Below are 111,587 nucleotides of genomic sequence, written 5' to 3'. Positions count from 1 at the left end.
GCTCGGCGCGGTCGCCGCCGGCGTCGCGATCGGCGTCGTGCTCACGCTGCTGCACGACCGCACGCGCGCCGGCTCCCGCTCGGAGGCTGCATCGTGAGTTACGCGCTGCTGATCCTCGGAATGGCCGTCATCACGTATGCGATCCGCTCGACGCTGTTCCTGTTCGGCGAACGGCTGACCTTCCCGCCGCTCGTGCGGACCGCGCTCGGCTTCGTGCCGGTCACCGTGCTGACCGCGATCATCGTACCGATGACGGTCTCGCCGCACGGCGGCTCGGCCGAGCTGACCTGGCGGAACCCGCAGCTCGTCGGCGCGCTCGCGGCCGTGTTCGTGTCGGCCGCGACCCGCCGCCCGCTCGTGACGATCGCCGCCGGGCTCGTGGTGTTCTTCCTGTGGCAAGGGGTCGTACTGCCGCACTGGCTGCCCGCCTGAGCGCAGGCTCCGTCGCGCGCGCTCAAGTTTTCGCCCGGTGCGCCGATATAGGAGATGAAGACCCGCCACCGGCCCCGGCGCGCATCGGTCAGTCGACGCTGCGCCCCGTCCCCGGTGCGCCGTGCCGGCGCCGGCTTGCGCGGGCCGCCATCGAGACGATTCATGGGCCAGATCACCCTTTCCCTCAAGGACGACACGCTCGAGTCCCTGCGCAAGGACTACGATGCGTTCGTCCGCGTGTCGCTGAAACTCGACCCGCAATTCGCAACGCCGTCGTTCGAGGATTTCCTGCGCGCGAAGCTGCTCGACAACATGGTGCCGCTGACCGAGCACGCCGTGCAGCGGATGCTGCAGGGTGGCCAGTACGCGTGGGCCAAGCGCGCGCTCGACAAGGAATTTCCGGACGTCGTCGCGATCCTGATGCGGCAGGCCGGCGAATTCGGCTTCGGCTTCGCGTCGCGCTCCGAATGGACCCCCGACGAACTCGCGAAGGCATGCCGCGACTGGGCGAAGGCAATCGTCGCCGAAGCGCAGGGCGATCCGTCGCTGATCGACCCGCTCGCGTCGCAGATCAAGAGCGCGGCGCAGGACATCCAGACGCTCGAGGAACTGATGCAAACGCCTGCGTGGCGGCTCGCGGAATCGCTGCGGCAGCGGATCTACGAGGCCAAGCTCGCGTGCGAGATGAGCGTCGGCAGCACCGCGCGCGACAAGCTCGGCGAACTGCGCGGGCTGCTGCGGCTCGGGCTCGCGCACGGCTCGTTCCAGAAGCAGGAAGCGCAGCAGATCATGGAATACCTGCGGCTGCTGAAGCCGGAGATCTTCGTCGAGGAACCGTACGACGTCTTCGCGCGCCTCGCCGCGTGGCTTCGCGGCGTGTTCACGCCGGCCGCCATACGGCCGGCCCAGGGACAGGGGCAAGGTCAGCGCCGGCCCTGACCGCGCGCTCGTCCCGCGCATCGTATTCCCCCACGAAAACGGCCCGGTCGCGCGAAGCGAACCGGGCCGCCTGACGATCGCCGTCGCGACGCGCCGTTCGAGGCGAGCGTCGCGACGGCGTCGGGCACCGCTTACTGCGTGGCGCCCTGGGCCGATGCACCGCCCTGCGCGCCGACCGATGCGCCGCCTTCGGTCGCCTCGTCGGCCTTCGCCTTGGCCGAGCCCGCATGGCCCTTGGCCGACTTCGCCGCATGCTTCGTGTGCTTCTTGGCCGAATGGACGGCCGACGACGTCGTATCCTTCGCGCCATCGGCTGCCGCGCCGACTGCATCGGTCGCACCGCCCGTCGCATTGCCCGACATGTTCGCACCGGCACCGCCCTGCGCGCCCGCACCGACACCTGCCGCCGGCGTTTGCGCCTGTACGCCGGCACCGGCTGCGCCTTGCGCCGTCGTGCCCGTCTGGGCGAATGCGGCCGAAGTGGCGAACGCCGTCAGCGCGGCACCGATCAGGATCGTATGAATCTTGGACATGGCAATTCTCCTCGAGAAGTTGTGCGCCCGGACCGCAGCGATGCGGTCCGTCGCGTCCCCGCCGCAACACGCAGCAGGTACGACAGAAGACCGGCGGCCCGCACGGCCGGTTCGCGAATCTCTCAGACTGTTACCCACCGTTTCATTTGCTGACGAATCGCTCACAGTCCTTTACATCCGCCGCCGGCCGCCCGCGCTCGCGTGCGGGCGCGCGCTGCCGTATGATGCGGAGCGTTTCCTCCCGCGCGTTGCGCACCTTCCTCGTCATGCCCAATCTGGATTTCACGCTGACCGGCGAATACGTCGAGCTGCACAACCTTCTCAAGATCACCGGCCTCGCGGACAGCGGCGGCACCGCGAAGCTGATCGTCGCGTCCGGCGCCGTGAAAGTCGACGGCGCGATCGAGCTTCGCAAGACCTGCAAGATCCGCGCGGGCCAGGTCGTGCTGCTCGGCGACACGCGCATCGCGGTACGCGAGGCCTAGCGCCCGCGGGGTTCCCCCTGCCCGCGACATGGCCATCGGCGCACGCGTTCGACACGGTACGAATAAAGCCGTAAGCTAACCGTCTCTCAAAATAAATACATATAGCGCGGGCCCGCACCCGCGCGAGCGCCCATTCCATGTCGCATTCCGGTCTTACGAGGACGGCCGCCGCGCCGCCGTCCCTGTCCAGTCATGCCGCCGATACCGCGCGCCTCGCCGCGCCGCTCGCGATCGCGCAACTTTCCCAGATGGCGATGAGCGTCACCGACACGGTGCTGCTCGGTTCGCTCGGCCCCGATTCGCTCGCGGCGGGCGGGCTCGGCGCGAACTACTTCTTCGTCATCGTCACCATTCTGCAAGGCGTGCTGTCGTCGGTCAGCGTGAGCGTCGCGCATGCGCGCGGCGCCCAGGCCGAGGATCGCGTGCCGCACATCTACTGGACGGGCTTCGCGCTGTCCGTGCTGCTCGCGATTCCGGCGATCGTCGCGCTGTCGCTCGCCGAACCGATCCTGCTGATGTTCCACGAGCCGCCGCTGCTCGCGCACCACGTCGGCGAATACACGGGCATCCTGCGCTTCGCGGCGCTCGGCAGCCTGATCGGCGTCGGACTGATGCGCGCGTTCCTGCCGGCGATCGGCGCGGCGCGCCGGCTCTTGTGGGTGTCGATCGGCGGCGTCGGCGTCAACGGCGTGCTGAACTACGGGCTGATCCACGGCGCATTCGGGCTGCCGCGCCTCGGCTTTCTCGGTTCGGCCGTCGCGACGACGATCACGATCTGGCTCACCGCGCTCGCGCTGATCTGGCTGCTGCACGGCCGGCAGCGCTTCCGCCATTTCGTGACCGCGGCGCGCCCGAAGCTGCCGGTGATGGGCGAATTGATCGGCATCGGTTGGCCGGTCGCAATCACGTACGGGGTCGAATCGACGCTGTTCCTCGGCACCGGCCTCACGGTCGGCGTGCTGGGCGCGACGTCGCTCGCCGCGCACCAGATCGCGCTGAACGTCGCATCGGTGTCGTTCATGGTGCCGCTCGCGATCGGCCAGGCGGCCAATGTTCGCGTCGGCTACTGGATCGGCGCGGGCTCGCCCCTCGCCGCGCGGCACGCGGGCTTCGTCGCGCTCGCGCTCGGCGTCGGCTTCATGTCGCTGTCGGGCCTCGTGATGATCGTCGCGCCGCATACGATCGTCGGCCTGTACCTGCACCTCGACGACCCGGCCAACGCGGCCACGGTGTCGCTCGCCGCGTCGCTGCTCGGCATCGCCGCGGTGTTCCAGATCGTCGACGGCATGCAGACCGTCGCGTCGGGTGCGCTGCGCGGCCTGAAGGACACGCGCATCCCGATGCTCGCCGCGACCTTCGGCTACTGGGGCATCGGCTTCCCGACCGGCTACTGGTTCGCGTTCCACGCGGGCCTGGGCGCGCGCGGCCTGTGGTGGGGGCTCGCGGCCGGGCTCGCGAGTGTCGCCGCGCTGATGGCATGGCGCTTTCACCGCAAGACCACCTCGCTCATCGCGACGGCGCGCTAAGGCCTGTTCACGCTGATAACGGGCTTGCGCCGGCCCCGGAACGAATTTCTCCAAACAGGGGAACGTGCGCTAGGCGCGACACGACGCAAAATCGCGGCCGGCGCTATGCTTGTCGGTCGAACCCATCGAGACGCCGCGCAAGCGGCGCGGCTGCCCCACGATACGTCTGACGCCGCGCGACGACGCGCGGCCTTTCCCCTTTTCAGGAGGAGTGCATCATGAATGAAGCAGTTCGGATGGAACGCGACACGTTCGGCGAGATCGCCGTGCCGGCCGACCGGCTCTGGGGCGCGCAGACCGAGCGCTCGCTGCAGAATTTCCGGATCTCGACCGAGAAACAGTCGCCCGAGCTGATCCACGCGCTGGCGATCGTCAAGCGCGCCGCGGCGGCCGTCAACCAGTCGCTCGGCGTGCTCGCCGACGACAAGGCGCACGCGATCATCGAAGCCGCCGACGAGATCATCGCCGGCAAGCATCCGCGCGAATTCCCGCTCGCGGTGTGGCAGACGGGCTCCGGCACGCAGACCAATATGAACCTCAACGAGGTGATCGCGAACCGCGCGAGCGAGCTGCTGGGCGGCGAGCGCGGCGAAGCGCGCAAGGTTCATCCGAACGACGACGTGAACCGCGGCCAGTCGTCGAACGACGTGTTCCCGACCGCGATGCACGTCGCGGCCGCGTATGCGATCGTCAATCACCTGCTGCCGGCGTTGCGCACACTGCGCGCGACGCTCGACGCGAAGTCGAAGGCGTTCGCCGACATCGTGAAGATCGGCCGCACGCACCTGCAGGACGCCACGCCGCTCACGCTCGGCCAGGAATTCTCCGGCTACGTCGCGCAGCTCGACCAGGGCATCCGTCACGTCGAATCGACGCTGCCGCACCTGTACGAACTCGCGCTCGGCGGCACCGCGGTCGGCACGGGGCTGAACGCGCATCCGGAGTTCGCGGTGCGCGTGGCCGACGAGATCGGCCGGCTCGCGAAGCTGCCGTTCGTGACGGCGCCGAGCAAGTTCGAGGTGATGGCCGCCGCCGACGCACTGGTCTTCGCGCACGGCGCGCTGAAGACGGTCGCGGCCAGCCTGATGAAGATCGCGAACGACGTGCGCTGGCTCGCGAGCGGACCGCGCTGCGGGCTCGGCGAGCTGTCGATTCCGGAAAACGAGCCGGGCAGCTCGATCATGCCGGGCAAGGTGAACCCGACGCAGTCGGAAGCCGTGACGATGCTCTGCTGCCAGGTGTTCGGCAACGACGTCGCGGTCAACGTCGGCGGCGCGAGCGGCAATTTCGAGTTGAACGTGTTCCGGCCGATGATCGCGCACAACGTGCTGCAGTCGGTGCGCCTCCTCGCCGACGGCGCGCAGAGCTTCAACGATCACTGTGCGGTGGGTATCGAGCCGAACCGCTCGCGGATCGATCTGTTGCTGAACGAATCGCTGATGCTCGTGACGGCGCTCAATCCGCACATCGGCTACGACAAGTCCGCGCAGATCGCGAAGAAGGCGCACAAGGAAGGCACGACGCTGAAGGCGGCCGCGCTCGCGCTCGGCTACCTGACGGAGGCGGAATTCGATGCATGGGTGCGCCCCGAGCAGATGATCGGGACGCGGTAACGACAGGACGACGGGCGCGGCGCGGGAGCGCGGCGCCCGCGGCACTCAGACGGCGCCCTTCGCGACTTCTTCCGGCTTCATCTCGACGATCTTGTCGAGCGCGGCCCGCACGTCGGCCGCGTATTTCGCCAGCACCCGCTGCTCGTCGGTTTCGGGCACGAACGGCGGCACCGGCACCGGGTTGCCGTTCTCGTCGACCGCGACGAACACGACGAGGCAATCGGTCGTCTGGCGCAGCACGCCGCCCTTCGGATCGCCGGCGTGCACCGACACATGGATGTGCATGCTGGTACGGCCCGTCGCGACGACACGCGCCTTCAGCTCGACCAGATTGCCCACCAGGATCGGACGCTGGAAACGGATGTTGCCGACGCTGACCGTCACGCAATAGCGGCTCGACCAGACGGCCGCGCACGCATACGCGACCTCGTCGATCCACTTCATCAGCGCGCCGCCATGTACCTTGCCGCCGAAGTTCACGGACGAAGGCTCGGCAAGGAAGCGGAATACGGTTTCGGTGCGGTCGAGGGCGGCCGGCACGGGGGACGGTTGGGGCATTGTTGTGGCTCCAGGCGGCAGGGGCGCTGTAATCGGGCCATTATACGTTGCACTGCGGCAACGCGCCGCGGCAAGCCCCGCGTGGCGGGGCTCCGGCGGCCACGCCGGCGCGCGAGCGGATCGACGCCGGTCAGCGTCGCACCGTGACGCCCTGGTCGATCGTCCCGTACATCTCGATACTGCCGCCGCGCTCGCCGGTCGCGCCCGCGCCGCCCTGCGCACAGGCCGCACACACGAGCGCGGCCGCCAACACACAGAAAATCGTCTTCATCGTTGCATCGCGTCCCATGCGGCGGCCCGCTGCCGCCGCGTCCGGCCATTCTACGCGTGGCCTGCAACGGCCTGCGGTCCGGTCCGCGCAGGGGCGCCGCCGCTGCATCCGACATTTCATCCGGAAGCGAAACATCGAATGCGCGCACGGACTACACTGCTCCTCATCCCGCTCCACGAGAGACACGACGATGACCGATCAAGACGACCACCATTTTCCGGGCCTGAGCCGCATCGGCGCGCTGATCGCCGATCCCGGCCGCGCCGCGATGCTGTGGGTGCTGATGGATGGCAGCGCGCGACCGGCCGGCGAACTGACGATGGTCGCGGGGCTGTCGCCGTCCGCGGCCAGCGCGCACCTCTCGCGCCTGACCGAAGGCGGCCTGCTCGCCCTCGACGTGCGCGGCCGACACCGCTACTACCGCATCGCGTCGGCCGACATCGCGGCCTCGCTCGAAGCGCTGGCGAACGTCGCCCGCGCGGCCGCGCCGCATCGCCCGGTTCCGCCGCCGTCGCGCGCGGTGCCGGCCGAACTGCGCTATGCACGCACCTGCTACGACCACATGGCCGGCGAGCTCGCGGTACGTATCTTCGACGGCCTCACCGCGCGCCGCTGGCTGGTCGCGAACGGCGATGCGATCGAGACCACCGAGCTCGGCACGCAGGCGCTCGCGCAATGGGGCATCGACGTCGCGAAGCAACGCACGCGCCGGCGCCGCTTCGCGTGCGGCTGTCTCGACTGGAGCGAGCGGCGCTCGCATCTCGGCGGCGCACTGGGCGCGGCGCTGCTCGAAAGCTTCTGCGCGCAAGGCTGGATCGAGCGCGCTGCCCGACCGCGCGTGCTGCGCGTCACGGTGCCCGGACAGCAGGTTTTCGACGAGTGGCTTACGTCCGCTTGACGCCGGCATTGCAGCTGCACGACAACGGCGCGCGACGGACAGGTTTTGTTACATCGCGTGCCATTCGACTTACAAAACACCGTGCCTTGAAACAGGCCAAGCGGATATTGTGAACTCGACGGCACGAATCGACGCGCCGCGATCACAACGATGACGCTCACCATGGCCACCCAGTTCACGCTCAAACGCGCCGCCCGCTACACGCTGCTCGCGTTCGTCGCGCTGGCGGCGCTGCCGCCCGCCTTCGCGCAATCGGCCGATGCGCCGCCGAATATGGCCGCGGCACGGCAACCGGGCGGCGATCCGCCCGGCCGCGTCGCGCGGCTCAACTACCTGTCGGGCGCCGTGACGACCGAACCGGCCGGCACCGATACCTGGTCGTACGCGGCGGTGAACCGGCCGCTGACGACCGGCGATCAGCTCTGGAACGATGCCGGCGCGCGCTCGGAACTGCACATCGGCTCGACCGCGGTGCGGCTCGGCGAATCGACGAGTCTGTCGGTGCTGAACCTCGACGACACGACGACGCAATTGAAGGTGGGGCTCGGCACCGTGTCGACGCACGTGCGCGACTTGCCGGCCGGAGGATCGTACGAAATCGACACGCCGAACCTCGCGCTCGGCATCGCCGGCCCCGGTGACTATCGCGTCGATGTCGCACCGAACGGCGCGAGCACGACGGTGACGGTACGTAGCGGGAGCGCGACCGTCTACGGCAGCAACGGGCAGTATCCGCTGTCGCCGGGGCAGCAGGTGGTGTTCACCGGCACCGACCTGCAGGTCGCGCAGCAATCGGCCGCACCGGGCCCCGACGCGCTCGACCAGTGGGCCGCCAGCCGCGACGCGGCCGAAGCGCGCTCGGTGTCGGCCCGCTACGTGTCCCGCGACATTCCCGGCTACCAGGATCTCGACGCGAACGGCACGTGGCGCGAAACCCCGAATTACGGCGCGGTATGGGTGCCGAACGACACGCCGGCCGATTGGGCGCCGTATCACGACGGCCACTGGATCTGGCAGGCGCCGTGGGGCTGGACCTGGGTCGACGACGCGCCGTGGGGCTTCGCGCCGTATCACTACGGCCGCTGGGCGTACGTGGACGACAACTGGGCATGGGTACCCGGCCCGATGGTCGTCAGCCAGCCGCCCGCCTATGCGCCGGCACTCGTCGCGTTCGTGGGCGGCGGGGGCGGCGGCGGTTCCGACTGGAGCGTCGCACTCACGGTAGGCGGCGTCGCCGCGGCCGGCTGCGCATGGTTCGCGCTTGGCCCGGGCGAACCGTGGCATCCGGGCTGGGGCGGCTGGAGCCCGCACTACTACGACCGCGTCAACCGCAACATCGTGGTGAACAACGTCAACGTGAACAAGACGGTGAACGTGACGAACATCACCAATATCACCAACATCAACAAGACGTACGTGAACTTCCGGGCGCCGCACGCGATCACGGCCGTGCCGGCCTCCGCGTTCGTGCACGGACAGCCGGTCGCGCACTTCTCGCAGCACGTCGATCCGCAGCAATGGCGCAACGCGCACGTCACGCCGGGCACGCCCGGCATCGCGCCGGTGCGCCAGAGCTTCACCGGCGGGCTGCGCAATGCCAGCTACCGTCCGCCGGCGGCGATCGCGCAGCACCCGTACGTCGCGACGCGCAATCCGGCCGTGCCGCCCGCGTATCGCGATCAGGCCGCCGCCCACCTCGCGCAGCAAGGCGGGCGCGTACCGGGTGCGGGCGCGCCCGTCGTGAAGACGAACGTGCCGGCCGACTATACGGCTCGTCCGGTCCGCGTTCCGGGCAAGCCGCCGGGCAGCGGCGCATGGGCGATGCACAACGTGCAGCTCGTGAATCCGCACGGCCCCGTCGTGCAGCCGACTCGCGCGCCGCACGAAGGCCAGCCGGCCGGCGAGCAGGCCGCGCGGCCGGGCGCGCCGACGCCGGGCATGCCGAATGGCGTGCGGCCGCCGAACGGCGAAAACCCGAACGCACCGCGTTTGGCCAACGGCGGCACGCTGCCGGCACCCGGCAACCCGATGCCGCATCAGGCGTTCGCGCCCGGCAACGGCGTCCCGCATCCGCCGGGCGCGAACAACGTGCCGGCAGGGACCGCCGACGCGCACGCGGCCAACGCGCCGTCGCCCGCGTGGATGCAGCCGCACACGCCGATGGCGCGTCAACGCCCCGATTCGCCCACCGCACTGCACGCGGCAGGAGAGAATGCGCTGCCACCCGTGCGCAGCGCCGCGGCGGCGCATCCGGACGGCGTACCGGCACCGCAAGGCGTACAGCCCGGCGGCCGCAACGAAGCGCCGCGCGCGCTGCCGCAACCGCCGATCGGCAATACCGCGCAGATTCAGCAACCGCGTCCGCGCCCCGATTTCCAGGTGCCGGCCCGACATGCACAGCCGCAACCGCAACCAGAACGGGCCGCCCCCGCGCCGCAGCCGCGCCCGGACTTCGCTCAACCGGCGCCGCATCGCGAGGTCGCGCCGCCGCGCGTGAACGAGTACCGCCCGCCGGCGCCCGCGGTGCACGACATGCCGCGTCCGCAGCCGCAGGCGCCGCATATTGAGCCGCGACCGCAGCCGGCGCCGCGCATGGAGCCGCGCCCGTCGATGCCCGCTCCCCGGATGGAACCACGGCCGCAGCCAGCCCCGCACGTCGAGGCGCCGCATCCGAGTAACCCGCCGCCGCAGGGCGGCCACGAGGAACGGCATCGCCAGTAAGTGCAGCAAAGATGAAACAAAAAAGCTCGACCGGCCAATACCAGTCGAGCCTTTTTTGCGAGGTGCGGATCGATGAAACCGGCCGGCCCCGGCCGCGCGATCAGACCGCCATCGGCGCGGTCAGCGGCTCGTGGTGGCGGTAGCCGACGAGCGAGAAATCGGACGGCTCGACCAGCTCCAGCCATTCGGGCGCATAGACGCCCGTCTTCGCGTACTCGGGCACGCGCTCGGCAATCTCGAGCCGCGGGCTTTCGTACGGCTCGCGCGTGAGCTGCTGCTGCAGCATGTCGAGCTGGTTCTCGTAGATGTGGGCGTCGCCGATGAAATACGTGAACCAGCGCGGCGTGTAGCCCGTCAGCCGGCCGACGAGCGACAGCAGCGCTGCCCCTTCCGTCAGGTTGAACGGCGTGCCGAGGCCGACGTCGTTGCTGCGGATGTACAAGCACAGCGAGATCTCGCGCTTCGTCGCGTTCGGCAGGAACTGGTACAGCAGATGGCACGCGGGCAGCGCGATCTGGTCGAGCACGGCCGGATTCCACGCGTGAAACAGGATGCGGCGATCGGACGGGTTTTCCATGATCGCGTCCAGGCACTGGCGCAGCTGGTCGATCGCCTTGTACAGCAGCACCTTCGGCGCGCCGTCTTCGTCGAAACGCGTGACGATCCGGAAGCCGCGGCGCGTCGCATCGGCGATCTGCGCGTCGGCGCTCGCATCGAGCACCTTGTAGCCCGGCCACTGGCGCCATTGCACGCCGTACACGTCGCCGAGATCGTCGACGCCCTGGCGATACGGGTTCGCGAGCCATTGCGCGTTCTCGTTCGCGTTCGCATCCCACACCTTGCAGCCGAGCGCGCGGAAATCGGCCGCGCTGCGCGACGCGCGCAGAAAGCCGACCAGCTCGCCGATCGCGGACTTGAACGCGAGCTTCTTGGTCGTCACGGCCGGGAAGCCTTGCTGCAGGTCGAAGCGCAGCATCGCGCCCGGCATGCTGATGGTGCGGATCCCCGTGCGGTTCTCCTGCCAGGCGCCGGTATCGAGAATGGTACGAACGAGATCGAGATACTGTTTCATGCGGGTTCCTTCGGCCGCGAGGGGCGACCGTACCCGCCGATTTTAGCAAGCGTGGCGCGGAAGCTCCGGCAACGGCGCCGAAAACCCTGCCAGCGTGTCGCTGCGATCGCGCATGCCGTGCGCGCACATCAGCCGGTAGAGCGTGACGCGCGACACGCCGAGTTCGCGCGCGGCATCCGCAAAACGGCCGCGATGGCGCAGCAGCGCCTGCTCGATCGCTTGCCGTTCGGCCGCCTCGCGCGCCTCCAGCAGCGACACCGGCGCGAGCGCCGCATAGTCGTTCAGTTCGAGATCGGCCGCGGTGATCATCCGGCCTTCCGACATGACGATCGCGCGGCGCACGCGGTTGATCAGCTCGCGCACGTTGCCCGGCCACGAATAGCCGTACAGCGACGCGACCGCATCCGGGGAAAAGCCGCGCAGGCGACGATGCGCATCGCCCTTGAAGCGCTCGAGCATGTGGCGCGCGAGCACCTCGATGTCCTTGCCGCGCGCGCGCAGCGGCGGCTCCTCGATCTTCAGCACGCACAGCCGATGAAACAGGTCCTCGCGGAAGCGCCCTTCGCGCAGCGCCGCTTCCATGTCCACGTGCGTCGCGCAGATCACGCGTACGTCGACCGGCACCGACACGTGCGCGCCGAGCCGCTCGATCTTGCCTTCCTGCAGGAAGCGCAACAGGCTCGCCTGGCTTTCGAGCGGCAGATCGCCGATCTCGTCGAGAAACAGCGTGCCGCCGTTGGCGGCCTCGACGCGGCCGATCTTGCGCTGGTTCGCGCCGGTGAACGCGCCGCGTTCATAGCCGAACAGTTCGGCCTGCAGCAGCGTCGACGGTATCGCCCCGCAATTGATCGCGATGAACGGCGCCTGCGTGCGCGACGAACGCTCGTGAATCGCGACCGCCGTCAACTCCTTGCCCGTGCCCGACTCGCCGGAGATGAACACCGGTGCGTCGGTCGCCGCGACACGGCGGATCGTCTTGAAGAGCCCGAGCATCGCGTCGCAGGTGCCGACCATCTCGCCTTCGCTGCGCCCGGCGCCGACGGGCGGCGCAACGGGATCGGTCAGTGCGACCATGCCGTGCGCATGGCCGACGGTCTCGACGATCCGCGTCGTTTCGTACGGCATCGTCACGTAGTCGAAGCAATAGTCGCGAATCAGATGGCGCAGCGTCGCGTCCTGCAACTGGCCGCGCCGCGTCGCCGCGATCCAGCCGATGTGCTGGATGCTCAGGCAGGATTCGAGTTCGCGCAGGTCCGACGGCTTGAAGCCCGGCGAGAAATCGAGCAGGCCGGCGGTTGCCACGCCGTGCTGCACGACGCGCCGCACATCGCGCACCGTCTCGGCCAAATCGACGCGCCAGCCGCATTCGTCGAAATGGCCGCGCAACGCGTCGTTCGGTTCGCGCGAATAGTAGATCACGTGCCGCTGATCGGCTCCCATATGCTCACCCCGTTCATCAACCGTCTAACGATTGGCGCACACGTCAGATCGCGTGCAAAAGGATCGAATCGGGTCAGCCAGAGGTGGCTCGATTCGCCATGCCGATGCGCGGCAACGACACACAGCCTCGCATGATGGCGCTTATCTCGCGTCCAGTAATTTTGTGATCAAGACAACCTGGTTATAGGCACCGAATACGACAAACCCGTTTCAGTGCCGACGGCGATACGGCCGAATCGCCCACGAGGTCGATGCAGATCAATCATCTGCACATAGCACATGCGCAGGAAGGGTTTCGTCATCGACACACGCGCCGATTGTCATCCTTGAAGTGTGTCGATTGAATCAGCAGTATTCCCGAGCCCCATCGTTTCAGGCCTGAAACATTTTCAAGCGTTTTCGGTCACCATTCGCAACGCTCGAGCGCGAATCGCAATGGCGGCAACGGTCCCGGTACGGTGGCATGTATTTCGCTGAACACGTACACGATCGGAGACAGTCGCCATGCGAAAACCTCTTTTACTTTCTTTCGTGCCGATGATGCTCGTGCTCTCGGCGGCCGGCCCGCCTGCTCCGGCATGCGCGGACGAAGGCACGCAGGCGGCTCGCGCCATATTGCTCGCCGAAAACACGCCGGGCACGCAGCACGGCAACGGGTTCGGTATCGTGACCGTGTCGGCGCCGCAACCGCTGCCAGCCGCCAAAGCCTCCGTGACGCTGTGGGACGAGATCCCGTCGCCGCCCCAGTTGCCGATGCCGCTGCCGGCGCCGCAACCGGGCGACATCCGGCATGCGATGGAAGGCAACGTGCGAGGCAATACGCACCCCTGAGCATTCGCCGCTTCAATTCAATCAGGATGACGTATTGAACTGACGAGCCGGTCGAACGGGATGCCATCGAGCGGAACCGGTATCGCCGATCTCGCGACATAAAACGTTTTTGTGCTCCGTCCCCCGGCGGGCACGCTTTTTATTCGGACGGCCGTCGCGACGCGGGGCATCACGCGTCGCGACGCACGACGCCGGAAACGTCGATGCCCATGGGGCGGCCGGAATCCGGCGCACGCCGCCGTTCCGGTAAAATCGGCCCCATTCCGTTTTCCCTCTTCCCCGACCTTCATGACGACGTTGACCCTGATCGTCGCGCGTGCCCGCAACGGCATCATCGGCCGCGACAACCAGTTGCCCTGGAAACTTCCCGAGGATCTCGCGTTCTTCAAGCGCACGACGATGGGCGCGCCGATCGTGATGGGCCGCAAGACCCACGAATCGATCGGCCGGCCGCTGCCCGGCCGCCGCAATATCGTCGTCACGCGCGACGCCGCACGCCGTTTCGACGGCTGCGATACGGTCACGTCGCTCGCCGACGCACTGGCGCTCGCCGCGCGCGACGGGGCGCCGGAGGCATTCCTGATCGGCGGTGCGCAACTCTACGCGGAAGGTCTCACGCTCGCCGACAAGCTGGTCGTCACCGAGATCGACGCCGACTTCGACGGCGACGCCTCGTTCCCGGCGCCCGACGCCGCGCACTGGCAGGAGATCTCGCGCGATGCGCATCAGGCTGCCGCGCCGAACACGTTCGGCTATGCGTTCGTCGTCTACACACGCAAGCGCGGCTGACGTCTTCTTCCGCACGATGAAAAAAGCCCGACCGGCTCGCGCCGGTCGGGCTTTGCGTTTCCTGGCGGCCTGCGCCGCGTGCGGCTTACTGCCCTGCGATCGTCATCTGCTCGATCAGCACCGAGCCGGTTTCCTTCGTCCCGCGCACGATCGAATCCGCACCGATCGCGACGATATGGCGGAACATCTCCTGCAGCGTGCTGGCAACGGTGATTTCCTCGACCGGATACTGGATCACGCCGTTCTCCACCCAGAAACCGGCCGCGCCGCGCGAATAGTCGCCCGTCACGTAATTCACGCCCTGCCCCATCAGCTCGGTCAGCAGCAGGCCCGTGCCGAGCTTCTTCAGCATCGCGTCGAAGTCGTCGTCCGCCCGCGTGCTCGAGCTGCGCAGCGCGAGGTTGTGCGAACCGCCCGCGTTGCCGGTGGTTTGCGTGCCGAGCTTGCGTGCCGAATAGGTCGACAGGAAATAGCCTTCGACGACACCATCCTTCACGACGCTGCGCGCACGCGTGCGCACGCCCTCCTCGTCGAACGGCGCGCTGCCCATCGCACGCGGCACGTGCGGATCCTCGACGATCTGGATATGCGGCGCGAACACCGGCTTGCCGAGGCTGTCGACGAGGAACGACGTCTTGCGATACAGCGCGCCGCCGCTCACGGCCTGCACGAATGCGCCGAGCAGCCCGGCCGCGAGCGGCGCCTCGAACAGCACGGGCACCTTGCGCGTGTCGAGACGGCGCGCGCCCATCCGCGCGAGCGCACGTTCGGCCGCGTAACGGCCCACCGCTTCAGGCGCGGCGAGATCGATCGCGCTGCGCTTCGACGAATACCAGTCGTCGCGCTGCATGTGGCGGCCGCTGCCCGCGATCGGCGCGCATGCGATGTAGTGGCGCGAGTACGGATAGCCGGCAAGGAAGCCGCGCGACGTCGCGAGCACGAACTGCGAGTGCTGCGCCGACACGCTCGCGCCTTCCGAATTGCGAATTTGCGGGCTGACCGCAAACGCGGCGTCTTCCGCGCGGCGGGCCAGCTCGACGGCGTCGTCGGCCGTCAGCGCCCACGGGTGGTACAGATCGAGGTCGCGCGGGTCGGTTTCGAGCAGTTCGGCTTCGGCGAGGCCAGCCGCTTCGTCCTCGGCCGTGAAGCGTGCGATGTTGTAGGCGGCGGCGACGGTATCCTTGATCGCGGCCGGCGAGAAGTCCGATGTGCTCGCGTTGCCGCGCTTCTTGCCGATGAACACGGTGACGCCGACCATCTTGTCGCGGTTGTGCTCGATCGTTTCGACTTCGCCGCGGCGCACCGACACCGACAGGCCGTCGCCCTCGGAGATTTCGGTCGCGGCGTCCGTCGCGCCGAGCGCCTTCGCATGGCGAAGGATGTCCGATGCGATTTCTTTGAGCTGGTCCTGCGTGTGCGGGAAATAGCGCGCTTGTACGTCGAGATTGGCTGCCATCGTCTTGGTATCCGGTGGCGGGCGGGCGCCCGCATGGTCAAAATGTTGCGTATCCCGCGATCATAGCAAGGTCCGGGGCCGGGCACAGACAAGCTTGGGGTATCCGCGCCGCGATACAATGCGGCCCATGACACGCAAAACCCGAATCCAGCCGATCGAGCATGCCGTCGAAGCCGACGACAACGGCTACGATCGCCCCAGCAAATCCCAGTTGAAGCGCGAGATGCACGAGTTGCAGGTGCTCGGCCAGGCGCTCGTCGACCTGCCGAAAGACGCACTGAAGCGCATGCCGATGCCTGAAAGTCTCTCGGACGCCGTGCGCGAGGCGCGCCGGATCACCGATCACGAAGGCAAGCGCCGCCAGCTCCAGTACGTCGGCCGCGTGATGCGCACGCTGACCGACGACGAAACGGCCGCGCTGCGCACCGCGCTCGACGCGCAACGCGGCGTGAACAAGGCCGCGACGGCCCGCCTGCACTGGATCGAGCGCACGCGCGACCAGTTGCTCGCCAACGACGACGCGCTGACCGAATTCCTGCGCCAGCACCCGGACGCCGACATCCAGGAAGGCCGCACGCTGATCCGCAACGCGCGCAAGGAAGCCCAGCAAGGCAAGCCGCCGCGCTATTTCCGCGAGCTGTTCCAGTGGATCAAGACCGCGAGCGGCACGCCCGGCGGCGATGACGAAGCGGCCGACGACGCCGAAGACGACCATGACGACGAAGCGTAATCATCCGGACGAGCTCGTGGTCGGCCTCGTGTCGATCAGCGACCGCGCGAGTACGGGCGTCTACGAGGACAAGGGCATTCCGGCGCTCCAGGAATGGCTCGCCGGCGCACTCGTCTCGCCGTGGCGCGCCGAAACGCGCCTGATCCAGGACGACGCGCCGACGATTTCGGCCACGCTGGCCGAACTGGTCGACGTCGCCGGCTGCGACCTCGTGCTGACGACGGGCGGCACCGGTCCCGCACGCCGCGACGTGACGCCGGAAGCCACGCTGGCCGTGGCGACGAAGGAAATGCCGGGATTCGGCGAACAGATGCGGCAGATCAGCCTGAATTTCGTGCCGACCGCGATCCTTTCGCGGCAGGTCGCGGTGATCCGCGAAACGGCCGACCATGCGGCGCTGATCATCAACCTGCCCGGCCAGCCGAAGTCGATCCGCGAAACGCTGGAAGGGCTGCGCGATGCCGACGGCAAGTCGACCGTGCCCGGCATCTTCGCCGCGGTGCCCTACTGCATCGACCTGATCGGCGGCCCGTATATCGAGACCGACGCCGCGGTGGTGGCGGCGTTCCGGCCGAAAAGCGCCCGGCGCTGAACGTGGGTCGAGCGCCGCGCGCGTGCCGGTCCGCTCAGGCGGCCGGCACGGAATCGCCTGCCGGCGCCGATGCGGCCGGAATCAGGAAATGCTCGCGATAGTATTTCAGCTCGTCGATCGACTCGTGGATGTCGGCGAGCGCGGTGTGCATCGCCCGCTTCTGGAAACCCTTGTAGATGGCCGGCTGCCAGCGGCGGCACAGCTCCTTGAGCGTGCTGACGTCGAGATTGCGGTAGTGGAAGAACCGCTCGAATTCCGGCATCCAGCGCGCCATGAAGCGGCGGTCCTGGCAAATCGAGTTGCCGCACATCGGCGACTTGCCCGGCGACACGTACTGCGCGAGGAACGCCTGCAGTTGCGCGGCGGCTTGCGCCTCGGTCACGGTCGATGCGCGCACGCGCTCGATCAGCCCCGAGCGGCCGTGCGTCGACTTGTTCCAGTCGTCCATCTTCGCGAGCGTCTCGTCGCTCTGGTGAATCGCGAACACCGGGCCCTCGACGGCAACGTCGAGCGTGGAATTGGTCACGACGACCGCGATCTCGATGATGCGGTCGTTATCCGGGTCGAGGCCCGTCATCTCCATGTCGAGCCAGACGAGGTTCAACTCGTTGCGCACGAGCGCGGGCTGGCTGGCGGAAGCGGCGGTGTCGGTCATGATTCATCCTGGAAAATGGCGGACCGGGCGCGCCGATGCGGCGCTGCCCGGGCGGCCGGCATCGCATCAGCGGGGCCGGTCCGCAAGAACATATAATTCTCGCATAGAACCCTTTGGCGCCTTCGATGTCACCCTTTTCGTTCACCCTGCTGTTCGCGATCGCCGTACTCGCGATGGTCGTCACCAAGCTGTGGCTCGCGTCGCGGCAGATCCGCTTCGTCGCCGCGCACCGCAACGGCGTGCCCGCGCAATTCAGCGCCACCATCCCGCTGACCGCCCACCAGCGCGCGGCGGACTACACGGTCGAGCGCACCCGGCTGACGATGCTCGAGATCGTCGTCAGCGCGGCCGTGCTGGTCGGCCTCACGCTGCTCGGCGGCGTCGGCGCGCTCGACACGCTGCTGACCGGCTGGCTCGGCCGCGGCTACGGGCAGCAGGTCGCGCTGGTCGCCGCGGTGCTCGTGATCACGGGCGTGATCGACGTCCCGTTCGAGTATTACCGCCAGTTCGGGATCGAGCAGCGTTTCGGCTTCAACCGGATGACGAAGCGGCTGTTCTTCACCGACATGCTGAAGAATTCGCTGCTCGGCGCCGCGCTCGGCCTGCCGCTGCTGTTCGTCGTGCTGTGGCTGATGAACCAGGCCGGCAGCCTGTGGTGGCTGTGGGCCTGGATCGTGTGGGTCGCGTTCCAGATGCTCGTGCTGCTGATCTACCCGACCTTCATCGCGCCGCTCTTCAACAAGTTCGAGCCGCTGAAGGACGACGCGCTGCGCTCGCGCATCGAGTCGCTGATGAAGCGCTGCGGCTTCGCGGCGAAGGGCCTGTTCGTCATGGACGGCAGCCGCCGCTCGGCGCACGGCAACGCGTACTTCACGGGCTTCGGCGCGTCCAAGCGGATCGTGTTCTTCGACACGCTGCTCGCGCGCCTGTCCGGCCAGGAGATCGAAGCCGTGCTCGCGCACGAGCTCGGCCACTTCAAGCGCCGCCACGTGATGAAGCGGATGCTCGTGTCGTTCGTGCTGAGCCTCGTGCTGCTCGCGCTGCTCGGCTGGCTCGCCCAACGCACGTGGTTCTATACGGGGCTCGGCGTCACGCCGTCGCTCGACACCAGCAACGCGGGCGCCGCGCTCATCCTGTTCTTCCTCGCGATTCCGGTATTCCTGTTCTTCGCGACGCCGTTCAGCAGCCTCACGTCGCGCAAGCACGAATTCGAGGCCGACGCGTTCGCGGCCAGCCAGACCGACGCGCAGGATCTCGTCAGCGCGCTCGTGAAACTCTATGAAGACAACGCGTCGACGCTGACGCCCGACCCCGTCTACACGGCCTTCTACTACTCGCATCCGCCTGCGTCGCAGCGGATCGACCGCCTGCTGCAGCACGCATGAGCCGGCCGACCTCCCGCAAGCCGGCCCCGCGCGCATCGGGCGCGCAACGGGCCGAAGGCCGCGTGATCGCGGCGCACGGCCGCCACTACATCGTCGCCCCCGACGACGGCGGCCTGATGCTGCAATGCTTCCCGCGCGGCAAGAAGAGCGACATCGCGGTCGGCGACCGCGTCGCGTACGAATTCGCGTCGGCCGACCAGGGCGTGATCGTGGAGATCGGCGAACGGCGCAACCTGCTGTACCGCTCCGACCAGTTCAAGTCGAAGCTGTTCGCGGCGAACCTCGACCAGTTGCTGATCGTGCTCGCGACCGAGCCCTATTTCAGCGAGGATCTGCTCGGCCGTGCGCTGATCGCCGCCGAAGCGAACGAGCTGAAGCCGCTCGTCGTGCTGAACAAGATCGACGTGGAGGCCGCGCTGCCGGTCGCGCGCGAACGCCTCGCGCCGTACCGCGCGCTCGGCTACGAGGTGCTCGAGCTGTCGGTGAAAGGCGCGCCGGACGACGCGCGCGCGCAACTGATGCCGCACCTCGCCGGACATTCGACGATCCTGCTCGGCCAGTCGGGGATGGGCAAGTCGACGCTCGTGAACCTGCTCGTGCCCGACGCCGAAGCCGCGACCCGCGAGATTTCGGCCGCGCTCAACAGCGGCCGCCACACGACGACGTTCACGCGGCTGTACCCGCTGGAAGGCGGCGGTGCGCTGATCGATTCGCCGGGCTTCCAGGAATTCGGCCTCTACCATCTGACCGAAGGCCGCCTCGAGCGCGCGTTTCCGGAATTCCGGCCACTGCTAGCAGACTGCCGTTTCTATAATTGTCATCATCTGCACGAGCCGGGCTGCGCGATCCTCGAGGCCGTCGCCGACGGCCGCATCGCGCCGTCCCGGCACGCGCTGTACGCGCAGCTCGTGCACGAGGCGAGCCAGGTCGTCCGCTGATCGCGCGACGTGTGCGACGGCCGGCCGGCGTCAGGCAGGCCGGCCTTCATCGACAGGAGCGGCGATGCGTTTCAAGGCACCCGATCTCGCGACTGCGCAGCATTGGGCCAACGTGCTCCAGGTGGCCGGTATCGGTTGCGAGCTGCACAACTGCTACGCGACCGGTGCGCTCGGCGGCCTGCCCGCCGATGCATGCACGCCCGAACTGTGGCTCGAAGACGAACGCGACGACGCGCTCGCGCGCCGGCTCCTCGATGCCGCGTCGCACGGCCCGTCGGCCGGCGCGGCGCCCTGGCGCTGCCGGCAGTGCGGCGAAGCGCTCGAAGCGCAATTCACCGCCTGCTGGCAATGCGGCGCCGTGCGCGACCCGCGCGACGACTGAACGCACTGCGTCGACGCAGAAACGAAAAGGCCGGCAACAAGCCGGCCTTTTCGTTTCATCGGGCGCCGGGCTGGCGCGTCACGATACCCAGACCGCCAGCGTGAGCATCAACAGCAGGATCATCCACAGGATCACCGCTCGCCACACGAGGCCCACCGCCGACTGCAGCGTGCGCGGCGTGCAATCGTCACCGACCGTCAACGGACCGCTGTCGCCGACCGCCAGCGCATCGAGGCTCGATGGCTCCGCGAGCGGCCCGGCGAGACGCGCGCCGAGCGCCCCGCTGCCGGCGGCCAGCAGCACGCCGTCGTTCGGGTCGGGCCACTGGCGCGTATGGTTGCGCCACGCGTAGATCGCATCCTCGAAATTGCCGACGATCGCGAATCCGAGCGCCGTCAGCCGGGACGGAATCCAGTCGATCACGAAGAACGCGCGCTGCGCGAACGTCGAGAAGGCAGCCGTGCGGTCGTCGCCCGGCGTCGACCAGCTGCGCGCAAGGTATTCGGAAATCCGGTACAGCACCGCGCCAGCCGGGCCGACCGGCAGCACGTACCAGAAGAACACGCCGAAGACGTGACGATGCGATGCGACGACCGCGTGGATCAGCGTATGACGGACAATTTCGCCGACCGGCATGTCGACCGTGTCGATACCCGTCCACTCGTGCAGGATTTCGCGCGCGCGCGGCACGTCGTCGTTGTTGAGCGCGAGATGGATATCGGTGAAGTAGTGGCTGAACTGGCGGAAGCCGAGCGTGAAATACACGACGGCGACGTTCCACAGGAACGCGAGCACGAAGCTCACCTTGTACAGCAGGAAATAGATCAGCGCGACGATCAGCACCCACGGCAGCACGACCGCGAGCCAGGCGAGGAGCCCGTGCTTCTGCTTGCCGGCGTCGAGGCCATGTGCGACGGTTTCCGCATGAAACTGGAACAGTGCGAACACCGGATTGCTCGGCGACAACGCGCGGACCTGTTCGATGATGAGAGCGAGGAGAACCGAAAAGAAAGTCATGCGTGGCGCCGTCTTCGGAGTTATGTCATTTTTTGCATAACGATAGCACAGCGTCAGCCGCGCATGGCTGCCGGCGCGGTCGCCGGGCAGCCGGGCGGGCGCGCCGGCCGGCGCGCCCGCCTAGCCGGCAGCCAAGAAGCGATACAGATTGCGAAACATGGCGGCAGTTGCGCCCCAGATGAAGTAATGCCCGTCCGGTTTGTCATTCGGGTAGGGCATGGCAAAAAAACGACGCTCGCCGCCTTCCCAGCGGAACACGCGCACCTGATGGTTCGCGGGATTCATCACGAACGCGAGCGGCACCTCGAAGATCTCGGCGACTTCGAACGTGTCGGCCTGCACGGTGAACGGCGGATGCACGAGGCTGACCACCGGCGTCACGCAGAAACCCGTGCCGGTCAGATAGTCGGGCAGCGCACCGAGAATCTCGACGCGTTCGGCGGCGAGCCCGATCTCCTCCTTCGCCTCGCGCAACGCGGTGGCGGTCGCGTCGCGGTCGAACGGCTCGCGACGACCGCCGGGAAAGCTGATCTGTCCGGCGTGGTCGTTCAGGTGATCGGCGCGCTGCGTCAGCAGTACGGTGAGGCCCGACTCGCGGACGACGAGCGGCACGAGGACGGCCGCGCTACGTGGATCGACGCCTTCCTGCAGCCTCGCCTCGCCGGGCTCGACGCTCCATTCGAGCGTGCGCGCGAACCGTTCGCGCAGGCCGGACGGCGTCATCAGCCGGGAATCGATGACCGGCAGGCCGGCACCGGTGCCTTCGACCGGCAATACTTCGGGATCGATGATGGGGCGGCGATTCAATGGGGCTCTCGGGTTCGTGTCGTATCGAGCATATTGTCGCGCCAGAATGAAAAAAGCACCCGGTCGGGTGCTTTTTCCTTACAGCTCTTACTCTTGGGAAGCTGCTGCGGCGCGATCCTTCGACACCAGCTTTTCCTTGATACGAGCCGACTTGCCCGAACGCTCGCGCAGGTAGTACAGCTTCGCACGACGCACATCACCGCGACGCTTCACGACGATGCTTGCCAGCAGCGGCGAGTACGTCTGGAACGTACGCTCGACGCCTTCGCCCGACGAGATCTTGCGGACGATGAAATTCGAGTTCAGACCACGATTGCGAATCGCGATCACGACGCCTTCGTAAGCCTGAACGCGCTTGCGGGTACCTTCAACCACATTCACGTTCACGATCACCGTGTCGCCCGGGGCGAAATCGGGGATCGTCTTGCCGGCGAGCGCGCGCTCGATTTCTTCCTGCTCAAGTTTTGCGATCAGATTCATTACTGACTCCTTATGCCATCGTGTCGGCGTTTACACCCGCCTGCTTCCAGGCCCGGCCCCGATAGAGGATGGATTCACATCAGGCGCCGCACACGCATGTACGGCACCGCCAATTCCCGCTCGCGCAGCCGCCTCAGGAGGCGTCCTTCGCTTCGCGTGCGAGGTTCGCGAGCCACGCCTCGTCGGCGCGGCTCAACAACTTCTCGCGGCGCGCCCGGACGATCAGGTCCGGCCGCTTCCGCAACGTATTCCTCAATGCTTCCTGGCGCCGCCACCGCTCGATCTCGGCATGATGCCCGCCGAGCAGCACGTCCGGCACGCGCACGCCGTCGTATTCCTCGGGGCGCGTGTAGTGCGGACAATCGAGCAGGCCATCGGCGAAGCTGTCCTGCACGGCCGACAGCGAATCGTTCAGCACGCCGGGCAGCAACCGCACGACCGCATCCATCATCGCCATCGCCGGCAGTTCGCCGCCCGACAGCACGAAATCGCCGAGGCTGATTTCCTCGTCGACGCAACGGTCGAGCAGGCGCTGATCGATCGCTTCGTAACGACCGCACAGCACGACGACGCCGGGCTCCTGCGCCATGCGCACCGCACGATCATGCGTGAGCGGCGCGCCTTGCGGCGACATCATCACGACGCGCGTGCTCGCGATACCCTGCTCCGCCTGCGCCGCTTTCGCGGCGTCGATCGCAGCTTCGAGCGGCCTGGCCAGCATCACCATGCCCGGACCGCCGCCGTACGGACGATCGTCGACCGTGCGGTAGTTGTCCGTCGTGAAATCACGCGGGTTCCAGGTGCGCAGCCCGAAGCGCCCCTGCTTGACGGCCCGGCTGGTGATTCCCCAGTCGGTCAGTGCGCGGAACATCTCGGGAAAGAGCGTGACGACGTCGAACTGCACCGCGCTCTCGGTAACCTGGTTCATTTCAGTAATCGGCTTCCCAGTCGACGACGATGCGACGCGCCGCCTGATCCACCGTTTTGACGTAGACGCCGACGAACGGAATCAACCGCTCGTCGGTGGTCGGCTGACCGTCTTTGCCGGTTGCCGGATATTCGACACGCATGATCGAATGCACGCCGTTGTCGATCATCCCGCTCACCTTCCCGAGCGCCACCGATTGCTCGTTGACGACTTCGAGACCGATCAGGTCGACCCAATAGAATTCGTCCGCGGCCAGTGCCGGGAAATCTTCCCGGCGCACGAACACGCGAAAGCCGCGCATGGACAGCGCAGCATCGCGGTCGCTGACGCCCGCGGGTTGCGCAACGACAGTGTCGCTGTGCGTCTTCGACTGCATGATGCGGACGGAAAGCCGCTCCGCACCGCGTTCCAGCCACCAGCGACGCGCGTTGAGCAGCGCGTCGCCACCGCGACCGGCATCGGCATGCGTCGCCACCTTGACCCAGCCCTTCAGACCGTAGGCGTCGACCACCGCCCCGACCTCGACGGCATCGTCGGGCCAGGCTTGCGTCGCTTCGGGACTGCCTTGTTCGGCAGCCTGACCGGCGTTCGCGACCGTGTCGCGCTCGACCGGCTTGCGGACGAATGCGCCGAACGACGCACGCCCGCGCCTTGCATTACCGGAATCGTGACCCGCCATCAATGCACCTCACAGCCGGCACGACCGGCACACCGTGCCATGTTAGGCAGCCGGTTGCGCCTTTTGCGCTTCCTTCACGAGACGCTGGACGGTCGGCGACAGTTGCGCGCCAACACCTTGCCAGTACGTCAGGCGATCCTGAGCGATACGCAGCGATTCGCCCTTCGTGGCGACCGGGTTGTAGAAGCCGACGCGCTCGATGAAGCGGCCGTCACGACGGTTGCGCGAATCGGTAGCAACGATGTTGTAGAACGGGCGCTTCTTCGAGCCGCCACGAGCCAGACGGATGATAACCATATGATGTCCTTCGGAAAACCGGGTTCGAAACTACTGAAACACGCGATTATAGCCGGAAACCAGAGGTACAACAAACACTTACGCGTAAAAATCCGCGGACGGCCCGTCCGCCGGGCCTACAATCGTCGTGTCCAGACCTGCTCCCGACCGTCATGCCGCACCTTCACGCCACCCCGATGCGCCGCGTGCAGCGCCAATTGGCGGCGCTGCTTGCCGGCCTTGCCTGCGTCGCCCGGCTTGCGTCCGCGCCGGCGTTTGCCGCGTCGCTGCCGGTGAACGAACTCGTCGTGCCGCCCGGCTTCCATGTGAGCGTGCTGACCGACGCCGTACCGGCCGCACGCGAAATGGCGTGGTCGCCGCGCGGCATCCTGTATGTCGGCACGCGGGAGGGCCGCGTCCATGCGTTCGCGATGCAAGAGGGCCGGATCACCGCGCACCACGTAATCGCGTCCGGGCTCGACATGCCCGTCGGCGTCGCCTATCGCGACGGCGCCCTCTATATATCCGCCGTCTCGCGCATCCTGCGTCTCGACCACATCGACGACCGGCTCGCCAGACCACCCGCGCCCATCATCGTGACCGATGCGCTGCCGACCGACCACCATCACGGCTGGAAATTCATCGCGTTCGGCCCCGACGGCAAACTGTACGTGCCGGTTGGCGCGCCGTGCAACGCCTGCCTCGCCGATCGCGGCCGCTACGCGATCATCGCGCGGATGAACGCCGACGGCGGCGGGCGTGAAGTGGTCGCTCGCGGCATACGCAATACGGTCGGCTTTGCGTGGCACCCTGATTCGGGCGAGCTGTGGTTCACCGACAACGGGCGCGACCTGATGGGCGACGACGTACCCGACGACAAGCTGAACCGCGCGCCGCGCACCGGCCTCGACTTCGGCTTCCCATACTGCCACGGCGGCGATACGCCCGACCCCGAATTCGGCGGCGCCGACGCTTGCCGCCATTATGTGCCGCCCGTCCTGAAACTCGGCGCGCACGTCGCGGCACTCGGGATGCGCTTCTATACCGGGCCGATGTTTCCGGCGCCGTATCGCAATAATGTCTTCATTGCCGAACACGGCTCATGGAATCGCAGCACGAAGGTCGGCTACCGCGTGATGCGCGTGGTCGCATCGGCGGACGGCAGCCACGCACGCCAGACCCCGTTCGTGACCGGCTGGTTGCGGCCCGACGGCACCGTATGGGGACGTCCGGCCGATGTATTGCCGCTGCCGGACGGCTCGCTGCTCGTCAGCGACGATTACGCGGGCGCGATCTACCGCGTGACCTATGCGGCACCTTGACGCAGGCGAGGGGTGACCGGGCCCGACCGGGCATCGTAGAATGCGTGCCGGGCCGCGCGCCCGCGCCGGCCTGCCGGCCCCGCCCATGCCAACGACGATACGCCGCCATCCATGTCCAGCAGCACCGCATCGCCCCGCCGCTTCCGCTCCAAGACGCTCACCGCCGCCCTCGCGTTCCTGCTCGGATCGCTCGGCGCGCACCGCTTCTATCTGTACGGTTTTCGCGACGTGTACGGCTGGGCCCACCTGCTCGCGACGATCGTCGGCATCCCGGGCTTCCTCCTGCTCGCCGCAACCCAGCGCAGCGCCGGCCTCGGCTGGTGGCTCGCGCTCCCCGGCGCCATCTCGCTGCTGGCGGCGTTCCTCGCCGCACTCGTCTACGGGCTGCGCCCCGACGAAAAATGGGATGCGCAATTCAACGCGGACACCGGCAAGCACAGCCAGTCGGGCTGGACCGTGATCTTCGTCGTGATCTTCTCGCTGCTGATCGGCGCGTTCCTGTTGATGACCGCACTCGCGCTGTCGTTCCAGACGTACTTCGAATCGCAGGTCGAGGCAGCCAAGCAGATTTCGCAGTAAGCACGACCCATACGGTCGATACGGCATACCGGCGACTGCATGGCTCGCCGGTCAGAACAGGTTCAACTGCATGTCGTCGCGCGGCTTCGCGCCGGCGGCACGAACCGCAACACGCGGCGCCGGCACCGCAGCGGCAGGCGCACCGCTGAACCGCGACAGATCGAGGATGCCGTTCGTGCGTTCGTTCAACCCGAGCCGCTTGACGGCCTGACGGAAGCGCTGCCGCAACAGGTCGGCCCAGATCCCCTCGCCCTTCATCCGTTTCGAGAAATCCGAGTCGTAATCCTTGCCGCCGCGCATGTCGCGCACGCGGTTCATCACGCGCTCCGCACGGTCGGGAAAATGCGCGGCAAGCCAGTGCTTGAACAACGGTGCGACCTCCCACGGCAACCTCAGGATGATGTAGCTCGCGTGCGTCGCCCCGGCTTCCGCGCAGGCCTCCAGCACGCGCTCCATGTCGGGCTCGGTCACGAACGGAATCACCGGTGCAATGCTCACGCCGACCGGCACGCCCGCATCCCGCAGCGCGCGGATCGTGCGCAACCGCCGCGCCGGCGTGGCCGCACGCGGCTCGAGCGTGCGCGCGAGCTCGGCATCGAGCGTCGTGATCGTGACCGCCGCCATCACCTGCCCGCGTTCGGCCATCGGCGCGAGCAGGTCGAGATCGCGCTCGATCAGCGACGATTTCGTGATCGCCGCGAACGGCAGCCCGCGATCGTGCATCACCTGGATCACGCTGCGCGTAATGCGCAGGTCGCGCTCGACCGGCTGGTACGCGTCGGTATTGACGCCGAGCGCGATCGGCTCCGGCACGTAGCGCTTGCGCGAAATCTCGCGCTCGAGCAGTTCGGCTGCGTTCACCTTCGCGTAGATGCGGCTTTCGAAATCGAGCCCCGGCGACAGCCCGAGGTAGCTGTGCGTCGGCCGCGCGAAGCAGTAGATGCAACCGTGCTCGCAGCCGCGATACGGATTGAGCGACACGCTGAACGGAATATCGGGCGACTGATTGTGCGTCAGGATGCTCTTTGCCCGCTCCTCGAAGACCTGCGTACGCAGCGGCGCCGGGAAATCGGCATCGTCGGACTCGTGCGTCCAGCCGTCGTCCACCGCTTCGCGCTGCGCGAGTTCATACCGCCCCTGCAGATTGTCGACCGCGCCGCGCCCCTTGCGGGGCACGGGCGGCGCTACCGGAAATTCGTTGTCGGACCGATCGTCCATGTGCCCACCCATTCGCCTGCACCCAATACTGTACATTTATACAGTATTGGGTGCAGCATGCCAAGGGCGGGATAAAGGGCCCGACAACGGGCGCCGGCGCGTCAGTCGCCGACGGCGATCGTCAGCGTTTCCTTGATTTCTTCCATCACGACATAGCTCTTCGACTGCACGGCGCCGGGCAACTGCAGCAGGATGTCGCCGAGCAGCTTCCGGTAGTCGGCCATCTCGCCGATCCGCGCCTTGATCAGGTAGTCGAAATCGCCGGAGACGAGATGGCATTCGAGCACCTCGTCGATCTTCATCACTTCCCGGCGGAATTGCTCGAACATGTTGCCGCCCTTGTGGCCGAGCGTGATCTCGACGAACACCAGCAGCGCGGCCCCCAATTGCCCCGGGTCGACCCGCGCGTGATAGCCGGTGATCACGCCGTCGCGCTCCATGCGCCGCACGCGCTCGATGCACGGCGTGACAGTCAGCCCGACCTGTTCCGCGAGGTCCTTCATCGCCATCCGGCCGTCGTCCTGGAGCAGTTTCAGGATGCGCCGGTCGAGCTTGTCGAGCGAGCGTACTGGCTGACGTTGCGTTCTCATTTGTTTATGCTGAAAACCAGAAAAATACGATAACAAAAACTGCACATTCGACAATACCATAGCTCAAAAAACTAGATCAGCTAGAGGTTACACGGAGCCGCGGGTGCGCCGGCCTCGACCTGGTCCCTTCCATCTGGAGCAGCTATGCGAGTCGTCATTCTGGGCAGCGGTGTAGTGGGCGTGGCAAGCGCGTATTACCTTGCGCGCGCCGGCCATGAAGTCACTGTGATCGACCGGGAAGCCGGCCCGGCGCAGGAGACGAGCTTCGCGAACGCAGGCCAGATCTCGCCCGGCTATGCCGCGCCGTGGGCCGCGCCCGGCGTGCCGCTGAAGGCCGTCAAGTGGATGTTCGAAAAGCACGCGCCGCTCGCGATTCGCCTCGACGGCACGCGCTTCCAGCTCCAGTGGATGTATCAGATGCTGCGCAACTGCACGGCCGAGCGCTATGCGATCAACAAGGGCCGCATGGTCCGTCTCGCCGAATACAGCCGCGACTGCCTGCAGGCGCTGCGTGCCGATACCGGCATCCAGTACGAAGGCCGCACGGGCGGCACGCTGCAACTGTTCCGCACGCAGCAGCAGCTCGACGGCGCGGCGAAGGACATCGCCGTGCTGCGGGAAGCGAACGTGCCGTTCGAACTGCTGTCGCCGGCCGAACTGAAAAATGCCGAACCGGCGCTCGCCGCCGTCTCGCACAAGCTGACGGGCGGCCTGCGCCTGCCGGGCGACGAAACGGGCGATTGCCAGCTGTTCACGACGCGCCTCGCCGCGCTTGCCGAATCGCTCGGCGTCAAGTTCCGCTACAACACGCCGATCGATGCGCTCGCGATCGCGGGCGGCAAGATCGCCGGCGTGCAGTGCGGCAGCGAGACGGTGCGTGCCGACGCGTACGTCGTCGCGCTCGGCTCGTACTCGACCGGCTTCATCTCGAACCTGATGAAGATTCCCGTCTATCCGCTCAAGGGCTATTCGATCACCGCGCCGATCGTCAACGAAGCCGCCGCGCCCGTGTCGACCGTGCTCGACGAGACCTACAAGATCGCGATCACGCGCTTCGACCAGCGCATCCGCGTCGGCGGCATGGCGGAAATCGTCGGTTTCGACAAGAAGCTGCGCGCGGCGCGTCGCGAAACGCTCGAGATGTGCGTGAACGATCTGTTCCCGGGCGGCGGCGACACGTCGAAGGCCACGTTCTGGACGGGCCTGCGCCCGATGACGCCGGACGGCACGCCGATCGTCGGCCGCACGCCGGTGTCGAACCTGTTCCTGAACACCGGCCACGGCACGCTCGGCTGGACGATGTCGTGCGGCTCGGGCCAACTGCTCGCGGATCTGATCTCGGGCAAGATGCCCGCGATCCAGGCCGACGACCTGTCGGTGCATCGTTACCTGAAGGACGTGCCCGGCCAGACGCGCCCGGCATACGCGTAAATGGGAGCGGCCCGCAGCGATGCGGGCCGCTTGCATCAGCGAGAAAGGCGCCCGAGGGCGCCTTTCTCGTTTCGGCGACTGCGACTGCGAGTGTCGACTCGGCTGGAGGCTTCAGTCGACGTGCGCGTCCTGTCGTCGCGCGGCGGTCAAAATCGACGTTCCTAGTCGTGCATGCGCGACGATACGTTTCGCACGGCACGGTACGATCCGGCCTCTTCCAGACGAACGACGCTCGCTCCTCTTCCGCGACGACACAACAAAAAAGGGGCGCTCGTCGCGCCCCTCTTCTCGTGTGCTTACCGCTGAAGCGTCACGCCGCGTCAGCCGAGCTCGGTCACGAGTTCCGGCACGAGCGCGAACAGGTCGCCGACGAGGCCGTAATCGGCCACGCTGAAGATCGGCGCTTCCGGATCCTTGTTGATCGCGACGATCACCTTCGAATCCTTCATGCCGGCCAGATGCTGGATCGCACCCGAGATGCCGACCGCGATGTACAGCTGCGGCGCGACGATCTTGCCGGTCTGGCCGACCTGGTAGTCGTTCGGCACGTAGCCGGCGTCGACTGCCGCGCGCGATGCGCCGAGCGCCGCCGACAGCTTGTCCGCCAGCGGCTCCAGCACCTTCGTGTAGTTCTCGCCGCTACCCAGACCGCGGCCGCCCGACACGATGATCTTCGCGCTGGTCAGCTCCGGACGGTCCAGCTTCGTCACCTCGCGGCTCACGAACTGCGACTTGCCTGCGTCGGCTGCCGCTTCGATCTTCTCGACCGCCGCGCTGCCGCCTTCGGCCGCAACCGGATCGAAGCCCGTCGCACGCACCGTGATGACCTTGATCGGGTCGCTCGACTGCACCGTCGCGATCGCGTTGCCCGCGTAGATCGGGCGCTCGAACGTGTCGGCCGAATCGACCGCCGTGATGTCCGAAATCTGCGCGACGTCCAGCTTCGCGGCGATACGCGGCGCGATGTTCTTGCCGTACGCGGTGGCCGGCGCGAGGATGTGCGAGTAATCCTTCGCGATGTTCAGCGCGGTCGCCTCGACGTTTTCCGCCAGGCCTTCGGCCAGTTGCGGCGCGTCGGCCAGCAGCACCTTCGACACACCCGCGATCTTCGCTGCCGCGTCGGCCGCCGCTTGCGCGTTGTGGCCCGCGACCAGCACGTGGATGTCGCCGCCAATCTTCGCAGCCGCCGCCACCGTGTTCAGCGTCGCGGCCTTGACCGACGCGTTGTCGTGTTCTGCAATCACCAGAATCGTCATTTCTTTGCGCTCCTTCTTACAGCACCTTGGCTTCGGTCTTCAGCTTCTCGACCAGCGTCTTCACGTCCGGCACCTTCACACCGGCCGCGCGCTTCGGCGGCTCGACCACCTTCAGCGTCTTCAGACGCGGCGCGACGTCCACGCCGAGGTCTTCCGGCTTCACGGTTTCCAGCGGCTTCTTCTTCGCCTTCATGATGTTCGGCAGCGTCACGTAGCGCGGCTCGTTCAGGCGCAGGTCGGTCGTGACCACCGCCGGCAGCGTCAGCGACAGCGTTTCCGCGCCGCCGTCGACTTCACGCGCAACGGTTGCCTTGCCGTCGGCCACCGTCACCTTCGACGCGAACGTCGCTTGCGGCAGACCGGCCAGCGCGGCCAGCATCTGGCCCGTCTGGTTCGAATCGTCGTCGATCGCCTGCTTGCCGAGGATCACCAGTTGCGGCTGCTCCTTGTCGACCAGCGCCTTCAGGATCTTCGCGACGGCCAGCGGCTCGACGCTGTCGTTCGACTCGACGAGGATCGCGCGGTCCGCGCCGATCGCCAGCGCCGTGCGCAGCGTTTCCTGCGCTTGCGTGACGCCCACCGACACCGCGATCACTTCGGTCGCGACGCCTGCTTCCTTCAGCCGCACGGCTTCTTCCACCGCGATTTCGTCGAACGGGTTCATCGACATCTTCACGTTCGCGATGTCGACGCCCGTGTTGTCCGACTTCACGCGGACCTTCACGTTGTAATCGACCACTCTTTTCACTGGCACCAGGATTTTCATGCACACGCTCCAAAGTTACGAATACGACCAGAGGCCATTTTATAGTGAGGCCTCGTGACTGCGCGGCCAGGCGGACCCAACCATCATGGTTGTCGAGGATACCGCTTCTTGGCGACGCGCCAATGATAGCGAACGGTCGTTCTATTTTAAAAGAGAAAAAACCCGGACGCAAAGCCCGGGTTTTCGATCATCGACTCTAATCCCGCCGGGCGTCCGTGCTGCGCCCGTTACCAGGCAGCAATGACCGCGCCGCCGAACTTGCCTTCGATGAACTGCTTCACGTCGGCCGAGTGATACGCGGCAATCAGCTTGGCGACCCACGGCTTGTTCCGGTCCGCTTCGCGGATCGCGAGGATGTTCGCGTACGGGCCGTTCGGGCCCTCGATCGCGATCGCGTCCTGCTTCGGTTTCAACCCCGCTTCCATCGCGTAGTTGGTATTGATCGCGGCCGCGTCGACGTCGCCGAGCGAGCGCGGGATCTGCGCCGCGTCGAGCTCGACGATCTTCAGCTTGCGCGGATTGTCGACGATATCGAGCGGCGTCGCCTTCAGCCCCGCGTCTGCGCGCAGTTTCAGCAGCTCCTGCTTCTGCAGCAACAGCAGCGCGCGGCCGCCGTTGGTCGGATCGTTCGGCACCGCGACGCGCGCGCCCGGCTTCAGTTCGGCGAGCGACTTCAGGCGCTTCGAATAGATGCCCATCGGGAACGTGACGGTGTCCGCGACCTTGATCAGCTTGTAGCCGCGATCCTTCACCTGCGCCTGCAGATACGGATCGTGCTGGTAGCTGTTCGCGTCGAGGTCGCCCGACGCGAGCGCGGCGTTCGGCTGCACGTAATCGGAGAATTCGACGATGCGAATCTCCAGGCCGTTCTTCGCCGCGACCTTCTTCACCACTTCCATGATCTGCGCGTGCGGGCCGCCCGTCACACCCACCTTGATGGTTTCGGCCTGGGCATGCGCGCCCGCGAACAGCGCGGCCGCACCCAGCGCCGCCGCAAACTTCAGCATGAAGCGTCGTTGCATCGTGTCTTCCCCTGTCGAATCGGTTTGGTCTTATTTGTGGCTCAGCCGGCGCACCAGCCAGTCGCCGAACGATTGCACGATCTGCACGAACACGATCAGGATCGCGACGACCGTCCACATCACTTCCGGCAGATAGCGCTGGTAGCCGTAGCGGATCCCGAGATCGCCGAGCCCGCCGCCGCCGATCGCGCCCGCCATCGCCGAATAACCGACCAGCGACACGAACGTGATCGTCAGGCCCGCGACGACGCCCGGCAGCGATTCGGGCAACAGCACCTTGAATACGATCTGCGACGTGGTCGCGCCCATCGACTGCGCGGCCTCGATCAGCCCGCGGTCGACCTCGCGCAGCGCCGTTTCGACGAGACGTGCGATGAACGGCGCGGCCGCGAGCGTCAGCGGCACGACCGCCGCGGCCGTGCCGATCGACGAACCGGTGACGAGCCGCGTGAACGGAATCACCGCGACCAGCAGGATGATGAACGGCGTCGAGCGGACCGCGTTCACGATGCCGCCGAGCACGCGATTCACCGCCAGGTTCTGCAGCACGCCCTGGCGGTCGGTCAGGTAGAGCAGCACGCCGAGCGGCAGGCCGACGAGCGCGCCGACCGCCCCGGAGATGCCGACCATGATCAGCGTCTCCCAGAACGACTGCACGAACATATCGAACATCTCACTCAACATACGAAAGCTCCTCTACCACCACACCTTGCTCGCGCAGGAACGCGAGCGCCTGCCCGACCTTGCCCGGCTCGCCGCCCGCGAGCACCGCGAGCGAACCGAATGCCTGCCCCTGGATCTCGTCGATCTGGCCGTGCAGGATGTTGAAATCGAGTTCGTACCGGCGGATCGTCTCCGACAGGATCGGCTGGTCGACACCCGAGCCCGTGAACGCGAGCCGCAGCAGATGCCCGCTGCCCGTCTTCAGCCGCTCGGCCACGCGCGCCTTCATGGCAGGCGGCAGTTCCTGCGCGATCACGTCGCCGATCAGCGCGCGCGTCACTTCGTGATGCGGCTGCAGGAATACGTCGATCACGCGGCCTTCCTCGACCACGCGCCCCGCGTCGAGCACCGCGACGCGATCGCAGACCTGCTTGATCACTTCCATCTGGTGCGTGATCAGCACGATCGTCAGGCCGAGCTCGCGGTTGATGCGCTTCAGCAGATCGAGGATCGAACGCGTGGTTTCGGGATCGAGCGCGGACGTCGCTTCGTCCGACAGCAGCACCTTCGGCTGGCTCGCCAGCGCGCGGGCGATGCCGACGCGCTGCTTCTGGCCACCGCTGATCTGCGCCGGATAGCGATCCTTCTGCGCGGACAGCCCGACCAGGTCGAGCAGCGGCAACACGGCGGCCTCGATCTCGGCACGGCTCGCGCCGGCCAGCTCGAGCGGCAGCGCGACGTTGTCGAACACCGTGCGCGACGACAGCAGGTTGAAGTGCTGGAAGATCATGCCGATCTCGCGGCGTGCCTCGCGCAGCGCACCGGCCGACAGCAGCATCAGATCGCGCCCGCCGACGACGACGTTGCCTTCGGTCGGCCGCGTGAGCAGGTTGATGGTGCGCACGAGCGTGCTCTTGCCGGCGCCGCTTCGGCCGATGATGCCGAACACCTCGCCTTGCGGGATCGTCAGGTTGACGTTGCGCAACGCTTCGACCCAGCCGCCCGGGCCGGGGAAACGCTGCGAAAGATTGCGTAATTCGATCATGTAAACAAAACGGCGGCCGGCCGGCGAGTTGGCCCGCCAGTCGGCCGCCGATGCATCTGGAATAGCCGGCGATTTTACCGCAAACCCCTCATTCCCCTTAATAATCGATTTCGATCTTTTCATAACCAGACGAAATTAGAGGAGCGCCGCTTCGCCCGCGCGGGAAGGCCGCGACTATGATCGGGAACACACTTGCCAACGAACCGGAGACACGCCCGATGAGCGCCACCACCACGCCGGCCGCCGTACCCGCCGCCACCGCCGGATCGGCGCCGCACATGGGCCGGCTGCGTACCGCGGACGGGCTCGAACTGGCGTCGTACCGCTGGCCGGCCGGCGACGGCAGCGCGCCGCCGCGCGCGACGATCGCGCTGGTGCACGGCCTCGCCGAACACGCGGGCCGCTATGCCGCGCTCGCCGGTCGGCTGAACGCAGCCGGCGTCGACGTGCTTGCGATCGATCTGCGCGGGCATGGCCAGTCGCCCGGCAAACGCGTATGGGTCGAGCGTTTCGACGGCTACCTGAACGATGCGGATGCACTGGTCGCCGAAGCCGCGCGCGGCGATGCGCCGCTGTTCCTGATGGGGCACAGCATGGGCGGCGCGGTCGCGGCGCTCTATGCGATCGAGCGTGCACCGGCTCGCGGCCACGCACTGGCCGGCCTCGTGCTGTCGAGCCCGGCGCTTGCACCGGGGCGCGACGTGCCGCGCTGGATGCTTGCGGTCAGCCGCCTCATCAGCCGTGCGTGGCCCACTTTCCCCGCGATCAAGATCGATGCGGCCCTGCTGTCGCGCGATCCGGCCGTCGTCGCGGCCAATCGCGCCGACCCGCTCGTGCATCACGGCGCCGTGCCCGCACGCACTGGCGCGGAAATCCTCGATGCGATGGCGCGCATCGAGAACGGCCGCGGCGCGCTACGCGTGCCGGTGCTCGTCTATCACGGCACCGAGGACGAGCTGACCGAACCCGATGGCAGCCGCGCGTTCGGCGCGCGTGTGGGCTCGCCCGATCGTACGCTGACGCTGTACGAAGGCGGCTTCCATGAAACGATGAACGATCTCGAACGCGACCGCGTGATCGACGCGCTGATCGCCTGGATTCATGCGCGCGTGCCGGCGCGTTGAGCGCGCCCGGCCCGGCCGGTCAAGCGGAAATCAGATACCGGCCAGCACGCGCAGGTGCGCGACGACGCTGCGCCCGAGCGCGGACAGGTTGTAGCCGCCCTCGAGGCAGCTGACGATACGGCCCAGCGCATGCCGGCGCGCCACGTCGACGATCCGCGCGGTCAGCCATTCGAAGTCGGCTTCGACGAGGCCGAGATTGCCGATGTCGTCCTCGCGATGCGCATCGAAGCCGGCCGACACGAACAGCATCTGCGGCTTGAACGCGTCGAGGCGCGGCAGCCAGAACATGTCGACGGCTTCGCGGATCGCCATGCCGTTGCTGCGTGCCGGCATCGGCAGATTGACCATGTTCGGCGCCTGATGATCGACGCCCGAGAACGGATACAGCGGATGCTGGAAGAAGCTGCACATCAGCACGCGCTCGTCATTCGCGAACGCCGCCTCGGTGCCGTTGCCGTGATGCACGTCGAAATCGATGATCGCGACACGCTCGATGCCATGCACGTCGAGCGCGTGCCGTGCGGCGATCGCGACGTTGTTGAAGAAGCAGAAGCCCATCGCGCGCGCAGGCTCCGCATGGTGGCCGGGCGGACGGACGCCGCAGAACGCATTCGCATAGCGGCCTTCGATCACCGCGTCGGTCGCCGCGATCGCGGCGCCGGCCGCACGCAGTGCCGCGCGCCACGTGTCGCGATTCATCAGCGTGTCGGGATCGATCTCGACGTAACCGTCGACCGGCGTCATGCTCCGGATGTAGTCGATGTGCGCCTGCGTGTGCACACGGCCCAGCGCGACCTCGCTCGCGAACGGCGCGGTTTCGTGCACGATCAGGTCGTCGATGCGGCTCGCAATCAGTTGATCCTGGATCGCCGACAGGCGCGCCGGACATTCCGGATGCCATTCCCCCATCTCGTGCAGCATGCAGTCGGGGTGCGTATAGAAAGCGGTTGCCATAAGCTGTCATCCGCGGCGCACGGTGCGTCGCAGGTCTCCCTCAATGATGTCCATCGTCTGCCGCGAATTCGCCGCTAACTTACCACAACGAGGGCCGACATCGGCCCGGCGCGCCGGATGCGTCGGGTATACTGCGCCGAACACAATCGCCCTGTCCGCCCGCTTCGACATGAATCCCAGCAAGCCTGCCGTCCTTCTCTCCGCGCTGTTTCGCGTTCGCGCTCCGCTCGTCGCCGCTGCCCTCGCCGCGGCCCTCGGCACCGCGCCGGCCGTGGCGCAGACGCAGCCCGCGAAGCCCGCCGGCACGCTCGTCGCCCAGGCCCAGCCGCAGCAGCCGACGCCGCAAGGCCAGACCTTCGAAGAGGAAATCGTTCCGCAGCGTTATGCGAACAACGCGAAGGTCGACGCGTTCATCGACGAGATGGTGAGCCGCAACGGCTTCGATTCGGCGAGCCTGCATGCGCTGTTCTCGCGCATCAGCTACTCGGCGACGGCCGTCAAGCTCGTGAGGCCGGCCCCGTCGCCGACGGTCAAGAACTGGCGCGTCTATCGCTCGCGCTTCATCGAGCCGATCCGCATCAACGCGGGCGTGAAGTTCTGGAAGGCGAACCAGGCCACCCTGCAGCGCGCGTCCGAGCAGTTCGGCGTGCCGCCCGAGGTGATCGTCGGCATCATCGGCGTCGAGACCATCTACGGCCGCTACATGGGCAATTTCCGCGTGCTCGACGCGCTGACGACGCTCACGTTCGACTACCCGGACACGCCGAATCGCGACAGCCGCCAGGCCACGTTCCGCAAGAACCTCGAAGACTTCCTGGTCTGGACCCGCGACAACCAGCTCGACCCCACCACCGTGCTCGGCTCGTACACCGGCGCGATCGGGATTCCGCAGTTCCTGCCGAGCAGCATCCGCGAATATGCGGTCGACTTCGACGGCACGGGTCACGTCGATCTGCGCAGCAGTCCTGTCGATGCGATCGGCAGCGTCGCGAACTACCTGAAGCAGCACGGCTGGGAAACCGACCGCCCGGTGGTCTGGCAGATCACGCCCGATACAGGCAGCCTGGGCATCGCACAGGCCGCCGCCGACGGCCAGCCCGAACCGCACTGGGCGCTGTCGCAACTGCTGCGCGCGGGCATGACGTTGAACGAGCCGACGGTCAACATCACGACCGAAGCCGGCACGCCGGTAACCGTGGTCGATCTGCCGACGCCGGGGCGCGCGACCGAATACATGATTGGCCTGAAGAACTTCTACGTGCTGACGCGCTACAACCGCAGTTTCTTCTACGCGCTCACCGTGTACCAGCTCGGCGAGGCCGTGAAAGCGCAGATGGAAGCGAGCGGTGCGCTGCCACCCGCCGCTGCCCAGACGCAGCCGCAGTAAGCACGGGCCGCCCAAAGAAAAAACGCCGCGGAAGCGGCGTTTTTTATCGATGCGCGAATCGCGCACCCTCTCGCTCAGGCGGGAAACACGCCCGTGGACAGGTAGCGGTCGCCGCGATCGCAGACGATGAACACGATCGTCGCGTTCTCGACCTGACGCGCGATGCGCATCGCGACTTCGCATGCGCCGCCCGACGAAATGCCCGCGAAGATGCCTTCGACCGCCGCGAGCCGGCGCGTCATCGTTTCCGACGCGGCCTGACTCACGTTCTCGACGCGGTCGATGCGGCTGCGATCGAAGATGGTCGGCATGTACGCTTCCGGCCACTTGCGGATGCCGGGAATACGCGAGCCGTCTTCCGGCTGCGCACCGACGATCTCGACCGCCGGATTCTGTTCCTTCAGGTAGCGCGACGTGCCCATGATCGTGCCCGTCGTGCCCATGGCGGACACGAAGTGCGTGATGCGCCCTTCGGTATCGCGCCAGATCTCCGGCCCCGTTCCTTCGTAGTGCGCGACGGGATTGTCGGGGTTGCCGAACTGATCGAGGATCACGCCCTTGCCTTCGCGCTGCATCTGCTCCGCGAGGTCGCGCGCCAGCTCCATCCCGCCCTTCACCGGCGTCAGGATGATTTCGGCGCCATAAGCCGCCATGCTCTGGCGGCGCTCGACCGACAGATCCTCCGGCATGACCAGCACCATCTTGTAGCCGCGGATCGCCGCGGCCATCGCGAGCGCGATGCCCGTGTTGCCGCTCGTCGCCTCGATCAGCGTATCGCCCGGCTTGATGCGCCCGCGCGCCTCGGCCTTGCTGATCATCGACAGCGCCGGGCGATCCTTCACGGAACCGGCCGGATTGTTGCCCTCGAGCTTCGCGAGCACCACGTTGTTGCGGGCACGAATCTCGTCGTCCGGCAGGCGGACCAGTTGCACGAGCGGCGTATTGCCGATCGTGTCTTCGATAGTTTTGTAAGCCATGGATATACCGTGAGTACGAGGCCGATCAATCGGTCGATTGTAAACCAGCACCGGCACGCGCGCCGGCAACCCCATTGCAACGATGGAATACGCGTGCCGCGCGGGTCGCGATCGCCGCGCATGCCGCCCCACGCAAAAAACCCGCGGCATGCCGCGGGAAGCCGTCGCAACGACGGCGACTGAAGGAGCCGTTTGTCGGGTACGCGCGACCCGTTACTTCTGCGCGGTGCGAGCCGGTGCGGCGGCAGGTTTCGCTGCCGCCGGCTTGCCTGCGGCCGACGGCGTCGTGCCCGCGGCGGCCGCCGCCGCGCCGATCGTCAACCCTTCCTGCTGAAGCCGCTCGACGGTATGCCCGCCCATGCCCTTCACGCGCGTGGCGAGATCGTCCGCATTCCTGAACGGCCCGTGTGCGCCGCGCTCGTCGAGAATCGCCTTCGCCCGCGCCGGACCGATGCCCTTGATGCCGACGAGCGCATCCTCGTTCGCCGTGTTGACGTCGACGGCAGCCCAGGCCGACGCCACTGCGCCGAGCATGACCGCTGCGGCAAACCATTTCCTGATCATGTGCTGGATCTCCGAAGTAAAACGGCCGGCGGCTGCCGACCGTGAGACCCAGTCTATCGATGCAACGCGCCGGTTTAAACCTGGCCGGATAGCCAACGGACGTAGCGGTCGACGCCTTCCTGCACGGTCAGGAACGGTGCGTCGTAGCCGGCCGCGCGCAGTTTCGTCTGGTCGGCCTGGGTGAAGCACTGGTACTTGCCGCGCAGCGCATCGGGGAACGGCACGTATTCGATCAACCCCTGCTCGACCTGCTGCGCGAGCGTCAGCGGCGGCTGGTTGTCGAGCGCGCGCAGCGTGTTCACGACCGTCGACGCGATATCGTTGAACGGTTGCGCCCGGCCCGTGCCGAGATTGAAGATGCCCGACTTCTCCGGATGATCGAAGAAGAACAGGTTCACCTTGGTCACGTCCTCGACGGACACGAAATCGCGCGTCTGCTCGCCCGGCGCATAACCGTTGTACTCGCCGAACAGCTTCACCTTGCCTTCGGCGCGGAACTGGTTGAAGTTGTGGAAGGCGACCGACGCCATGCGGCCCTTGTGCGTCTCGCGCGGGCCGTACACGTTGAAATAGCGGAAGCCCGCGATCTGGCTCTTCGCGCTCGGCAGCACGCGGCGGATCACCTGGTCGAACAGGAACTTCGAATAGCCGTACACGTTCAGCGGCGCCTCGACGTCGCGCTCCTCGACGAAACGCGTCGAGCCGCCGTAGATCGCGGCCGACGATGCATACAGGAACTGCGTGCCCCGCGCGAGGCAGGTATCGAGCACCGCGCGGCTGTAGCGGAAGTTGTTGTCCATCATGTAGCGGCCGTCGGTTTCCATCGTGTCCGAACAGGCGCCTTCATGAAATACCGCGCGTACCTTGCCGAAATCGCCGCGCGCGAAGCGTTCGACGAATTCGGTCTTGTCGAGATAATCGTCGATCTCGCAGTCGACGAGATTGCGGAACTTGTCCGCGCGCGTCAGGTTGTCGACCGCGATGATGCGCGTCTCGCCGCGCTCGTTGAGCGCCTTGACGATGTTCGCGCCGATAAAACCGGCCGCGCCGGTGACGATGAGGGTCATGATCGTCCTGCCTGAAAAGTGCGAGCCACTCGTGCGGCGCGCTCGTCGCGCCGCCGAATGCACTCAGTGAAACAGTTCGTCGTAGTCCACCGTGGCCGTGCCGAGCTTGCCGACCACGATGCCTGCCGCGCGATTCGCGAGCACCACGGCGTCGACGAGCGGTACCCCGGCGCCGAGCATCGTCGCGACCGTCGCGATCACGGTGTCACCCGCGCCCGACACGTCGAACACTTCGCGCGCGAGCGCCGGCGCATGCAGTTCGCCGCCCGCGGAAAAGAGCGTCATGCCCTCTTCCGAACGCGTGAGCAGCAACGCGTCGATGCCGAGCTCCGCACGCAGATTCGCGACGCGCGCGCGCAGGTCGTCTTCCGATTTCCACTGCCCGATCACCTCGCGCAGTTCGGCGCGATTCGGCGTGATCAGCGATGCGCCGCGATAGCGTGCCCAGTCGTCGCCCTTCGGGTCGACCAGAACCGCCTTGCCGGCCGCACGCGCCTTCTCGATCATCGTCGTGACGTGGGTGAGGCCGCCTTTCGCGTAATCCGACATCAGCACGACGTCGTGCTGCGGCAGCAGCGCATCGAAGCGCGCGAGCCCCGCGAGCAGCACCTCGTGCGTCGGCATCGCCTCGAAGTCGACGCGCAGCAGCTGCTGCTGGCGCGCGAGCACGCGCAGCTTGATCGTGGTCGGCAAGGCCGGATCGCGCTCGAGATGGGGTGTCACGCCGCTGCTGCCGAGCAGCTCGACGATCCGCTCGCCGGGCTCGTCGCAACCGACCACGCACAGCAGCCCAGCCTGGCCGCCGAGCGTCACGGCATTGCGCGCGACGTTGGCCGCGCCGCCGAGCCGCTCCTCCTGACGCTGCACGTGCACGACCGGCACCGGCGCTTCAGGCGAAATGCGATCGACGTTGCCGAACCAGTAGCGGTCGAGCATCACGTCGCCGACGACGAGCACACGCGAGCGCGCAAGTTGCTCGCGCGGCACCGGAACGATTTCGCGAAGAGTATTCATCGTACGTTAGCCACGGGAGAACGACTGGGGATCGACATACGGCCGGCCGATCGCGTAGTAGTCGATGCCCAGTTCGGCCATCGCGTCCGGCTCGTACAGGTTGCGCCCGTCGAAGATCACCGGCGCCTTGAGTTCGGCCTTCAGGCGCGTGAAATCGGGGCTGCGGAATTCCTTCCACTCGGTCACGATCACGAGTGCGTCCGCGCCCGTGACCGCGACGTCCTGCGTGTCGACGAGATGCAGTCGCGCCAGCACGTCCGCATCGTCGCCGAAATCCAGCGCGAACACGCGCCGCGCTTCGTCGACGGCGACCGGATCGTAGGCGCGCACGGTCGCACCGCGTGCGAGCAGCGCGGCGATCAGGCGGCGGCTGGGCGCCTCGCGCATGTCGTCGGTGTTCGGCTTGAACGCCAGGCCCCAGACCGCGAACTCGCGCCCGGTCAGGTCGGCGCCGAAGCGCTGCTCGATCTTGCCGATCAGCACGTCCTTCTGGGCATGGTTGGCGGCCTCGACGGCCTCCAGGATGCGCAGCGGCTGGCCGTTCTCGCCCGCGGTGCGGATCAGCGCCTGCACGTCCTTCGGGAAGCACGAGCCGCCGTAGCCGACGCCGGCGTACAGGAAGTGATAGCCGATGCGCGGATCGGAGCCGATTCCGCGGCGCACGGCCTCGATGTCGGCGCCGACCTTGTCGGCGAGATTCGACATCTCGTTCATGAACGAGATGCGCGTCGCGAGCATCGCGTTCGCCGCATATTTCGCGAATTCGGCCGAACGCACGTCCATGTAGATCGTGCGCTCGTGGTTGCGGTTGAACGGCGCATAGAGCTTCTTCATCTTCTCGCGCGCGATCGTGCCCGTCTCGTCGTCGTCGACGCCGATGATGATCCGGTCCGGGCGCATGAAGTCCTCGACCGCCGCGCCTTCCTTCAGGAATTCCGGGTTCGACACGACCGAGAAGCGATGCGCGACGCTGCCCGCGAGCCCGCGTGCGGCAAGCGCCTCGTCGACCACGCCGTGCACGCGCCGCGCGGTGCCGACCGGCACCGTCGACTTGTCGACGATCACCTTGAAGCCCGTCATGTGGCGGCCGATGTTGCGCGCGGCCTCGAGCACGTACTGCAGGTCGGCCGAGCCGTCCTCGTCGGGCGGCGTGCCGACCGCGATGAACTGGATCTCGCCGTGCGCGACGCTCGCCTCGATGTCGGTCGAGAAGCGCAGGCGCCCCGCCGTGCGGTTGCGCGCGATGATGTCGAGCAGCCCCGGTTCGTGAATCGGCATCCCGCCGTTGTTCAGGATGTCGATCTTGCGCGGATCGACGTCGAGACAAAAGACGTCGTGACCGATCTCCGCGAGGCAGGCGCCCGTGACGAGGCCGACATAGCCGGTGCCGATGATGGTGATTTTCATAGATGTTCCGGTACTTCCCGGTAATTGACTAACTTGGCCGCCGGGACGAGCCCGGCGGCAACCGCGGCGCGTCGGCTCCGCGTGCCGGGATCAGCCCGGCATCGCAGGTTCGACGCGGCGCGGCGCATAGGTTTCCCAGCCGCTGCATCCGGGGCACTGCCAGTAGAAGAGCCGTGCCCGGAAACCGCAATTCTGGCACGTATACCGTGGCAGATTTTTCGTGCGCTGCTTGATCAGCGCAAGCATCATTTCAAGTTCCTTACGGCGCGGTTCCTCGGCCGCCGCGATCTGCGCATCGAGCAGGTGCAGCATCCCCGACAGGTTCGGCGACTTTTCCATCTGCGTGCGCGCGAGCGTGTGCGCCGCATCCTGGCCGCGCAGCCCCGCGATATGCTGATAGGCGATGTCGAGCAGGTCGTTCGACGGATAACGATCGACGTACCCCATCAGCAGCTCGGCGCCTTCGACGTTCCTGCCGAGCGCGACGTACGCCTTCATCAGCTTGTCGGCCACGAGCGGCAGATAGGCCGGATTCTGCGCTTCGACGCGCTTCCAGTGCTCGATCGCGGCCGCGTGGTCGCCCGCCGCTTCCGCCGCGTCGCCGGACAGAATCGTCGCACGGACGTTCTGCGGATTCACGGTCAGCGCGAGCCGCAGTTGCTCCGCGGCCGCGGCTGCATTCTTGCGCTGCAGTGCGTCCTGCGCGAGTTCGCAGTGAAACTGCGCGATTTCGATGCCGAGCGGCTTGTCGCTCATCGACTCGATACGCTTCGCCGTATCGATCGACTTGTTCCAGTCCTTCTCGATCTCGTAGATCGTCAGCAGCGCCCGCTGTGCGCCGAGCGCGTAGTCGCCGTCCGCGAGCTTGTGGAATGCTTCTTCCGCGCGATCCAGCAAGCCGGCTTTCAGGAAATCCTGGCCCAGTTCGTACAGCGCGTGGTCGCGCTCGTTGACCGGCAGGTCGGTGCGGCTCAGCAGGTTCTGGTGCACGCGGATCGCGCGGTCGGTCTCGCCGCGACGGCGAAACAGGTTGCCGAGCGCGAAGTGCAGCTCGACCGTTTCGGGATCGAGCTTGGCCACCTCGATGAACGCATCGATCGCCTTGTCGGGTTGTTCGTTCAACAGAAAATTCAGGCCGCGAAAATACGAACGCGGCAGGTTGGCACTCTCCGACAGGAGATTCTTCAGGTCATAGCGTGACGCCGCCCAACCGAGCGCGAATGCGACCGGAATCGCGAGCAACCACCAGAAATCCAGATCCATGCGAAATATCGAAGCAGAGACGAAAACCGCGCGATGATCGCGCGGCGTCCGGGTTAAATGACGGGCGGCATCGGCGGCTGGTCGATGACGGCAGGCGTTTCACGCGCCGCGCGCAGATCGCGCTTCAAACGCCCGTTTTCGAGGCGCAGACGAAAGATCGAAGGCAGCGCGGACAGCAGGCCGGCCAGCAGCCCCACGGCGAAGAATGCCAGGCCGATCAGGATCAGCGGCGCTTGCCATGCGTAGCCGGCAACGAAATTCAGCGTCGCGGTTTGCGTATTGGCCAGCGCAAGCACCAGCAGCAGGACGAACACCAATACCCGGATCAGCCAGACGATAAACTTCATGAAGCCCTCTCTTTGTTGAGGTTTGCCGCGGCGCGCGACTCCCCTTCGTCGCACCGAATCGACCCGTATTGTAAAGGAAGCGTTTCCGCGGCTGCGCACATCCTGTGCGCGGCGTTGCGCATCGGTTGCCGGAAATGAAAAAAGCGCCCGCAAGGGGCGCTTTTCTTTTCAGCCTTCGCCGGACAGGTTCCGGGCACACCGAACGACGCTCAACGCTCGTCGTCCGGATCGTCAGCCTTCAGCGGTTCACCGGCGCGGCCGTCGACGCGTTCACGCAATTCCTTGCCAGGTTTGAAGTGCGGCACGAACTTCTCGGGCACCTGCACTTTCTCCCCCGACTTCGGGTTGCGTCCGACGCGCGCCGGGCGACGATTGAGGCCAAAGCTGCCGAAACCCCGAATTTCAATGCGATGCCCTTTCGCCAGGGCGTCGGACATCGCATCGAGCATCGTTTTCACCGCGAAATCCGCATCCTTGAGGACAAGTTGCGGAAATCGCGATGCCAGCTGCGCGACCAACTCGGATTTGGTCATACTTCAGCAGACCTCGTAAGGCTTACTGGTTCTGGCCGTCGAGCTTCGCCTTCAGCAGCGCGCCGAGGTTGGTCGTACCGGTCGCAGCAGCGCTGGAGTCCGACTGCAGGCCACGGATCGCTTCCTGTTGTTCGGCCGAATCCTTCGCCTTGATCGACAGGTTGATGCCGCGCGACTTGCGATCGATGTTGATCACCATCGCGTTGACCTTGTCGCCTTCCTTCAGCACGTTGCGTGCGTCTTCGACGCGATCCTGCGAGATTTCCGACGCGCGCAGGTAGCCTTCGATGTCGCCCGTCAGCGTGATGACCGCACCCTTCGCATCGACCGTCTTCACGACGCCGTCGACGAGCGAGCCCTTGTCGTTCATTGCAACGTAGTTGCTGAACGGGTCGCCTTCGAGCTGCTTGATGCCGAGCGAAATACGCTCCTTCTCGACGTCGATACCGAGCACGATTGCTTCGACTTCGTCGCCCTTCTTGTACTTGCGAACGGCTTCTTCGCCGGCTTCGCTCCACGACAGGTCCGACAGGTGGACCAGGCCGTCGATGCCGCCCGGCAGACCGATGAACACGCCGAAGTCGGTGATCGACTTGATTGCGCCCGTGATCTTGTCGCCCTTCTTGAAGTTGCGGCTGAAGTCATCCCACGGATTCGGCTTGCACTGCTTCATGCCGAGGCTGATACGGCGGCGGTCTTCGTCGATCTCGAGGACCATGACTTCGACTTCGTCGCCCAGCTGGACAACCTTCGACGGCGCGACGTTCTTGTTGGTCCAGTCCATTTCCGACACGTGGACGAGGCCTTCGATGCCCGATTCCACTTCGACGAATGCGCCGTAGTCGGTGATGTTCGTGACCTTGCCGAACAGGCGCGTGCCCGACGGGTAACGGCGCGAGATGCCTTCCCACGGATCGTCGCCCAGTTGCTTGATGCCCAGCGAGACGCGGTTCTTCTCTTGGTCGAACTTGAGGATCTTCGCGGTGACTTCCTGGCCAACCGACAGGACTTCGCTCGGGTGACGCACACGACGCCATGCGATGTCGGTGATGTGCAGCAGGCCGTCGATGCCGCCGAGGTCGACGAACGCGCCGTAATCGGTGATGTTCTTGACCACGCCGTTGACGATCGCGCCTTCCTTCAGCGTCTCGAGCAGCTTCGCGCGCTCTTCGCCTTGCGTTGCTTCGATCACTGCACGACGCGACAGCACGACGTTGTTACGCTTGCGATCGAGCTTGATCACGCGGAACTCGAGCGTCTTGCCTTCGTACGGGGTCGTGTCCTTGACCGGACGCGTGTCGACCAGCGAACCCGGCAGGAACGCGCGGATGCCGTTGACCATCACGGTCATGCCGCCCTTCACCTTGCCGGTGATCGTGCCGGTGACGAGCTCGTTGTTGTCGAGCGCCTTTTCCAGCGACAGCCACGATGCAAGGCGCTTCGCCTTGTCGCGCGACAGGATCGTGTCGCCGTAGCCGTTTTCGAGTGCGTCGATCGCGACGGACACGAAATCGCCCGACTGCACCTCAACCTCGCCCTGATCGTTCAGGAATTCCTCGATCGGAATGTAAGCCTCGGACTTCAGGCCTGCATTGACGACCACGAAGTTGTGGTCGACGCGCACGACTTCGGCGGAAATCACTTCGCCGGCGCGCATGTCTTGGCGGGTCAGCGACTCTTCGAACAGAGCCGCAAAGGATTCGGTATTCGGGGTGGAGGTTTGCAGGTCGGACATAAAAATCTGATTGTGCATGGCTCGCTGTGCCACGCCGGCCGGAATGGCAGGCTGAAAGGGCCAGATCGAAGACCACACGGGGTTAAGGGTTCGAAACACGCTCCGCGCTCAGACGCGGAGCACCTACCGCTGCCCGCCTTCTCAGGCAGGCTGGCCGAGCGCCCGGTACCACTGCAGCACCTGATCGACGGCTTCATCGACCGAAAGTGCCGACGTATCGAGCAGCTTGGCATCTGCCGCAGGCTTCAGCGGCGCGGCCGCGCGATTGCTGTCGCGCGCGTCACGTTCACGAAGATCCCGGAGCAAGTCATCTATATTAGCAGAAAAACCTTTTTGCATCAATTGCTTATGCCGCCTGGTCGCGCGTGCCTCGGCGCTGGCCGTCAGGAACACCTTCAGCACGGCGTCCGGGAAGATCACGGTGCCCATGTCGCGCCCGTCCGCCACGAGGCCCGGCGTCTTGCGGAACGCGCGCTGACGCGCGACGAGCGCGGTGCGCACGGGGCCGTGCACGGCAATGGCCGACGCGCGGTTACCGACCGCTTCGGCACGAATGTCGTTCGACACGTCGACGCCGTCGAGCTGCGCGCAACCTTCGCGGAACGTGATGTGCAGATCGTCGATCAGCTTCACCAGCGCGTCGATGTCCTCCGCCGCGATGCCGTAGCGCACGCTCGCGAGCGCCGCGAGCCGGTACAGCGCGCCGCTGTCGAGCAGGTGGAAGCCGAGGTGGGCGGCGACGAGCGCCGCGACGGTGCCCTTGCCGGAAGCGGTCGGGCCGTCGATCGTGATGACGGGAGTCGGGTGAAAGGGTCGGGTCGATTTCATCGGAACAGTCGGCTCAGGCCTTGGCGAGCGCGGCGAAGCGGTCGAAATAGTCGGGGAACGTCTTGCCGACGCACTTCGGATCGTTGATCCGCACGGGCACGCCGCCCAGACTGACGAGCGAGAAGCACATCGCCATCCGGTGATCGTCGTACGTATCGATCGCCGCGTTCGGCGTGAGCGTTTCCGGCGGCGTGACGACGAGATAGTCGGGGCCTTCCTCGACGATCGCGCCGACCTTGCGCAGCTCGGTCGCCATCGCGGCGATGCGGTCCGTTTCCTTCACGCGCCAGCTCGCGATGTTGCGCAGCGTGCTCGTGCCGCTCGCGAACAGCGCCGCGACCGCGATGGTCATCGCCGCGTCGGGAATCAGGTTGAAGTCCATGTCGATCGGCTCGAGCTTGCCGTGATCGTGGCCGATGCCGCGCACGTCGATCCAGTCGTCGCCCATCGTCACGTTCGCGCCCATCTGCATCAGCGCGTTCGCGAAGCCGACGTCGCCCTGGATGCTCGCCCGTCCCACGCCCTCGACCCGCAGCGGGCCGCCGCCCAGCGCGCCGGCCGCGAGGAAGTACGACGCGGACGACGCGTCGCCCTCGACCATGATCCGCCCCGGCGAGCGGTAGCGGACGCCGGCCGGCACGACGAAGCGCTGCCAGCCGTCGCGCTCGACGGTCACGCCGAAGCGCTCCATCAGCCGGATCGTGATGTCGATGTACGGCTTCGAGATCAGCTCGCCGTCGACTTCGACAACGGTCCGGCCGTCCTTCGCCTTCACGAGCGGCAGCGTCATCAGCAGCGCGGTGAGGAACTGGCTCGACACGTCGCCGCGCACGCGGATCGGCGCATCGACCGAGATCGTCGCGGGCTTGATCCGCAGCGGCGGGTAGCCTTCGTTCAGCTCGTAGTCGATCTGCGCGCCGATCTGGCGCAAGCCGTCGACGAGATCGCCGATCGGCCGCTCGTGCATGCGCGGCACGCCGTGCACGCGGTAGTCGCCGCCGTTCACCGCGAGCGCGGCGGTCAGCGGCCGAACCGCCGTGCCGGCGTTGCCGAGGAACAGGTCGGCCGTCTTCGCGGTGAACGCGCCGCGCGTGCCGGCGACGACACAGGTGTCGCCGTCGCGCGCGAGCTTCACGCCGAGCTTGTCGAGTGCGTCGAGCATCACGCGCGTGTCGTCGGAGTCGAGCAGGTTGGTGATCGTCGTTTCGCCTTCGGCGAGCGCCGCGAGCAGCAGCACGCGGTTCGAAATGCTCTTCGAGCCGGGCAGGCGCACGGTGCCCGATGCGCTGGAGTACGGGCCGAGATCGAGGTAGTCCATGGGAATCGTCCTGTTATTTCTTGACCGGTTCGGCAGCGGGCGTGCCGCCGCGTTCCTGCCATGCCTTGCGCGCGGCGCGCGAGCGCGTGAATACGGCCTCGAGCGCCGCGCCGTCGCCGGCGTCGATCGCTGCGCGCAACCGCGTGAGCACGCGCGTGTAGCCGTCGAGTTCGTCGAGCAGCGCCGCGCGGTTCGCGACGCACACGTCGCGCCACATTTCCGGGTTCGACGCTGCGATGCGCGTGAAATCGCGAAAACCGCCGGCCGCGTACGAGAATTTCAGTTCCGCGTCGGCCTCGCCGAGAATCTGCTCGACGAGCGCGAACGACAGCACGTGCGGCAGATGGCTGATCGACGCGAATACGCGATCGTGCTGTTCGGTGCTCATCGTGCGCACGTCGGCGCCGGTCGCGCGCCACATCGCGTCGATCCGGGCCGCCGCTTCGGGTGCGTTCTCCGGCAGCGGGCACAGCACGACGTTGCGGCCGACGTAGAGGTCGGGCAACGCGGCCTCGACGCCGCTCGACTCGCGCCCGGCGATCGGATGACCGGGCACGAACTGCGCGATCCGCGCGCCGAGCGCGTCGCGCGCAGCCGCGACGACATCGGACTTGGTGCTGCCCGCATCGGTGACGATCGTCGCGCCGTCGAGCCACGGCGCGATGCGCGCGAGCAACGGGCCCGTCTGTGCGACGGGCGCGGCCAGCAAGACGAGATCGGCGCCGGCAAGGGCGTCGCGCACCTGCGCGTCGTCGTCGAGCGCCGCCGCGCGGTCGATCACGCCGAGCGCGCGCGCGCGCTCGACCGACGCACGCGAACGGCCCACGCCGACGATCTCGCCCGCGCCGCCCGGCGCGCGCTCGCGCAGCGCGCGGGCCAGCGATCCGCCGATCAGGCCGACGCCGAAGATGACCAGTTTGTTGAATGCAAAGCCTGACACGACAAGAGCCAAGTTACGCATGCGGAACGATGCCCCGCATGCGGAATTCCAGATTCCGGGCAACGGGCCCGCACCCGGCGCCACCTGCACCGGATACCGCCCGCACCCGCCTTCGGCAGCGCCGACCGGCCTGCCCTGCCCGCCCGGCCGCCACGCCTGCGCAAGCAGGCGATGGGCCGCCGCCCGTCAGCGTGCGCGTGGATACGAACCGAGTATCTTCAGGAACGCGGCCTTCTGGCCGAGTTCCGCCAGCGCGGCCGCCACCGCCGCATCGTCGCGATGCCCTTCGATGTCGATGTAGAAGTAGTACTCCCACGTGCCGACGCGCGCCGGACGCGACTCGAAGCGCGTCATCGACACGCCGTGCCGCGCGAGCGGCTCGAGCAGCTTGAACACGGCGCCCGGCTCGTTCTTCACCGACACGATCAGCGACGTCTGGTCGTGACCGCTCTGGCCGGCCGGCTGCTTGCCGACGATCACGAAGCGCGTGCGGTTGTGCGGATCGTCCTGGATCAGCGAGAACGCGATCTGCAGGCCGTAATGCGCGGCCGCGCGGTCGCCCGCGATCGCGGCGACGGTCGGATCGGCCGCTGCAAGGCGCGCGGCTTCCGCGTTGCTCGCCACGGCCTGCCGCTCGAGCTGCGGCGCATTCGCCGCGAGCCACTGCTGGCATTGCGCGAGCGCCTGCGCATGCGCGCAGACACGCTTCACGCCGTCGAGCGTACCGCTCTGCGTGAGCAGGTTGTGATGGATGGGTAGCGCGAGCTCGCCGCTGATCACCAGTTGGGTCTGCAGCAGCAGGTCGAGCGTGCGCGATACGGCGCCTTCGGTCGAATTCTCGACCGGCGCGATACCGAATGCGGACGCCCCGGCTTCGACCGAGCGGAACACCTCGTCGATCGACGGGCACGGCAGCCCTTCGATCGACTGGCCGAAATACTCGAGCATCGCCTGTTCGCTATACGTGCCGACCGGCCCGAGGAACGCGACGTGGATCGTCTGCTCGAGCGCGCGGCTCGCCGCCATGATCTCGCGCCAGATGGCGCTGATGTGCTCGCCCGCGAGCGGCCCGGCGCTCATGTCCTGCAGCCGCGCGATCACCTGCAGCTCGCGCTCCGGCCGGAACACCGGCGCATTGAAATGCTTCTTGACCTCGCCCACCTCCAGCGCCACCGCGGCGCGCTGGTTCAGGAGCGCGATCAGCTGCGCGTCGATCGCGTCGATGCGGTCGCGCAGCGGTTTCAGGCGGGAATTCAGTTCGTCGTCCATGCGTTTTGCCGTGCTGTTTGAACAGCGCCGCCGTCAGGCGCCGCGCTGCTCGAAATCCTTCATGTACTCGACCAGCGCCTTCACGCCCTCGAGCGGCACCGCGTTGTAGATCGACGCCCGCATGCCGCCGACGGACTTGTGGCCCTTCAGCTGCAGCAGCCCGCGCGCCTTTGCGCCGGCAAGGAAGTCTTCGTTGCGCGTTTCGTCGGCCAGGAAAAACGGCACGTTCATCCGCGAACGTGCTGCCGGCTCGACCTTGTTCAGATAGAAACTGCTCGCGTCGATCGTGTCGTAGAGCAGCTTCGATTTTTCGATATTGCGGGCCTCGATCGCTTCGAGGCCGCCCTGCCGCTTCAGCCACTGGAACACGAGGCCCGCGATGTAGATCGCGTAGGTGGGCGGCGTGTTGTACAGCGAGTTGTTCGCGGCGATGGTCTTCCATTCGAACGCGGACGGGCAGATCGACAGCGCGCGATCGAGCAGATCCTCGCGCACGATCACGACCGTCACGCCGGCCATCCCGATGTTCTTCTGCGCGCCGCCGAACAGCACGCCGTACTTCGCGACGTCCATCGGGCGCGACAGGATGTGCGACGAGACATCGGCGACCAGCGGCACGTCGCCGAGATCGGGGATCTCGAACGTCTCGACACCGTCGATCGTCTCGTTGGTGCACAGATGCACGTAGGCGGGATCGTCCGACAGTTGCCATTCGGCGTGCGCGGGCGCACGCGTGAAGCCGTCCTCCGTCTTGCCGGTCGCGGCCAGATGCGGCGTGCAGAACTTCTTCGCCTCGCCGAACGATTTCTGCGACCACGAACCCGTCACGACGAAGTCGGCCGTCTTGCGCGAGCCGAGCAGGTTCATCGGCACGATCGCGTTTTCCGCGATGCCGCCGCCCTGCAGGAACAGGATCCGGTGGCTCGCCGGCACGCCGAGCAGGTCGCGCAGGTCGGTCAGCGCGGCCTCGTGGATCGACATGAACTCCTTGCCGCGATGGCTCATCTCCATCACGCTCATGCCGCTGCCGTGCCAGTCGAGCATTTCGTCGGCGGCCTGCCGCAGCACTTCCTCGGGCATCGCCGCGGGGCCGGCGGAGAAATTAAAGACGCGCATCGTGAAAACCTCGGGAGGGACGCGACCGGCTCGCCGCCGGCAAAACGCGCCAGAAAAGAAATGGCCGCTTGCGCTCGCGCGCAAACGGCCATTATCGCACTGTCGTCAGGCTCCCGCCAAACCCGGCCGAACGGCCGGGGGCGTGCCCGGACAGCTTACTTGCCCGGCTTGACTGCTGCGACTTCCTTGTCAGCCTGCGTACGCGTTGCCTGGATCGCTTGCGGCATGTACTTCTGCATCAGGCCGTTGACCACGTCGCGGCCGACCTGATCCTGAACCTGGATGAACTTGCGGCCCGTCGGGCTCTTGTAGAACGTCGTCAGATCCTTGATCTCCGACGTGCTGTAGTACTTCGCGTATGCGTCGTACTGAGCCGACATCGCGTCGCTCTGGAACTGTTGCGTGCCGAACACCTTGCCTGCGCCGTCGACCAGCTTCGGCACCGCGTTCTTCTGCAGCGTCGGAACGGCAGCCTGCTTCTGCTTGTCGTTCAGCGACTTGTTTTCCGACAGCGCGTCCGACAGGATCGCCGGCACGAGCTGCTTGGCCTGCATTTCGGCGCTGTTGCCGATTGCCGACACGAGCTTCGGCGCGTCGATCGCGTCGAGCAGATCCTTGATCGCTGCCTTCTTGTCGGCGTCGATCGGCGCAGCTGCCGCCGGAGCAGCCGGTGCGGAATTCGACAGCGCCTGCGCCATCGCGAACGTCGGCACCAGTGCAGCCAGCAGAACCAGTTGCTTGAATTGCTTTTGCATCATCACTCCCTTTTGGAAATATGAATGGTTGCTCGCCGGCCGCGGCGCTTTTCGCCCGCGGCGGCCAGAGTCTCATCCGTTCTTCAGGCTTCGCCGTCCGACGCCTCGTCGGCTTCGCCCTCTCCCTCTTCGGCCTCCGCGACCTGCTGCAGGCCAGAGAGCTTGGTACCCTCATCGAGACTGATGAGTGTAACACCTTGCGTGGCGCGCCCCATCTCGCGTATCTCGGAAACACGGGTGCGAATCAACACACCAGCCGTGGTGATCAGCATGATCTGATCCTCGGCGTCGACGAGCGTGGCAGCCACGACCTTGCCGTTGCGCTCGGACGTCTGGATCGCGATCATGCCCTTCGTGCCGCGGCCGTGACGCGTGTACTCGGTGATCGGCGTGCGCTTGCCGTAGCCGTTCTCGGTCGCGGTGAGCACGGTCTGCTCCTCGCTGCCCGCGACCAGCATCGCGATGACCTGCTGCCCCTCCTCGAGCTGCATGCCGCGCACGCCGCGCGCCTCGCGCCCCATCGGACGCACGTCGTTCTCGTCGAAACGCACGGCCTTGCCGGAGTCGGAGAACAGCATCACGTCGTGCGCGCCGTCGGTGATCGACGCACCGATCAGGTAATCGCCATCGTCGAGGCCGACCGCGATGATGCCCTTCTTCAGCGGGCGGCTGAATGCCTCGAGCGGCGTCTTCTTCACGGTGCCGAGCGACGTCGCCATGAAGATGAACTTGTCGGCCGAGAATTCCTTGACCGGCAGCACGACGTTGATCTTCTCGCCTTCCTGCAGCGGGAACATGTTGACGATCGGGCGGCCTCGCGAGTTGCGCGAGCCCTGCGGCACTTCATAGACCTTGACCCAGTACACGCGGCCGCGGTTCGAGAAGCAGAGGATGTAGTCGTGCGTGTTCGCGATGAAGAGCGTCTCGATCCAGTCGTCTTCCTTCATCTGCGTGGCCTGCTTGCCACGACCGCCGCGCTTCTGCGCGCGGTACTCGGACAGCGGCTGCGACTTCACGTAGCCCGCATGCGACATCGTGACGACCATGTCCTGCGGCGTGATCAGATCCTCGGTGTTCAGCTCGGTCGCGTTCAGCTCGATCTTCGAGCGGCGCGCGTCGCCGAACTCGGCCTTCACCGAGGTCAGCTCCTCGCCGATCATCGTCGTGATCCGCTCGGGGCGCGCGAGGATGTCCAGCAGGTCGGCGATCTGTGCCATCACTTCGCGGTACTCGCCGATGATCTTGTCCTGCTCGAGGCCGGTCAGGCGCTGCAGACGCATCTGCAGGATTTCCTGCGCCTGCGTGTCGGACAGACGGTACAGCCCGTCGGTCTGCATCCCGAACGCCGGGTTCAGGCCTTCCGGACGGTACGCGGAACGGCCGCCGGCCGCCGCGTTCTCGCTCTCGGCGCGCGTCAGCATCTCGCGCACGAGCGACGAATCCCATGGCTTCGCCATCAATTCCTGCTTCGCGATCGGCGGCGTCGGCGCGGCCTTGATGATCGCGATGAACTCGTCGATGTTCGCGAGCGCGACCGCGAGACCTTCGAGCACGTGGCCGCGTTCGCGGGCCTTGCGCAGTTCGTAGATCGTGCGGCGCGTCAGCACTTCGCGTCGATGCGACAGGAAGCACTGCAGGATTTCCTTCAGGTTCAGCAGCTTCGGCTGGCCGTCGACGAGCGCGACCATGTTCATGCCGAACGTGTCCTGAAGCTGCGTCGCCTTGTACAGGTTGTTCAGCACCACTTCCGGCACTTCGCCGCGCTTGAGCTCGATCACGACGCGCATGCCGCTCTTGTCGGACTCGTCGCGGATGTCGGAAATGCCTTCGAGCTTCTTCTCGTTGACGAGCTCGGCGATCCGCTCGAGCAGCGAGCGCTTGTTCACCTGGTACGGCAGCTCGTCGACGATGATCGCCATCCGCTGGCCGCGGTCGATCTCCTCGAAGTGCGTGGCCGCGCGCATCACGACGCGGCCGCGCCCGGTGCGGTAGCCGTCGCGCACGCCGGCGACGCCGTAGATGATGCCGGCCGTCGGGAAGTCCGGCGCCGGGATGATCTCGATCAGCTCGTCGATCGTCGCCTCCGGGTTGCCGAGCAGATGCTGGCACGCGTCGACGACTTCGTTCAGGTTGTGCGGCGGGATGTTGGTCGCCATGCCGACCGCGATGCCGGACGAGCCGTTGATCAGCAGGTTCGGAATACGCGACGGCAGGACCGACGGCTGCGTTTCGTTGCCGTCGTAGTTCGGCTCGAAATCGACCGTTTCCTTGTCGATGTCGGCGAGCAGTTCGTGACCGATCTTCGCCATGCGAATTTCGGTGTAACGCATCGCCGCGGCATTGTCGCCGTCGATCGAGCCGAAGTTGCCCTGCCCGTCGATCAGCATGTAGCGCAGCGAGAAGTCCTGCGCCATCCGCACGATCGTGTCGTAGACCGCGGTATCGCCGTGAGGGTGATATTTACCGATCACGTCACCGACGATACGCGCCGATTTCTTGTACGCGCGGTTCCAGTCGTTGTTCAGTTCGTGCATCGCGAACAATACGCGTCGGTGCACGGGCTTCAGGCCATCGCGGACATCCGGAAGGGCACGTCCGACGATCACGCTCATCGCGTAATCGAGATACGAACGGCGCATTTCCTCCTCGAGGGAGGTGGGCAGGGTCTCTTTGGCGAATTGATCCATGTATCCGTATCGTTTCGGAGCGAAGACGGCGAACGCCTTTCGCGTGGGCGCTGCAAGCGCAACGCAACGCGAGATTCTAACATGCGCCCATCAGCCGCCAATCCGCTCCCCCTCTATATGTAAACAGCAAAAATCGCGGCCGCGGCGAATCGGCCGAAATCGCACGCGATCCCATCCGCCCTCCTTCATGCGCGCGAGTAAACGACGGCGTGCATTTCGTGCGATTTCCCGGCCACGCTCTTGACAATTTCTAAAAGTTACGGCAGGGCGGTGTTGCGCATGCACCACAAAGTTGAAGCGATCTTGGGGTGGGGAGGATTTTTTTTCGTAGGAAGGGAACGATATGGCAAAATGCCAACGCACTGAAAGTTAGACGCTGCTCGAAGTCTACACAGAGCGGTGCCGCGTTTTTTGTGCCGCACCAATGTTATACTTCGAGCAATGTATGACTTGTCACCGTCAACAGGCTCGCAGTAAACCTGCGGTAATCTCAATTTCGAGAGGAGAAATATGAATAAACTTTCAAAGCTCGCGTTCATTGCAGCTACCGCAGTTATGGCTGCATCCGCTTCGGCACAGTCGGTGCCGGCGTCGCGTCAAGCCGTCAATGACAACTGGGTGAACGGCACGGGCGAATGGGTGTGGATGAACGGCACGAACGAGCTCTGCTGGCGTGACGCGTTCTGGACGCCGGCCACCGCCAACGCCAAGTGCGATGGCGCACTGGTCGCCCAGGCACCGCAGCCGCCGGTCGCTCCGGTCGCTCCGGCCATCACGAGCCAGAAGATCACGTATCAAGCCGACGCACTGTTCGACTTCGACAAGGCAACGCTCAAGCCGCTGGGCAAGCAAAAGCTGGACGAACTGGCTTCGAAGATCGAAGGCATGAACACGGAAGTGGTCGTCGCAACGGGCTACACGGACCGTATCGGTTCGGACAAGTACAACGACCGTCTGTCGCTGCGCCGCGCGCAAGCCGTGAAGTCGTACCTGGTCAGCAAGGGTGTGCCGGCCAACAAGATCTACACGGAAGGCAAGGGCAAGCGCAACCCGGTTACGACTGGCTGCAACCAGAAGAACCGCAAGCAACTCATCGCCTGCCTCGCACCGGATCGCCGCGTGGAAGTCGAAGTGGTTGGTACGCAGCAAGTGCAGAAGACGACCGTTCCGGCAAACTAAGCCGCGGTTCTCGACTGCTTCAAAGCCCCGCCCCGGCGGGGCTTTTTCATTGACGCGCCGTCCAGGCGCTCGCTGGCCTCGCCGTCCGCCCGCTTATATACTCGGGGCTGACGCACCGAAGCATCGCCCTCCTCTCGTAGCCCGTTTGCCGACATGACCAACGCCGATCCGCACGAACTCCAGAAATTCAGCGACCTCGCCCACCGGTGGTGGGATCCGAATGCCGAATTCAAACCGCTGCACGACCTGAACCCGGTCCGGCTCGGCTGGATCGACGCGCATGCGCACCTGGCCGGCAAGCGCGCACTCGACATCGGCTGCGGCGGCGGCATCCTGTCCGAATCGATGGCCGGGCTCGGCGCCCAGGTGAAAGGCATCGACCTGTCGACCGAAGCGCTCGGCGTTGCCGACCTGCACAGCCTCGAAAGCGGCATTTCGGTCGATTACGAGGCGATCGCCGCCGAAGCGATCGCCGCGCGCGAACCGGGCACCTACGACGTCGTCACGTGCATGGAAATGCTCGAGCACGTGCCGTCGCCCGGCGACATCGTGGCCGCGTGCGCGACGCTCGTGAAGCCGGGCGGCTGGGTGTTCTTCTCGACGCTGAACCGCAACCTGAAGTCTTACCTGTTCGCGGTGATCGGCGCGGAATACATCGCACAAATGCTGCCGAAGGGCACGCACGATTACGCGCGCTTCATCCGCCCGTCGGAACTGGCTAGCTTCGTGCGTGCAACGGATCTGCACATCGTCGAGCTCAAGGGCATCACGTATCACCCGATCGGCAAGCGCTTCGCGCTGTCGAACGACACCGACATCAACTACCTCGTCGCGTGCCGCCGCGGCGCGTGACCTTCCGACCGGCATGACGACTCCCCTTTCGACCGCGCGGATCCCAGACGAACCGCGCCTGCTGCACTGCGATGCGGTCCTGTTCGATCTGGACGGCACGCTCGCCGACACGGCACCCGATCTCGCGGCAGCCGTCAACAAGATGCAGCGCGAGCGCGGCCTGCCCGAAACGTCGCTCGACGTGTTGCGGCCGCTGGCCTCGGCGGGCGCCCGCGGCCTGCTCGGCGGCGCGTTCGGCATCGATCCGCACACGCCCGGCTACGAAGCGATGCGCGACGAATTTCTGGTCAACTACGCGACCGATCTCTGCGTGCAGACGACGCTGTTTCCCGGCATCGGCGACGTGCTCGACGAACTCGATGCGCGCGGCGTGCGCTGGGGCATCGTCACGAACAAGGCGATGCGGCTCACGGCACCGCTCGTCGAGCTGCTCGGTCTCGCGCCGCGCGCCGCCTGCGTCGTCGGGGGCGACACAACGCCGCACTCGAAGCCGCATCCGGCCCCACTGCTGCATGCGGCCGGCCAGTTGACGCTCGCGCCCGCGCGCATCGTCTACGTCGGCGACGACCTGCGCGACATTCAGGCCGGCAGCGCCGCCGGCATGGCCACCGTGGCAGCCGCGTACGGCTATTGCGGCGACGGCATCGCGCCGGCCGACTGGCAGGCCCAGCACCTCGTCGACACGACGCAGGAACTGCGGGACCTGCTGCGCGATGTTGGGCTATAATGGTCGATCTTACCGCGGGGGCGACCTGGTTTCGACAGGGGTTGTGAAGCGGCTAGGGCATGTCGAGGACCCGTCACCTCGTTAATCAATGGGAAAATCGTAACTGCAAACGACGAAACGTTCGCACTGGCAGCCTAAGGGCCGCCGTCCTCTGCCTAGTTCACTGACGGGCTAGTGTCGCAAGACCGGTAGCAATACCGCCAGAGGTCATTTACGTCAGTTAAGCTCTGTCGGCGTCGCGACGCCAGGGTCGAAAATCTAGCGAATCGCCGTAGTGCAGCGTGTTCGTCCGCGTCGCTGCGGTTAAATCAAAAGACTGGACTAAACATGTAGAACTAGTCGTGGAGCGCTTCTGGACGCGGGTTCGATTCCCGCCGCCTCCACCAAATTCCGCGCTCGTCGCACGAACCCCGCATGACGCAAGTCTGCGGGGTTTTTTGTTGCCGGCGAAACGCACGCCCGGCGCCTTCCGAAAAAGCGCCCAGCCACGGATGGGTCGTGCGGAATGCCGCCGATGTTCGGCGGCAGGAGGTGACGGATGTTCTGCTACGCGCGCTCCATCCGTGACGGATGTTCGGCCGCGCCCGCGCCATCATCGGCTGCGCCGGGCAGCGACCGGCCCGACGGCTGGCGTCGGGCACGACGCAGCGCAGCGCCCGCGCCGGCCCACACCGGGCGATATGCGGCTTAGCTGCCGCGATACAGCGACTTCATTTCTTCCGCGCTGGCCGGGCGCACGCCCATTGCGCGCGAACCCGACGCCGATGCGCCCTGTGCCTGCGCACCGTAGCCGCTGGCGTCGGCGCCTTGAGCTTGCGCCAACGCACTGCGCTGCTGCTCCGCGATACGGGCCGTTGCGGCCTGGATCGCTTCCGGATAGTGCGGATCTTCGCCGCGGGCGGAGTTGTAACCGGCCTGCTGGAGTTGAACCAGTTCGGCACGGACCTGCGCTCGCGTGATCGTCGAACCCGACTGGGCGAACGAAACGACCGGAGCAACGAGAGCGGCAGCAACGACAACGGCTTGAACGAGCGACTTCATGATGACCTACCTCCAGATTTGTCTGATTCGGCGGTGAACACCCTTGATCAGCGCCGACAAATCGAAGTTTATGTAGGTGGATGCTTAAGAATAAGGCAGGTTTCAGGAAGACATCCTTCCTGATTTACGGGTTAACCCTAGATTTCTGTCGGGACGGGAATGCGGGCGAACGGCCGCTTCGCCCGTCCCGTCTTGCGTGAAGAGCCGCCGAAAAGCACGAGCCCCGCGAAGCGGGAGGCTTCGCGGGGCTCGAATAGAGGTGCGGAATCAGACGGAACGTCTGCTGCAGTCCGTCAGTTGCTCAAACCGCCGCACAAAAGGCAAGCGCCCCACCCGGGCGCAGACATGCCGCCGGCCCGTTACCGGGTATCCAGCGGGCACTTCAGGTTGCAGCCGTTCGGATCGCCCAGATCACCCTTGCGACGCAATGCCGACTTCTTGCCGCTCTGGTATTTCTCCGACGGCGTCGATGCCGCGAACGGCATCTGCGGATGTTCGTTCAGGCGGAACTGTTCGCTCAGGATGCCGCCGGGCACCCCCGGGGAATTCTGCGCGAACGCAAACGGCGAAGCGACGGCCAGCAGCCCCGCGGTCAACGCTGCCGCGGCAAGGGGAACGGAAAATTTCATGGCGGGATGACGCCTGAACGGCGTGCTTGTTGGAACGTTGATCAAGCGGCAAGCGTAGCGCAATTCCCCCACTGCTGCAGCGCGGCGCGATCGCATCTTCGTTACCGGGAATTGCCGTCCGGGCCGCTCGCGTCGTCGCTGCCGGCCAGCCCGGTCGCGATGCGCTCCAGCGCGCCGCACGCGGCCGGATCGTAGCCGTCGAGATGCGCGACGCGCTCGACGAAGCGTGCGTCACGCAGGAGTGCCAGCACATCGGCGAGCGGCCGCACATCGAGCCGAGCGCGTTCGCATGCGAAGTAATAGTCCTCGTCGACGACCGGGATGAAGTCGAGCCCGAAATGATGGGCGGCCGGCTCGACGCCGAAACCGAGATCGGCCATTCCGCTCGCGACGAACGCCGCGATCGCCGAATGCGTGAGTTCGGCCGACGCATAGCCGTCGATACGCTCCGGATCGATGCCGATCGCGCGCAATGCGAGATCCAGCAACATGCGCGTGCCCGATCCCGGCTGGCGGTTGACGAAGCGGATGTCGTTGCGTGCCAGATCCGCCAGCCCGCGTACCTGCTTCGGGTTGCCGCGCGGGACGAACAGCCCCTGCTGGCGGCGCGTCAGGTGGATCAGCACGTGGCGCGTGTCGTCGAGCCACGGCCGGTAGATTTGCGCGCACTGCGCGCGAAACGCGCCGCGCGGCAAATGGAAGCCGGCGAGGTCGCATTCGCCGCGCGCGAGCGCCTGCACGGCCTCGACGCTCTCGCGATACTTGATGTCGACGGCCGCCTGCGCATCGACGAGCGCGGAAACGAGCGTCGCGACCGCGTAACCGTGCGACGCATGGATGCGCACGGCGCCGTCGCGCTGCGCGAGCCGCCGGTTCAGTTCACTGGCCACCTCGGCCGCCAGCGTGCGCAGGTTCCCGTCGAGGCGGCTGCGCGCCAGACGCTGCGCATCGACGACCGCCTGCCCGAGCGCCGACAACGTCGACCCCTTGCCGCGCGCGGTTTCGATCAATTCCCCGCCGATGCACGACTCCAGCGCGCGCAGCATGCCCCACGCGTGCCGGTACGACAGCCCCTTGGCTTGCGCGGCCTGCGCGATGCTGCCCGTATCGGCCACGAGCTCCAGCAGCGGAGCGACGTCGGAGAGGCTGGCCGAACGGCCTTCCGTGTCGCGTACGGTCAGATACGCGTCGCATTCGATTCGAATCAATTATGCACTCCGATTTCCTATTGCGACCACGAAATCTTCCGCTTATCGTTGGTCAAAATCAATCAGAACGAAGTCCCACGTGCGCACTATATGAATTTCGAGCGCATATGAGACTTTGGAGGAGCATAACCGATGTCCCCGAATTCCCCTGCGCCCGATGCGCTCGTCGAGCGCCATGCGCGCGCCGGCCGGTCGCTCGTCGCGATCCTGCACGCGATCCAGGACGACGCGGGCTACGTGCCGCAGGGCTGCGTCGCGCCGCTCGCCAAAGCGCTGAACCTGTCGCGCGCGGAAGTGCACGGCGTCCTGACCTACTACCATCATTTCCGCACCGCGCCGCCCGCCCGCGTGACGATCCAGATGTGCCGCGCCGAAGCGTGCCGCAGCATGGGCTGCGAAACGCTCGCCGCCCACGCGGAAGCCCGCACGGGCTGCCGGTTCGACGCCGCGCACGGCGATGCCGCCGCCGCAACCCACACGCCGGACGACGTCGCGCTCGAATCGGTTTACTGCCTCGGGCTGTGCGCGCAATCGCCGTCGATGACGGTCAACGGGGTGCTCCACGCAAAGGTCACGCCGGAGAAGTTCGACGCACTGCTGGCCGACGCGGTCGCCCACACGCCGGAGGCCGCATGACGACCCGCATCTACGTACCGCGCGATTCGTCCGCGCTGGCACTCGGCGCCGACGCGCTCGCCGCCGCGATCATGGCCGAGGCCGAACGGCGCGGCGTCGCGATCGAGATGGTTCGCAACGGTTCGCGCGGGCTGCTGTGGCTCGAGCCGCTCGTCGAAGTCGGAACGGCCGCGGGCCGCGTCGGCTATGCCAACCTGTCGGCCGCCGACGTGCCGGCCCTGTTCGACGCCAACTGGCTCGAAGGCGGCACGCATCCGAGCGGCGTCGGCCTCGTCGACGCGCTGCCCTATCTGGCGCGCCAGCAGCGGCTCACGTTCGCGCGCATCGGCCTGACCGATCCGTTGTCGATCGACGACTACCTGCAACACGACGGCCTCGCCGGCCTGAAGAACGCACTGGCGCTCGACGGCGACGCCGCATGCGAAGCGCTGATCGAGTCGGGGCTGCGCGGCCGCGGTGGCGCGGCGTTCCCGGCCGGCATCAAGTGGCGTACCGTGCGGCAAGCACGCGCCGCGCAGAAATACATCGTCTGCAACGCGGACGAAGGCGATTCGGGCACGTTCTCCGACCGCCTGCTGATGGAATGCGATCCGTACTGCCTGATCGAAGGGATGATCATCGCCGGTATCGCCACCGGCGCGACGGTCGGCTACATCTACGTACGCAGCGAATACCCGCACGCGATCGCCGTGCTCGAAGCCGCGATCGTCCGCGCGCGTGAAGCCGGCTGGCTCGGCGAACACGTGCTCGGCTCCCCGCATGCGTTCGAGCTGCACGTCGCGAAAGGCGCGGGCTCGTACGTCTGCGGCGAGGAAACGGCGCTGCTCGAATCGCTCGAGGGCAAGCGCGGCGTCGTGCGCGCGAAGCCGCCGCTGCCCGCGCTCGCCGGCCTGTTCGGCCAGCCGACCGTGATCAACAACGTGATCACGCTCGCGACGGCGCCGGTGATCTTCGCGCGCGGCGCCGCGTTCTATCGCGACTACGGGATGGGCCGCTCGCGCGGCACGCTGCCGTTCCAGCTGGCAGGCAACATCCGTTACGGCGGCCTCGTCGAGCTCGCGTTCGGCGTCACGCTGCGCGAGCTGCTGTTCGACTTCGGCGGCGGCACGGCCAGTGGCCGGCCTGCGCGCGCCGCGCAGGTCGGCGGCCCGCTCGGCACCTACCTGCCCGACCACCAGTGGGACGTGCCGCTCGACTACGAGGCGTACACGGCGATCGGCGCGGTCGTCGGCCACGGCGGCATCGTGCTGCACGACGACACGTCGAATCTCGCCGAGCTGGCCGAATACGCGATGAAGTTCTGCGCGATCGAATCGTGCGGCAAGTGCACGCCGTGCCGGATCGGTTCGACGCGCGGCGTCGAGACGATCGCGCGCATTCGCCACGGCGATACATCGGAGCGGCAGGTCACGCTGTTGCGCGACCTGTGCGACACGATGTTGGCCGGTTCGCTGTGCGCGATGGGCGGGATGACGCCGTACCCGGTGCTGTCCGCGCTCGATCATTTCCCCGAAGATTTCGGACTCGCCGCGGGCAAGGATGCCGCGTCGGGCCCGGTCAAGGCTGCGGCCTGACCCAGAAGGAGCCCTGCATGTCCCTCGACACGAACAACGTCCGCCAAGGCGGCTGCGGCTCGGGCCAATGCGCGTGCAAGAGCGCCGCACAGGCGCGCGCCCGCGATCCGTTCGACGATACCGACTACGGCACACCTCAACGGTATGCCGATACCGACGTCACGCTCGAAATCGACGGCCAGCCGGTCACGGTGCCGGCCGGCACGTCGGTGATGCGCGCGGCGATCGAAGCCGGCGTCAACGTCCCGAAGCTCTGCGCGACCGATTCGCTCGAACCGTTCGGCTCGTGCCGGCTGTGCCTCGTCGAGATCGAGGGCCGGCGCGGCTATCCGGCGTCGTGCACGACGCCGGCCGAAGCCGGCATGAAGGTGCGCACGCAGTCGGACCGGCTGCAGTCGCTGCGCCGCAACGTGATGGAGCTGTACATCTCCGACCACCCGCTCGACTGCCTCACCTGCCCGGCCAACGGCGACTGCGAGCTGCAGGACATGGCGGGCGTGGTCGGCCTGCGCGAAGTGCGCTACGGTTTCGACGGCGCGAATCACCTGAAGGACACCAAGGACGAATCGAACCCGTACTTCACCTACGACCCGTCGAAATGCATCGTCTGTAACCGCTGCGTGCGCGCCTGCGAGGAAACGCAGGGCACGTTCGCGCTGACGATCACCGCGCGCGGCTTCGAATCACGCGTCGCCGCGGGCGAAAGCGAATCGTTCATGGCGTCGGAGTGCGTGTCGTGCGGCGCCTGCGTCGCCGCATGCCCGACGGCCACGCTGCAGGAAAAATCCGTCGTGCAGCTCGGGCAGGCCGAACACTCGGTCGTCACGACCTGCGCATACTGCGGCGTCGGCTGCTCGTTCAAGGCGGAGATGAAGGGCACGCAGGTCGTGCGCATGACGCCGCACAAGAACGGTCTCGCGAACGAAGGCCACGCATGCGTGAAGGGGCGCTTCGCGTGGGGCTATGCGACGCACAAGGACCGCATCACGAAGCCGATGATCCGCGAGAAGATCACCGACCCGTGGCGCGAAGTGAGCTGGGACGAAGCCCTCACCTACGCGGCGACGCAATTCCGCAAGCTGCAGCAGAAGTACGGCCGCGATTCGATCGGCGGCATCACGTCGTCGCGCTGCACGAACGAGGAAACCTATCTCGTGCAGAAGCTCGTGCGCGCCGCGTTCGGCAACAACAACGTCGATACCTGCGCACGCGTGTGCCACTCGCCGACCGGCTATGGCCTCAAGACGACGCTCGGCGAATCGGCCGGCACGCAGACGTTCGCATCGGTCGGCCAGGCCGACGTGATCGTCGTGATGGGCGCGAACCCGACCGAGGGCCACCCGGTGTTCGGCTCGCGGCTGAAGCGGCGCGTTCGCGAAGGCGCGAAGCTGATCGTGATCGACCCGCGCCGCATCGAGGTCGTCGACGGCCCGCACGTGAAGGCCACGCACCATCTGCAGCTGCGTCCGGGCACCAACGTCGCGATCGTCAATGCACTGGCGCACGTGATCGTCACCGAAGGGCTGGTGGCCGACGCATTCGTCGCCGAGCGCTGCGAGACGCGCGCGTTCGAGCAATGGCGCGACTTCGTCGCGCAGGCCGACAATTCGCCCGAGGCGACAGCGGACGTGACGGGCGTGCCGGCCGAGCTGGTCCGCGAGGCCGCGCGCCTGTACGCGACGGGCGGCAACGCCGCGATCTATTACGGGCTGGGCGTCACCGAACACGCTCAGGGCTCGACGACGGTGATGGGCATCGCGAATCTCGCGATGGCGACCGGCAACGTCGGCCGCGAAGGCGTCGGCGTCAATCCGCTGCGCGGCCAGAACAACGTGCAGGGTTCGTGCGACATGGGCTCGTTCCCGCACGAACTGCCCGGCTACCGCCACATCGGCGACGAAGTCGTGCGCGCGCAGTTCGAGCAGGCGTGGTCGGCCACGCTGCAGCCGGAGCCCGGACTGCGCATCCCGAACATGTTCGACGCTGCGCTCGACGGCAGCTTCAAGGGGCTTTACTGCCAGGGCGAGGACATCGTCCAGTCGGACCCGAACACGCAGCATGTCGCGGCCGCGCTGTCGGCGATGGAATGCATCGTCGTGCAGGACATCTTCCTGAACGAAACCGCGAAATACGCGCACGTGCTGCTGCCGGGCTCGACGTTCCTCGAGAAGGACGGCACGTTCACGAACGCGGAACGCCGGATCTCGCGCGTGCGCAAGGTGATGCCGCCGCTCGCGGGCTACGCGGACTGGGAAGTCACGCTGCTGCTGTCGCAGGCACTCGGCTACGACATGCATTACACGCATCCGTCGGAAATCATGGACGAGATCGCGCGGCTCACGCCGACCTTCTCGGGCGTGTCGTACGACAAGCTCGACGCGCTCGGCAGCATCCAGTGGCCGTGCAACGAACAGGCGCCCGAAGGCACGCCGACCATGCACATCGACACGTTCGTGCGCGGCAAGGGGCGGTTCGTGATCACGAAGTTCATTCCGACGCAGGAGAAGGTCACGCAGCGCTATCCGCTGATCCTGACGACGGGCCGCATCCTGTCGCAATACAACGTCGGCGCGCAGACGCGCCGGACCGAAAACGTCCGGTGGCACGAGGAGGATCGCCTCGAGATCCATCCGCACGACGCACAGGATCGCGGGATCCGCTCCGGCGACTGGGTCGGCATCGAATCGCGCGCGGGGCAGACGGTGCTGCGCGCGCTCGTGACGGAGCGCATGCAGCCGGGCGTCGTGTACACCACGTTCCACTTTCCCGAATCGGGCGCGAACGTGATCACGACGGACAGCTCCGACTGGGCGACGAACTGCCCCGAATACAAGGTGACGGCCGTGCAGGTGATGCCGGTTGCGCAGCCGTCCGACTGGCAGCGCGCGTATGCGCGCTTCAACTCGGAGCAGCTCGACCTGCTCGAGCGCCGCGCCGCCGCGCCAGCCGCCGTGACGACAGGCAAGTGAGGCCGCAATGAACAACGACCACCTGATCGACATGGCCAACCAGATCGGCGCATTCTTCGAATCGATGCCCGATCGCGACGAAGCGCTGACCGGAATCGCCGAGCATATCCGGCGCTTCTGGGAACCGCGGATGCGACGCGCGTTTCTCGCCGCGCTCGACGATCCGTCGAGCGAAGCCGGGCAACGCGCGATGCCGATCGTGCGCGATGCGATCGCCGCGCATCGCGCGTCGCTCGTGCCTGCCGCGGCGCCCGCCTGAGCGCGCGGCTACGCGGACACCGACAGGCCCGCGAACCAGCTTTCGCAGTGGCGCAGCAACGCGTTGGCGTCGGTCGCCGTGCGCCCCCGCGCGGCGACATAGCCGTCGGGCCGCAGCAGATAGAACGACGGCCGCGAGCGGCCGTATTCCTGCGCGAGCCCTGCCGCCCCGTCGCCCTCGGCATCGGCGACGCGCCACACGCGCACCGCTTCCGGCATGATCCGTTCGAGCCCCTGCACGAGCACCTGCGCATCGGCCGGGATCGGCGGCACCTCGCCGGCGTCGGTATCCACCGGCTCTTCCAGCAGCAACAGCGTGAAACTCGCCGGATCGTGAAGATCGTATAGCCGCGCCGCGCCGGGCGCCCGACCGAGCGGCCCGTCGAGCACGTGCACGAGCGCATCGGGCGCGCGCTCGCCCGCGCGCGGGCCGCCGTCGAGCACGCGCTCGAGCGTGAGCGGGCTCTTCCGGTACTGCACGCCGAGCTCGCTCACCGTGCGCCGGAGCGCGTCGCGCAGCGGCCCGAACGACGCCAGCAGCGGCACGACATGATCGCGCAGCAGCTTCATCGCACCGCGCTCGGCTTCGACGACCTGCGTGACGAAACCGGTCTGCCGCAACACGTCGCGCTCGATCGGATGGCGCTCCGCGTGATAGGTGTCGAGCAACCGCTCGGGCGCGCCCGCGCCGAGGACGCGCGCGAGCTTCCAGCCGAGGTTGAACGCCTCCTGGATGCCGGTGTTCATGCCCTGCGCGCCGGCCGGGCTGTGGACGTGCGCGGCGTCGCCCGCGAAGAACACGCGGCCATGACGCAGCCGGCCGACCATCCGGCTGTGCAGGTGGAAATAGGACGACCACGCGAGATCGCTTGGCGAGATCGATGCGCCGACGCGCGCACGAATGATCGCATCGCATTCCGCGAGCGACGGCGCCGCTGCGTCGGGCGACGCGTCGCCGCCGGGCGGCCGGTCCGCCACGAGCCGGTAACGGCCGCCTCCCATCGGAAACAGGCCCGCGATTCCGGAGGGCGTCGTGAACAGGTGGATCTCCTCGTCCGGCCAGTCGGGTATCGCCGCGAAATCGGCCAGCAGGAAAGTCTGTTCGAACGCATGCCCGGCAAAGCCGAGGCCGAGGAGATGCCTGACCGTGCTGTGCGCGCCGTCGGCGGCAATCAGGTATGACGGGGTGAACGACTCGTCGCGGCCGTCGGCGCAGCGCAGCGTCACGTCGAGCGACGTGCCGCCCGCGTCGCATGCGGTCAGCGCCGTACCGCGTTCGACGGTCACGCCCATTCCGGCCAGATGTTCGGCGAGCAGCCGCTCGGTGATGCTCTGGTCGAGAAACATCAGATACGGATAGCGCGTTCGCAGCGGATCGAAATCGAGCCGTGCGATCACGCGGCCGTCGGCATGCAGCTCGGCCGCATGCGCGCGATGGCCGAGCGCGAGAAACGGTTCGACCGCACGATGCTGCTCCAGCAGTTCGAGCGTGCGCGCCTGGATGCCGATCGCACGCGAAAACGGCGCCGGCGCGACGAGACGATCGATGATGCGCACCGGCACGCGGGCCCGCGCGAGGCTCATCGCCGCGGCAAGGCCGGTCGGCCCCGCGCCGACGATCAGCACGGGCGGGATATCGGACAGTGTGTCAGCCATGAGACCCTCGATGACACGCGACTCTGCAAGTCTACGCCGCTCCGCGTCACGGGGCCATATGCCAACCGGCCGATCCGCGACCCCGCCGCGCGGTGTGGGAAAATACGCGCTTTCCGCTCGTTTTCGCGTCATGGATTCCGTATTCGACCAGGCATACGCCGCACACAGCGCGGGTCGCCTCGCCGAGGCCGAGCACGGCTATCGCAACGCGCTCGCCTCCAACCCCGCCGACGCCGACGCGCTGCACCTGTTCGGCGTGCTGCGGCATCAGCAGGGCCAGCACGCCGAGGCAGCCGATCTCGTCGGCCGCGCCGTCGCATTGCGTCCGAACGATGCCGCGCTGCAGCTCAATCTCGGCAACGCGCTGAAAGCGCTCGGCCGGCTCGACGAAGCGATCGACCGCTTTCGCAACGCGCTGACGCTTGCACCCGAATTTCCGCTCGCGCACTACAACCTCGGCAACGCCTATGCGGCGGTGCAGCGTCACGACGATGCGATCGACGCTTTCGGCCGCGCGCTGCGGCTCACGCCCGACGACGCATCGATCCACAACAATCTCGGCAACGCGCTGAACGCGCTCGGCCGCCACGACGACGCGCTCGCCGCGTTCGGTCGCGCGCTCGAGCTCCGGCCCGGGCATGCGGGCGCGCACAACAACCTCGGGATGGCACTGAGCGCGATGGGCCGCGCCGACGATGCGATCGCGCACTTCCAGGCCGCGATCGCCGCGCAGCCGCGGTTCGTCGCCGCGCATTTCAATCTCGGCAACACGTTCGATGCGGTCGGCCGGCATGCCGAGGCGGCCGCGGCATTCGAAGCCGCGCTCGCGCTGCACCCGCCGTTTCCGCTCGCGCTGTTCGGGCTCGCGAACGCACTCTGCGCGCAGGCGCGCCACCGCGACGCGCTGCCGTACTACGAACGCGCCGTCGGGCTCGATCCGTCGTTCGGGCTCGCATGGCTGAATCTCGGCAACGCGCATCACGCGCTCGGCGCGCACGAGATGGCGCTGCGCGCATTCGACCAGGCGCTGCGCGTCGCGCCCGATCTCACGCTCGCGCGGCTGCATCGCGCGGTCACGCTGCTGACGCTGCGCGACTTCGCGCGCGGCCTGCCCGCCTACGAAGCGCGCCACGAGACGCCCGGCGCGACGCCGCTCGGCGCGCTGCCGCGCTGGCAGGGCGAGCCGATTGCGGCGCGTACGCTGCTGATCCGCGCGGAACAGGGGTTCGGCGACACGCTGCAGTTCGTCCGCTTCGTGCCGCTGGCCCGCGCCCGCTGCGCGCGCGTCGTGCTCGAAGTCCAGCCGGAACTCGTCGCGCTGCTGACGCCGGCCGCGTCGCGCTGGCGCGTGACGCTCGTCGCGCAAGGCGCCGCGAAGCTGCCTGCCGCGGACGTCGCCTGCACGCTGATGAGCCTGCCGTTCCTGCTCGGGCTTCAACCGGAAGACATCGTCGGCTCGCGCTACCTCGATGCGCCCGACGGCGCCGGGCGGCGCTTTCGCGGCTCGCTCGGCGGGCAGTCGAAGCGCAAGTTCGGCCTGGCGTGGTCGGGGCGCCGGCAGGCACAGGAAAACCGCTCGATGCCGTTCGACGCGCTCGCGCCGCTGCTCGCGCTGCCGGACATCGACTGGATCGTGCTGCAGCCCGCGCTGGACGATGACGAACGGGCGCGCGTCGACGCGCATCCGCGCGTGCATCGTCTCGACGGCCGGCTGAACGACTTTGCCGATACGGCCGCGCTGATCGAGCGGCTCGACGGCGTCGTCACAATCGACACGGCTGTCGCGCACCTCGCGGGCGCACTCGGCAAGCCGCTGTGGGTCATGCTGCCGTTCGCACCCGACTGGCGCTGGTTCACCGGCGGCGACTGCCCGTGGTATGCGCAGGCCAGGATCGCCCGCCAGCCTGCGCCGGGCGCATGGCCCGACGTGGCGGCCGCGGTGGCCGACATGCTGCGCGAGGCATGACCGCAAACGAAGAAGGGAGCGCATTGCGCCCCCTTCTTCGATGCGACGCGCGGCCGACGCCGCGCGACATCCCGGCCGCCGTTAGGCCGACTTGTACTGGTTGCGCGCGTCGGCGGTGCGGTAGAGCACGAGCGTCGCGATCAAGCCGCAGATCGCGGCCACACTCAACCACAGCCCCGGCGCCGCCTTGTTGCCCGTCTGGTGGATCAGCAGCGTCGAGATCGCCGGCGTGAAGCCGCCGATCGTCGTTGCCAGGCTGTATGCGAGCGAGAAGCCGGCCGTACGCACGTCGACCGGCATCACTTCGGTCAGCGCGACGACCATCGCCCCGTTGTACGACGCGTACAGGAACGACAGCCACAGCTCGACCGCGAGCAGCCGCAGGAACGACGGATCGCCGACGAGCCACAGCACGGCCGGGTAAGCCGACAGCAGCGTCAGCACGGTGAACGCGATCAGCACCGGGCGGCGGCCGATGCGATCGGACAGCGCACCGGACAGCGGCAGCCACACGAGGTTCGAGATCCCGACACAGACGGTCACGACAAGCGCGTCGAGCGACGACAGGTGCAGCACTTCCTTGCCGAAGGTCGGCGTGTAGGCGGTAATCATGTAGAACGACACCGTCGTCATGATCACCATCCCCATGCCGGCCACCACGACACCCCAGTTGTCGAGCATCGAGCGCATGATCTCGCCCATCGTCGGGCGATGGCGCTTCGCGAGAAATTCGTCGGTCTCCTTCAGCGAACGGCGGATCAGGAACAGGAACGGCACGATCAGGCAGCCGATGAGGAACGGAATGCGCCAGCCCCACGCGGTCATTTCCTCGACCGGCAGCGCGCGGTTCAGCACGACGCCGACGAACGCGGCGAACACGACGGCCACCTGCTGGCTGCCCGACTGCCACGACGTATAGAACCCCTTGTGGCCCTTCGTCGCGATCTCCGACAGATAGACCGACACGCCGCCGAGTTCGACGCCCGCCGAGAAGCCTTGCAACAACCGGCCGAGCAGCACGAGCACCGGCGCGAGCACGCCGATCGTCGCATAGCCCGGTATCGCGGCCACCGTGAGCGTGCCGATCGCCATCAGCCCGAGCGTCAGGATCAGCCCCTTGCGGCGGCCGTGATGGTCGATATACGCGCCGAGCACGATCGCACCGACCGGCCGCATCAGGAAGCCCGCGCCGAATACCGACAGCGACAGCATCAGCGACGCGAAGGCGTTGCCGCTCGGAAAGTACGTTTTCGCGATGGCCGACGCGTAATACCCGTAGACCATGAAGTCGTACATTTCCAGGAAGTTGCCGCTGACGACCCGGAAGACGGTGCGGACTTTCGATTCCTGCGCGATGGCAGGGGACGCGGTGGACATGTTTTCTCGCTCAGCTCGGATGGCGCGAATACCGCGCCGCATGAATCCGACGATGCACGACGCGCCGGGTCGGGCCGGCGCGCACGGACATCGCTGCCCGCCGGCGGCACGGCGCGTAACGGCGCGCCACCGGCATGATTCGTGAATCATGCCACGCCAGGCCGACATTTGCCTTGTGGCGCCCTGTCATGGCCGTCGCGGTATCCGCCTCGTACACGTCGCCCCGCAATGGGCACAAGAATCAGATCAATCTGATCGACCTGCGTTCGCCTGCTGACCACAATGTCACGATTTGCGACGACATTTCCTCGCCGCTCCGGCACGGTCACCCGTGTCGCACGGCGGCCCCCCTTCATGACCCCATCGCCCCTCGTCCCGGTCGAAGGCGCGCTCGCCCGCCCACGCGCCACTCCGCTCGATCACATCCCGCCGTTCGGCCGCGAATGGCGATTCCCCGGTGCGCCCGGCGCACGGCCCGGCAGGAACTGCCTCGCGACACTGACCACGTCCTGCATCGATGTCGACCGGCCACACCGCACGTGCCAATGGCAACCACTGCCCGCGGCGGCATCGCTGCCGGCTTCGGCCGGGGTGGCTGTCACGCCGGCCGCGGCGGCCGCCCGTCGCGTGCCGGATCCCGCGCGCCGCCCTCGCGACCGGCGCGCGATGTACGCCGTCTGCTGGAGCATCGGCGCGCTCGGCATCATTGGCTGGCTGATCGGCGCGTACGCTCCGCCTGTGGGTCGCGGTCCTGCGTACGCGCTTCAAGCGTCCGGCGGCGCGGCACAACCTGCTACGTCGACGCACGTCATGCCGCAGCGCAACGTGGCGACACCTGTCGCGAACACGGTTGGATCGCCGCCAGCCACGCATCGCGTCGCGCTTCGCCCGGCGCCGCGCCACCTGCGAGCGACGGCCGACGTACGGCACGCCCCCCCTGCCTCGCCACGTCGAGCAACCAGCCAACGCACGACGAAGGCACCGCCCCGCACACCGGTCGTGCCGCGGCTCGCCGCCCATCCGCCGATCCAGCGCGGCGCGATCCACGCCGGCACACGCGATCGGCTCGCTCCGCCGCCGCGCATGGCAGACACCCGCGATACCCGCGCCTCGCTCGACGATCCGGCCACGTTGATTGCCATGACAAACGCGCTGCGCGCCACGCAGCCGGCGCGCCCGGCGTCCCCGCCCGCGGCCGGTTTCGACTGGACGTCGCAACTGTCGCACCGTCGCGTGACCGACGTGCCGGAAGCGGTCCCGCACTGACGCACGCGCAAATAAAAAACCCGGCGAAGATCGCTTCGCCGGGTTTGCGCTCGTCTCGCTGCGTCCGTTCGACGAATCGTTACTTGTGCGCGGGCAGCCCCGTCTCGGTCTGCTTCTCGAGTTGCCGCACCTGCTCCTGCAGATCGCGCAACTGCAACTGCGCGGCCCGCTTCTCGACCTGCAGCGCCTGGGCCTGCTCCTGCGCCGACTTCTGCCGCTGCGTGACTTCGGCCTGCTGGCTGCGCGCGACGCTCAAGTCGGCCTGCAACTGCTGCGCCCGATTCGCCTGCAGCGCGATCACGCGTTCGAGAAATGCCTTCTGCGCCTGCAGCTCGGTCCGGCGGATCTCGATATCGGCGAGCTGCGCCGTCTGCTGGACGAAGTTCGCGTACACCATCTCCGCGCGATTCTTTTCCTGCGAACGGATCACGCGCCACAGATTCTTGTCCTGGAACAGCGCGACGTAGTACGTCATCTCGCGCGGATCGAACATCAGGCTCGCGCCGTAGCTGCCGTTGTAGGTCGTGCGCATCTCGACGATCCGGCCGTCGTGCAGCATCTGCGTCAGCTCGGCGACGTTGCCTTGCGCGGCGGCGTCCGTCGCGGCCGTGGCCGATGCCGCCGGCGACGCGCCGCCGCTCAGGCTCGTGACCGCCGGACGCGTACCGGCGGCAGGTGCGGTCGCATCGTCGGACCAGGCCGCGCCCGCTTGCGCGCAGGCAGCCAGTGCAACGATCCACGTTGCGCATCGTGCAGGGGAAAAGTTTCGGAAAGCCAACGTCAGACTCCGGCGAACGAATCGGAACTCGCGATTATCGTTCAAAACGAAACGGCCGCATCTCGAATTAATCGGGATGCGGCCGGCCTTCGTGCGACGCGAAAAATACAGCGTGCTACAGACGCGTTTCGCGCGCCGCGCGCAGGAACGCGTCGAGCAGCGGCGTGCAGTCGAGCAGTTCCGAGCCGCCCGCGCGATGGAACTCCGGATGCCACTGCACGCCGACGACGAACGGCGAACGCCGGTGGCGAATGCCTTCGATGATCCCGTCGCCGGCCGACACGGCCTCGATGTTCAGATCGCGGCCGAGATCGCGAATCGCCTGGTGGTGTATCGAGTTGACGATCGCTTCGCTGCGCCCCGGGAACATGCTCGCGAGCGTCGACGAGTCGGGGAAGCGGATCGCGTGACGATGCTGGTCGTAATGCTCGCTCACGTGCGCGTTCGCGGTCGGCACGTCGGTGGCGATGTCCTGGTACAGCGAGCCGCCGAACGCGACGTTGATCAGTTGGCAGCCGCGACACACGCCGAGCACGGGTTTGCCGGACTCGACGAATTCGTGCAGCAGTTCGAGCTCGTACATGTCGCGCACGCGATCGCCCGGCCATTCGGGGCGCGCATCCGACGCCGCGTAGGTCTGCGGCGACACGTCGGCGCCGCCTTGCAGCAGCAGGCCGTCGAGATGCTTCGCGTAGTCGCGCAGGCGAATGTTGCTCGGATGGATCATGCCTTGATGGCCGACGGTCGGAATCATGAACACGAGCACGTCGCGCGACATCACCCAGTGGGCGATCGATTCCTCGAGATACTGCAGCGTCTTGCCGCGCAGCCCCTTCGCGCCGGGCTCCGGATGGAAGATCCGCGCCGACACGCCGATGCGCAGCGTGCGCTGCGTGATCCGCTGGCCGGCGCGGTCGAACAGCCGCCGCGCGCGCGCCGCGACGATCCGGCCGAACACCGACCACGGCGTGTCGCTCTGTTTCAGATAGGCCGGCGGCGCATTCTGCGCGTTCGCGGGCGGCGGCCGCGGCGTGTCGAAATCGGGCGGTGCGCCGAATCCGGGCGGCGGCACGCCTGGCTTCGGCGGCACGGCCGCGGCAGCGCCGTCACCGACGGCGCCCGCCGCACCGGGCGCACCCGGCTCGGATGCGGCCGTGACGGGCGACGCGCCGTCGTCGGCGACATTCTCCGCGGCGGCCTGCGTGGCCGGCGCATCGGGCGTTTTCGCCGGATCGGGACGGGGGGAATCGGAAGAAGCGGAAGAGGTGCCGGGCAGACCGGCCGGGGAAGGCGTGTTTTCGCTCATGACGATGGTCTGATGCGTCGCTCGCGCGTAGGGATAGACGAGGATTCATTATGCTTCAGTGCACGATCGCGCGGCAAACCTGCAACATCCTGTCGATATTGTTGCAAGTCGGTGGCAAGTCGCGCGGGGAGCGGCCGAGTCGCGAGCCGGCCTCGCATCGACCATACTGGACGCCACTGATATATCACAATAATATCCAGAGATCGCCCACGCTTCCCGAGCATCCGCACCATGATCGCGCCCCTTCCGGCCCCGGCCGCGCCGCCCGCATGAGTACGCTGACCGACGTCACCCGCGATCGCCCCACCGCGTCTCCGGCCAGCCTCGCCGACCGCGCGTACGCGCTGATCCAGCGCGACATCATCACGATGCGCCTGAAGCCGGGCGCCGCGCTCAACGAAGCCGATCTCGTCGCACGTACGGGGATCGGCCGCACGCCGGTGCATCAGGCCGTGCATCGGCTCGTGCTCGAAGGGTTGCTGTCCGTGATGCCGCGCAAGGGCTTGATGGTGCAGCCGCTGTCGCTCGACGACATCGTCGCGGTGATCGACGTGCGGCGCATCAACGAAGCCCACTGCGCCGAATTGGCCGCGCGCCATGCGACGCCCGACGATCTCGCGCGCCTGGCCGCGCTGCTCGACGACGGGCAGGCCTGCGTCGATACGCACGACGTCGAGGGCATGATGGAGCTCGACCGCGCGTTTCATCAGACGATCGCCGCGGCCGCGCGCAACGCGGTGCTCGCCGACATCCTGCGCGCGTTGCACGAGCGTTCGTTGCGCTTCTGGTTCGTCACGCTGTCCGAACCGCACCATCTCGCCGACGTCCAGCACGAGCACCGCGCGCTGTTCGATCGGCTGTCCGCACGCGACGCCGCCGGCGCGCGCGCAGCCGTCGAACGCCATATCGATTCGTTCCGCTCCACGCTTCTTCAACATCTTCGCCCCTGAGCCGCCATGACCACTTTCACGCCGTTCCCCCCGCTCGCCCAGCTCGCCGCCGACCTCGCCGCCGGCCGGACCACGAGCCGCGCGCTCGTCGACACCGCGCTCGACCGGATCGCCGATCCGTCGGGCCAGGGCGCCGTCGTCTTCACCGAAGTCGATGCGGACAACGCACGCGCGGCCGCCGACGCACACGACCGGCTGCGCGCCGCGGGCACCGTGCTGTCGCCGCTCGCGGGCATTCCCGTATCGGTCAAGGATCTGTTCGACGTCGCGGGCCAGGTCACGCGCGCGGGTTCGCGCGTACTCGACGACGCGCCGGCCGCGCGCACCGATGCGGTCGCGGTCGCCCGGCTCAAGCGCGCGGGTGCGGTGCTGGTCGGCCGCACCAACATGAGCGAGTTCGCGTTCTCGGGGCTCGGGCTGAATCCGCACTTCGGCAACCCGCGCTCGCCGTACCACCGCGACGTGCCGGGCGATGCGCGGATTTCGGGCGGCTCGTCGTCGGGTGCGGCCGCATCGGTCGCCGACGGGATGGCGGCGGTCGCGCTCGGCACCGACACCGGCGGCTCGATCCGCATTCCGGCCGCGCTGTGCGGGCTGACGGGCTTCAAGCCGACCGCGAGCCGAATCCCGACGCAAGGCGCCGTGCCGCTGTCGACGACGCTCGACTCGTTCGGCCCGATCGGCCTGACGGTCGCGTGCTGCGCGCTCGTCGACCGGATGCTCGCGGGGCTCGAGCCGCACGTGCCGGCCGCCCGGCCGCTCGAAGGCGTGCGGCTCGGCGTGCTGACGAACTACGTGACGGACGGCGTCGATGCCGACGTCGCGGCCGCGCTCGACACCGCGCTCAAGCATCTCGAAGCCGCCGGCGCGATCGTCACCGAAGTGCGCTTCCCCGCGCTCGACCGGCTGCCGGAGATCAACCGTTTCGGCTTCTCGCCGATCGAAGCGTACGCATGGCATCGCCCGCTGCTCGCCACGCATCGCGACCAGTACGACCCGCGCGTGCTGACGCGGATCATGAAGGGCGAGCCCGCGACGGCGGCCGACTATCTCGACCTACTCGCCGCCCGCGCCGCGATGCTCGACGAAGCCGCGCACACGGTCTGGTCGCGCTTCGATGCGCTCGTCGCGCCGACGGTGCCGGTGGTGCCGCCGCGCATCGCCGAACTCGAAACGGACGACGACGCGTTCACGCGCACCAACGCGCTGATCCTGCGCAACCCGAGCGCGTTCAACTTCCTCGATGCGTGCGGGCTGTCGCTGCCGTGCCATCCGCGCGACGCGGCGCCGGTCGGCCTGATGCTCGCGGCGGCGCCGCATCGCGACGACGCGCTGCTTGCGATCGGCCAGTCGGTCGAGGCCGTGCTGAACACGATCCGCTGACCTCGCCAGCCGAGGGCAGGCCGATCGCAGGCGGCCCGCGCGCGGTGCGGCAGGCTGCCGCACGCGCGCCGTCAGTTTCGTGCCAGATCATTCGCGCTAAAATCGCCCGATTGTTTTCCGGACCGACCGACGAGGAACCCCGCCGACATGAACGACTACACGCTTGCGCTACGCCGCGAACGCCGCCTGCTGATGCTGCTCGGATGGGTGTGCATCGCCCTGCTGGCCGGCGCGCTGTACCTGCAGTACGCGAAGAACGAAGACCCGTGCCCGCTGTGCATCATCCAGCGCTACTTCTTCTGCGCGATCGGGATCTTCGCGTTCCTGGCCACGGGAATCCGCAGCTGGCGCGGCGTCTGGGCGCTCGAACTGCTGATCGCGCTCGCCGCGGCCGGCGGTGTCGGCACGGCCGCGCGGCACCTGTCGATCCAGATGAATCCGGGCTTCAGTTGCGGCTTCGACACGCTGCAGCCGATCGTCGACAGCCTGCCGCCCGCGCAGTGGTTCCCCGGCATGTTCAAGGTCGCCGGGCTGTGCGAGACCGTCTACCCGCCGAACTTCGGCATCCTGCTGCCCGGCTGGGCGCTGATCGGCTTCGCCGCGATCCTGATCGCGGCCATCGCGAGCCTCTGGCGCCATCGCCGCAAGCTCGCGAGCTGACCGGGCGGCCGTTTTGCCGGCCCACGATCCGCGCGGCCCGACCGAGTGGGCCGCGCGCAGCCGGCGAGTCGCCACCCGGCCGCGGCCGACGCCTGCACCGGCCCTGCTCGCTCATCGCGCGTAAACACTTACTCCGCCGCCGCCCCGATTTCCGGGCCGGCATGCGTCGCGCGATCGCCGCGCCCCCGCCCCGTCACGCGTGCGTTTCGGCCCGACGTGCATGCGTCGGTGCCCCGATCCCGCGCGGCCGGCCTATGATCGACATGATCGCCGCCTGATAGCCCGGATCACCGCCCGGCCATGTTCCCGCCGCGTGGCGATGCTATCTTCGGGACTGGATGGCGATCTACGTGCGCGAGGCCAGGCGGTCTCACCGCTCCCTGCGTAACGCGCGCCCGATCCGCAATGTCGACTGGATTCATCATGACAACGCAAACCATCCGCATCCGTCACCCTCATGGCGTCCGCGCGTCCGGCGGCGCCGTTCGCGCACGCCGTCAGTGCCCTGCCGTCGCACCGCATCGGCCGTGCAGCCGGCCTGCCCCGCTCCCGTCCGCCCTCGTTGCCGCCGCGCCCGCCAGCCCGCGCCGCGTGTCGTGCCGCGTCGTCCCGAACGGAGCGTGCTGATGGAAGCCTGGCTCGGCGATCTGCAGCAACTGCTCGCGCACGGCGAAGCGGCCGTGCTCGTGACGGTCGCGCACACCGACGGCTCCGCGCCGCGCGAAGCCGGCACCAAGATGTTGGTCACGCGCGACACGGCACGCCATACGATCGGCGGCGGTCATCTGGAATGGAAGGCGATCGAGATCGCGCGGCACCTGCTGAAGGACGGCGCGCACGTGCCGCACGCACGCCGGCTCGAGCGGCTCGCGCTCGGCCCGAGTCTCGGCCAGTGCTGCGGCGGCGCCGTGGTGCTCGCGTTCGAGCGGCTCGACGTCGGCGATCTCGGCTGGATCATGTCGCTCGCGAAGCGCGTCGCGGCCGGCGCCGCGACCGTCCGTAGCGTATCATTCGGCCCCTCGCCGGGCGCGCCGCTGTTGAGCGAGCCCGAATCGGAAGCCGCGCGCGCCGACTGCCTGCTGTGGGAAACCGGCGGCGTATCGCTGATGACCGAAACGATCGCGCCGTATGCGTTCCCCGTCATGCTGTTCGGCGCGGGACACATCGGCACCGCGCTCGTGAAGGTGCTGGCGACGCTGCCGTGCCAGGTGCGCTGGATCGACGGGCCCGATGCGGCGTTCCCGCCGGCCGACGCGCTCGCCGGCATCGGGAACCTCGCGATCGACGCGGCCGCTTCCCCGGCGGACGCGGTCGAAGCAGCGCCGCCGCAGTCCTACTTCGTCGTGATGACGCACGACCACGCACTCGATTTCGTGCTGGCCGAGCGCATCCTGCGACGCGGCGACTATGCATACTTCGGAATGACCGGCTCGCACACGAAACGCGTGCAGTTCGATCATCGCCTCGCCGCGATCGGCATCGACCCGGCCCAGGTCGCGCGGATGCGCTGCCCGATCGGCGTCGAAGGCATCGTCGACAAGGCGCCCGAAGTGATCGCGATCTCGGTGGCCGCGCAGTTGCTGCAGGCCGTCGAGGCGAATACGTCCGCACAGGCTTCCCCTACCTACTGACCGACCAAGAACGACGCCATGACCCCGACATTCAAGGACAAGATTGCCCGCGCGCCGAAAGCGGAGCTGCACATCCATATCGAAGGCTCGCTCGAGCCCGAACTGATCTTCGCGCTCGCGCAGCGCAACGGCGTGAAGCTCGCCTACGATTCGATCGATGCGCTGCGCGCCGCGTACGCGTTCACCGACCTGCAATCGTTCCTCGACATCTACTACGCCGGCGCGAGCGTGCTGCTGACCGAGCAGGATTTCCACGACATGACGGCCGCGTACTGCGAACGCGCGCTCGCCGACAACGTCGTCCACACCGAACTGTTCTTCGACCCGCAGACGCACACCGAGCGCGGCGTGCCGATCGAGACGGTCGTCGCGGGCATCGAGCGCGCACTCGCCGACGCCGAACGACGCGGGCTGTCGAGCAAATTGATCCTCTGCTTCCTGCGCCACCTGTCCGAAGAAGACGCGCTCGCGACGTTCGAATCCGCATTGCCGCTGTTCGAACGCTATCGTCATCGCCTGATCGGCGTGGGTCTCGATTCGTCCGAACTCGGCCATCCGCCGACGAAGTTCGCACGCGTGTTCGAGAAGGCGCGCGCGCTCGGCCTGAAGCTCGTCGCGCACGCCGGCGAGGAAGGCCCGCCCGCGTACATTTACGAAGCGCTCGACGTGCTGAAGGTCGACCGGGTCGATCACGGCGTGCGCAGCATCGAGGATGCGGCGCTCGTCGAACGCCTCGCGAAAACGCGCACGGCGCTCACCGTCTGCCCGCTGTCGAACCTGAAGCTGTGCGTGTTCGACGACATGGCGAAGCACACGCTGAAGGCACTGCTCGACCGCGGCGTGGCGGTGACGATCAACTCCGACGATCCGGCCTATTTCGGCGGCTACGTCAATGAAAACTACTTCGCGACGGCCGAAGGGCTGCAACTCACGGATGCCGAAGTCCACGCGGTGATCCGCAACGGCTTCGAGGCCTCGTTCATCGAACCGGCGCAGCGCGACGCACTGTACGCGCGCCTCGATGCGTACTGGCAGGCCGCGTGACGGCCCGCATCGAGGAACGCTAGACAGATGAAACACGGCAACGGCATCCGCATCGCGATCACCGGTTCGGCCCGGCGCCGGGCCGGCCGCCTGCTTGCATGCGGAGCGACGGCTCGGCGCGCCGCCGCACGCACGCGCCGGCCGTCGCGGCTTGCCGTGCCGTTCGCCGCCGCGCCGGTTGCCGGCGCAACGGTCGCAACGGTCGCGAGGTGCGCGGGCAACCACTCGCTGGCGGCTTCGGCCGCCACGTTCGCCCGCGCCGTCGCTTCCGGCCGTGCCGCACGTCGCGTGCCGCCTCCGCTCGCGAAGCACCGTCCCGCCGCGATGCGGCGTCGATCGCTTTCTTCTGTTCGCCTTACCTTGATGCAGGACCCTTCGTCATGACGCAAACCGCTTTCCGTTCCCAACTGCTGACCTTCAACGGCGACCCGGCGCAATCGAGCCAGGCCGCGAACTACGAGACCGACGGGCTCCTGATCGTCGACGACGGCAAGGTCGTCGCGGCCGGCCCGTATGCGCCGCTCGCCGCGACGCTCGCGCGCGACGCGGTGGTCCACGACCTGCGCGACAAGCTGATCGTGCCCGGCTTCATCGACACGCACATCCACTATCCGCAGACGGACATGATCGCGTCGCCGGCGCCGGGCCTGTTGCCGTGGCTCGACAAATACACGTTCCCGACCGAGCGCCGGTTCGGCGACCCCGAGCATGCACGCGAAGTCGCCGAGTTCTTCGTCGACGAACTGCTCGCGTGCGGCACGACGAGCGCGCTCGTCTACTGCACGGTGCACAAGCAGTCGGCCGACGCGCTGTTCGCGGCGAGCGACGCACGCGACCTGCGGATGATCGCGGGCAAGGTGCTGATGGACCGCAACTGCCCCGAATTCCTGCGCGACACCGCGCAATCGGGTTACGACGACAGCGCCGAGCTGATCGACCGCTGGCACGGCAAGGGCCGCCAGATGTACGCGCTCACGCCGCGCTTCGCGCCGACGTCGACCGAGGCGCAGCTCGAGGCGTGCAGCGAACTCGCGCGCCGCCATCCGGACGTGTTCGTGCAGAGCCACGTCGCGGAAAACGTCGACGAGGTGAAATGGGTGGCCGAACTGTTCCCCGGCCACCGCAGCTATCTCGACATCTACGACCGCTACGGGCTGCTGCGTCCGCGCGCGGTGTACGGCCACTGCATCCACCTCGACGACGAGGATCGCCGCCGGATGGCCGAGACGCGCACCGTCGTCGCGCACTGCCCGACGTCGAACTTCTTCCTCGGCAGCGGGCTGTTCGATTTCGACAAGGCCGGCGAATACGACGTGCCCGTCACGCTCGCGACCGACGTCGGCGGCGGCACGTCGTTCTCGATGCTGCAGACGATGAACGAGGCGCACAAGGTCGCGCGGCTGTCGGGCCATCACCTGAGCGCCACGCGGATGTTCTGGCTCGCGACGGCCGGCGCCGCGCAGGCGCTCGACCTCGCGGACACGGTCGGCACGCTCCAGCCGCGCACCGAAGCCGACTTCGTCGTGCTCGACCCGCAGGCGACGCCGCTGCTCGCGCGCCGCACGAAGCGCGCGGAGTCGCTCGAGGAGCTGCTGTTCGCGTTCGCGCTGCTCGGCGACGACCGCGCGGTGTACCGCACCTATGCGGCCGGCGAACTCGTGCACGAGCGCGGCGCCGCTCGCCGCCCAGCCGCCGCGTAACGCCCCGCCGGTACTCCGTTCCGGCAGCGCGGATCCGATTGCCGCGCATGCCGGCAATCGGATCCGCTGCGGCCCGCCGCACGGCGGCCGGGCCGCTTTCCCGCGTGCAATGCGCCGTGCTAGAATTCGCCGCTCATTGGGGAGTAGCCGCTCCGCTCGATGTCCCGCGCCACCGGCGCGCATCGTGACGGAGGCGTCCGTCAACAGACTTGGCCGTTCGGCCATGGCGGACGCAGCCACGTTGGCCTGGCGAGACCGATGGTTCACAGTGCGCCGCATCAGGGCCCGGCGCGCCGTGGATCGTCGCTCGCACGTACAACAACGGCCCGTGGAATCCCATCCGTGTCTCAAGCCTTCCTGATCTCCACCGGCGCCGTCACCCTCGCTGAAATCGGCGACAAGACCCAACTGCTTTCCCTCGTTCTGGCCGCGCGCTATCGCAAGCCGGTACCGATCATTCTCGGCGTGCTCGTCGCGACGCTCGTGAATCACGGGTTCGCCGGCGCGCTCGGCGAATGGCTGGGCGTACTCGTCACGCCGTCGATCATGCGCTGGGCACTCGCGTTCTCGTTCATCGCGATGGGGCTGTGGATTCTCGTACCGGACAAGCTCGACGAGAACGAAGCCAATGCGACCCGCTCGCGGCTCGGCGTGTTCGGCGCGACGCTCGTCGCGTTCTTCCTCGCGGAAATGGGCGACAAGACGCAGATCGCGACCGTTGCGCTGGCCGCGCGCTTCCAGGATTACATCGGCGTGGTGGCCGGCACGACGTTCGGAATGATGCTCGCGAACGTGCCGGCGATCCTGCTCGGCGACCGCTTCGCGCACCGTCTGCCGACGAAGCTCGTACACGGGATCGCGGCCGTGCTGTTCGTCGTGCTCGGCGCGCTGGCGCTGCTGGGTATCGGGGTCTGACGGAAAGGCAGATAGCCGGCGCGGCCGGGCGGCCGCGCCGAGACGAATGCAGCGTTACTTCGCGACGGTCGGGCTCGACGAGGGCGCCGCCGGCACCGCGCGTTCATTGGCAGCCGGCGCCGCCGGCCCGCCGCGCTTGTCGACCGGCAGCCGGACCGAGCGAACCGCCCCGTTCGACAACGGGAAATCGGCGAGCGCGCTGCGCGCGAGGAACGGCATCGCGTACAGCAGCGTGCCGTTGTCGCCGGTCGTGCGCGCGGACACGTTGTAGACCTCCTTGCCCGTCGCGCGCTCGGTGATGCGAATGCCGAGCATGTAGTCGAACACCTGGTACGTCTGCGCGACATAACCGGCCGGCATCGGCCCCCAGGGCCCCCACGGGCCCCAGGGGCTCCACGGCCCGCGCCGCCAGTACGGCCCGGGCGCGAACCACGGATCGTAGTAGACCGGCTGCGGCACCGTCACGAGATCGCTGCCGACCGCGTAGGTCAGCCCGACGAGATAGCGTGCCTGCGACTGCGGCACCTGCCGGAACGCATATGCGGACAACTCGTTCGCGACGATCGGCTCGTAGGTCGACTGCTCGATGCTGTTCTTCTGCGCATCCGTACGCGTGAACGCATAGGTGCGTGTCGCGTCGCTGCCGCTCCAGTCGGAGAAGGCCGTGACCTGGGTGGTCACGTAGCTGGTGCAGCCGGTCAGCAGCGCGACGCACAGCGCCGCCGCCCAGCGCGCCCTGCCCAAAATCCATTCGCGTTTCATGTCGATCCTCGTCGATCCGTCACCCGTTCGTCGCACCGCGCGAACCACAACGGGATGTCGATAATACGCGGACTCCCGAAAGCGGTAAAAAGTTCGCCCGACACGCAGCCGCCAGCCTTTGTACAATGGCCCGGTTCGCCTGGCCCGCGCGACGGGCCCGTCCCCCACTCCACCGATCTCGACGACCATGTCCGACAACGCCTCCTCCACCGTGATCCGCCGCGCCGACTACACGCCGCCGGCCTTCCTCATCGATTCCGTCGCACTCGAATTCGATCTCGCGCCGGCCCGCACGATCGTCAGGAATACGATGCGCGTGCGCCGCAATCCGGATGCCGCGCCCGCGCCGCACCTGGAACTGATGGGCGAGGCGCTCGAATTCCTCGGCGCACGGCTGGATGGCGCACCGCACGGCGCGGTGCGCGCGCACGAACATGGCCTGACGGTCGAGAACGTGCCCGAGGCATTCGAGCTGACGCTCGAAAGCGCATGCGCGCCCGATCAGAATACGACGCTGTCGGGCCTGTACGTGTCGAGCGGCAACTTCTTCACGCAATGCGAAGCCGAAGGCTTTCGCCGCATCACCTACTTCCTCGACCGCCCCGACGTGATGGCGTCGTACACCGTCACGCTGCGTGCCGACAAGGCCGCATACCCGGTGCTGCTGTCGAACGGCAACCTCGTCGATTCGGGCGACCTGCCCGACGGCCGCCACTTCGCGAAATGGGAAGACCCGTTCCGCAAGCCGAGCTACCTGTTCGCGCTGGTCGCAGGCAAGCTCGTCGCGATCGAGGAAACGATCACGACCGGCTCCGGCAAGGAAAAGCTGCTGCAGGTGTGGGTCGAACCGGCCGATCTCGACAAGACGCGTCATGCGATGGATTCGCTGATCCACTCGATCCGCTGGGATGAAAAGCGCTTCGGCCTCGAGCTCGATCTCGACCGCTTCATGATCGTCGCGGTCGGCGATTTCAACATGGGCGCGATGGAAAACAAGGGGCTCAACATCTTCAACACGAAGTACGTGCTGGCGAACCCCGAGACCGCGACCGACACCGATTTCGCGAACATCGAGTCGGTGGTCGGCCACGAGTACTTCCACAACTGGACCGGCAACCGCGTGACCTGCCGCGACTGGTTCCAGCTGAGCCTGAAGGAAGGCCTGACGGTGTTCCGCGACCAGGAATTCTCGGCCGACATGGCCGCGGGCGACGACGTCGAATCGGCGGCCCGCGCGGTGAAGCGCATCGAGGACGTGCGCGTGCTGCGCCAGTTGCAGTTCGCCGAGGACGCGGGCCCGATGGCGCACCCGGTGCGCCCGGAGAGCTACGTCGAGATCAACAACTTCTACACGATGACGGTCTACGAGAAAGGCTCGGAAGTCGTGCGGATGTACCAGACGCTGTTCGGCCGCGACGGCTTCCGCAAGGGAATGGATCTCTACTTCAAGCGCCACGACGGCCACGCGGTGACCTGCGACGACTTCCGTCACGCGATGGCCGACGCGAACGGGCGCGACCTCGCGCAGTTCGAGCGCTGGTACAGCCAGGCCGGCACGCCGCGCGTGTCGGTGCGCACCGCGTACGACGCGGCCGCACGCCGCTATACGGTCACCCTCGCGCAAGGCTACGGCGACGCGTCGCCGGCCGCGCGCGAAACGCAGCAGGGGCCGCTCCTGATCCCGTTCGCGATCGGCCTGATCGGCCGCGACGGCCGCGACCTGCCGCTGCGTCTCGACGGCGAAGCCGCCGCATCGGGCACGACGCGCGTGCTCGATTTCACCGATACCGAACAGACCTTCACGTTCGTCGACGTGCCGGAAGCGCCGCTGCCGTCGCTGCTGCGCAACTTCTCGTCGCCGGTGATCGTCGAGTACGACTACAGCGACGACGATCTCGCATTCCTGCTCGCGCACGACAGCGATCCGTTCAACCGCTGGGAGGCCGGCCAGCGCCTCGCGACGCGCGCGCTGCTGACGCTCGCCGCGCGTGCCGCCGCCGACGCGCCGCTCGCGCTCGGCGAGAACTTCGTCGCCGCGTTCCGCCGCGTGCTGACCGATGAAAGCCTGTCGCCGGCATTCCGCGAACTCGCGCTGACGCTGCCGTCGGAAACCTATCTCGCCGACCAGATGGCCGAGGCCGACCCGGCCGCCGTGCATCGCGCGCGCCAGTTCGTGCGCCGCCAGCTCGCGAGCGCGCTGCGCGCCGACTGGCTCGCCGCGTACGAACAGCACCAGACGCCCGGCGCCTACGAGCCGACGCCGGAGGCCTCGGGCCGCCGCGCGCTGAAGAACCTCGCGCTCGCGTATCTCGCCGAACTCGACGATCCGGCCGATGCCGTACGCCTCGCCACGGCCCAGTACGACGCGGCGAACAACATGACCGATCGCGCGGCCGCGCTCGGCGCCCTGCTGTCCGCGGCCGCCGCAGGCGCGAACGGGCCGGCCGAGCATGCGCTCGACGACTTCTACCGCCACTTCGAGAAGGAAGCGCTCGTGATCGACAAGTGGTTCGCGATGCAGGCGGCGCAGCGCGGCACACCCGCGCAGCCGACGCTCGCGAAGGTGCGCAAGCTGCTCGCGCACCCCGCGTTCAACCTGAAGAACCCGAACCGCGCGCGCTCGCTGATCTTCAGCTTCTGCGGGGCCAACCCCGCACAATTCCACGCGGCGGACGGTTCGGGCTACGCGTTCTGGGCCGAACAGGTGCTCGCGCTCGACGCGATCAACCCGCAGGTCGCGGCACGCCTCGCGCGCTCGCTCGAACTGTGGCGCCGCTTCACGCCGACGCTGCGCGACCGGATGCGCGAAGCGCTCGAACAAGTCGCCGCCGGTGCGAAATCGCGTGACGTGCGCGAGATCGTCGAGAAGGCGCTCGCGTAAGCCACGCGATCGACGCTGTCGCGTCCGCGCGATCGAGCCCGCGCCGCCCGACGCGGCGCCGGCTTTTTTATTGCGCGAGCGCGGCTGAAGCCACGCGCAATCGCGGGGTCGGACCGCGCAGTGTGCCTGCACCGTACTGCGCGCCCGGCCTTCGCCGCCGCCCGACATCGGCCCGATTCGGCGGCCCGGCCATGTAACCGGACGAAAAAAGCCGGTGGCTACGGAGGCTCGACGGGTAAAATTGCGGCCATTCAAGGATTCTTTGGCCTTTCGGAGTCTGTCATGTCCATTGCCCGCCGCACCACGCTGTCGAAGTTCCTGATCGAACAGCAACGTGAGACCAACAACCTCCCCGCCGACCTGCGCCTGCTGATCGAAGTCGTCGCCCGCGCGTGCAAGGCGATCAGCTACAACGTGTCGAAGGGCGCGCTCGGCGAGGCGCTCGGCACCGCCGGCAGCGAGAACGTCCAGGGCGAAGTGCAGAAGAAGCTCGACATCCTGTCGAACGAAATCCTGCTCGACGCGAACGAATGGGGCGGCAACCTCGCCGCGATGGCGTCGGAAGAAATGGAAACGTTCTTCCCGATCCCGGCGAACTACCCGCGCGGCGAATACCTGCTCGTGTTCGATCCGCTCGACGGGTCGTCGAACATCGACGTGAACGTATCGATCGGCACGATCTTCTCGGTGCTGCGCTGCCCGGACGGCAAGCAGGCGACCGAAGAATCGTTCCTGCAGCCCGGCACGGAGCAGGTCGCGGCCGGCTACGCCGTCTATGGCCCGCAGACGGTATTCGTGCTGACGACCGGCAACGGCGTGAACTGCTTCACGCTCGACCGCGAAGTCGGCTCGTGGGTGCTCACGCAGAGCAACATGCAGATCCCGGCCGACACGCGCGAATACGCGATCAACGCATCGAACGCCCGCCACTGGTACGACCCGGTCAAGCGCTACGTCGACGAGCTGAACGCCGGCAAGGACGGCCCGCGCGGCGACAACTTCAACATGCGCTGGATCGCGTCGATGGTGGCCGACGTGCACCGGATCCTGAATCGCGGCGGCATCTTCATGTACCCGGCCGACAAGCGCACGCCCGATCGTCCGGGCAAGCTGCGCCTGATGTACGAAGCGAACCCGATGTCGTTCATCGTCGAACAGGCGGGCGGCGCCGCGACGACCGGCACGCAGCGCATCATGGAAGTGCAGCCGACTGGCCTGCACCAGCGCGTGCCCGTGTTCCTCGGCTCGAAGAACGAAGTCGAGCGCGTGACCGGCTATCACGGCGAAGCAAAATAATCGCACTGCAGCACTGGACGGAGGTGCGAGACATCAGTACAATCGCGCCTTCGCGATGTGGCCCTAACGGGTCGCGTCGCAGTGAAGTGAAAGCGGAAAATCCGCCGGATCGGTTTCGCGAAGCAGCCGCAGCAAGCTGAAAAAATTTCGCAAAACCTATTGCCAAGATCGCGGATTTCACCATATAATTTCATTTCTCTGCTGCCGGTGTAGCTCAGTTGGTAGAGCAGCGCATTCGTAATGCGAAGGTCGTAGGTTCGACTCCTATCTCCGGCACCAAGACATAAAGGTCTGACAAGCATCGCTTGTCAGACCTTTTCTCTTTTCCGGCGCCGAAATCCTGAAGTCGTTCGCTGACGCACTCCCCCATCACGCCGTGCACGATCTTCGCGTGCGCGTTCGGCAACCGCCCGCGTATGTTGCTTTGCTCGTCGCCGGTTCGTTGCGGTGGCCCTTATCCGTGCAACCTCGCCGACACATCGGCACGACATTTCTATGCCCTCGACGACCACCGGTCGATCGAATCGCCGCTCCCGATGTGCAGCGGCACGGGCCTGCGGCGGCCAAGGTGACGATGGCCGGCGGCTCGACCTCGACGGCGCACCCAACGGCTCCCTCTATCTCGTGCCCGGCCGCTGGCACGACGCACACACCAACAACGTGGTCGGCACGGTCGATCTCCCGCTCCTCCATCCGTACACCTTGACCGAAGTCCATCCTTCAGGATACCGAATGATGATCCACATCGGATACGACCCGCTCTACACCGAGTTGGGCCACACGATGCCCCGGATCGGCGAAGCGCTGCGTCGTGCTTCCTCGCCCGTTTCGCACCGCTGTTGATCGACGCGATCAGCGACGCCGCGCGGCCGATTGCCGACCTAGCCGACAGACTTCAGCGCCAACCAATTCTTACAAATTCATTTCGCCAAGCGTCGAGTGCGCACGAATCGTGCCGTACGCAGACAAATCCCCTGGAAAATCTGCTTAAGGGTGCATAACATTACTTAACGATCCTGACCCGTCTATCGCGTTACATTGCGTGGGCGGCGCGGCGGTCGCAGCAGCTTTCAACCCGATTGCGGCGTGCGGCAACCGACGCCGGTCATTTCGACTCAACCCAAGGAGAGGACCACCATGACTCATGGCTTGATTATGTGGCTCATCATCGGCGCGATCGCCGGCTGGCTTGCCGGCTTGCTCGTGAAGGGCGGCGGCTTCGGGCTGATCGTCGACATCATCGTCGGGATCGTCGGCGCAGTGATCGGCGGCTGGCTTGCCGGAGTGCTCGGCATCAGCATCGGCAGCGGCTTCATCGGCTCGGTGATCGTCGCGGTCATCGGCGCGGTGATCCTGCTGTTCGTGATCCGGCTATTCAGGCGAGCGGCCTGACGTTTCTCTCCACGCGCCTTCGGGCGCGTTTTCGCATCGGGCCGGCGCGCGGCCGGTTCGCCGTGCGCCGCCGGCTCCGTCAGCGCTTCGCGTGCCGCAACCAGCCGTCGAGCACGTCGGCCGTCGGCAATTCGCTGTGCGCTTTGCGCACACCGTCGCGCCCGATCCACACGGGGTGCGACATCTCCCCTCTCCATCCCGCATCGAGCGGCGTCGACCACGACACGTATCCCGCGCGCCCGTCCGGGCTCGTCGCGAGCTTCGGGCGAGTTTCGGCGCTCGTATAGATCGGCTCCGGCTGCGCGTTGACGGCGACGGGCGCGGACAGCGTACTCCCCGCGTCGTCGGAATGCGCGACGACGACATGCGCGCCGCCGCCCCATGCACCCCACGACCGGTGCCGCGCATCGAACGCGGCGCCGGGCGCATCGTGCGCGCCGGCGGGCGACAGCGCCGCGAGCGATTTCACAGCGACCATTTCAGTTCTCCATAGAACGTGCGGCCCGGATACGGGTGGAACGTGTAGTAGCGGCGGTCCGTCAGGTTGTCGATGCCGGCCGACGCGCTCCAGTGACGATCGAAGCGGTAGCGCGCCTTCAGATCGACGACCGTAAACGAACTCGTGCCGCCGTAGACGTCCGGATTCACGTCGCTGTTGTCGAGCGTATTGAACTGGCGGCCCGAATAGCGCACGCCGACGCTCGCGAGCCAGTGCTCGTCGAAGCGATACGACGCGAGCAGGTTCACGCGCATGCGCGGAATGCGCGGGAAGCGCGAACCGACGTAGGCCGGGTTCGCGGCGTCGGCGAGGATCTGCGCGTTGCTCGCCGATACGTTCGCATCGACGTTGAGCCCGCGCAGCCCGACGTTCTCGCCGCTGAACGCGAGTTCGACGCCGCGTACGCGTACCCGGTCGACGTTCGAGATGTTGGTGACGGTCGTCGCGCCCGACACCGTCGTCTGGCTGTAGATCGAATCGCGCAGGTCGCTCTGGAACACGCTGGCGCGCACGACGCCGACGCCCACGTCGCGCTCGGCGGTGAAATCCCAGTCGATCGCCTTTTCCGGCCGCAGGTTCGGGTCGTTGTTGACGATCGCGTTGTTCGAAATCGTGCCCTGGAACAGCTCGCCGACCGTCGGGAATCGCGTGCCGGTCGCGAACGAGAGCCGGAAGCGCCAGACTTCCGTCGCGTCCCACTGCAGCGCGACTTTCGGCGACAGCGCATTCGCGCCGCGGTCCGCATAGCCGAGCGTGCCGTTCGCATTGCCGAGCGCGCCGCCGTACGCATCCCAGCGCTCGTAGCGCAGCCCGAGCGTCGCGAGCCAGCCCGGCGCGAAGCGCCACGCGTCCTGCCCGAACAGCGCCTGCGTGCGCGTGTCGCCGCGATAGACGCTCGCGAGCGACGTGGTCGGCCCGGCGAGCCAGTCGGCCGTGTTGTACGTGACGTTGCGCAGGAAGTAGTTGTCGTAGTGATAGCCGAACGTGAACGCATGCCCCCTCACTTCGGGCGCCTCGGCCTTCAGGTCGAACGTGCGCCAGCCGGTGCCGTCGCCCTGGAACAGCGTGCCCGCCCCGCCCTGCACGGTCGAGGCCGCGCGCAGCACGTCGCGCGAGACGTCGTATGCGGACACGACGCCCGACAGCCGCCAGCCGGAGTCGAGCCGGCCGTTCAGCCCGAGCGCATACAGCCAGTTCTCCTGGTCGCCGCGCTGCGGCGCGAACGCGTTCGGCGCGACGGTCATGTTCCGGCCGCCGATCGACACGTTGCCGCCGTAGACCGGATTGCCGGCGGCATTGCGCAGGAAGGTCTCGCCGTGCTGCCGGTAATGGTTCTCCCAATGACCGAGCGTCAGCGTCGCATCGACATGATCGGTGAACGCATAGCCCATCCGGACCGTCTCGTTGAGTTGCTCGGTCCGCTCGATCGTCTGCGCGCCGACGATCGTCCGCGGCTTGCCGTTGGGTCCGATGTCGGTCGCCGCGCCCGTCACGGGCACGGCGGCGCCCAGTTTCGGGTTGTAGGCCGAATTGGGGCTCGCGTACTGCATCGGCTGGCCGTCGTTCTCCAGCCGGTCGAGCGAGAGCGCGAACCAGAACCGGCCGACACGGTTCGCGATTCGCGCGGTCTGATGATTGCCGCCGAAGCTGTCCGCGAACCCGTAGCCGTCGTGGTAGCGCTGCGTAAAGAATTGCGTCGACAGCGACGCCTCGAGCTGTTCCGGGCGGCGCGTGGTGAGCAGCACGGTCGAGCCGATCGCGTTGCCCGGATACAGCGCGGAAAAGGGGCCATAGAGCACGTCGACGCGCGCGATATCGTCGGGCGGAATCAGCGACCAGCGCGGCGGGTACGCATAGCTCGACCCGAGCAGGTTCGACAGCAGCGCGCCGTCGGCATAGACGAGCCCGCGCGCACTCTGCAATTCGTTGAAATCGCGGCCCGCGAATACGCTGTTGCGGTCGCCGATGTAGCGCTTGCGGACCATCAGATTCGGCGCGTACTTCAGCGCGTCCTCGGTGGTGACGTTGGTGTGCGCATCGATCTGCTCGCGCGTGATCGACGTGACGACGGCCGGCGTATCCGGGTCGACCGGTTGCCGTTGCGCGGTCACGCTGACGGCGGTCAGCGTATCGCCGGCCGGTGCGGCCGATGCAGCGACGCCAGCGGCAGCCGGCGCGGCGCTGGCGGGACGATCGACGCCGCCACTGCGGGCGGCCTCGGCGCGCCCATCATCCGTTGAAGCCGCGTGAGCGGCCGGCCATGCGAAAGCGCCCGCGCATGCGAGCGCGAGCCGGCCGCACGACGGTCGCGCGGCAAAGGTAGACGACATGAGGGAGTTCCTGAAAACGTGATCGGACGCCGCCGGACACGGGCGTGCGAGTCGCGCACGAACGGCGCGACGCGCGGACCGGGGTCGCGGGCGGCTCGCGCGCCACCGGGGCGCGCGAACGACATCAATCAGACCGGAACGTTTTCAGGCGGGGCGCGCGGCTGCGCGAGGCGGATGCCCTTGCGGGGCACATCGGGAACGATCGGCGCGGCCGCCCGATACGCGAACGTGCGCACGAAGCCCGGCATCGCGGGCAGGCTCGTGCCCAGTGCGACGTTCGCCGCGAAGCCCGGGCAGTACACGCAATGTGGCACGCCGGCATGGTCGAACGACGACGTGTCGCGGCCGTCGCCGGCTTGCGCCAGCACGACCTGACGGGCGCCGGCCGCGCTGCACAACTCGAGCGTGAGCGCGCCGGAGCCGCTCGACGCGAGACGCGCGTAGCCGACGACGGGCGACAGTACGTTCAGTACCAGCGCCAGCCATACGAGGCCGATCCATCGCGTCGTTCGTCTCATCGCGGTCCGGGAAAAAGTGCGCGCAAGTATAACAAGCGGTCCGATTGTTGCCGATTGCGCAGCCTGCAATACCGGGCATCGCACCTCGCCTCGGAGCCCATGTGCCGTTAATACAACAGAGACAAAATCTAACGATTCGCCGCTGGCATAAATCCGAGCGCGAGGTTGATAATCATTGAACCTGCTGGAGAAACGATCATGGACGAAAGACCAACTCGCATGCCACCGCCCGAGCAAGTGATGAGCCCGGATCCGGAACCCGTCGGCGTGGAATTCCTCGCCGAATTGCCCGAGCACGTTCGGGCATTCTTCGACGAGCAGCACAAGCTGTACGCGCCGAAGTGAACGTCAGTTCGATTCTGTAACCGCCACGTGTCGATCATCGCTATCGTGCGGTCCATTCGTGCGCTTCGCGCGCAATTCGCCTCGCACCCGGGCCGCAACAGCCTGACGGTGCCGGATCAGCTCGCCTGCTGATTCTCCTGTCGCGACGCTGCGCCGCGCGACTGTCTTCGTCTATCCTTCTGGTTTTCCACGTCCGGCCCGCCCGGCTCTCCCGATCGTTCCGATGAAGCAAGCCATTCGTGCCAGCCTCGCTGTCGCCGTGCTCGGCGTCACCTTCTTTTCGTCTGCGCCTACCGCCCGTGCAGACGGCGACGACACCGCCCTCACCAACGTCGTCGCGCTCGCGTCGCAGCGCCTCGCGCTCGCCGAACCGGTCGCGCGATGGAAATGGGCGAACCACAAGGCCATCGAGGACCAGCCGCGCGAAGCGGCACTGCTCACCGCGGTCGAAAAACGGGCCGCCCAGGCCGGCGTCGATCCCGCGTTCGCCCGGACGTTCTTCGAGGATCAGATCGCGGCAAGCAAGGACGTGCAGAACGCGCTGTTCGCGACCTGGCACACGACCCGGCCGCCGGAAGGCACGCCGCCCGATCTCGCGACCAGCACGCGCCCGGCACTCGATCGGCTGACGCAGAAAATGCTCGCCGGTCTCGCGCAGGTCGCCCCGTTGCGCGATGCGCCCGATTGCCAGGCGCGGCTCGCGCGCAGCATCGCAAACTGGAAGACGCTCACGCGCTACGATTCCACGCAGACGCAGGCACTCGATACCGCGCTGTCGCATGTCTGTGCCGCCGGTGGAGCCAGCGCGATCGGCTAATGCGGCGGGCGCGGATCGCGCCGCGGCGCTCAGTCCGCGAGTGTCAGCGCCATGAGCGGAATCACTTGCAGACCGCGCGCGAGATGCGTCTGCAGCAGGCGATGGGTGAAGGGTTCGAACGCGCCGGCCGCCGCGTCGGCCGCAAGCCGCGCGGCCGCATCGAGCGATTCCGCCGAACCGAGATAGCACCAGCCGTCGATCACATGAAACAGGCGGCGCTCGCCGCTTGCCTCGAACGCGACAGCGCCGTCGAACGGCCAGGGCGCGCCGCCCCCGCGAGCGGCGTCGGCCGCGGGGCGCCGGTTGTACGACGGGCGCAACCGGGTGATCCATTGCGCTTCGGCAAGCATCGCTCCCAGCTCGTTGCCGGTTTCGCGCCATTCGACGCGACGCACCTGCTGCGCCAGCCGCATTTCCTTCGACGAGCGGCGTTCGCCGGTCAACAGCGCGCGCAGCCGCTGCCGTACGCGCACGCTGCGGCCGACATACAGCGCTTCGTCACGCTCTCCGAAGAGCGCATACGCGCCGCACCCTGCCGGCGCGGTATCCAGCCACGCCTCGGTCAGATCGCCGCCCAGCCGGAAGTGGCGTGTCGTCCGCGCGATCTGGTCGCGTAGCCGCTCGAGCGGCACGATGTCGTGCAACTGGCGCCAGAACTGCCAGAGCAGATCGGCATCGGCCAGCGCCCGGTGGCGCGCGGCCGGAACGAGCCCATGCCGTTCGATCAACGCATCGAGCCCGTGCCGCGATTCGCGCGGAAACAGCGCGCGCGACAGCCGTACCGTACAGAGCACATCGGGATTGAATGCGAGGCCCGCGCGCTCGAATTCGGCGCGCAGGAAGCCGCGGTCGAAGCTCGCGTTGTGCGCGACGAACAGCTTGCCGTCGAGCCGCTCGAACAGCGCCGGCGCGAGCGACGCGAACGTCGGCGCATCGCGCACCATCGCGTCCGAGATGCCCGTCAGTTGCTGGATGAACGGCGGGATCGCCTGCCCCGGATTGACGAGACTCGTCCACGTCGACACGCCGAGCGGTCCGATTTCGACCACGCCGATTTCGGTGATCCGATGGTCGGCGGACGAGCCGCCGGTGGTTTCAAGGTCGACGAAGACGAGCGGCTGCTCGCTGGCGGGATCGGACGGACGGGAATCTGACATGAAAAGACAGGAAAACGATGCTTCCGTGAGTATGCACCGGTATGCGTACTCGCGGCCAGCGCGAACCGGATTGTTCCGTCCCCGGAAAACAAAAAAGCCCCCGCGATGCGGGGGCCGGACGTGATCGGCAATGCGTGGCGCGTCAGACCGCCTGGATATTCGCCGCCTGCTTGCCTTTCGGCCCGACTTTGACCTCGAACGAAACACGCTGGTTTTCCTTCAGCGTCTTGAAGCCGTCCATCCGAATTTCGGAAAAGTGCGCAAACAAATCTTCACCGCCATTGTCCGACGTAATAAAGCCGAAACCTTTAGCATCGTTAAACCATTTCACGATACCGGTATCCATGTCTTCGTTCCCCACTCGATAAGATCAAAAAAGCTATTTTTATAGCCGTTTCCCGAAATCCCGAAACATTGCGCCAGCACCCGCACCAGCACGCCGCCCGAGGACGGAGTGCTGACTTTATAAATTGGACAATCCGGGTGCGTCAAGAAAATTTTTAGCGACTGCTTTCTTGAAAAGACGCTAATACCACTGGAATCGGTACACTATCTCCCTTGATTAATTGATTTGCACCAAAAACCTGTCAATATTACCGGGACTCGATCGCCAATAATTCAGGGTATGAAATTCCTACCGGGGACAAATCGACTCGGTAAAATCCTCGGGTTTTTTCCGGGTTGCGGAAATCCGCGGACGTTGCGATCCTGAATCAACGCCGAAAGGAAGGAGAGGGTCATGTGGTTGGACGGAATCAAGCGCTTCGCGAGCCGGCTCGGACGCGTACGTCGCAAGTCCCGCGCCCTGGCCGAGTCCGCGCGCGAAGCGCCGTGCGATACCGAATTCGATATGACGTGGCACGGCGATCACTGGCAGAACCTGCTCGCATCGCCACTCGATGCCCGTCACTACGTGATGGAAGACTGGACCTACACGCCGCCGCCGGTCGAAGCGAAAGATGTTGCGCCCGCGGGCAAGCGTAAGCGCCGCTCGTACACGCCGTAGCGCACCGGGCAGCGGGGCAAAAAAAAAGCGCGACTGGGAAGTCGCGCCGACAAAGGTTTGGAGATCTTTTCCGTCAACGAAAAAGTCTGCTTCGGAAAGCAGAGATCGCAGTATAGCGAGAGAACCACCTTTCATTATCCATGCTCCACACAAACCTCTATTGCCGATGTGTCAATAATCGCCCTACAGCCCCCTCCCGCCGCTAACCAGCTGTCGCGATCACGCAACACCCAATCCGTAGTCCTGATCGTTATTTCCGCTCGCTGCACCGCCGCAAACCCTTACAGCGCAACCGTTTACACGGATTTTTCGATTCTTGCGGATTCCAAAATACATTGTTTCTTAAAGCGTAAGACACGCCCGCTCCGCACACTCCGTACACTGCAGATGGCTTTCTGATACGCGCCCTGCCGCTCTGACGGACCGGCTATAGCGTCAAGCAAAACACGGCCAGTCCGCCCCAGGCTCGATCGACAATCATCCTGTTTGGAGACAGATCCATGAAAAAAACGCTGATCGTCACCGCGTTGTCGGGTGTATTCGTTACTGCAGCCCATGCTCAAAGCAGCGTGACGCTGTACGGGCTGATCGACGCAGGCATCACCTACACGAACAATCAGGGCGGGCACAGCTCATGGTCGGAACGCAGCGGCCAGATCAACGGCAGCCGCTGGGGCCTGCGCGGCACGGAAGATCTCGGCGGAGGTCTGAAAGCGATCTTCGTGCTGGAAAACGGCTTCAACATCGCCAACGGCACGCTCGGCCAGAATGGCCGCGAATTTGGCCGCCAGGCGTTCGTCGGCCTGTCGCAAGACCAGTTCGGCTCCGTCACCCTCGGTCGCCAATACGATAGCGTCGTCGACTACATCGGGCCGCTGTCGCTGACCGGGACGCAATTCGGCGGCACCCAGTTTGCCCACCCGTTCGACAACGACAACCTGAACAATTCGTTCCGGATCAACAACTCCGTCAAATATACGAGCGTCAATTTCGGCGGCCTGAAGTTCGGCGCGTTGTACGGCTTCTCGAACAGCACCCAGTTCTCGAACAATCGCGCATACAGCGCGGGCGTGTCGTATAGCTACGCCGGCTTCAATATCGGCGCCGGCTATCTGCAGTTGAACAATGACATCTCGGGGCTCACGTCGGCTGCGGTCACCAACAGCGGCGGCGCGGTGGCAGGCGACAACACGTTCGTCGGCAAGCGTCAGCGCGTGTTCGGCGGCGGCCTGAACTACACGTTCGGCCCGGCCACGGCCGGCTTCGTATTCACGCAATCGCGCGTGAACCGGGCGCTCGGCATCTCCGCGGGTGCCTCGGGCGTGTCGAACGGTCTGGCCCTCGACGGTACGTTTGCCCGCTTCAACAACTACGAAGTCAATGCGCGCTACGCGCTCACGCCGGCCTTCTCGCTGGCCGGATCGTACACGTACACCGCCGGCTTCCTGGACGGCCGTCATCCGGGCTGGAACCAGTTCAACCTGCAGACCGACTATGCGCTGTCCAAGCGGACCGACGTGTACGTGCAAGGCGTGTATCAGCGAGTCAGCACGGACGGTCTGGGCCTCGGCGCCTATGTCAATGGCCTCGGCGGCGCCTCGTCGACCAACAAGCAGATCGCGGTGACCGCCGGGCTGCGTCACCGTTTCTGACCGAAGTTGTTTCGGCACGAAAAAGCGCCTCGCGAGGCGCTTTTTTTTGGACTGCAGGGTTCGCGGACGGCCGGCCCGGCGCAGCGCCGACCATGCGGTTCACATCCGGCTGTCCGCGGACGGATAACGCACATCGAGGATATCGATCGGCTGCGGGCCAGCCGGCGTCAGCAGCGTGACGGTATCGCCGATCCTCGCCTTGATCAGCGCGCGCGCGACCGGCGAAATCCAGCTGACACAGCCGCGGTCGAGATCGACCTCGTCGATCCCGACGATCGTCACCGTGTGATCCTCGCCGTCCGGCGTCTCGTAATCCACCGTCGCGCCGAAGAACACCTGGTCGACGTTCTCCTGCCGGCTCGCGTCGACGACTTCGGCGAGGTCGAGCCGCTTCGTCAGGAAGCGGATGCGGCGATCGATCTCGCGAAGCCGCCGCTTGCCGTAGATGTAGTCGCCGTTTTCCGACCGGTCGCCGTTCGACGCGGCCCACGATACGAGCCGCACGACCTCGGGACGCTCGACGTCGATCAGGTTCAGCAGCTCGTCCCGCAGCCGCTTGTGGCCGGCCGGCGTGATGTAGTTCTTCGCGCCCGCCGGAATCGCGGGTTGAGCCTGGTCGAGATCGTCGTCGTCACCGTCCGACTCTTTGACAAACGCCTTGTTCATGATGCAGATTCAACGTGGATGACTGATCCTCCAAGGGTACACGAAGGGCGGCCGGCCAAGGTCATGCCGCCTTATTCGCGAATAAGGCTTCCCTTTTTATATGACTCTGCTATACTTCCGCTTCTGCGTGCGGCTGTAGCTCAGTTGGATAGAGTACTTGGCTACGAACCAAGGGGTCGTGGGTTCGAATCCTGCCAGCCGCGCCACTTTTTCGAGGGCCTTCCCAACCGAAGGCCCTTTCAGTTCAAAGCAGTAGAAGTTCGTTTTTGCGTGCGGCTGTAGCTCAGTTGGATAGAGTACTTGGCTACGAACCAAGGGGTCGTGGGTTCGAATCCTGCCAGCCGCGCCACCTTTTTGGGGGCCTTCCCATCGCAGAAGGTTCCGACAGTTGAAGCAGTACCGTTTTGCGTGCGGCTGTAGCTCAGTTGGATAGAGTACTTGGCTACGAACCAAGGGGTCGTGGGTTCGAATCCTGCCAGCCGCGCCACCTTAAAAGGGCTTTCCTCCGGGAAAGCCCTTTTTCTTTTTGCGCCCGCCTCTCCTCGCCCGCATCATCGCCCCGAATGCCCTCCTCGACAAGCGCCGGCAACATCCTCCGCGCTTTCGGCCGCCCCAATGAAAACGGCGGCCATAGGCCGCCGTCCGTCGAGCGTCGAATTCGCCCGCCACCGCGGGTGGCGTCAGTAATCCTGCCGCTCGCGCTCGATACGCATGCCGCCGTCGTGGCGCGCGTGCGCACCGTCGTCGGTCGAGCGCTCGCGCATGATCCGCATCACGTCCGGATTGGTTCTCACGCGCCGCATCACGTTCGCGAGATGCACGCGATCGCTGACCTGGATCACGAAGCGCAGCACCGTCGATTCGTGCGTCAGATCCTCGTCCATCGCGATATGGACGATGTTCGCGTCGGCCGACGTGATGTCCGCCGCGACGCGCGCGAAGATGCCCTTCGTGTTCTTCACGAGCGCCTTCACCGCGACATCGAACAGGCGTCCCGGCTGCGGCGCCCATTCGACGTCGATCCAGCGACCTGGATCGCGGCGATGGATGCGCTGCGCGACCCGGCAATCCGTCGTATGAATCGCCATGCCCAGACCGATGCCGATGTAACCCATGATCGCGTCGCCCGGGATCGGCCGGCAGCATGCGGACAACTGCACGGACATCCCTTCGGTGCCGGTGATCACGACCGGCGGCGCGTGATGCGCCGGATGCCGCTCGGACTTCGGCAGATCGTCGTCCGCGTCGCGGCCGCTCATCAGCACCTCGATGCGCTTGGCCATCACCGCGGCGACGCGACGGCCGAGGCCGATGTCCGCGAAGATTTCCTGGCGGCTCTTGTTGCCCGTCCACTGCACGAGCTTCTCCCACACTTCCGGCTCGACATCGGCCAGCGCGAGACCATAGCCCTTCAGGCTCTGGTCGACGAGCCGCTCGCCCAGCTGCACGGACTCGTTCAGGCGCATCGTCTTCAGGTAGTGGCGAATCGCCGAGCGCGCCTTGCCGGTACGCACGAAGCCGAGCCACGCGGGGTTCGGCTTCGAATACGGCGCGGTGATCACCTCGACGATGTCGCCGCTCTTCAACTCGGTGCGCAGCGGCAGCAGCTCGTTGTTGATCTTCACGGCCACGCACTGGTTGCCGAGATCGCTGTGGATCGAATACGCGAAATCGAGCGCCGTCGCGCCGCGCGGCAGCGCCATGATCTTCGACTTCGGCGTGAACACGTAGACCGCGTCGGGGAACAGGTCGATCTTCACGTGCTCGAGGAATTCGCTCGAATCGCCGGCTTCGCTCTGGATGTCGAGCAACGACTTCAGCCACTGGTGCGCGCGCTTCTGCACGTCGCTGAGATCCGCGCTGCCGTTCTTGTACAGCCAGTGCGCGGCGACCCCCGCCTCGGCGATCTCGTGCATCTTGCGCGTGCGCACCTGGAACTCGATCGGCGCGCCGAACGGGCCGACGAGCGTCGTGTGCAGCGACTGATAGCCGTTGATCTTCGGGATCGCGATGTAATCCTTGAACTTGCCGGGTACGGGCTTGTACAGCGCGTGCAGCGCGCCGATGCACGTGTAGCAGTCGAGCGGGCTGTCGACGACGACCCGGAAGCCGTACACGTCGAGCACCTGCGAGAACGATAGCTGCTTGTCGCGCATCTTGCGGTAGACGCTGTAGATGGTCTTCTCGCGGCCGGTGATCTCGGCGTCGATCTTTGCGTCGGCCATCGCGCGCTGCGCGGCCTCGAGGATCTTGCTGATCACTTCGCGGCGGTTGCCGCGCGCGGCCTTCACGGCCTTCTCGAGCGTCGCGTAGCGATGCGGGTTGAAGTTCGCGAAGCTCATGTCCTGCAGCTCGCGATACGTGTTGTTCAACCCGAGCCGGTGCGCGATCGGTGCATAGATGTCGAGCGTTTCGCGCGCAACGCGACGGCGTTTTTCCATCGGCACCGCGCCGAGCGTGCGCATGTTGTGCAGGCGATCGGCGAGCTTGACGAGGATGACGCGCACGTCGCGTGCCATCGCGAGCAGCATCTTGCGGAAATTTTCCGCCTGCGCTTCCTCGCGGCTGCGGAATTCCATCTTGTCGAGCTTCGACAGGCCGTCGACCAGCTCGGCGACCTTCGGGCCGAACCGCTCGGCCAGCTCGTTCTTGGTCACGCCCTGGTCTTCCATCACGTCGTGCAGCAACGCGGCCATCACGGCCTGCGCATCGAGCTTCCAGCCGGCGCAGATTTCCGCGACGGCGACGGGATGGGTGATATAGGGTTCGCCGCTCTGGCGATATTGACCGAGGTGGGCTTCGTCGCTGAAGTGGAACGCCGCCTTGACCTCTTTGATTTCGTCCGGAGCGAGATACTCGGCAAGTGCGGCCGTCAGTTTCGCGATCGAAACGACGCCGTGCTTGCGCGGCTGCTCCGGTGTGGCGGTCGGCCCGAACAGATGCCGGAAGGACTGTTCGAGGACCGCGTCGATGTACTGGCGCGCAGGCGACTGAGCCGTGGCTTCGGTGGTCGGATCCGCGGAGGCGGACGATGGGGTGGTGCTCATATTCGCCTCCAGGTCGAGTCGTTGCGCGCGTGGACTACATGGCTGGAACGGGCCGGATGCGCGTTACACCGGCACCTTCTTCAGCATCTCGACGCCGACCTGGCCGGCGGCGATTTCGCGCAGCGCGACGACGGTCGGCTTGTCGCGGCTTTCGATTTTCGGCGTATGGCCTTGCGCGAGCTGCCGCGCGCGATAGGTGGCAGCGAGCGCCAGTTCGAAGCGATTCGGGATTTGCTTCAGGCAGTCTTCGACGGTAATGCGAGCCATGGTGGTAATTCCTTCTGAATATAGTGCTTATTCTACCTTATGTCCCTCGTGCCCCGCGTCATTCCGCGTGGGGCAGATGGATGCCGAGCTCGATGAACAGCTCCGTGTGTCGCGCGTACTGCGAAGCAAAACGCAGGCGCGTCGCCGCGACGATGCATTCGAGTTCCGCGAGCGCACGCTCGAAATTCTCGTTGATCACCACGTATTCCGCTTCGGACGCGTGCGCGATCTCGCTGCCCGCGGCCAGCAGGCGTCGCGTGATCACGTTCGGTTCGTCCTGGCCGCGCTTCTTCAGACGCTCCTCGAGGGCATCGAGCGACGGCGGCAGAATGAAGATGCCGACCGCGTTGCGGAACTGCTTCTTCACCTGCAACGCACCCTGCCAGTCGATTTCGAGCAGCACGTCGTGGCCGTTCTTCATCTGCTCTTCGATCCAGACGCGCGACGTGCCGTAGTAGTTGCCGTGCACTTCCGCGCTCTCGAGGAATTCGTGCGCCGCGTGACGCGTGCGGAAATCCTCGACGGTCGTGAAGTGGTAGTGCTGACCGTCCTGCTCGCCCGGGCGTGGCTTGCGCGTCGTGTACGAGATCGACAGGCAGATGTCGCTGTCCTTCGACAGCAGCGCATTCACGAGCGTCGACTTGCCGGCGCCCGACGGTGCGACGACCATGAACAGGTTACCGGGATAGACGCCGCCGTGCAGCGAATGCGACGCGTGGCCGTCGCGATGGGATTCGATCATGACAGCCTCCGCCGGGCTGCCCCCTCGTGGGGCAACGAACGTAGTGAGCGTGGGGGTCGTTTCATCTCTTTTACTCCAGGTTTTGCACTTGCTCGCGCATCTGCTCGATCAGCAGCTTCAGCGCCATCGACGCGTCGGCAAGTTCCTTCGCCGCCGCTTTCGAGCCAAGCGTGTTCGCTTCGCGATTCAGTTCCTGCATCATGAAATCGAGGCGCTTGCCGACGCGGCCGCCCTTCTCGATCACGTGACGCGTTTCGTTCAGGTGCGCGGTGAGCCGCGACAGCTCTTCCGCGATGTCGATCCGGATCCCGTACATCGTCACTTCCTGACGGATGCGCTCCGCGGCTTCCTCGCGCGTGACGACCGTCGAGCCGCCTTCGGGCGCAGCGAGGCCGAGCGCTTCCTGCAGCCGCTCGACGATCTTCTGCTGGTGCTTCGCGATCAGCTCCGGCACGAGCGGCGTGATGCGCGCGACGATCGCCTCCATCTCGGTGACGTTCGACAGCAGCATCGTCGCCAGTTGCGCGCCTTCGCGCGAACGCACGACGACGAGCTCGCCGATCGCTTCCTTGCCGCATGCGAGCACCGCGTCGCGGATCGCTTCGGCCGACACCCCGCTCTCGGCGAGCACGCCGGGCCAGCGCAGGATTTCCCCCGCGCGCAGGCGGCCGACGCCCGGGAACGAATCGAGCACCGCGCGTTCGAGATCGGCAAGCTGGCCGAGCGCCGACTGGTTCAGCGCGCCCGCGCCGATGCTCTGCTCGCCGCGCTGCAGGTTGATGCGCACGTCGACCTTGCCGCGCGACAGCTTGTTCATCAGCATTTCGCGCAGCGCGGGTTCGCACGCGCGCACGTCGTCCGGCATCCGGAAATTGAGATCGAGGAAGCGCGAGTTCACGGTGCGCAGTTCGACCGACACGCTGGTGCCGCCGTTGCCGGTGGCCGTCGCGAGTTCGCGCGTCGCGCTCGCGTAGCCCGTCATGCTGTAGATCATGGTTCGTCTCGCCGTCTGGTGCCCTCGCGGGCGGGGGATACATCAAGGCGCCCGGCGCATCGGAAGGCGCGGGGCGAGAAGCGCGCATTATCCCATTTTTGCGGACCATCCCGCCGGGCACGCCCGCCGTTCGGCGCTAAAATCGGGGTTTCCTCCCCTTCCGCGATTTCCCCATGACGTCTTCCGTTTCCCGCCCGAGCGGCCGCCGCGCCGACGAACTGCGCAAGGTCGCCCTCACGCGCCACTACACGAAACACGCCGAAGGCTCCGTACTGGTCGAATTCGGCGACACCAAGGTGCTCTGCACCGCAAGCGTCGCCGAGCGCGTGCCCGAGTTCCTGCGCGAGCGCGGGCAAGGCTGGCTGACCGCCGAATACGGCATGCTGCCGCGCGCGACCCACACGCGCAGCGACCGTGAAGCCGCGCGCGGCAAGCAGACGGGCCGTACGCAGGAAATTCAGCGCCTGATCGGCCGCGCGCTGCGCGCGGTGTTCGATCTCGAGGCGCTCGGCCCGCGCACGATCCACATCGACTGCGACGTGATCCAGGCCGACGGCGGCACGCGCACGGCCAGCATCACCGGCGCGTTCGTCGCCGCGCACGACGCCGTGTCGACGCTGATCGCGGCCGGCAAGCTCGCGCGCTCGCCGATCACCGACCACGTCGCCGCGATCTCGGTCGGCGTGTACGAAGGCGCGCCCGTGCTCGACCTCGACTACGCGGAAGATTCGCGCTGCGACACCGACATGAACGTCGTGATGACGGGCGCCGGCGGCTTCGTCGAAGTGCAGGGCACGGCCGAAGGCGTGCCGTTCTCGCGCGCCGAGATGGATGCGCTGCTCGACCTCGCTCAGGGCGGGATCGCCGAGCTCGTGCAGTTGCAGAAAGACGTCCTGGGCGCGAGCCATGCCTGACGACCTGACCCTCGCGCCGCTGTCGCGCATCGTGCTCGCATCGAACAACCCGGGCAAGCTGCGCGAATTCACCGCGCTGTTCTCGACGGTCGGCATCGAGATCGTCCCGCAGGGCGACCTCGCGGTGCCGGAGGCGGAGGAGCCGTTCGGCACGTTCATCGAGAACGCGCTGACCAAGGCGCGGCACGCGTCGCGACTCACCGGACTGCCGGCGATCGCGGACGATTCCGGCCTGTGCGTGCGTGTGCTGCGCGGCGCGCCCGGAGTCTATTCGGCGCGCTATGCGCAGCGCGCGGGCCGCGACAAGGGCGACGCGGCGAACAATGCGTATCTCGTCGAGCAACTGCGCGGCGTCGACGACCGGCGCGCCTACTACTGCTGCGTGCTCGCGCTCGTCCGCCATGCGGACGATCCGGAACCGCTGTTCGCCGAAGGGCGCTGGGCCGGCGAGATCGTCGATACGCCGCGCGGCGAACACGGATTCGGCTACGACCCGTATTTCTACCTGCCGTCGCTCGGCGCGACGGCCGCCGAACTCGAGCCGGCCGTGAAGAACGCGCACAGCCATCGCGCGCTGGCGCTGAAGGCGTTGCTCGCGCGGCTCGCGGAGGAAGCATGACCCTACCCGATACCCCTTCGCCGCGGGAGATAACATGAGCCAGGCCGCGGAAACCGGCGCGCGCGTCGTCGCGACCTTCACGTCGCCCGGCCAGGTGCGCCTCACGTCGTTGCCGCCGCTCGCGCTGTACGTGCATTTCCCGTGGTGCGTGCGCAAGTGCCCGTACTGCGATTTCAACTCGCACGAATGGAAAGGCGAACGGTTTCCGGAAGCCGAATATCTCGACGCGCTGCGCGCCGATCTCGAGCAGGCGCTCCCGCTCGTGTGGGGCCGGCAGGTGCATACCGTGTTCATCGGCGGCGGCACGCCGAGCCTGCTGTCGGCGGCCGGCCTCGACCGGATGCTGTCCGACGTGCGCGCGCTGCTGCCGCTCGACGCCGATGCCGAGATCACGCTCGAGGCGAATCCGGGTACGTTCGAAGCCGCGAAGTTCGCGCAGTTCCGCGCAAGCGGCGTGAACCGCCTGTCGGTCGGCATCCAGAGCTTCAACGAAGCGCACCTGAAGGCGCTCGGCCGGATTCACGACACCGCGCAGGCACGCGCGGCCGTCGAGATCGCCGCGAAGAACTTCGACAACTTCAACCTCGACCTGATGTTCGCGCTGCCGAACCAGACGCTCGACGAATGCCGCACCGACATCGAGACCGCGCTGTCGTTCGCGCCGCCGCACCTGTCGCTGTATCACCTGACGCTCGAGCCGAATACGCTGTTCGCGAAGTTCCCGCCGGTCGTCCCCGACGACGACGCGTCGGCCGACATGCAGGAATGGATTCATGCGCGCACGGCCGAAGCCGGCTACGGGCGCTACGAAGTGTCCGCGTACGCGAAGCCGAATCATCAGTGCAAGCACAACCTGAATTACTGGCGCTTCGGCGACTATCTCGGGATCGGTGCGGGCGCCCACACGAAGCTGTCGTTTCCGAACCGGATCCTGCGGCAGGCCCGCTACAAGCATCCGGCGACCTTCATCGAGCAGGCGAAGGCCGGCACGGCCGTGCAGGAGGAGCGTGAAGTCGGCGCGCGCGACCTGCCGTTCGAATTCATGCTGAACACGTTGCGGCTCGTCGAGGGCTTCCCCGTGCACAGCTTCGCGGAACGCACGGGCCTGCCGATGAGCACGATCGAGCCGGCGCTGAAGGAGGCGGAGCGGCGCGGACTGATCACGCGCGATTTCACGCAGATCGCGCCGACGCCGCTTGGCCAGCGTTTCCTCAACGACCTGCAGGAACTGTTCCTGCGCGACGACTGAACGAATGAACGAGGCGGCATTTCGGTTACAATGCCGCCTCGTGTGGAAGCGTGGCCGAGCGGTTTAAGGCACTGGTCTTGAAAACCAGCGACGGGAAACTGTCCGTGAGTTCGAATCTCACCGCTTCCGCCAGGAAGTTCGCCCAGCCCCGTCCATTCCCGGAATGACGGGGTTTTTGTTTGTCCGCACGCGTGCACTCCGCACGTTCCGACGCGCTCCGCCGGATGCCGTTACAATCCCGCGCTCCGATTCGCGAAACGGGAACTCCACGTCATGAAGCCATTCATCGTCTCGTCGCTCGCCGCGCTGCTGGTTGCCGTCAGCACGCATGCAGCGGCCGACACCGCCTCCGGGAGCGACGCCCAAGCATCGTGCGCGATCGCCTATGTGACCGGCGTCGGCGGCTCACCGCGCGGCCTGAGCGAATACCTCGCGAGCCCGTCGCCCTACAACTACCTGAAGGACAACGACCTCCAGTGCAAGGTGGGCGACGACGGACGCACGTCGAACTGCACCGGCGTGACCTACCTCCGGAACGAACAGGTCAGCGTGTACGACGATTCCGATCCCGCCACGCTGACCGTCGTGGCGCGCGTGGAGCTCGACCACGGCCAGAAATACCCGGTGATCATCGTCGTGCAGCGCAAGGACGCGCGCTGCAAACAATGACGCAGCGCAGCGCGCGAACCCGTCCTTCGAAACGGCACGCGCGGTCGTGCCCAACCTCGCGCGGCACCTGAGCCACGGGCCCGGGCAGCAACCCATCGTTGCGTCGCACCGCGCCGGAAGCCTCCCGGCCGGCCGCTCGATCACCTAGAATTCGTTCAACACGGCGACACGAACGCCGCCGCGTATTCGATGCCGCACGCGCCACCCTTGCGTGCGGCACACGGAGATCGCCATGACCGACCTGTCGACCGCGACGGACCACGTCGATTACGAAGGCTTCGAGATCCATGTCGTGCCGGCCGCGATGCCCGGCAGCGACACGCGCTATACCTACACCGGCTACGTATGCCATCCGGGCGTGAATCCCGCGTTGCCCGGCCATGCGGTGCCGTTCCATGCGGACGGCGAGGAAAGCTTCGCGAGCATCGACGAGGCCGCCCACGAAGCCGTGCACATCGGCAAGAGCATCATCGACGGCACGCACCCCGACCTGTCGGTACTGTCGCTCGTGACGCACGGCTTCTGACGCGGCCGGCCCGCATCGCTTGCGATCGCGCGGGCGGCGAGCCGAGGTTGCCGCACGGCTGACCGCGCCGCTCCGTCGGACGATCGCGGCGTGCGGTGGTTTTCAATCTCGCAACACGCACGTGCCCGTGGACGCTGTCACATGTCGCGTCACATCGCGACGCACACGCACGACGCACGTTGCCCGACGCGGCGCCCGGCCTTCGTCATCAGCGATCGCAACGACCGGTTCCGCTCGCTATGCGTTTCTCCCCATATCGCCGCGCGTCGGTGCGTCTATCATTTTTTTATCGTCCCTCCTGGCCATCACCTCATGCGCCCCCTTCTCCATCCGCGGGTCGCCCGGCTGCGTGTTGCGACGCTGGCCGCCGTCGCCCTGCTTGCCGCGTGCACGATCACACCGCCTTCGTCGCTACGCTCGGTCCTGACGATTCCATCGGTCACACGCAGCGGCAGCCTCGACCAGTATCGCGTCGAGGTCGCCCATCGTGTCGCCGAGCGCAATCCGTCCGGCATGCTGCACGGCACACCGCAGGCCATGCTGCGTTCGCTCGTCGTCGTGGCCTTCACCGTCGATGGCAGCGGCCGCGTGATCAACGCATCCGTCTATCGCAGCAACGGCGACAGCGAAGCGGAAGCGCTCGCGCTCGCGTCGCTGCGCCGCTCGGCTCCGCTGCCGGCGCCGCCGTCGCGGCTGCTCGACGGCAACGGCCGGCTCGAACTGATGGAAGGCTGGCTCTTCAACGACGACGGCCACTTCCAGTTGCAGAGCACCGCCTCCGCGCAGGCGCAATCGATCGATTGACGCGCCGCCTCGGCCCCGATTGCCGGTGGGCTGCTGCGCTGGCTATAATTTTCCGCACTCGCGCGGCCATCCCGCCGCGCGTGCGTTCGCGCGCCCCACCCGGCAAGCGAGCCGACCACGCCGGCACCGGGCGGCGGCGACGTACCCGTCTCCATCGTCGACCGGCGGGTGACGTCCGCGCCCCGGCGCGCGTCCACGCCGCCACCGCGTCACCCGCATCATCCTCTGCTCGGCAGCGCCGGCAGGCAGTCGCCTGCCCGAGCGCACGCTCAGCCGACCGCCCCAACGACAAAACGGAGACATCCATGTCCGCATCCCCCCCGGCCGTTGCACACGCAACCGGTTCGGCTGGCGCCGTCAGCCACCGGCGCATCGTGTTCGCGAGCTTCATCGGCACCGCGATCGAGTTCTACGATTTCTACGTGTACGCGACGGCCGCCGCGCTCGTGATCGGCCCCGTGTTCTTCCCGCATGGCTCCGCGACCGCACAGGCGCTGTCCGCGTTCGTCACGTTCGGCATCGCATTCATCGCGCGCCCGATCGGCTCGTTCCTGTTCGGGCACTTCGGCGACCGTATCGGCCGCAAGTCGACGCTCGTCGCATCGCTGCTCGTGATGGGTGTATCCACCACCGCGATCGGCTTCGTGCCCGGCTACGACGCGATCGGCGCGCTCGCGCCGGTGCTGCTGTGCGTGCTGCGCTTCGGCCAGGGGATCGGCCTGGGCGGCGAATGGGGCGGCGCGGCACTGCTCGCGACCGAGCATGCGCCGCAGGGCAAGCGCGGCTGGTTCGGGATGTTCCCGCAACTGGGGCCGTCGGTCGGCTTCCTGATGTCGAACGGCCTGTTCTTCGCGCTCGCGCTGTCGCTGTCAGACGAGCAGTTCCGCAGCTGGGGCTGGCGCATTCCGTTCCTCGTCAGCGCGGTGCTCGTCGCGCTCGGCCTGTACGTGCGGCTCAAGATCACCGAAACGCCCGCGTTCCAGGCGGCCCTCGACCGCAACGAGCGCGTGCGCGTGCCGGTTGCGACGCTCGTCACGCAACACTGGCGGCCGACGCTGCTCGGCGCGCTCGCGATGGTCGTCTGCTACACGCTGTTCTACATCTCGACGGTGTTCTCGCTGTCGTACGGCGTGTCGGCGCTGCATATTCCGCGCCAGAGCTTCCTCGGCCTGCTGTGTTTCGCGGTCGTCTTCATGGGCCTCGCGACGCCGCTGTCCGCATGGGCGTCGGATCGCTTCGGGCGCAAGCCGGTGCTGGTCGCCGGCGCGATCGCGGCACTGCTGTCGGGGTTCGCGATGGAACCGCTGCTCGGCAGCGGCTCGATGCCGCTCGTCGCGCTGTTCCTGACGATCGAGCTGTTCCTGATGGGCGTGACGTTCGCGCCGATGGGCGCTCTGCTGCCGGAATTGTTCCCGACCAACGTCCGCTATACGGGCGCGGGCGTCGCGTACAACCTCGGCGGGATTCTCGGCGCGTCGATCGCACCGTATATCGCGCAACTGCTGGTTGCGCGCGGCGGGCTGTCGTGGGTCGGCGGCTATGTGTCGATTGCGGCGGCGATCAGCCTGATCGGCGTACTGCTGATGCGCGAAACGCGCGACGCGTCGCTCGTCTGACCCTTCGGGGCGACCCGGGTTGTACGGCGGCGAGCGCTCTCTATACTCGATTCTGGGCGCGCCGTCGCGCGCCCGGGGACCCCGCCCCGACAGGAGCCGCCGCCATGAATATCCGCCTCGGCAATGCCGATCTCATCCTGATCCTCGCGCTCGCGCTGGGAGGCGCGCTACTCCTCGCGCTGCGGTTCCGGCCGAAGACCTGGCGCGGCCTCGTGTTCGAGGCGCTGCTGGCGAATCTGGCGGCCATTGCCGCCGTCGTCACGGTCGAGGTGTTGCTGGCCTGAACGCGGCCGCCGCGCCGCGTCAGGCGGACAGCCGCGCGCGCAACGCGCCGTAGGCCGGGCAAACCGCATCGATCGCGTCCAGCGCCTCGTCGACGGTCGGCATCGCGCCCGGCTCGCCGATCGACAGCGCAGTCGGTGCGCCGCCGATGCCGCAATGGTGGCGCGACGTCGCGACGAAAATCATCACGGTCGGCCGCTGCAGCGCGTGCGCCATGTGCACGAACCCCGTATCGACGCCCACCACGAGCGCGGCCCGCCCGAGCGCCGCACCGAGCTCGCGCACCGTCATCGCCGGTAACACGATCGCGCCCGGCGCACGGGCGGCGATATCCCGCGCATCGTCGTGCTCGGCTGCCGATCCCCACGGCAGCAGCACGCGCACGCCGCGCGCCATCATCTCCGTGGCAAGGGCGGCCCAATGCTCGGCCGGCCACTTCTTGTCGGGATTGGACGTCGCATGGAACAGCAGCACGAACGGCTCGCCGTCGGTCACGGCGGCCGGCAGGCTCGCATCCTGCGGCGCGACCACGCCGTACGTGGCAGGCCCTTCGGGCACGTAGCCGAGCGCTTCGCCGGCACTCACGCGCATCCCGTGCCATGCATCGCAGTCGGGCCGCGGGCCGAAACGGTGCGAATACGCGAAGCGCGCGCCCGTTTCGCCGAGATCCTGCGTCTGGTAGCCGACGCGGCGCGCGGCACGCGCCAGCGACGCAATGATCGCGCTCTTGTAGACGCCGTGCAGATCGATGACCGCGTCGTACCGATGCGCACGCAACGCACCGATCGATGCCGAGATCGCCTTCAGGTCGCCGGCATTGCGCAGTTTCTTGAAGCGGCGCAGCGGCGCGCACAGGACGGCGCTCACGCCCGGATGCCAGCGTACGACCTCCGCGCACGATTCGTCCACGGCCCAGTCGACCGTCACGCCGGGGAAGGCGCGATGCAGGTCGGCGACGACGGGCAGCGTCTGGACGACGTCGCCGAGCGACGTCACTTTCACGATAAGGATGCGTTTCACGATTTGCGGGAATTCTCGACTGGCCATCTCGGCATGCTAACGACGGTTGCTATGTGCAGACATTACGCGCGCATTACATTTGCAACAAATTGCATCTCTTTTGTGAATTTTTGTCGCTCCACGCGGGCTTTTGTCGTCCCCGCTGGTATCCGGTTCTTTTTATAATCCATTCTTTGCCTCCCGGCCCGCCCCAATGCCGCGC

The 111,587-nt window shown here is 66.9% G+C and carries 108 protein-coding genes, 5 tRNA genes, 1 other RNA gene, 1 pseudogene and 1 riboswitch (1 of these 116 running past the window's edge); of the genes and pseudogenes, 59 read left to right on the top strand and 56 right to left on the bottom strand.

Going from position 1 to position 111,587, the window contains the following annotated elements:
- The 3 genes from C4B30_RS17790 to C4B30_RS17780 form a co-directional block, all read left to right on the top strand.
- Positions 1-97, top strand: partial view of an AzlC family ABC transporter permease gene (locus C4B30_RS17790; protein ID WP_105132780.1) — the end only. It extends 671 nt beyond the left edge of the window; the window shows 97 of its 768 coding nt (coding positions 672-768); the start codon falls outside the window, past its left edge; it ends in the stop codon at positions 95-97.
- Positions 94-432, top strand: a complete 339-nt coding sequence (locus C4B30_RS17785) for an AzlD domain-containing protein (RefSeq protein WP_089499819.1) — start codon at positions 94-96, stop codon at positions 430-432. The genes C4B30_RS17790 and C4B30_RS17785 overlap by 4 nt, the downstream gene beginning before the upstream one ends.
- Before the next feature lie 162 nt (positions 433-594).
- Positions 595-1,371: a DUF4088 family protein gene (locus tag C4B30_RS17780; protein ID WP_027783906.1), complete on the top strand. Its 777-nt coding sequence runs from the start codon at positions 595-597 to the stop codon at positions 1,369-1,371.
- Between the two features lie 131 nt (positions 1,372-1,502).
- On the opposite strand, the gene C4B30_RS17775 is transcribed toward C4B30_RS17780, so the two are convergent.
- Entirely contained in the window at positions 1,503-1,904 is a 402-nt protein-coding gene (locus C4B30_RS17775; protein WP_089499818.1) for a hypothetical protein, read from the bottom strand.
- A 266-nt stretch (positions 1,905-2,170) separates the two neighbouring features.
- On the opposite strand from C4B30_RS17775, the gene C4B30_RS17770 reads away from it, so the two are divergent.
- The 3 genes from C4B30_RS17770 (at position 2,171) to fumC (ending at position 5,528) form a co-directional block, all read left to right on the top strand.
- Positions 2,171-2,389: an RNA-binding S4 domain-containing protein gene (locus C4B30_RS17770; protein ID WP_027783904.1), complete on the top strand. Its 219-nt coding sequence runs from the start codon at positions 2,171-2,173 to the stop codon at positions 2,387-2,389.
- A gap of 137 nt (positions 2,390-2,526) precedes the next feature.
- Positions 2,527-3,915, top strand: coding sequence for a multidrug efflux MATE transporter NorM (norM, locus tag C4B30_RS17765; protein WP_027783903.1), 1,389 nt, complete (start codon positions 2,527-2,529; stop codon positions 3,913-3,915).
- A gap of 218 nt (positions 3,916-4,133) precedes the next feature.
- Positions 4,134-5,528, top strand: coding sequence for a class II fumarate hydratase (gene fumC / locus C4B30_RS17760; RefSeq protein ID WP_089499817.1), 1,395 nt, complete (start codon positions 4,134-4,136; stop codon positions 5,526-5,528).
- A 45-nt stretch (positions 5,529-5,573) separates the two neighbouring features.
- Here the strand turns inward: fumC and C4B30_RS17755 are convergent, their stop codons facing one another.
- On the bottom strand, positions 5,574-6,086 hold the full coding sequence (locus C4B30_RS17755) for an acyl-CoA thioesterase (protein WP_027783901.1): 513 nt from the start codon (positions 6,084-6,086) through the stop codon (positions 5,574-5,576).
- A 130-nt stretch (positions 6,087-6,216) separates the two neighbouring features.
- Positions 6,217-6,357, bottom strand: coding sequence for a hypothetical protein (locus C4B30_RS35670; RefSeq protein ID WP_175888556.1), 141 nt, complete (start codon positions 6,355-6,357; stop codon positions 6,217-6,219).
- A 190-nt stretch (positions 6,358-6,547) separates the two neighbouring features.
- On the opposite strand from C4B30_RS35670, the gene C4B30_RS17750 reads away from it, so the two are divergent.
- Both C4B30_RS17750 and C4B30_RS17745 read left to right on the top strand, forming a co-directional pair.
- Positions 6,548-7,255, top strand: a complete 708-nt coding sequence (locus C4B30_RS17750; RefSeq protein WP_105132779.1) for an ArsR/SmtB family transcription factor — start codon at positions 6,548-6,550, stop codon at positions 7,253-7,255.
- A 150-nt stretch (positions 7,256-7,405) separates the two neighbouring features.
- Complete coding sequence (locus tag C4B30_RS17745; protein ID WP_234015437.1) at positions 7,406-9,976, top strand: DUF6600 domain-containing protein; 2,571 nt, start codon at positions 7,406-7,408, stop codon at positions 9,974-9,976.
- A 100-nt stretch (positions 9,977-10,076) separates the two neighbouring features.
- Here C4B30_RS17745 and C4B30_RS17740 read toward each other — a convergent pair whose 3' ends face one another.
- Both C4B30_RS17740 and C4B30_RS17735 read right to left on the bottom strand, forming a co-directional pair.
- Positions 10,077-11,048 (bottom strand): thymidylate synthase, encoded by a 972-nt coding sequence (locus tag C4B30_RS17740; protein WP_105132778.1) that lies wholly within the window; start codon positions 11,046-11,048, stop codon positions 10,077-10,079.
- Between the two features lie 42 nt (positions 11,049-11,090).
- Positions 11,091-12,488: a sigma-54 dependent transcriptional regulator gene (locus C4B30_RS17735; protein ID WP_105132777.1), complete on the bottom strand. Its 1,398-nt coding sequence runs from the start codon at positions 12,486-12,488 to the stop codon at positions 11,091-11,093.
- A 504-nt stretch (positions 12,489-12,992) separates the two neighbouring features.
- On the opposite strand from C4B30_RS17735, the gene C4B30_RS17725 reads away from it, so the two are divergent.
- Together C4B30_RS17725 and C4B30_RS17720 are read left to right on the top strand one after the other, a co-directional pair.
- Complete coding sequence (locus C4B30_RS17725) at positions 12,993-13,319, top strand: hypothetical protein (protein WP_027783896.1); 327 nt, start codon at positions 12,993-12,995, stop codon at positions 13,317-13,319.
- Between the two features lie 288 nt (positions 13,320-13,607).
- Entirely contained in the window at positions 13,608-14,108 is a 501-nt protein-coding gene (locus C4B30_RS17720) for a dihydrofolate reductase (RefSeq protein ID WP_027783895.1), read from the top strand.
- 85 nt (positions 14,109-14,193) lie between these two features.
- Here the strand turns inward: C4B30_RS17720 and pmbA are convergent, their stop codons facing one another.
- A complete protein-coding gene (gene pmbA, locus C4B30_RS17715) occupies positions 14,194-15,564 on the bottom strand; it encodes a metalloprotease PmbA (protein WP_027783894.1) in 1,371 nt (456 codons plus the stop codon).
- A 127-nt stretch (positions 15,565-15,691) separates the two neighbouring features.
- On the opposite strand from pmbA, the gene yjgA reads away from it, so the two are divergent.
- On the top strand, positions 15,692-16,294 hold the full coding sequence (gene yjgA, locus C4B30_RS17710) for a ribosome biogenesis factor YjgA (protein ID WP_279610177.1): 603 nt from the start codon (positions 15,692-15,694) through the stop codon (positions 16,292-16,294).
- Entirely contained in the window at positions 16,278-16,886 is a 609-nt protein-coding gene (mog, locus tag C4B30_RS17705) for a molybdopterin adenylyltransferase (RefSeq protein WP_080681382.1), read from the top strand. Before yjgA ends, mog begins: the two co-directional genes overlap by 17 nt.
- Positions 16,887-16,920: 34 nt before the next feature.
- Here mog and orn read toward each other — a convergent pair whose 3' ends face one another.
- The gene (orn, locus tag C4B30_RS17700) at positions 16,921-17,541 is read right to left on the bottom strand and encodes an oligoribonuclease (RefSeq protein WP_027783891.1); all 621 of its coding nucleotides are present in this window, start codon (positions 17,539-17,541) and stop codon (positions 16,921-16,923) included.
- 125 nt (positions 17,542-17,666) lie between these two features.
- Here orn and C4B30_RS17695 point away from each other — a divergent pair, with 125 nt between their 5' ends.
- The 3 genes from C4B30_RS17695 (at position 17,667) to C4B30_RS17685 (ending at position 20,246) form a co-directional block, all read left to right on the top strand.
- A complete protein-coding gene (locus tag C4B30_RS17695) occupies positions 17,667-18,926 on the top strand; it encodes a M48 family metallopeptidase (protein WP_027783890.1) in 1,260 nt (419 codons plus the stop codon).
- The gene (gene rsgA, locus C4B30_RS17690) at positions 18,923-19,864 is read left to right on the top strand and encodes a ribosome small subunit-dependent GTPase A (RefSeq protein ID WP_027783889.1); all 942 of its coding nucleotides are present in this window, start codon (positions 18,923-18,925) and stop codon (positions 19,862-19,864) included. Before C4B30_RS17695 ends, rsgA begins: the two co-directional genes overlap by 4 nt.
- Positions 19,865-19,928: 64 nt before the next feature.
- On the top strand, positions 19,929-20,246 hold the full coding sequence (locus C4B30_RS17685; RefSeq protein ID WP_027783888.1) for a putative signal transducing protein: 318 nt from the start codon (positions 19,929-19,931) through the stop codon (positions 20,244-20,246).
- A gap of 78 nt (positions 20,247-20,324) precedes the next feature.
- Here C4B30_RS17685 and C4B30_RS17680 read toward each other — a convergent pair whose 3' ends face one another.
- The 6 genes from C4B30_RS17680 to rpsP form a co-directional block, all read right to left on the bottom strand.
- Positions 20,325-21,263 (bottom strand): CobD/CbiB family protein, encoded by a 939-nt coding sequence (locus tag C4B30_RS17680; RefSeq protein ID WP_027783887.1) that lies wholly within the window; start codon positions 21,261-21,263, stop codon positions 20,325-20,327.
- Between the two features lie 120 nt (positions 21,264-21,383).
- Positions 21,384-22,070 (bottom strand): CoA pyrophosphatase, encoded by a 687-nt coding sequence (locus C4B30_RS17675; protein WP_027783886.1) that lies wholly within the window; start codon positions 22,068-22,070, stop codon positions 21,384-21,386.
- Between the two features lie 87 nt (positions 22,071-22,157).
- Complete coding sequence (gene rplS / locus C4B30_RS17670) at positions 22,158-22,550, bottom strand: 50S ribosomal protein L19 (protein WP_027783885.1); 393 nt, start codon at positions 22,548-22,550, stop codon at positions 22,158-22,160.
- A gap of 133 nt (positions 22,551-22,683) precedes the next feature.
- Positions 22,684-23,478, bottom strand: a complete 795-nt coding sequence (trmD, locus tag C4B30_RS17665) for a tRNA (guanosine(37)-N1)-methyltransferase TrmD (protein WP_027783884.1) — start codon at positions 23,476-23,478, stop codon at positions 22,684-22,686.
- Between the two features lies 1 nt (position 23,479).
- Entirely contained in the window at positions 23,480-24,157 is a 678-nt protein-coding gene (gene rimM, locus C4B30_RS17660) for a ribosome maturation factor RimM (protein ID WP_027783883.1), read from the bottom strand.
- A gap of 42 nt (positions 24,158-24,199) precedes the next feature.
- On the bottom strand, positions 24,200-24,454 hold the full coding sequence (gene rpsP / locus C4B30_RS17655; protein WP_006476550.1) for a 30S ribosomal protein S16: 255 nt from the start codon (positions 24,452-24,454) through the stop codon (positions 24,200-24,202).
- A gap of 152 nt (positions 24,455-24,606) precedes the next feature.
- Here rpsP and C4B30_RS17650 point away from each other — a divergent pair, with 152 nt between their 5' ends.
- Complete coding sequence (locus C4B30_RS17650) at positions 24,607-25,755, top strand: PQQ-dependent sugar dehydrogenase (RefSeq protein WP_027783882.1); 1,149 nt, start codon at positions 24,607-24,609, stop codon at positions 25,753-25,755.
- Positions 25,756-25,866: 111 nt separating this feature from the next.
- Positions 25,867-26,334: an NINE protein gene (locus C4B30_RS17645; RefSeq protein WP_027783881.1), complete on the top strand. Its 468-nt coding sequence runs from the start codon at positions 25,867-25,869 to the stop codon at positions 26,332-26,334.
- Positions 26,335-26,385: 51 nt separating this feature from the next.
- On the opposite strand, the gene C4B30_RS17640 is transcribed toward C4B30_RS17645, so the two are convergent.
- The gene (locus C4B30_RS17640; protein WP_027783880.1) at positions 26,386-27,564 is read right to left on the bottom strand and encodes a PA0069 family radical SAM protein; all 1,179 of its coding nucleotides are present in this window, start codon (positions 27,562-27,564) and stop codon (positions 26,386-26,388) included.
- A gap of 89 nt (positions 27,565-27,653) precedes the next feature.
- Entirely contained in the window at positions 27,654-28,142 is a 489-nt protein-coding gene (locus C4B30_RS17635; protein ID WP_027783879.1) for an Lrp/AsnC ligand binding domain-containing protein, read from the bottom strand.
- A 144-nt stretch (positions 28,143-28,286) separates the two neighbouring features.
- Between C4B30_RS17635 and C4B30_RS17630 the strand changes: the two genes are divergently transcribed.
- Positions 28,287-29,573, top strand: coding sequence for a D-amino acid dehydrogenase (locus C4B30_RS17630; protein ID WP_027783878.1), 1,287 nt, complete (start codon positions 28,287-28,289; stop codon positions 29,571-29,573).
- A gap of 320 nt (positions 29,574-29,893) precedes the next feature.
- On the opposite strand, the gene C4B30_RS17625 is transcribed toward C4B30_RS17630, so the two are convergent.
- The 5 genes from C4B30_RS17625 to C4B30_RS17605 all read right to left on the bottom strand — a co-directional run bounded on the left by C4B30_RS17625 (position 29,894) and on the right by C4B30_RS17605 (position 34,325).
- On the bottom strand, positions 29,894-30,829 hold the full coding sequence (locus tag C4B30_RS17625; protein ID WP_027783877.1) for an electron transfer flavoprotein subunit alpha/FixB family protein: 936 nt from the start codon (positions 30,827-30,829) through the stop codon (positions 29,894-29,896).
- A 16-nt stretch (positions 30,830-30,845) separates the two neighbouring features.
- On the bottom strand, positions 30,846-31,595 hold the full coding sequence (locus C4B30_RS17620) for an electron transfer flavoprotein subunit beta/FixA family protein (RefSeq protein WP_006496532.1): 750 nt from the start codon (positions 31,593-31,595) through the stop codon (positions 30,846-30,848).
- 227 nt (positions 31,596-31,822) lie between these two features.
- Positions 31,823-32,617, bottom strand: coding sequence for a MetQ/NlpA family ABC transporter substrate-binding protein (locus C4B30_RS17615; RefSeq protein WP_027783876.1), 795 nt, complete (start codon positions 32,615-32,617; stop codon positions 31,823-31,825).
- Between the two features lie 30 nt (positions 32,618-32,647).
- Positions 32,648-33,301: a methionine ABC transporter permease gene (locus tag C4B30_RS17610; protein ID WP_006486982.1), complete on the bottom strand. Its 654-nt coding sequence runs from the start codon at positions 33,299-33,301 to the stop codon at positions 32,648-32,650.
- The gene (locus C4B30_RS17605; RefSeq protein WP_027783875.1) at positions 33,291-34,325 is read right to left on the bottom strand and encodes a methionine ABC transporter ATP-binding protein; all 1,035 of its coding nucleotides are present in this window, start codon (positions 34,323-34,325) and stop codon (positions 33,291-33,293) included. Before C4B30_RS17605 ends, C4B30_RS17610 begins: the two co-directional genes overlap by 11 nt.
- A gap of 218 nt (positions 34,326-34,543) precedes the next feature.
- Between C4B30_RS17605 and C4B30_RS17600 the strand changes: the two genes are divergently transcribed.
- Positions 34,544-35,449, top strand: a complete 906-nt coding sequence (locus C4B30_RS17600) for an alpha/beta hydrolase (RefSeq protein WP_027783874.1) — start codon at positions 34,544-34,546, stop codon at positions 35,447-35,449.
- Between the two features lie 30 nt (positions 35,450-35,479).
- Here the strand turns inward: C4B30_RS17600 and C4B30_RS17595 are convergent, their stop codons facing one another.
- Positions 35,480-36,403 carry a histone deacetylase family protein gene (locus C4B30_RS17595; protein WP_027783873.1) on the bottom strand — a complete coding sequence of 308 codons (924 nt, stop codon included), beginning with the start codon at positions 36,401-36,403 and terminating at the stop codon, positions 35,480-35,482.
- 169 nt (positions 36,404-36,572) lie between these two features.
- Between C4B30_RS17595 and mltB the strand changes: the two genes are divergently transcribed.
- Entirely contained in the window at positions 36,573-37,790 is a 1,218-nt protein-coding gene (gene mltB / locus C4B30_RS17590) for a lytic murein transglycosylase B (RefSeq protein WP_027783872.1), read from the top strand.
- 74 nt (positions 37,791-37,864) lie between these two features.
- Here mltB and cysM read toward each other — a convergent pair whose 3' ends face one another.
- The 16 genes from cysM to gyrA all read right to left on the bottom strand — a co-directional run bounded on the left by cysM (position 37,865) and on the right by gyrA (position 55,610).
- On the bottom strand, positions 37,865-38,767 hold the full coding sequence (cysM, locus tag C4B30_RS17585; protein WP_027783871.1) for a cysteine synthase CysM: 903 nt from the start codon (positions 38,765-38,767) through the stop codon (positions 37,865-37,867).
- Between the two features lie 213 nt (positions 38,768-38,980).
- Positions 38,981-39,331 (bottom strand): ComEA family DNA-binding protein, encoded by a 351-nt coding sequence (locus C4B30_RS17580; RefSeq protein WP_027783870.1) that lies wholly within the window; start codon positions 39,329-39,331, stop codon positions 38,981-38,983.
- Positions 39,332-39,405: 74 nt separating this feature from the next.
- Positions 39,406-40,398, bottom strand: a complete 993-nt coding sequence (gene rfaD / locus C4B30_RS17575) for an ADP-glyceromanno-heptose 6-epimerase (protein WP_027783869.1) — start codon at positions 40,396-40,398, stop codon at positions 39,406-39,408.
- A gap of 63 nt (positions 40,399-40,461) precedes the next feature.
- On the bottom strand, positions 40,462-41,412 hold the full coding sequence (rfaE1, locus tag C4B30_RS17570; protein WP_051421387.1) for a D-glycero-beta-D-manno-heptose-7-phosphate kinase: 951 nt from the start codon (positions 41,410-41,412) through the stop codon (positions 40,462-40,464).
- Between the two features lie 6 nt (positions 41,413-41,418).
- Complete coding sequence (locus tag C4B30_RS17565) at positions 41,419-42,819, bottom strand: UDP-glucose dehydrogenase family protein (RefSeq protein WP_027783868.1); 1,401 nt, start codon at positions 42,817-42,819, stop codon at positions 41,419-41,421.
- 90 nt (positions 42,820-42,909) lie between these two features.
- On the bottom strand, positions 42,910-44,082 hold the full coding sequence (lapB, locus tag C4B30_RS17560; RefSeq protein WP_027783867.1) for a lipopolysaccharide assembly protein LapB: 1,173 nt from the start codon (positions 44,080-44,082) through the stop codon (positions 42,910-42,912).
- Between the two features lie 53 nt (positions 44,083-44,135).
- The gene (locus tag C4B30_RS17555) at positions 44,136-44,429 is read right to left on the bottom strand and encodes a lipopolysaccharide assembly protein LapA domain-containing protein (RefSeq protein ID WP_012328123.1); all 294 of its coding nucleotides are present in this window, start codon (positions 44,427-44,429) and stop codon (positions 44,136-44,138) included.
- A 209-nt stretch (positions 44,430-44,638) separates the two neighbouring features.
- Positions 44,639-44,962 carry an integration host factor subunit beta gene (locus C4B30_RS17550; protein ID WP_006486894.1) on the bottom strand — a complete coding sequence of 108 codons (324 nt, stop codon included), beginning with the start codon at positions 44,960-44,962 and terminating at the stop codon, positions 44,639-44,641.
- Between the two features lie 22 nt (positions 44,963-44,984).
- Positions 44,985-46,697: a 30S ribosomal protein S1 gene (gene rpsA, locus C4B30_RS17545; RefSeq protein WP_027783866.1), complete on the bottom strand. Its 1,713-nt coding sequence runs from the start codon at positions 46,695-46,697 to the stop codon at positions 44,985-44,987.
- A 141-nt stretch (positions 46,698-46,838) separates the two neighbouring features.
- Positions 46,839-47,525 carry a (d)CMP kinase gene (cmk, locus tag C4B30_RS17540; RefSeq protein WP_006476573.1) on the bottom strand — a complete coding sequence of 229 codons (687 nt, stop codon included), beginning with the start codon at positions 47,523-47,525 and terminating at the stop codon, positions 46,839-46,841.
- A 13-nt stretch (positions 47,526-47,538) separates the two neighbouring features.
- Complete coding sequence (aroA, locus tag C4B30_RS17535) at positions 47,539-48,843, bottom strand: 3-phosphoshikimate 1-carboxyvinyltransferase (RefSeq protein WP_027783865.1); 1,305 nt, start codon at positions 48,841-48,843, stop codon at positions 47,539-47,541.
- A gap of 13 nt (positions 48,844-48,856) precedes the next feature.
- Positions 48,857-49,783, bottom strand: a complete 927-nt coding sequence (locus tag C4B30_RS17530; RefSeq protein WP_027783864.1) for a prephenate dehydrogenase — start codon at positions 49,781-49,783, stop codon at positions 48,857-48,859.
- Between the two features lie 186 nt (positions 49,784-49,969).
- A complete protein-coding gene (gene pheA, locus C4B30_RS17525; protein ID WP_027783863.1) occupies positions 49,970-51,052 on the bottom strand; it encodes a prephenate dehydratase in 1,083 nt (360 codons plus the stop codon).
- 33 nt (positions 51,053-51,085) lie between these two features.
- Positions 51,086-52,168, bottom strand: coding sequence for a 3-phosphoserine/phosphohydroxythreonine transaminase (gene serC / locus C4B30_RS17520; RefSeq protein ID WP_027783862.1), 1,083 nt, complete (start codon positions 52,166-52,168; stop codon positions 51,086-51,088).
- A 155-nt stretch (positions 52,169-52,323) separates the two neighbouring features.
- Positions 52,324-52,923, bottom strand: a complete 600-nt coding sequence (locus C4B30_RS17515; protein WP_027783861.1) for a DUF2059 domain-containing protein — start codon at positions 52,921-52,923, stop codon at positions 52,324-52,326.
- Positions 52,924-53,006: 83 nt separating this feature from the next.
- A complete protein-coding gene (gene gyrA, locus C4B30_RS17510; RefSeq protein WP_027783860.1) occupies positions 53,007-55,610 on the bottom strand; it encodes a DNA gyrase subunit A in 2,604 nt (867 codons plus the stop codon).
- 510 nt (positions 55,611-56,120) lie between these two features.
- Here gyrA and ompA point away from each other — a divergent pair.
- The 4 genes from ompA (at position 56,121) to ssrA (ending at position 58,754) form a co-directional block, all read left to right on the top strand.
- Complete coding sequence (gene ompA, locus C4B30_RS17500; RefSeq protein WP_006476579.1) at positions 56,121-56,789, top strand: outer membrane protein OmpA; 669 nt, start codon at positions 56,121-56,123, stop codon at positions 56,787-56,789.
- A gap of 153 nt (positions 56,790-56,942) precedes the next feature.
- Positions 56,943-57,641, top strand: a complete 699-nt coding sequence (gene ubiG / locus C4B30_RS17495) for a bifunctional 2-polyprenyl-6-hydroxyphenol methylase/3-demethylubiquinol 3-O-methyltransferase UbiG (protein ID WP_027783859.1) — start codon at positions 56,943-56,945, stop codon at positions 57,639-57,641.
- 13 nt (positions 57,642-57,654) lie between these two features.
- Positions 57,655-58,368, top strand: a complete 714-nt coding sequence (gene gph, locus C4B30_RS17490) for a phosphoglycolate phosphatase (RefSeq protein ID WP_027783858.1) — start codon at positions 57,655-57,657, stop codon at positions 58,366-58,368.
- 16 nt (positions 58,369-58,384) lie between these two features.
- Positions 58,385-58,754: a transfer-messenger RNA gene (ssrA, locus tag C4B30_RS17485) on the top strand.
- A 301-nt stretch (positions 58,755-59,055) separates the two neighbouring features.
- On the opposite strand, the gene C4B30_RS17480 is transcribed toward ssrA, so the two are convergent.
- The 3 genes from C4B30_RS17480 to C4B30_RS17470 form a co-directional block, all read right to left on the bottom strand.
- On the bottom strand, positions 59,056-59,409 hold the full coding sequence (locus tag C4B30_RS17480) for a DUF4148 domain-containing protein (RefSeq protein ID WP_027783857.1): 354 nt from the start codon (positions 59,407-59,409) through the stop codon (positions 59,056-59,058).
- 359 nt (positions 59,410-59,768) lie between these two features.
- Complete coding sequence (locus C4B30_RS17475; RefSeq protein WP_027783856.1) at positions 59,769-60,038, bottom strand: hypothetical protein; 270 nt, start codon at positions 60,036-60,038, stop codon at positions 59,769-59,771.
- 101 nt (positions 60,039-60,139) lie between these two features.
- The gene (locus C4B30_RS17470; protein WP_027783855.1) at positions 60,140-61,246 is read right to left on the bottom strand and encodes a substrate-binding domain-containing protein; all 1,107 of its coding nucleotides are present in this window, start codon (positions 61,244-61,246) and stop codon (positions 60,140-60,142) included.
- 132 nt (positions 61,247-61,378) lie between these two features.
- On the opposite strand from C4B30_RS17470, the gene C4B30_RS17465 reads away from it, so the two are divergent.
- From C4B30_RS17465 to C4B30_RS17450, 4 genes are read left to right on the top strand one after another with little or no spacing between them, the layout of a single operon-like run.
- Positions 61,379-61,882: an NAD(P)H-dependent oxidoreductase subunit E gene (locus tag C4B30_RS17465; RefSeq protein ID WP_027783854.1), complete on the top strand. Its 504-nt coding sequence runs from the start codon at positions 61,379-61,381 to the stop codon at positions 61,880-61,882.
- Positions 61,879-63,456, top strand: a complete 1,578-nt coding sequence (locus tag C4B30_RS17460; protein WP_027783853.1) for a formate dehydrogenase beta subunit — start codon at positions 61,879-61,881, stop codon at positions 63,454-63,456. Before C4B30_RS17465 ends, C4B30_RS17460 begins: the two co-directional genes overlap by 4 nt.
- Positions 63,457-63,473: 17 nt before the next feature.
- A complete protein-coding gene (fdhF, locus tag C4B30_RS17455) occupies positions 63,474-66,425 on the top strand; it encodes a formate dehydrogenase subunit alpha (protein ID WP_027783852.1) in 2,952 nt (983 codons plus the stop codon).
- A 7-nt stretch (positions 66,426-66,432) separates the two neighbouring features.
- Complete coding sequence (locus C4B30_RS17450) at positions 66,433-66,684, top strand: formate dehydrogenase subunit delta (RefSeq protein WP_027783851.1); 252 nt, start codon at positions 66,433-66,435, stop codon at positions 66,682-66,684.
- Positions 66,685-66,692: 8 nt separating this feature from the next.
- On the opposite strand, the gene C4B30_RS17445 is transcribed toward C4B30_RS17450, so the two are convergent.
- Entirely contained in the window at positions 66,693-68,339 is a 1,647-nt protein-coding gene (locus C4B30_RS17445; protein WP_027783850.1) for an FAD-dependent monooxygenase, read from the bottom strand.
- 130 nt (positions 68,340-68,469) lie between these two features.
- On the opposite strand from C4B30_RS17445, the gene C4B30_RS17440 reads away from it, so the two are divergent.
- Complete coding sequence (locus C4B30_RS17440; protein ID WP_442778459.1) at positions 68,470-70,305, top strand: tetratricopeptide repeat protein; 1,836 nt, start codon at positions 68,470-68,472, stop codon at positions 70,303-70,305.
- Between the two features lie 81 nt (positions 70,306-70,386).
- Here the strand turns inward: C4B30_RS17440 and C4B30_RS17435 are convergent, their stop codons facing one another.
- Positions 70,387-71,682 carry an MFS transporter gene (locus C4B30_RS17435; RefSeq protein WP_027783848.1) on the bottom strand — a complete coding sequence of 432 codons (1,296 nt, stop codon included), beginning with the start codon at positions 71,680-71,682 and terminating at the stop codon, positions 70,387-70,389.
- Between the two features lie 354 nt (positions 71,683-72,036).
- Here C4B30_RS17435 and C4B30_RS17430 point away from each other — a divergent pair, with 354 nt between their 5' ends.
- Complete coding sequence (locus tag C4B30_RS17430; RefSeq protein WP_175888557.1) at positions 72,037-72,948, top strand: hypothetical protein; 912 nt, start codon at positions 72,037-72,039, stop codon at positions 72,946-72,948.
- A 79-nt stretch (positions 72,949-73,027) separates the two neighbouring features.
- Here the strand turns inward: C4B30_RS17430 and C4B30_RS17425 are convergent, their stop codons facing one another.
- Together C4B30_RS17425 and C4B30_RS17420 are read right to left on the bottom strand one after the other, a co-directional pair.
- Positions 73,028-73,726, bottom strand: coding sequence for a DUF2968 domain-containing protein (locus C4B30_RS17425; RefSeq protein WP_027783846.1), 699 nt, complete (start codon positions 73,724-73,726; stop codon positions 73,028-73,030).
- 115 nt (positions 73,727-73,841) lie between these two features.
- Positions 73,842-75,032 carry a gamma-glutamyl-gamma-aminobutyrate hydrolase family protein gene (locus C4B30_RS17420; protein WP_027783845.1) on the bottom strand — a complete coding sequence of 397 codons (1,191 nt, stop codon included), beginning with the start codon at positions 75,030-75,032 and terminating at the stop codon, positions 73,842-73,844.
- Positions 75,033-75,301: 269 nt separating this feature from the next.
- Here C4B30_RS17420 and C4B30_RS17410 point away from each other — a divergent pair, with 269 nt between their 5' ends.
- The 8 genes from C4B30_RS17410 (at position 75,302) to C4B30_RS17370 (ending at position 83,315) form a co-directional block, all read left to right on the top strand.
- Entirely contained in the window at positions 75,302-75,982 is a 681-nt protein-coding gene (locus tag C4B30_RS17410) for a GntR family transcriptional regulator (protein WP_027783844.1), read from the top strand.
- 6 nt (positions 75,983-75,988) lie between these two features.
- The gene (locus C4B30_RS17405; RefSeq protein WP_027783843.1) at positions 75,989-77,365 is read left to right on the top strand and encodes an amidase; all 1,377 of its coding nucleotides are present in this window, start codon (positions 75,989-75,991) and stop codon (positions 77,363-77,365) included.
- 147 nt (positions 77,366-77,512) lie between these two features.
- Positions 77,513-78,025, top strand: coding sequence for a disulfide bond formation protein B (locus C4B30_RS17400; protein WP_105132773.1), 513 nt, complete (start codon positions 77,513-77,515; stop codon positions 78,023-78,025).
- A 626-nt stretch (positions 78,026-78,651) separates the two neighbouring features.
- The gene (xdhC, locus tag C4B30_RS17395) at positions 78,652-79,656 is read left to right on the top strand and encodes a xanthine dehydrogenase accessory protein XdhC (RefSeq protein WP_027783841.1); all 1,005 of its coding nucleotides are present in this window, start codon (positions 78,652-78,654) and stop codon (positions 79,654-79,656) included.
- Between the two features lie 18 nt (positions 79,657-79,674).
- The gene (locus C4B30_RS17390; RefSeq protein WP_105132772.1) at positions 79,675-80,700 is read left to right on the top strand and encodes an adenosine deaminase; all 1,026 of its coding nucleotides are present in this window, start codon (positions 79,675-79,677) and stop codon (positions 80,698-80,700) included.
- A gap of 27 nt (positions 80,701-80,727) precedes the next feature.
- A complete protein-coding gene (locus C4B30_RS17385; RefSeq protein WP_080681322.1) occupies positions 80,728-81,084 on the top strand; it encodes a hypothetical protein in 357 nt (118 codons plus the stop codon).
- On the top strand, positions 81,081-82,400 hold the full coding sequence (gene guaD, locus C4B30_RS17380; protein ID WP_027783839.1) for a guanine deaminase: 1,320 nt from the start codon (positions 81,081-81,083) through the stop codon (positions 82,398-82,400). The genes C4B30_RS17385 and guaD overlap by 4 nt, the downstream gene beginning before the upstream one ends.
- Before the next feature lie 126 nt (positions 82,401-82,526).
- Positions 82,527-82,702, top strand: a riboswitch (yybP-ykoY riboswitch).
- A 40-nt stretch (positions 82,703-82,742) separates the two neighbouring features.
- Entirely contained in the window at positions 82,743-83,315 is a 573-nt protein-coding gene (locus tag C4B30_RS17370; RefSeq protein ID WP_105132771.1) for a TMEM165/GDT1 family protein, read from the top strand.
- Positions 83,316-83,369: 54 nt separating this feature from the next.
- Here the strand turns inward: C4B30_RS17370 and C4B30_RS17365 are convergent, their stop codons facing one another.
- The gene (locus C4B30_RS17365) at positions 83,370-84,077 is read right to left on the bottom strand and encodes a DUF4136 domain-containing protein (protein ID WP_105132770.1); all 708 of its coding nucleotides are present in this window, start codon (positions 84,075-84,077) and stop codon (positions 83,370-83,372) included.
- 187 nt (positions 84,078-84,264) lie between these two features.
- On the opposite strand from C4B30_RS17365, the gene pepN reads away from it, so the two are divergent.
- The 5 genes from pepN to C4B30_RS17345 all read left to right on the top strand — a co-directional run bounded on the left by pepN (position 84,265) and on the right by C4B30_RS17345 (position 89,646).
- Positions 84,265-86,958: an aminopeptidase N gene (pepN, locus tag C4B30_RS17360; RefSeq protein WP_105132769.1), complete on the top strand. Its 2,694-nt coding sequence runs from the start codon at positions 84,265-84,267 to the stop codon at positions 86,956-86,958.
- Between the two features lie 282 nt (positions 86,959-87,240).
- Positions 87,241-88,254 (top strand): class 1 fructose-bisphosphatase, encoded by a 1,014-nt coding sequence (locus C4B30_RS17355; protein ID WP_027783835.1) that lies wholly within the window; start codon positions 87,241-87,243, stop codon positions 88,252-88,254.
- Between the two features lie 203 nt (positions 88,255-88,457).
- Positions 88,458-88,533 (top strand) — tRNA-Thr (locus C4B30_RS17350).
- A gap of 216 nt (positions 88,534-88,749) precedes the next feature.
- The gene (locus tag C4B30_RS35365) at positions 88,750-89,097 is read left to right on the top strand and encodes a hypothetical protein (protein ID WP_158683508.1); all 348 of its coding nucleotides are present in this window, start codon (positions 88,750-88,752) and stop codon (positions 89,095-89,097) included.
- A gap of 294 nt (positions 89,098-89,391) precedes the next feature.
- Positions 89,392-89,646: a GlsB/YeaQ/YmgE family stress response membrane protein gene (locus tag C4B30_RS17345; RefSeq protein ID WP_027783833.1), complete on the top strand. Its 255-nt coding sequence runs from the start codon at positions 89,392-89,394 to the stop codon at positions 89,644-89,646.
- A gap of 187 nt (positions 89,647-89,833) precedes the next feature.
- On the opposite strand, the pseudogene C4B30_RS17340 reads toward C4B30_RS17345, so the two are convergent.
- From C4B30_RS17340 to C4B30_RS17330, 3 genes and pseudogenes are all read right to left on the bottom strand, one after another.
- A pseudogene (locus C4B30_RS17340) lies at positions 89,834-90,124 on the bottom strand (sialidase family protein); the annotation flags it as partial.
- On the bottom strand, positions 90,112-92,475 hold the full coding sequence (locus C4B30_RS17335) for a TonB-dependent receptor (RefSeq protein WP_105132767.1): 2,364 nt from the start codon (positions 92,473-92,475) through the stop codon (positions 90,112-90,114). The pseudogene C4B30_RS17340 and the gene C4B30_RS17335, both read right to left, overlap by 13 nt.
- A 128-nt stretch (positions 92,476-92,603) precedes the next feature.
- Complete coding sequence (locus tag C4B30_RS17330) at positions 92,604-92,993, bottom strand: DUF2946 domain-containing protein (RefSeq protein ID WP_027783830.1); 390 nt, start codon at positions 92,991-92,993, stop codon at positions 92,604-92,606.
- A 240-nt stretch (positions 92,994-93,233) separates the two neighbouring features.
- Between C4B30_RS17330 and C4B30_RS35660 the strand changes: the two genes are divergently transcribed.
- The gene (locus C4B30_RS35660) at positions 93,234-93,338 is read left to right on the top strand and encodes a chorismate mutase (RefSeq protein ID WP_162499609.1); all 105 of its coding nucleotides are present in this window, start codon (positions 93,234-93,236) and stop codon (positions 93,336-93,338) included.
- 223 nt (positions 93,339-93,561) lie between these two features.
- Positions 93,562-94,155, top strand: coding sequence for a chorismate mutase (locus tag C4B30_RS17325; RefSeq protein ID WP_027783829.1), 594 nt, complete (start codon positions 93,562-93,564; stop codon positions 94,153-94,155).
- A 29-nt stretch (positions 94,156-94,184) separates the two neighbouring features.
- Here the strand turns inward: C4B30_RS17325 and C4B30_RS17320 are convergent, their stop codons facing one another.
- Both C4B30_RS17320 and C4B30_RS17315 read right to left on the bottom strand, forming a co-directional pair.
- Positions 94,185-95,312, bottom strand: a complete 1,128-nt coding sequence (locus tag C4B30_RS17320; RefSeq protein ID WP_105132766.1) for an exonuclease domain-containing protein — start codon at positions 95,310-95,312, stop codon at positions 94,185-94,187.
- Between the two features lie 142 nt (positions 95,313-95,454).
- Positions 95,455-95,658 carry a cold-shock protein gene (locus C4B30_RS17315; RefSeq protein WP_027783827.1) on the bottom strand — a complete coding sequence of 68 codons (204 nt, stop codon included), beginning with the start codon at positions 95,656-95,658 and terminating at the stop codon, positions 95,455-95,457.
- Between the two features lie 393 nt (positions 95,659-96,051).
- Between C4B30_RS17315 and C4B30_RS17310 the strand changes: the two genes are divergently transcribed.
- Both C4B30_RS17310 and C4B30_RS17305 read left to right on the top strand, forming a co-directional pair.
- Entirely contained in the window at positions 96,052-96,318 is a 267-nt protein-coding gene (locus tag C4B30_RS17310) for a hypothetical protein (protein ID WP_027783826.1), read from the top strand.
- Between the two features lie 500 nt (positions 96,319-96,818).
- The gene (locus C4B30_RS17305) at positions 96,819-97,970 is read left to right on the top strand and encodes a porin (protein WP_027783825.1); all 1,152 of its coding nucleotides are present in this window, start codon (positions 96,819-96,821) and stop codon (positions 97,968-97,970) included.
- Between the two features lie 99 nt (positions 97,971-98,069).
- Here the strand turns inward: C4B30_RS17305 and greB are convergent, their stop codons facing one another.
- Positions 98,070-98,636 (bottom strand): transcription elongation factor GreB, encoded by a 567-nt coding sequence (greB, locus tag C4B30_RS17300; protein ID WP_027783824.1) that lies wholly within the window; start codon positions 98,634-98,636, stop codon positions 98,070-98,072.
- A 129-nt stretch (positions 98,637-98,765) separates the two neighbouring features.
- Here greB and C4B30_RS17295 point away from each other — a divergent pair.
- The 3 genes from C4B30_RS17295 to C4B30_RS17285 all read left to right on the top strand — a co-directional run bounded on the left by C4B30_RS17295 (position 98,766) and on the right by C4B30_RS17285 (position 99,123).
- Positions 98,766-98,842, top strand: a tRNA-Arg gene (locus tag C4B30_RS17295).
- Positions 98,843-98,908: 66 nt separating this feature from the next.
- A tRNA-Arg gene (locus C4B30_RS17290) sits at positions 98,909-98,985 on the top strand.
- A 61-nt stretch (positions 98,986-99,046) separates the two neighbouring features.
- Positions 99,047-99,123: transfer RNA gene (locus tag C4B30_RS17285), tRNA-Arg, on the top strand.
- A 193-nt stretch (positions 99,124-99,316) separates the two neighbouring features.
- Here the strand turns inward: C4B30_RS17285 and C4B30_RS17280 are convergent.
- The 4 genes from C4B30_RS17280 to C4B30_RS17265 form a co-directional block, all read right to left on the bottom strand.
- Complete coding sequence (locus tag C4B30_RS17280; protein ID WP_027783823.1) at positions 99,317-101,683, bottom strand: RelA/SpoT family protein; 2,367 nt, start codon at positions 101,681-101,683, stop codon at positions 99,317-99,319.
- A gap of 63 nt (positions 101,684-101,746) precedes the next feature.
- The gene (gene rpoZ / locus C4B30_RS17275; RefSeq protein WP_006025620.1) at positions 101,747-101,950 is read right to left on the bottom strand and encodes a DNA-directed RNA polymerase subunit omega; all 204 of its coding nucleotides are present in this window, start codon (positions 101,948-101,950) and stop codon (positions 101,747-101,749) included.
- 58 nt (positions 101,951-102,008) lie between these two features.
- The gene (gene gmk / locus C4B30_RS17270; RefSeq protein WP_027783822.1) at positions 102,009-102,692 is read right to left on the bottom strand and encodes a guanylate kinase; all 684 of its coding nucleotides are present in this window, start codon (positions 102,690-102,692) and stop codon (positions 102,009-102,011) included.
- Between the two features lie 70 nt (positions 102,693-102,762).
- Positions 102,763-103,686 (bottom strand): YicC/YloC family endoribonuclease, encoded by a 924-nt coding sequence (locus C4B30_RS17265; protein ID WP_027783821.1) that lies wholly within the window; start codon positions 103,684-103,686, stop codon positions 102,763-102,765.
- Between the two features lie 173 nt (positions 103,687-103,859).
- On the opposite strand from C4B30_RS17265, the gene rph reads away from it, so the two are divergent.
- From rph to C4B30_RS17215, 9 genes are all read left to right on the top strand, one after another.
- On the top strand, positions 103,860-104,600 hold the full coding sequence (gene rph, locus C4B30_RS17260) for a ribonuclease PH (RefSeq protein WP_027783820.1): 741 nt from the start codon (positions 103,860-103,862) through the stop codon (positions 104,598-104,600).
- Positions 104,593-105,219, top strand: a complete 627-nt coding sequence (rdgB, locus tag C4B30_RS17255; RefSeq protein ID WP_105132765.1) for an RdgB/HAM1 family non-canonical purine NTP pyrophosphatase — start codon at positions 104,593-104,595, stop codon at positions 105,217-105,219. Before rph ends, rdgB begins: the two co-directional genes overlap by 8 nt.
- Before the next feature lie 34 nt (positions 105,220-105,253).
- Positions 105,254-106,468 (top strand): radical SAM family heme chaperone HemW, encoded by a 1,215-nt coding sequence (hemW, locus tag C4B30_RS17250; RefSeq protein WP_105132764.1) that lies wholly within the window; start codon positions 105,254-105,256, stop codon positions 106,466-106,468.
- Positions 106,469-106,512: 44 nt separating this feature from the next.
- Positions 106,513-106,600, top strand: a tRNA-Ser gene (locus tag C4B30_RS17245).
- A gap of 141 nt (positions 106,601-106,741) precedes the next feature.
- Complete coding sequence (locus tag C4B30_RS17240; protein WP_105132763.1) at positions 106,742-107,137, top strand: hypothetical protein; 396 nt, start codon at positions 106,742-106,744, stop codon at positions 107,135-107,137.
- Between the two features lie 232 nt (positions 107,138-107,369).
- Entirely contained in the window at positions 107,370-107,663 is a 294-nt protein-coding gene (locus tag C4B30_RS17235) for a hypothetical protein (protein WP_027783816.1), read from the top strand.
- 312 nt (positions 107,664-107,975) lie between these two features.
- Complete coding sequence (locus C4B30_RS17230) at positions 107,976-108,467, top strand: energy transducer TonB family protein (protein ID WP_027783815.1); 492 nt, start codon at positions 107,976-107,978, stop codon at positions 108,465-108,467.
- 305 nt (positions 108,468-108,772) lie between these two features.
- Positions 108,773-110,083: an MFS transporter gene (locus C4B30_RS17220; protein WP_105132762.1), complete on the top strand. Its 1,311-nt coding sequence runs from the start codon at positions 108,773-108,775 to the stop codon at positions 110,081-110,083.
- A gap of 104 nt (positions 110,084-110,187) precedes the next feature.
- On the top strand, positions 110,188-110,367 hold the full coding sequence (locus C4B30_RS17215) for a hypothetical protein (RefSeq protein ID WP_105132761.1): 180 nt from the start codon (positions 110,188-110,190) through the stop codon (positions 110,365-110,367).
- Positions 110,368-110,386: 19 nt separating this feature from the next.
- Here the strand turns inward: C4B30_RS17215 and waaC are convergent, their stop codons facing one another.
- Positions 110,387-111,385 (bottom strand): lipopolysaccharide heptosyltransferase I, encoded by a 999-nt coding sequence (gene waaC / locus C4B30_RS17210; RefSeq protein WP_027783812.1) that lies wholly within the window; start codon positions 111,383-111,385, stop codon positions 110,387-110,389.
- Positions 111,386-111,587: the final 202 nt, after the last annotated feature.

This window comes from Burkholderia sp. BE12 (assembly GCF_002959955.1).
Lineage (GTDB): Bacteria > Pseudomonadota > Gammaproteobacteria > Burkholderiales > Burkholderiaceae > Burkholderia.
This window is presented reverse-complemented; position numbering and strand designations above follow the sequence as displayed.

Bases quoted from the DNA above. Each gene is read 5' to 3' on its own strand.
- gmk (WP_027783822.1), bottom strand. From the start codon at position 102,692: ATGATCGAATCCCATCGCGACGGCCACGCGTCGCATTCGCTGCACGGC.
- C4B30_RS17565 (WP_027783868.1), bottom strand. From the start codon at position 42,819: ATGAAAATCACCATCATCGGCACCGGCTATGTCGGCCTCGTCACGGGC.
- C4B30_RS17465 (WP_027783854.1), top strand. From the start codon at position 61,379: ATGTCCCCGAATTCCCCTGCGCCCGATGCGCTCGTCGAGCGCCATGCG.
- C4B30_RS17630 (WP_027783878.1), top strand. From the start codon at position 28,287: ATGCGAGTCGTCATTCTGGGCAGCGGTGTAGTGGGCGTGGCAAGCGCG.
- C4B30_RS17330 (WP_027783830.1), bottom strand. From the start codon at position 92,993: ATGAGACGAACGACGCGATGGATCGGCCTCGTATGGCTGGCGCTGGTA.
- ubiG (WP_027783859.1), top strand. From the start codon at position 56,943: ATGACCAACGCCGATCCGCACGAACTCCAGAAATTCAGCGACCTCGCC.
- C4B30_RS17580 (WP_027783870.1), bottom strand. From the start codon at position 39,331: ATGATCAGGAAATGGTTTGCCGCAGCGGTCATGCTCGGCGCAGTGGCG.
- C4B30_RS17445 (WP_027783850.1), bottom strand. From the start codon at position 68,339: ATGGCTGACACACTGTCCGATATCCCGCCCGTGCTGATCGTCGGCGCG.
- C4B30_RS17680 (WP_027783887.1), bottom strand. From the start codon at position 21,263: ATGACTTTCTTTTCGGTTCTCCTCGCTCTCATCATCGAACAGGTCCGC.
- C4B30_RS17320 (WP_105132766.1), bottom strand. From the start codon at position 95,312: ATGTCAGATTCCCGTCCGTCCGATCCCGCCAGCGAGCAGCCGCTCGTC.
- C4B30_RS17215 (WP_105132761.1), top strand. From the start codon at position 110,188: ATGAATATCCGCCTCGGCAATGCCGATCTCATCCTGATCCTCGCGCTC.
- fdhF (WP_027783852.1), top strand. From the start codon at position 63,474: ATGTCCCTCGACACGAACAACGTCCGCCAAGGCGGCTGCGGCTCGGGC.
- orn (WP_027783891.1), bottom strand. From the start codon at position 17,541: ATGACCGACACCGCCGCTTCCGCCAGCCAGCCCGCGCTCGTGCGCAAC.
- C4B30_RS17460 (WP_027783853.1), top strand. From the start codon at position 61,879: ATGACGACCCGCATCTACGTACCGCGCGATTCGTCCGCGCTGGCACTC.
- C4B30_RS17440 (WP_442778459.1), top strand. From the start codon at position 68,470: ATGGATTCCGTATTCGACCAGGCATACGCCGCACACAGCGCGGGTCGC.
- C4B30_RS17650 (WP_027783882.1), top strand. From the start codon at position 24,607: ATGCCGCACCTTCACGCCACCCCGATGCGCCGCGTGCAGCGCCAATTG.
- C4B30_RS17400 (WP_105132773.1), top strand. From the start codon at position 77,513: ATGAACGACTACACGCTTGCGCTACGCCGCGAACGCCGCCTGCTGATG.
- C4B30_RS17365 (WP_105132770.1), bottom strand. From the start codon at position 84,077: ATGAAACGCGAATGGATTTTGGGCAGGGCGCGCTGGGCGGCGGCGCTG.
- xdhC (WP_027783841.1), top strand. From the start codon at position 78,652: ATGGAAGCCTGGCTCGGCGATCTGCAGCAACTGCTCGCGCACGGCGAA.
- pmbA (WP_027783894.1), bottom strand. From the start codon at position 15,564: ATGGCAGCCAATCTCGACGTACAAGCGCGCTATTTCCCGCACACGCAG.
- rpoZ (WP_006025620.1), bottom strand. From the start codon at position 101,950: ATGGCTCGCATTACCGTCGAAGACTGCCTGAAGCAAATCCCGAATCGC.
- C4B30_RS17335 (WP_105132767.1), bottom strand. From the start codon at position 92,475: ATGTCGTCTACCTTTGCCGCGCGACCGTCGTGCGGCCGGCTCGCGCTC.
- gyrA (WP_027783860.1), bottom strand. From the start codon at position 55,610: ATGGATCAATTCGCCAAAGAGACCCTGCCCACCTCCCTCGAGGAGGAA.
- C4B30_RS17605 (WP_027783875.1), bottom strand. From the start codon at position 34,325: ATGATCGAATTACGCAATCTTTCGCAGCGTTTCCCCGGCCCGGGCGGC.
- C4B30_RS17220 (WP_105132762.1), top strand. From the start codon at position 108,773: ATGTCCGCATCCCCCCCGGCCGTTGCACACGCAACCGGTTCGGCTGGC.
- rdgB (WP_105132765.1), top strand. From the start codon at position 104,593: ATGCCTGACGACCTGACCCTCGCGCCGCTGTCGCGCATCGTGCTCGCA.
- mltB (WP_027783872.1), top strand. From the start codon at position 36,573: ATGAATCCCAGCAAGCCTGCCGTCCTTCTCTCCGCGCTGTTTCGCGTT.
- rpsA (WP_027783866.1), bottom strand. From the start codon at position 46,697: ATGTCCGACCTGCAAACCTCCACCCCGAATACCGAATCCTTTGCGGCT.
- C4B30_RS17620 (WP_006496532.1), bottom strand. From the start codon at position 31,595: ATGAAAATCCTGGTGCCAGTGAAAAGAGTGGTCGATTACAACGTGAAG.
- C4B30_RS35670 (WP_175888556.1), bottom strand. From the start codon at position 6,357: ATGAAGACGATTTTCTGTGTGTTGGCGGCCGCGCTCGTGTGTGCGGCC.
- C4B30_RS17515 (WP_027783861.1), bottom strand. From the start codon at position 52,923: ATGCAAAAGCAATTCAAGCAACTGGTTCTGCTGGCTGCACTGGTGCCG.
- C4B30_RS35365 (WP_158683508.1), top strand. From the start codon at position 88,750: ATGCCCTCGACGACCACCGGTCGATCGAATCGCCGCTCCCGATGTGCA.
- C4B30_RS17315 (WP_027783827.1), bottom strand. From the start codon at position 95,658: ATGGATACCGGTATCGTGAAATGGTTTAACGATGCTAAAGGTTTCGGC.
- serC (WP_027783862.1), bottom strand. From the start codon at position 52,168: ATGCGCGTCTTTAATTTCTCCGCCGGCCCCGCGGCGATGCCCGAGGAA.
- C4B30_RS17635 (WP_027783879.1), bottom strand. From the start codon at position 28,142: ATGAGAACGCAACGTCAGCCAGTACGCTCGCTCGACAAGCTCGACCGG.
- norM (WP_027783903.1), top strand. From the start codon at position 2,527: ATGTCGCATTCCGGTCTTACGAGGACGGCCGCCGCGCCGCCGTCCCTG.
- cmk (WP_006476573.1), bottom strand. From the start codon at position 47,525: ATGAAATCGACCCGACCCTTTCACCCGACTCCCGTCATCACGATCGAC.
- C4B30_RS17355 (WP_027783835.1), top strand. From the start codon at position 87,241: ATGTCCATTGCCCGCCGCACCACGCTGTCGAAGTTCCTGATCGAACAG.
- C4B30_RS17265 (WP_027783821.1), bottom strand. From the start codon at position 103,686: ATGATCTACAGCATGACGGGCTACGCGAGCGCGACGCGCGAACTCGCG.
- C4B30_RS17475 (WP_027783856.1), bottom strand. From the start codon at position 60,038: ATGAAATTTTCCGTTCCCCTTGCCGCGGCAGCGTTGACCGCGGGGCTG.
- C4B30_RS17640 (WP_027783880.1), bottom strand. From the start codon at position 27,564: ATGGGTGGGCACATGGACGATCGGTCCGACAACGAATTTCCGGTAGCG.
- C4B30_RS17345 (WP_027783833.1), top strand. From the start codon at position 89,392: ATGACTCATGGCTTGATTATGTGGCTCATCATCGGCGCGATCGCCGGC.
- ompA (WP_006476579.1), top strand. From the start codon at position 56,121: ATGAATAAACTTTCAAAGCTCGCGTTCATTGCAGCTACCGCAGTTATG.
- C4B30_RS17750 (WP_105132779.1), top strand. From the start codon at position 6,548: ATGACCGATCAAGACGACCACCATTTTCCGGGCCTGAGCCGCATCGGC.
- C4B30_RS17420 (WP_027783845.1), bottom strand. From the start codon at position 75,032: ATGAGCGAAAACACGCCTTCCCCGGCCGGTCTGCCCGGCACCTCTTCC.
- yjgA (WP_279610177.1), top strand. From the start codon at position 15,692: ATGACACGCAAAACCCGAATCCAGCCGATCGAGCATGCCGTCGAAGCC.
- C4B30_RS17755 (WP_027783901.1), bottom strand. From the start codon at position 6,086: ATGCCCCAACCGTCCCCCGTGCCGGCCGCCCTCGACCGCACCGAAACC.
- C4B30_RS35660 (WP_162499609.1), top strand. From the start codon at position 93,234: ATGAGCCCGGATCCGGAACCCGTCGGCGTGGAATTCCTCGCCGAATTG.
- trmD (WP_027783884.1), bottom strand. From the start codon at position 23,478: ATGAACCAGGTTACCGAGAGCGCGGTGCAGTTCGACGTCGTCACGCTC.
- rimM (WP_027783883.1), bottom strand. From the start codon at position 24,157: ATGGCGGGTCACGATTCCGGTAATGCAAGGCGCGGGCGTGCGTCGTTC.
- C4B30_RS17720 (WP_027783895.1), top strand. From the start codon at position 13,608: ATGACGACGTTGACCCTGATCGTCGCGCGTGCCCGCAACGGCATCATC.
- C4B30_RS17235 (WP_027783816.1), top strand. From the start codon at position 107,370: ATGACCGACCTGTCGACCGCGACGGACCACGTCGATTACGAAGGCTTC.
- C4B30_RS17390 (WP_105132772.1), top strand. From the start codon at position 79,675: ATGACCCCGACATTCAAGGACAAGATTGCCCGCGCGCCGAAAGCGGAG.
- rsgA (WP_027783889.1), top strand. From the start codon at position 18,923: ATGAGCCGGCCGACCTCCCGCAAGCCGGCCCCGCGCGCATCGGGCGCG.
- C4B30_RS17430 (WP_175888557.1), top strand. From the start codon at position 72,037: ATGACCCCATCGCCCCTCGTCCCGGTCGAAGGCGCGCTCGCCCGCCCA.
- C4B30_RS17555 (WP_012328123.1), bottom strand. From the start codon at position 44,429: ATGAAGTTTATCGTCTGGCTGATCCGGGTATTGGTGTTCGTCCTGCTG.
- C4B30_RS17780 (WP_027783906.1), top strand. From the start codon at position 595: ATGGGCCAGATCACCCTTTCCCTCAAGGACGACACGCTCGAGTCCCTG.
- C4B30_RS17325 (WP_027783829.1), top strand. From the start codon at position 93,562: ATGAAGCAAGCCATTCGTGCCAGCCTCGCTGTCGCCGTGCTCGGCGTC.
- mog (WP_080681382.1), top strand. From the start codon at position 16,278: ATGACGACGAAGCGTAATCATCCGGACGAGCTCGTGGTCGGCCTCGTG.
- C4B30_RS17480 (WP_027783857.1), bottom strand. From the start codon at position 59,409: ATGAAGTCGCTCGTTCAAGCCGTTGTCGTTGCTGCCGCTCTCGTTGCT.
- aroA (WP_027783865.1), bottom strand. From the start codon at position 48,843: ATGGACTACCTCGATCTCGGCCCGTACTCCAGCGCATCGGGCACCGTG.
- rpsP (WP_006476550.1), bottom strand. From the start codon at position 24,454: ATGGTTATCATCCGTCTGGCTCGTGGCGGCTCGAAGAAGCGCCCGTTC.
- C4B30_RS17775 (WP_089499818.1), bottom strand. From the start codon at position 1,904: ATGTCCAAGATTCATACGATCCTGATCGGTGCCGCGCTGACGGCGTTC.
- rplS (WP_027783885.1), bottom strand. From the start codon at position 22,550: ATGAATCTGATCGCAAAACTTGAGCAGGAAGAAATCGAGCGCGCGCTC.
- C4B30_RS17625 (WP_027783877.1), bottom strand. From the start codon at position 30,829: ATGACGATTCTGGTGATTGCAGAACACGACAACGCGTCGGTCAAGGCC.
- greB (WP_027783824.1), bottom strand. From the start codon at position 98,636: ATGAACAAGGCGTTTGTCAAAGAGTCGGACGGTGACGACGACGATCTC.
- pheA (WP_027783863.1), bottom strand. From the start codon at position 51,052: ATGGACGACGAACTGAATTCCCGCCTGAAACCGCTGCGCGACCGCATC.
- rfaD (WP_027783869.1), bottom strand. From the start codon at position 40,398: ATGACCCTCATCGTCACCGGCGCGGCCGGTTTTATCGGCGCGAACATC.
- C4B30_RS17310 (WP_027783826.1), top strand. From the start codon at position 96,052: ATGTGGTTGGACGGAATCAAGCGCTTCGCGAGCCGGCTCGGACGCGTA.
- C4B30_RS17610 (WP_006486982.1), bottom strand. From the start codon at position 33,301: ATGTTGAGTGAGATGTTCGATATGTTCGTGCAGTCGTTCTGGGAGACG.
- lapB (WP_027783867.1), bottom strand. From the start codon at position 44,082: ATGGATCTGGATTTCTGGTGGTTGCTCGCGATTCCGGTCGCATTCGCG.
- C4B30_RS17615 (WP_027783876.1), bottom strand. From the start codon at position 32,617: ATGCAACGACGCTTCATGCTGAAGTTTGCGGCGGCGCTGGGTGCGGCC.
- C4B30_RS17725 (WP_027783896.1), top strand. From the start codon at position 12,993: ATGCGAAAACCTCTTTTACTTTCTTTCGTGCCGATGATGCTCGTGCTC.
- C4B30_RS17410 (WP_027783844.1), top strand. From the start codon at position 75,302: ATGAGTACGCTGACCGACGTCACCCGCGATCGCCCCACCGCGTCTCCG.
- cysM (WP_027783871.1), bottom strand. From the start codon at position 38,767: ATGGCTTACAAAACTATCGAAGACACGATCGGCAATACGCCGCTCGTG.
- rfaE1 (WP_051421387.1), bottom strand. From the start codon at position 41,412: ATGAATACTCTTCGCGAAATCGTTCCGGTGCCGCGCGAGCAACTTGCG.
- C4B30_RS17685 (WP_027783888.1), top strand. From the start codon at position 19,929: ATGCGTTTCAAGGCACCCGATCTCGCGACTGCGCAGCATTGGGCCAAC.
- C4B30_RS17595 (WP_027783873.1), bottom strand. From the start codon at position 36,403: ATGGCAACCGCTTTCTATACGCACCCCGACTGCATGCTGCACGAGATG.
- C4B30_RS17435 (WP_027783848.1), bottom strand. From the start codon at position 71,682: ATGTCCACCGCGTCCCCTGCCATCGCGCAGGAATCGAAAGTCCGCACC.
- C4B30_RS17385 (WP_080681322.1), top strand. From the start codon at position 80,728: ATGAAACACGGCAACGGCATCCGCATCGCGATCACCGGTTCGGCCCGG.
- C4B30_RS17550 (WP_006486894.1), bottom strand. From the start codon at position 44,962: ATGACCAAATCCGAGTTGGTCGCGCAGCTGGCATCGCGATTTCCGCAA.
- hemW (WP_105132764.1), top strand. From the start codon at position 105,254: ATGAGCCAGGCCGCGGAAACCGGCGCGCGCGTCGTCGCGACCTTCACG.
- guaD (WP_027783839.1), top strand. From the start codon at position 81,081: ATGACGCAAACCGCTTTCCGTTCCCAACTGCTGACCTTCAACGGCGAC.
- C4B30_RS17305 (WP_027783825.1), top strand. From the start codon at position 96,819: ATGAAAAAAACGCTGATCGTCACCGCGTTGTCGGGTGTATTCGTTACT.
- C4B30_RS17450 (WP_027783851.1), top strand. From the start codon at position 66,433: ATGAACAACGACCACCTGATCGACATGGCCAACCAGATCGGCGCATTC.
- C4B30_RS17240 (WP_105132763.1), top strand. From the start codon at position 106,742: ATGAAGCCATTCATCGTCTCGTCGCTCGCCGCGCTGCTGGTTGCCGTC.
- pepN (WP_105132769.1), top strand. From the start codon at position 84,265: ATGTCCGACAACGCCTCCTCCACCGTGATCCGCCGCGCCGACTACACG.
- rph (WP_027783820.1), top strand. From the start codon at position 103,860: ATGACGTCTTCCGTTTCCCGCCCGAGCGGCCGCCGCGCCGACGAACTG.
- gph (WP_027783858.1), top strand. From the start codon at position 57,655: ATGACGACTCCCCTTTCGACCGCGCGGATCCCAGACGAACCGCGCCTG.
- C4B30_RS17405 (WP_027783843.1), top strand. From the start codon at position 75,989: ATGACCACTTTCACGCCGTTCCCCCCGCTCGCCCAGCTCGCCGCCGAC.
- C4B30_RS17600 (WP_027783874.1), top strand. From the start codon at position 34,544: ATGAGCGCCACCACCACGCCGGCCGCCGTACCCGCCGCCACCGCCGGA.
- fumC (WP_089499817.1), top strand. From the start codon at position 4,134: ATGAATGAAGCAGTTCGGATGGAACGCGACACGTTCGGCGAGATCGCC.
- C4B30_RS17230 (WP_027783815.1), top strand. From the start codon at position 107,976: ATGCGCCCCCTTCTCCATCCGCGGGTCGCCCGGCTGCGTGTTGCGACG.
- C4B30_RS17645 (WP_027783881.1), top strand. From the start codon at position 25,867: ATGTCCAGCAGCACCGCATCGCCCCGCCGCTTCCGCTCCAAGACGCTC.
- C4B30_RS17735 (WP_105132777.1), bottom strand. From the start codon at position 12,488: ATGGGAGCCGATCAGCGGCACGTGATCTACTATTCGCGCGAACCGAAC.
- C4B30_RS17695 (WP_027783890.1), top strand. From the start codon at position 17,667: ATGTCACCCTTTTCGTTCACCCTGCTGTTCGCGATCGCCGTACTCGCG.
- C4B30_RS17740 (WP_105132778.1), bottom strand. From the start codon at position 11,048: ATGAAACAGTATCTCGATCTCGTTCGTACCATTCTCGATACCGGCGCC.
- C4B30_RS17770 (WP_027783904.1), top strand. From the start codon at position 2,171: ATGCCCAATCTGGATTTCACGCTGACCGGCGAATACGTCGAGCTGCAC.
- C4B30_RS17280 (WP_027783823.1), bottom strand. From the start codon at position 101,683: ATGAGCACCACCCCATCGTCCGCCTCCGCGGATCCGACCACCGAAGCC.
- C4B30_RS17745 (WP_234015437.1), top strand. From the start codon at position 7,406: ATGACGCTCACCATGGCCACCCAGTTCACGCTCAAACGCGCCGCCCGC.